Genomic DNA, 113,137 nt, shown 5'->3' on the forward strand with positions numbered 1-113,137 from the left:
CGGGGCCTCCGCCTGCACCATCGCGTCGACGAGGCGATTTGCTGCCTCGGCTGCCTCGGGCGTCGCCTTCCGGGTGTGCACGCCGAGCCCGAACGTCTTCGGTTCGATCCACACCCCGTCGAGGTGCGCTGTCGCTGCCTCCGCGCGGGACCTGAGCGCGTCGCGAAGGGCGGCATCCGCCGGGTCATCGGCGTGGACGATGGGGCCCACGCCCGGTACCCAGAACTCTGCGCCGTGCGATCCGGCGAGCAGCACCCTCGAGTCATCACGGTGCTCGGCGATGATCCGCAGGTCGGTGAGGCTCCGCCCCGACACGAATGCGACGAAGGTTTCGGGTGCGGCGATCAGGGCATCGACCGCGATGCGTGCGGCAGGCAGCATCCGCGCCTCCATGGGCTCGTCCTCGAGAGGAGCGAGCGTGCCGTCGAAGTCGAGCGCCACGAGCAGCAGCTCGGACGCCGCGACCCCGCGCAGCGCCTCTCGCACGTCATCGGTCACTGTGTCTCCTCGCGTCCGTGGAAGGCGTCGAGCGCCTGCAGAAAGTCCCGCGACCAGTCTTCGACGGTGTGCTCGAGCACCCGGCGCCGAAGCGATCGCATCCGGCGCCCCTGTTCCGCCGCGGGCATCTCGATCGCACGCATGATCGCGTCTTTCAGGCCGCCGATGTCATGCGGGTTGATCCGGATGGCGCTGCCGAGCTCGTCGGATGCGCCGGCGAATTCGCTCAGCACGAGCACCCCGCGGTTGTCGACTCGCGAGGCGACGTACTCCTTCGCCACGAGGTTCATGCCGTCTCGCAACGCGGTCACGAGCATGACGTCCGCGGCGAGATACAGCGCGACCATCTCCTCGCGCGGGTACGCCTGGTGCAGATAGCGGATGGCTGTGTGGTGCATCGTGTCGTGATCGCCGTTGATGCGGCCGACCGCGAGCTCGATCTCGTCACGCAACTGGATGTACGCCGCGACGCGTTCACGGCTCGGGCTTGCGACCTGCACGAAGGTCACGTCTTCGACCTGGATGCGGCCGTCGTCGAGCAGCTCGCCGTAGGCCTTCATCCGATGCTGGATGCCCTTGGTGTAGTCCAGTCGATCCACACCGAGAAGGATGTAAGCGGGATTGCCGAGACTCTCGCGGATCTGCACCGCACGTGCCTGCACCTGCTCGCTCCGGGCCAGCTGCATGTACGACGACGCGTCGATCGAGATCGGGAAGGCCCGAGCGAGCGCGCGACGCGTCGTGCCGTCGTCGTTCGGCACCGTGATTCCCGACGCCTTGGTCTCGTAGCGCAGCTGACGACGGACGGCACGGGCGAAGTTGCCGGCGTCGGCCACGCGCTGGAACCCGATCACGTCGGCACCGAGGAGTCCCTGCAGCACCTGGCGGCGCCACGGCAGCTGTGAGAAGAGGCCGTATGCCGGGAAAGGAATGTGGTGGAAGTAGCCGATGGTCAGATCAGGGCGCGACTGGCGCAGCATCTGCGGCACGAGTTGCAGCTGGTAATCCTGAACCCAGACGATGGCGTTCTCCGCGGACACGGCGGCCGCAGCATCCGCGAATCGGCGATTGACGCGCTGGTACGCCTCCCACCACACGCGGCTGTACCGGGGCGCGGCGATCACGTCGTGGTACAGCGGCCAGATGGTGTCGTTCGAGAAGCCCTCGTAGTAGAGCTCGACATCCTCGGCGCTCAGTCTGACCGGCACGAGGTGTGTGCCGTCGAACTCGAACGGCTCGATGTCGAGATCGGGCTGACCGACCCAGCCGACCCACGCTCCGTCCGCATTGCGCATCACAGGATCGAGCGCTGTCACGAGGCCGCCGGGCGAGCGGCCCCAGGTCTGCTCGCCGTCGGCTCCTGTTATGTGGTCGACAGGCAGACGATTGGCGACGACGACGAACTCGGCCTTCTCCACACACGCTCCTGTTCCGGTTAACTCAGGCTAACAGTCGCGCGGTCAAGCCCTGGGTCCCGGGTCTCCGTGACGGGTAGCGTGGGTGCATGCGCAGATACCTCTTCAGCACCGGACTCCTCTCTGCGGTCGTCGGCGGCATCACGCTGCTCCGGGCACTTCGCAGCGACGAGTCCTTCACGTGGCGGACTGCTCTGGCGTGGCTGAGCTGGGGCATCTCGATCAGCCTCGCGATCGGTGCGGTCGTCGATACCCGCCGTGCGCGCCGCGGCAGGCTCATCGACTCGGACTCCCCCGTCGCTCCGAAGGCGAAGAAGCTCTACAAGTCGCGTCTGGACCGCTCGCTGCGCTGACCCGGACTCACAGCTCTCCGCAACCCGGCCAGCGGGTGTCGCCGTGTTACGGCGATGTTTCGCGCCTCGCGGGGCCCCTGCTTATCGTCGAAGAGGCACCGCGATGAGGCGACGCGGGTGCGAGTCACCCGCCACGGCGGTCGTCAGTCCGCCGGCGCGGTGCTGACGACAACGCACCTGATACGCACCTGGAGAGCACCATGTCCCGCAAGAGATTCCTGACCGCTGCCGCACTGGCCCTGCCCGTCGCCCTCGTGATGGCTGGATGCGCCGGGTCTGCAGAACCCGCGTCGTCCGACGGCGAAACGACCGGCCCGGTGCGCATCGGCGTCGTCAACTCGGGCGACCCGTACTGGGAGACGTTCACCGAGGCGGCCGCCGCAGAGGACATCGAGGTCGAGCTCGTGAACTTCACCGAGTACACGCAGCCCAACCCGGCCCTGGCGGCCGGCGAGCTGGACCTCAACCAGTTCCAGCACGTCATCTACCTCGCCACGTACAACGTCGCGAGTGATGACGATCTGCAGCCGATCGGCTCGACCGCGATCTACCCTCTCGGCCTGTATTCGACGCAGTACGACTCGGTCGAGGACATCCCGGATGGCGCGACCGTCGCCGTCCCCAACGACGAGAGCAACCAGGCGCGCGGCCTGCTCGTGCTGCAGTCCGCCGGGCTCATCGAGCTCGAGGACGGCGGCTCGATCTTCTCGACCGTGGCCGATATCGACGAGGCGGACTCCAAGGTCAAGGTCGAGGCGCTGGATGCCGCCTTCACGGCGACCTCGCTGCCCGATGTGGCCGCGGCGATCGTCAACAACGACTTCCTCGAGGATGCCGGTCTCACGGCCGAAGATGCGATCGCCCAGGACGACCCGTCCGATCCGAATGCGGTGCCGTACATCAACATCTTCGCGGCCAAGGCCGAGGACGCCGACAACCCGACGTACCTGAAGCTCGTCGAGATCTTCCAGAACTCGCAACAGATCCTGGATGGCGTCGTCGAGGCATCCGGCGGCACGGCCGTCATCGTCAAGACGCCCGTCGAGGACCTGGTGACCTCGCTCACCGACGTGGAAGACGACATCCGCGCCAACCAGTAGTCATCCGCGTGTGCGGCCCGTTCTTCCGAGCGGGCCGCACACGCATGTCATCAAGGAGTCGCCCATGACACTCATCCGACTCACGGATGTCTCGAAGGCCTACCCGGCGCCGTCGAAGGACTCGGAGCCGGTCGTTGCCGTGGACGACGTCTCCCTCGAGATCGAGGCAGGCCAGATCTGCGGCATCATCGGGTACTCCGGTGCGGGCAAGAGCACAGTGCTGCGCCTGGTGAACGCGCTGGAGGCCCCGACTTCGGGAGCTGTCGAGATCGACGGCCGCGACATCACGAAGCTTCGCGAGAAGGACCTTCGCGAGCTGCGCAGCGACATCGGAATGATCTTCCAGCAGTTCAACCTCTTCGAGTCGCGCACGGTCGCCGGCAATGTCGCGTACCCGCTCGAAGTCGCAGGCCGTCCGCGGGCCGAGATCAAGACGCGAGTCGCCGAGCTGCTCGACTTCGTCGGACTCGGCGGCAAGGCCAAGAGCTATCCCGAGCAGCTGTCGGGCGGACAGAAGCAGCGCGTGGGCATCGCGCGCGCCCTGGCGACGAGCCCCAAGATCCTCCTCGCCGACGAGGCGACGAGCGCGCTGGATCCCGACACCACGCAGGAAGTCCTGGACCTGCTTCGGCGCGTCAACCGTGAGCTCGGCATCACGATCCTCGTCATCACGCACGAGATGGACGTGATCCGCACACTGGCCGATCGCGTCGTGGTCATGGAGAGCGGTCGCATCATCGAGAACGGCGACGTCTTCGACGTGCTTTCGGCACCGCGCAACGCCGCAACCAGACGGTTCGTCGCCAGCATCATCGAAGACGTGCCGGTCGGCGACCAACTGCAGACGCTCCGGTCGCGGCATCCGGGTCGGATCGTGACGTTCACGATCCGCGAAGGCGACGTCACGCAAGCCGACGTGTTCGCTGCGCTGGCCGCCGAGCAGGTGCGGTTCGAACTGATCCACGGCGGCATCAACGACATCCGCGGTCGGGTCTTCGGCCACCTCACGCTCGCTCTCGACGGAGAAGCGGATGCCGTGCAGCGCGCGATCGACAAAGCCTCGGCATTCGCCGAGCTGATCGAGGAGGACCCTCGTGGATAGGCTCATCGAGCTGCTGCCGGAGCTGTGGTCGGCCACCTTCGAGACGCTCTACGTCGTCTCGCTCGCGCTCATCTTCGGTGGCACCGCCGGACTGCTCCTCGGCCTCGCGCTGTACGCCACGCGGGCCGGCAGCCTCTTTCCCAACCGCGCCGTGTTCGGTGTGCTCAACGTCGTCGTCAACTTCTTCCGCCCCATCCCGTTCGTCATCCTGCTCGCCGCGGTGCAGCCGATCGCGCGCAGCATCGGCATCCCGGGCATCGGGCCGCAGTTCGGGATCTTCGCGATCACGCTCGCGTCGATGTTCGCGATCAGCCGCATCGTCGAGCAGAACCTGCTCACCGTGCGTCCGGGCATCATCGAGGCGGCGCGTGCCGCGGGGGCGAGTCGGTCGCGCATCCTGCTGCGGCTCATCCCCCGCGAAGCACTCGGCCCGCTGATCCTCGGCTACACGTTCATCGTGGTCGCCCTCGTCGACATGACGGCGATCGCCGGCGCTGTTGCCGCCGGCGGCCTCGGCGAGTTCGCGATCGTCTACGGGTTCAAGCAGTTCAACCCCGTCGTGACGTGGGCAGCGGTGCTGATCATCATCGTGATCGTGCAGGGCGTGCAGCTCCTCGGCAACACGCTGGCGCGCAAGGTGCTGCGCCGCTGAGCGCTCGCACACCGCTCGGGTGGGCCGGTCCCCGCGCCGAGATCACATGATCTGGGCGAAGCCACTCGTTGTGGGGCGCGCCAACGTGCGCTTTCGCCGAGTACCTATGATTTCGCGCACCGACAAAGCCGGGCGCGCAAACCTGATCAGCGCGTGAGGATGAGCGCGTCGCCCTGTCCGCCTCCGCCGCACAGCGCGACAGCGGCGGTGCCTCCCCCGCGCCGCACGAGTTCGTGAACGGCGTGTACGACGAGGCGATTGCCCGAGGCCCCGATGGGGTGACCGATGGCAATGCCGCCGCCGTGGATGTTGACGACGTCGTCCGACAGGCCGAGCTCCTGCTGCGAGCGAGCGACGACCGCGCCGAATGCCTCGTTGATCTCGACGAGGTCCAAGTCGGATGCCGCGATCCTCTGCTTCGCCAGGGCATTCTCGATCGCGCGGGCGGGCTGAGAGTGCAAGGAGTTGTCGGGGCCGGCGACCTGGCCGGACGCTCCGACGACAGCGAGCACGGGCCAGCCGTTCTCATCCGCGTGCGAGCGTGTCGTGAGCACGACGGCGGATGCGCCATCCGAGATCTGCGACGAGTTGCCGGCCGTGATCGACCCGCCCTCGGCGAAGGCCGGACGCAGCTTGCCGAGCGTCTCGACCGTCGTCTCGGGACGGATCCCTTCATCCTTCGTGACCACAACCGCCTCTCCGCGTCGCTGCGGGATCTCGACCGGCACGATCTCGGCGTCGAACAATCCCGCTTCGGTCGCCGCGGCGGCGCGCTGGTGCGAGCGGGCGGCGACGGCATCCTGCATCTCTCGGGTCACCTCGAGGCGACCGTTGTGGCGCTCGGTCGATGCACCCATGCTCTCGCGGTCGTACGCGTCGGTGAGACCGTCGTACGCCATGTGGTCGAGCACCTCGACCGAGCCGTAAGTCCAACCGTCGCGCGAGCCCATGAGCAGGTGCGGCGCGCGCGTCATCGATTCCATGCCGCCGGCGACGACGACTTTGGCATCGCCGACCGCGATCATCCGCGCGCCGTCGATGATCGCCGTGAGTCCCGAGAGACAGACCTTGTTGACGGATGCCGAGGGCACAGACCACGGAATGCCGGCACCCACCGCTGCCTGGCGCGCGGGGTTCTGGCCCGCACCGGCGGGGAGCACCTGTCCGACGAAGACGGCGTCGACGGCATCCGCCGGCACACCTCCCTGCGCGAGTGCCCCGCGAATGGCGATGCTCCCGAGCTGCACTGAGGTGAGCGGTGCGAGCTGGCCCTTGAGTCGCCCCTGCGGAGTGCGCGCGGCGGCGACGATGACGACGTCGTCGTGGTTCATGCTTCCACCTTAAGTTCAACCGAGCGCACGTGCTCCGGCACGATCAGCGGGGGCTCGGTCGCGTCGACGACCTCATCGATCGTGACGCCCGGAGCGAGTTCGACGAGGACGAGTCCGTCGTCCGTCACGTCGATGACGGCGAGATCGGTGATGATGCGGTCGACCACGCCTTTGCCGGTGAGCGGCAGCGAGCATTCGTGCACGATCTTGGCCGAGCCGTCGCGGGCGACGTGCTCCATGAGCACGATCACCTTCGCGGCACCGTGGACGAGATCCATCGCGCCGCCCGGGCCCTTCACCATCTTGCCGGGGATCATCCAGTTGGCGAGGTCCCCGGCGGCAGACACCTGCATGGCGCCGAGGATCGCGGCGTCGATCTTGCCACCGCGGATCATGCCGAAGCTCGTCGCCGAGTCGAAGAACGCCGCACCCGGAAGTGTGGTGACCGTCTCCTTGCCCGCGTTGATGAGGTCGGGGTCGACATCCGCTTCCAAGGGGTAGGGGCCGACGCCGAGGATTCCGTTCTCGGACTGCAGCACGACGGTGACACCGGCCGGCACGTGGTTCGGCACGAGCGTCGGCAGTCCGATGCCGAGGTTCACGTATGAACCGTCGGCGAGCTCTGCTGCGGCGCGGGCCGCCATCTCATTGCGGGTGAGCGCCATGTCAGTTCTCCCCTTCTGTGACCACGGTGACCGTGCGGCGCTCGATGCGCTTCTCGATATCGGTCCCGACCTCGATGATGCGATGGACGTAGATGCCGGGAAGATGAATCTGATCGGGGTCGAGCTCGCCGGGTTCGACGAGCTCCTCGACCTGGGCGATGCAGACCCGCCCCGCCATCGCAGCGAGCGGGTTGAAGTTGCGGGCCGCCTTGTTGAAAACGAGGTTGCCGTGCCGGTCGCCCCGCAGCGCGTGGACGAGCGCGAAGTCGGTGACGATCGCCTCTTCGAGCACGTATTCGTGCGGCGTGCCCGACACCTCGAAGGTCCGGACATCCTTCACCGGCGAAGCGACAGCGATGCCACCGACTCCGTCGTACCTGCGGGGCAGACCGCCTTCGGCGACCTGCGTACCGACCCCGGTCTGCGTGTAGAACGCCGCGATGCCCGATCCGCCGGCACGGAGCTTCTCGGCGAGCGTGCCCTGTGGCGTCAGCTCCAACTCGAGCTCACCCGAGAGGAACTGCCGCTCGAACTCCTTGTTCTCGCCGACGTACGAAGACGTCATCTTTCGGATGCGCTTCGCGTCCAACAGGATGCCGAGTCCCCAGTCGTCGACGCCGCAGTTGTTGCTCACGATGCTGAGGTCCGAAGTCCCCTGGGCGAGGAGCGCCTCGATCAGGGCGATGGGATTGCCCGAGAGGCCGAACCCTCCGACAGCGAGGGATGCGCCATCCGGAATGTCCGAGACCGCCTCGGCGGCCGTTCCGACGGTCTTGTCGATCACTGATGCTCCTTCGCAGAGTGCTCGCCGGGACGTCGAGCGAGCCGGCGGGCGGAAATGACGATCTCAGCATCTCCCACCGTCTGGGCAATGTCACGGACGCCGTTGCGATGTGGATGTCGTCGGCCATAGTGTCCATATCGTGGACACCAGTGGAACGATCCCAGGCACCCAGTCGGTCGCGCGCGCCGCGAGCCTGCTTCGGCTCGTCACCTCGGCGGGGGATGAAGGCCTCCCGGTCGCAGAGCTGGCGAAACGCGCGCAGCTCACGCGGCCGACCACCCACCGACTCCTCACCGCGCTGCGCAATGAGGGGCTCGTCGACCAGGACGGGCGCACCGGGCGATGGATGCCGGGACCCGAACTGTACCTCATGGGGACTGTGGCGGCATCCCGCTACGACATCACCGCGATCGCACGCGACATCGTGCGGTCGCTCGCGGTGCGCACCGAGGAGAGCGCGTTCCTCTCGGTTCGCCGGGGTGACGAGACCGTGTGCCTGGTGCGCGAAGAGGGCAGCTTTCCGATCCGGTCCTTCGTGCTGTCGGAGAGCGTGCGGTTCCCACTCGGCGTCGCGTCGGCCGGACTCGCCATTCTTGCCTTCCTGCCGCCCCACGATGTGGACGCCTATTTCGAGCGTCACCCCGACCTCTCGCAGCGCTGGGGATCGTCGCACTCCGAGCAGCGTCTGCGGGCGCGACTGCACGAGACGCACTCGCGAGGCTATGCCGTGAACCCCGGCCTCATCGTGGAGGGCAGCTACGGCATCGGCGCCGCGGTCTTCACCCGCGAGGGGCACCCGCAGTGGGCGCTGAGCCTGACGGGTGTCGAGTTCCGCTTCTCGCCCGATCGGCTTCCCGAGCTCGGTCGGACCCTGCTCGCCCACGCGCACCAGCTCACGACCCGCATCGCGGCCTCCGGGCGCTGAATCGGGCCCCTCGCATGGAGCCGATGCGGCACGCGCACCCTACCGATCCGCAGCCGCCAGCTCTCCGCGAATCGCCGCGGCGACGGCATCCGCACCGCGCGCCGAGAGCACGATCGTGTAGTGGTTCACGTCGGCCACCGCCTCGTGACGCAACCGCGGGTGGGTGCGGAGCAAGGCGGGCAACCGCTCGCCGGAGTACAGCGGCGGGACCTGATCGAGCAGACCGCGCTCAGCGGTGAGCAGAAGCGTCGGGCGCCGCATCGCGGCGAGCGCGTCCGATATCGCTGTCCCGGTGTTCTGATCGACAGAATCCTCGGCGACCGTGGCATAGCTCGTCGAAGGATGCAGGTCGGGCTCCACGCCCACGAGGTCATACGCGAGATACGCCTCGAGCGCAGGCGACCAGTCACGAGCGAACGCCGGATGCCTCCGCCAGAAGTCGAGGTAGTCACCGACGCTGGCGAACCGCATCGACAGACGCTCAGCGGTCGGCCCGAGGACGAGCTGGATGACCTCGTCCGAGCTGAGTCCGTCAGGCAGGTCGAGCGGCAGTCCGCCGTCCACGAGCACGAGCCGCTCGACGCGTCCGGGGTGCAGGTCGGCGAACACGAGTGCGACGAACGCACCCATCGAGTGCCCCACGACGACGGCCGAACCGACATCGAGCGCATCGAGCACTGCGACGAGGTCTCGCGCATGTGCCGTCAGCCCGGCGCGTCCTCCGACGTCGTTGCTTCGTCCACGGCCGCGGAGATCCGGCGCGATCACTCGCGCCTCGGGCAGCCTGTCCGCCACCAGCGGCCACGAGAGATGGGACGCGGTGACGCCGTGGACGAGCAGCACGGCGGGCGCGTTCGCGTCCGGACCATCCCACACGCCGACGCGCAGCATCCCGCCGTCGACCGCGACATCTGCGGTGCGGTATCGCGTCATCGCGCCGTCCACCCGCCGTCCATCGTGTACGAGGCTCCTGTCGCCATGCCGGCCGACCCAGAGGCGAGCACCATCCTGTCAGCCCCTTCGGTCCGGTCGCGCAGCCGGCGCGTTGTCGATGAGACGCATCATGCCGTCGAATACCGCAGGACGCCAAATATCCATACCACTGGTATATAACAGCGGTATGCTTACTCCATGACCCGTGGTGAAGACATCGAAGAGATCGTGGTTGCGGCGCACGCGCTCACACGCATCGCCGCACTCGAAACCCGCAACGAGGCCCCCGCAGCCCAGTGGCGGACGCTCAGCATCCTGCAGAACGAAGGACCGCAGCGACTGGGCGAGCTCGCGACCCTCAGCCGCGTGACGCAGCCCGGCATGACCAGACTCGTCGGGCAGCTCGTCACGGCGGGGCTCGTCTCGCGTGACAGCGATCCGTCCGACTCCCGCGCCAGCGTGCTGAGCGTCACCGCCGACGGCGCTCGCGCGCTCGCGGCGTGGCGCGTGCAGCTGCGCGATGCCCTCGAACCGCGCTTCTCCGACCTTTCGGATGACGACTGGGCGGCGTTGTCGCGCACCGCGCGCATCCTCGCGTCGAAGACCGCGCCGCGCGTGGTGGTCGCCCGATGAGCCGGGGGCAGTCGAACGTCGAGCTCGAGAGGGAGGATCGTCCGACATCCACTCATTCGAAGCCGGTCTCGGTATGGCATCAGCCGATGCGCGTGTGGGCGGTCGCATTCGCCTGCGTCGTCGCGTTCATGGGCATCGGACTCGTCGACCCGATCCTGCCCGTCATCGCCGAGCAGCTCGATGCCACCCCGGTCCAGACCGAGCTCTTGTTCACGAGCTACCTGCTCGTCACCGGACTCGCCATGCTGGTGACCAGCTTCGTGTCGAGTCGCATCGGCGCGAAAGCCACCCTGCTGGCCGGACTAGGCCTGATCGTGGTGTTCGCGCTGCTCTGCGCGCTGAGCGGCAGCGTCGATGCCGTCATCCTGTTCCGCGGCGGATGGGGTCTCGGCAACGCCCTCTTCATCTCGACCGCCCTGGCGACCATCGTCGGCGCGGCGACCGGCGGCAGCGGCGCGGCGATCGTGCTCTACGAAGCCGCGCTCGGCCTCGGAATCGCGGTCGGCCCGCTGCTCGGCGGACTGCTGGGCTCGGTCAGCTGGCGAGGTCCGTTCTTCGGTGTCGCGGTGCTCATGGCGATAGCTTTCATCGCCATCGCCGTGCTGCTGCGCGGACCGAGCGACAAGCGCGCCCCGATCCCGCTCTCGGCGCCGATCAAGGCGCTGCGCAATCCGTCGCTCGCGGTGCTGGCGATCGCCGCGCTCTTCTACAACATCGGGTTCTTCGTGCTTCTCGCGTTCTCACCCTTCCCGCTCGGGTTCGGCGCAGTCGGGATCGGCCTGACCTTCTTCGGGTGGGGCGTGGCGCTGGCGATCACCAGCGTCTGGGTAGCCCCGGTCCTCACGAGACGGATGCCGCGCACCACTGTCCTGCTGCTCGTGCTGCCGCTCCTCGCACTCGACCTCGTCGCCGCGGGAATTCTCGTCGAGAGTCCCGCTGCACTTGTCGCGTGCATCATCGTCGGAGGTCTGTTCCTCGGCGTGCTCAACACGGTGCTCACCGAGTCCGTCATGGAGTCCACCGACCTGCCGCGGTCCGTCGCCTCGTCGTCGTACTCGGCCGTCCGTTTCCTGGGTGGAGCGGCTGCGCCGCCGATCGCGGCGCTGCTGTGGCACCTGTACGGCCCGACCGTGCCGTACGTGTTCGCCGCGGCATCGGTCGCCATCGCCGCCGCGGTGATCGCGTTCGGCCGTCGCTCGCTCGCGCATGTCGACGAGCGCGAAGCGGATGCCGCAGATGAGGCCGCCGCGGTGTTCGTCGGCGACGCCGCCTGAAACTGAGACACCGACCTCAGACGACGGCCGCCATCTTCCCTCTCGCGGGCAGGCATGCCGCAACGACCGACGCGATCGCCGCAGGAACGAAGAACATTCCGATCGTCAGCAGGCTCAGGATGACGAACCCGCTGAGGACGATCGCACCGATCATCGAGAGCACGCTCCACGCGCGACCCCGTGCGAAGACCGGGACAGCGGTCGCGAGCACGGGCACGAGCAGCACGACGAAGATCCACGGTCCGACGGCTTGGAGCATCGTCAGGGAAGTGCTGATCTCGCCCCCGTCCGAACTCACGGTGACCGACTCGTAGGTCGGAACGACCAGAAGAACGACCGCGGCGAGGACGGCCAGTGCGAGCGCCGCGATCTGCACCCTTCGCTTGGTCATGCCCGCAGTGTACGTCCGTGGGCACTAGGTTCGCGGTGCGGCGACGACCACGACGTTGTCCTCGTAGTGACCGGTCGAGCTGTCGAAGGCTCCTCCGCACGTGATCAGCACCAACGCCTTGGTGCCCTGACGCGCGAACAGCTCCTCAGTGGGCAGGTCTTGCTTCGGGTAGTAGGTCAGCGTGACGACTCCGTACGAAGCCGTCGAGCCGTCGGCGCCGGTCACGGTCACTTCGGCGTCTGCCGGAAGGTCGCGCAGGTTCGCGAACGGACCGATCGGATAGTCCGGTGCATCGATGTGGGCGGCGATGACCGTGTTTCCGTCGGCGCTCCAGGGATCGGGTCCGAACCGGTACCAACCCGCGATCGCGGGGTTCGGAGGCAGCTCCATGAAGCCGCCCGGTTCGATTCCGACCGGGATCACCTCGACATCGATTCCCGCCGCGACGATCTGAACTCGTACCGGCGGCACAGCGGCTCGCACCGGCGTAGGCGCGCTCGAGACGATCGGGATGTCGGAGACAGCCGTCGGAGTCGGCGACGCGACCGGGGTCGCGGCGGTCGACGATGCTCCCGCCCCGCTGAGAGCCGGGGCGGGAGCACAGGCCGAGAGAAGCATGATCAGCGCGACTGACGCGATGAAGCGCAGGATCACGTCTGCTTCTCTCCGGCCGAGGTCGACGTCAGGACTCGATCTTCGCTGCCCGGACGCGACGGCTCACGACGACACCTGCAACGGATGCGGCGGCCAGCGCGACCGCGATCCCGATGATCCACATGGCCTGCGTCATGGTGTCGCGCTCGGCTGCATAGCCGGCAGTTCCGGAGTTCACTGCACCCGGATCGGTGTGGCCGACGGTCACGGTCTGCACGGCGAGAGCGAGGTTGTCGTCTTCGAGGCTGCCCCACGCGTACACGATCGTCAGTCCACCGTCAGTGATCGCGACATCCGCGGGACCGATGAGCGGGTCAGTCGTGCCTGCGGCTGCGACGGATGCCGAGACGGTCGAGACCGGCAGGTTCAGCGTGGACTCATCCGGGTTCACGAGTCCCTCGATGACGGGCGTGCCGCCCGCGAGGATGTCTACAGCCGGTGCGGCGGCGACGTGGCGAACAGTGAGACGGCCCTCGCCGGCATTGGTCGGCGCGATGTCGTTCGTGAAGAGGTTGAGCGCCGGGGCGCCGGCCTCGTCCAGGTTGGCTGTCGCGGTGTAGCTCTTGCCGGCCTCGAGGGTGATGGTGACGGGTCCGAGGACCGGGGCGCTGTCATCCGCGGCATCCGGAGCCGTCAATGCGACTGCGTAGTCACCCGCCGGAAGGTCGAGCGGCCCTGCGAGATCTCCCGGCTGGAAGTCATCGAGGGTCAAGTCCCCGTTCACGTAAACGTCGACGGGGGTGTCGGGAATCCCGTGGAGCACCGAGAGATCTGCAGTCGTCGACGAGATCGCCTGGGCGGGGGCGATGAAACCCGCCGCGAGTGCGAAGCCGGCGACGACACCTGCTGCGATTGTCTTGCGCACGTTGTCCTCCTTGTGGGCGGCTCTTCCGCCTGTAGTGAGTACTTCCGTGCGGGACGTGCTGTTGGATGCGCGTGGATGGAAATTCGTTCAGAATCTGGGTCCGGCGAACGACAAAGGGCCCCGCTGACGCGGGGCCCTTTGTCTGTGCACCCCCTGGGACTTGAACCCAGAACCCACTGATTAAGAGTCAGTTGCTCTGCCGATTGAGCTAGAGGTGCATGGTCCGCGCGTGGGCGAACGAGGGACAACGTTACCATCTGGGTCGCGTCACTCGGAAATCGAGACAGCCCACGCAGGATATCCTTGACGACGTGACCTCCCCCACATCACCGGCCGGTTTCGACGCGCCCTTCAACGGGGATCTCAGCGCCGATCTCGAGCTCGCGCTGCGCCTCGCGGACGCGGCGGATGCGGCATCCATGGCACGCTTCGATGCGGCTGATCTCGATGTGCAAGTGAAGCCCGACACCTCGCACGTCACCGAAGCCGACCTCGCCACCGAGCGCGTCATCCGGTCGATGCTCGAGGCCGAGCGCCCGGACGACGGCGTCTTCGGCGAGGAGTTCGGCGTCACGGGAAGCACCACTCGCCAGTGGATCATCGACCCGATCGACGGCACGGCGAACTACCTCAAGGGCATCCCCATGTGGACGGTGCTGATCGCCCTCGCGATCGATGGCGTGCCGCGCATCGGCGTGGCGAGCCAGCCCGCGCTCGGCCGCCGCTGGTGGGCCGCGGCCGGTCAGGGAGCGTGGACGAACACCCCGGATGCCGCCCCCCGGCGCATCACGGTCTCTTCCGTCGACACGATCGAGGCCGCGAGCGCGAGCTTCCAGAGCATCTCCCAGTGGGATGAGGTCGGCAAACTCGATGAGGTCGTCCGTCTCTCGCGCGCGGTGTGGCGCGACCGCGGGTACGGCGACACCTGGCCGTACATGCTGCTCGCGGAGGGACGCCTCGAGTTCGTCGCCGAGTTCGGTGTCAAGGAGTACGACATCGCGGCGCTGGTGCCGATCGTGACCGAAGCCGGCGGGCGATTCACTTCGTTCGACGGCCGAGACTCGATCGCGGATCGCTCCTCGCTCGCCACCAACGGCATCCTTCACGAGTCGTTCCTCTCGCTGCTCCACTCCTCGTGACGCTCCCCCGATCCCCGCATGGAGACCGCTCGATGACCACGCCACTCGCCCGGCTCGGCGCCGCTCTCGTCTTCGTTCTGACGGCTGCGCTCGCGACCGCATGCACTTCGGCGCCGCCGTCGGGTCCACAGGTGAGCGAATCCACTGCGCCGACCCCCAGCACACCGGCGCCGGATCCGTCGGGCGAACCGTCCGACGACCCGGACGCTTCAGCCGAGCCGACCTGCGACACGATGATTCCCGCCGAGACCGTGGCCGACTTCGCCAGCGTCGGCTGGACTGCTCGGGCCGACCCGTTCTACATCGGCGAGACCGAGCTGCCCGAGGGTCTGCAGTGCATCTGGGCCGACTTCGAGGGTCCGGCGGGCGATCACCTGCAGCTGTTCGGGTGGGCTCCGGTGGAACCCGACGTCGCGAGTGAGGCACAGGACAATCTGGTGAGCCAGGGATGGGTGCGCGAAAGCGCGGTCGAAGGCGTCTACATCACGGAGAGCCCCGAGACGAGCATCGCCACCGACGCCGACGGGTATGGCATGACCTACCTCTTCGGCGACGGCTGGGTCAAGATCGCCGACACCAAGCAGGGTCTGCTGCTCGTCGAGTGGCCGCGCGACTGACCGTCCACACCGGTCAGTCTCAGAGTCCGACTGCGGACATCCCCGCGTCGTCGTAGCGGTTGCCGGCGACGCCGATCGTGTCCACCAGCCGGTTCAGATCGGCGACGTCATCGGCTGAGAGTGCCACAGTCGTCGCACGGGCGTTCTCGTCGATGCGCTCGCGCCGACGAGTGCCCGGGATCGGGACGACGAACGGATGCTGCGCCAGCAGCCAGGCGAGAGCCACCTGTCCGGGCGATGCACCGCGCTCTGCCGCGAGCCCGCGCACGTGATCGACCAGCGCCTGATTGGCCTGCAGGTTCTCCGCTTCGAACCTCGGGACCCGCGCACGGATCTCGCCGGGAGCAAAGGTCGAGTCAGCGGAGACCGAACCGGTGAGGAAGCCCTTGCCGAGTGGACTGAACGGCACAAAGCCGATGCCCAGCTCAGCGCACGCCGGCAGCACTTCTGCTTCGGGATCACGCGTCCACAGCGAGTACTCGCTCTGGACGGCCGTCACCGCGAAGACCGCGTGCGCGCGGCGAATCGTGCCGGCCCCGGCTTCAGACAGTCCGAAGTGCCTGACCTTGCCCTCGGCGACCAGTTCGCCGACCGTGCCCGCCACATCCTCGATGGGAACATCAGGGTCGACGCGATGCTGGTAGAACAGGTCGATCGCGTCGATGCCGAGTCGTCCCAGCGACTCGTCCGCGACGCGACGGATGTTGTCCGGTCGGGAGTTGGTGCCCTCGGTCCGGCCGTCGGCGATGTTGAAGCCGAACTTCGTGGCGACCACGACCTGATCGCGGATCGGCGCGACGGCCTCACCGACCAGCTTCTCGTTGTCGTACGGACCGTAGACCTCGGCGGTGTCGATGAAGGTCACGCCGTGCTCGACGGCATACCGCAGCACGCCGATCATGTCGTCGCGGTCTCCGGGATTCGGGCCGTAGCTCATCGACATCCCCATCGCCCCGAGTCCGATGGCGGATACCTCGAGGCCCTGTCCCAGCGTGCGTGTGTGCATGGCGTGCTCCTTGTCGTTCTCCGTCGTCGTGCACTTCCCAGCATGGATGAGAACTCGACGCGGTGCCAGGCACCGCCAGTGCCCCCTACGGCGAATCGATGGATGCCGCATCCGGCGATGCGCTGCGTCCCATCACCCCCGTCGGTGGAACCGTGCTCGCGCCGGGCGCAGATGGCGCGAGGATGGCCCGGGAGATGCCTCCCGGGCCATCCTCGACTGGGTCGCTGGCGCTAAGCCGAGCTCTCCATGACGTTCTCGCGAGCCTGCTGGGCCTGGTCCTTGACCTCGGCGGCTGCGGACTGCGCTTCTTCTTTCACGGTGTCAACGGATCCGGATGCGGCGTCCTTGACGGCCGTGGCGGCATCCTGAGCCGGCTCTTTGAGGTGCTCGCCGACCTCTTTGGCGACATCCGTCACCTTGTCGACCAGCGGCTGCGCCTGGTCCTTGACGTCGGCGGCGACCTTCTTCTCCTTCGCCGAGGCGGGGATCAGCGAGGCGAGCAGCAGTCCGGCACCGAAGGCGATGAGGCCGACGGCGAGAGGGCTGCCCTCGGCCTTCGCGACGACACGGTCCTTCACGTCGCCGACCTGCGCGACTGCGGACGAGCCGGCGTCAGAGAGCGAAGAGCCCGCGTCATCGGCGGCGCCCATCACGCGTTCGCGGACGGATCCGAGCGCATTCTTCACCTTGTCGGTCTGGCGATCCATCATCTTGGACGGCGAGACCTTGTCTGCGAGGGCGTCGACATTGCTGCCCAGCCCTGCGCGGGTCTGCTCGATCTCGGCTCGGATGGCTTCCGGTGAATCACTCATCGGTTCTCCTCATTCCTCTTCAGCGTTTCGGGGATCTCTTTCAGGGTTTCCACCGTCTGCGGTGCGCCCTGCACTTCGTTGAGCTGTCGGCGGCCGGTGACGTACAGGATGGCCGCGATGACCGCCCAGATGACGGCGACGACGACTCCCGCCCAGCCCCCGCCCATCACCGTGGCAAGCGCCCACCACAGTGCGACGGAAAGGAAGAAGATCGCCATGAGTGCGCCGTATCCGGCACCGCCGAGCAGTCCTCCGGCCTTGGCACTCTGGGCCGCGGACTGCTTCAGCTCGGCCTTGGCCAGCGCAACCTCCTGACGCATCAGCGTCGAGATGTCCCTGGTCACCTCGCCGAGCAGGGCGCCGAGCGAGGTCTCGGCCGCCTTCGCCTCAGACGGAGTTGTGTCGGTCATCGCCGCCCTCCGACGTCGGCTCGCCGTTCCATGAGGGCACCGACTGGGCGTAGATCGGCGTGTCGTCGACCTCCACATCGGCGTCTTCGAACGTGACGGGGGCGTCCCAGGGAGTCGGCTGCTCTGCCGACTGCGCCGCGCTCAATGAGGATGCCGCGGCAAGTGACGGCTCTGCCGCAGTCGGACGACCGCTGCCGATCGCGGGCGTGGTGGGCGACGCGGATGCGGCATCCGAGGCGTTCGCGGCAAGTGCCCGCGTGAGTCGCCCGACGACGACTCCTGCGATGGCGGCCGCGATGATGAACGTGGCGGGCTTGCGGCGCGCGTAGCTCTTGACTTCCGAGAGCACTGCTGAGGGGTCGCGGTCGCCGAGCCAGGATGCCGCGCTCGCCGTTCGACTGGACACCTGGCGCACGAGATCGGCTGCGAGCCCGCTCGAGCTGCCGTTGCCGGAAGCCATCGAGTCCAGCTCATCGCTCACCGACCGCAGGCCGAACGCGAGTCGCTGTTGCTGTGTGCGCGCTTGATCCTTCAGTTCACTCTGCGTCTGCGCGTACAGGTCCTTGACCTGATACTTCGCCTCGCTGAGCACCGATGCCGCCTCGTCCTTCGCGGTTCCCACGACGTCTTTGGCCTTCTCGGTGGTCGTATCCTTGAGGTCCGCTGCCTCCTGCTTCACCGTGTCAACGGCTCCTGGTGAGTCCGTGGTCGTGACGCCGGAGCCCATCGGCTCGTCAGTCTCATAGTTGTCCGGCATGAGTGCCCCTTTCCTGTGCCGATCGGTCGGACCGGCCAGGGACAGTTCTACGTGTGCTGACGTCTCTTCACGTGAGCCTTGCCAAATGCCCCTCGGCCGGGTATCACGCGCGATCGCGATGCGTCGATGATTCGGGGTGATGGATGCTAGGCGCCGGTGTCGCTCCTGTCCACCCCGATCTGTCGCGGCGGCCAGGGTGCAAGGGTGGGGCGATGATGCAGTACCTCTTCCAGAGCATCAATTTCGGCGGCCCGGGCCTCGCCGGTGCGCAGGGCGCACTGCCGGTCGATTCCGCGATCGGAGCGACATGGTGTCCCGGAACGTGAGAGAGCTGGCCTGCACCCCGGAAGACGTCTTCCGCGTGCTGGCGGACGGGTGGCTGTTTCCGAGCTGGGTGGTCGGCGCATCCCGGATGCGGGAAGTCGATGACGCGTGGCCGCAGACCGGCACGCGGCTGCATCACTCGTTCGGTGTGTGGCCCGTGCTCATCAACGACGAGACCCTCGTCGAAGAGTACGACCGGCCGCGGCGAATGGTCATGCGACCGAAGGGCTGGCCGATCGGCGAGGCGAGAGTGACGATCGACGTGAAGCCACGCGGCGACCGGAGCGTGGTCAGCATCCGGGAGGAGGCAGTGGCCGGGCCCGGCCGTTTCGTGCCGAGGCCGCTCATGGACCTCGGGCTGCACTGGCGCAACAACGAGACTCTCCACCGACTCGCATATCTGGCAGAGGGGCTGGCGCAGGATCGGTGGCCGGGGACCACGGCCGAGCACGAGGCAGTCGGCGGGTCTTCACCCTCCTAGGCGCGAGTCGCCGGCGCGGGCGACAACCTCACCGCACTCCCCCTCGCACGCACGGCGAGTCGCAGCCATCGGAAGGGCGGGAAGTCACGCGGCCAATGCACTCCCACCGTGCGGAATCCCCTCCGGACACGCACCACGAGCGAGCTCGCGCTCGAGAACGGTCGCATGGACATCCCCATGGACGCACCGCGGATGAACCGGATCCGGTGCCCCTCGCCGATGTGGAACGCCAGATCGAGATCGTCGTGAATTTCCCCATCGTGCCGGTGCACGGTTGCCCGAACGTCGTGCCACGCGTCGCGTCGCAGTGCGAGGTTCGACCCGAACAGGGGCAGGTGCCCGAGCGCAGGCGTGACCACAACCGCGTACGCGCCGAGATAGACCGCCGCCAGCGGACGGCGCAGCCAATGAGGCCCGTCGATGAATGCGGCGCCGCCGGTGAACACCGCGACGTCGGGCCGCTCCTCGAACGCGGATGCCATCGCTTCTACCCAGCGCGGTGAAGGGACGCAGTCTGCATCCAAGCGCAGGATGAGCTCGCCGGTCGCGTGGTCGTACGCCGCAGCGCTCGCGGCCGGGATACCGGGTTCTGGGCACCTCACCAGCGTGGCGCCGGCCGCTGCCGCGACGTCGGGCGTGGCATCCGATGACCCGTTGTCCACGACGATGATCTCGTCGGGCGGTCGAGTCTGGGCACCCAGGGCAGCCAGGCACCGAGCGAGGCTGTCGCTGTCGTCTTTCGCCGGAATCACCACCGACACGCGGTTGCTGGTTCCGGATGCCGCGGGCACCTCTGACTCTTGTGTCACAACTTCTCCTCACTCCCGTCGCCTCACGCTATGTCAGGCGACGGCGAGCGGGAGGCCGTTGACAGCCCTCCAGGAGGACCCTAGGCGGATGCCGCGAGGTCATCTCGACGGCGAGGCGGCACCTGTCAAGCCCTTTGCCGATCAGGTCGGCGCATCGGCAGAGTGACGTGCATGTACTTCGACCCGAAGTTTGCGATCGTGACCGGCTCGGACTCGGGAATCGGCAGGGCGACCGCGGTCGCACTCGCGCAGGCGGGCATGGCGGTGGGAATCACCTGGCACACCGACCAGCACGGCGCCGAGGTGACGTCCGAGATGATCCGCTCGCATGGTGGCCGTGCCCTGATCGCTCAACTGGATGTCGCCGATCCCTTGCAGGCGGCATCTGTGGTCGACACGCTCATCGGCGACCTCGGCGGGTGCGACGTCTTCGTCAACAACTCCGGCACCGCAGATCCCGCGCCGTTCCTCGACCTGACCCTCGAGCAATGGCGCCACACTGTCGCGGTCGATCTCGGGGGCGCGTTCGTCTGCCTGCAGACTGCGGCGCGGCACATGGTCGATGTCGGCCACGGAGGTCGTCTGATCGCGGTGACCAGCGTGCACGAGCACCAGCCGCGCGTGGGCTCGGCCGCATACGACGCCGCGAAGCACGGGCTCGGCGGGCTGATGAAGACCATCGCACTCGAGCTCGGCGAGCACGGAATCACGGCGAACTCGGTCGCTCCCGGCGAAGTCGCCACACCGATGACCGAGCAAGAGGATGTCGACCCGCATTCGGTCGCACGGCCAGGCGTGCCGCTCGGCCGACCCGGAGCCCCCGAAGAGATCGCCTCGGTGATCGCCTTCCTCGCATCTCCGGCCGCGTCCTACGTCACGGGTGCGTCGTGGGTCGTCGACGGCGGCATGCTGCAGATGGGCCCGCAGGGCGGCTCTCACATCACGAGCGACGACTGGCGGCGCGCCGCGGACTGAGCGCCTCGACCGGACCCCGCTCTACCCGGACGGGTTGTCGACCGGGCGACCGTTCTCATCCGTCGTATCCGGCGCGTCGGGCGCCCCGCCCGACGCCGTGCCGGCATCGGGGTTCTCGTCCGGAACGCCCTGGGTGTTCTGCTTGTCGCTCGCGTCGACCATGATCATCGTCCCATTCCCGGCCGGCGGCCGTTGCGGCGACGCTACGCGTGTGGAGCGCGGATGCCGACGGGCTTGACAGGCTCGACGCGCCGCCCGTCGCCGGGCCGGGCAGCCAGGGATCGGCGATCCCTGGGTAAGCGCGCCCTGAATGCGCCGGGGCGAGTTGCGGATCATTGAGGGGAACCCGCGACCTAGAGACCTCCAGGAGCTGCCCATCATGCCTAAGTCCCTCGACATCACCGTCCCCGACCTGACCGGAAACCTTGCCATCGTGACCGGTGCGAGTGACGGAGTCGGCTTCGAGATCGCCGCGCGCCTCGTCCGATCGGGCGCCGACATCCTCATGCCCGTCCGCAATCCCGCGAAAGGCGGGGCCGCGGCAGCGCGCATCCGCGAGCGAACGCCAGGTGCCGACATCCGCGTTCGCGCGCTGGATCTGTCGTCGCTCGAATCCGTCGCGCCATTCGCGGAGCAGCTGCTCACGGAGGGGCGCCCCATCGACATCCTGATCAACAACGCCGGCGTCATGAGTCCCCCGACGCGACAGCTGACCGCGGACGGCTTTGAGCTGCAGTTCGCAACGAATCACCTCGGGCACTTCGCGCTCGTCGCACACCTGATGCCACTGCTGGTTGCGGGGCGCGCGCACGTGACCAGCCAGGTGAGCATCGCCGCCAACCAGGGCGCCATCAACTGGGACGACCTCAGCTGGGAGCGCGACTACGACCCCATGAAGGCGTACAGCTCATCCAAGATCGCCTTCGGCCTGTTCGCGACGGAGTTGCAGCGACGATCGGATGCCGCGGGCTGGGGCATCCGGAGCAATCTGTCTCACCCCGGCATCACGCCGACCAATCTGCTCGCCGCGCACCCCGAGATGGGTCGAGGCGTCGACACCGCGGCGGTCACGTTCATCCGCGCACTGTCTCGACGCGGCTTCCTGTTCGGCACTCCCGCATCCGCTGCCCTCTCGGCCGTGTACGCCGCGACGAGTCCGGACGCCGCGAGCGGCCGCCTCTACGGTCCCCAGGGGTTCCAGCACCTGAAAGGACTGCCCGCCGAACAGCGTCTCTACTCGCGACTTCGGGATGACGCCGCCGCCCGCCGGGTGTGGGAACTCTCGGAGCACATGGTCGGCGTGACCGTCGCGAGCTGATCCAGCGCGCACGCCAGCCGGTCGCCGGCCCGTCGAAAGTGCCCTGAACCGAACCCATCGACAGGCTCAAGGACCGATGCACGCCACAGCCAGGGATCGTCGGTCCCTTGTTCCACCCGCACCGATCTCGGAGACTCGATCGATGGATAGAGCGCAGTTGGCCGACTTCCTCCGCCGGCGTCGCGAGGCCTTGCAGCCCGAGGATGTCGGCCTTCGACGTGGCTCGCGGCGGCGTACCGCTGGACTCCGCCGCGAAGAGGTCGCGGCGCTCTGCGACATGTCTGTCGACTACTACAGCAGGCTCGAGCAGAGCCGCGGCCCGCAGCCGTCGGAGCAGATGCTCGCCGCCATGGCCCGCGGTCTTCGGCTGAACCTCGACGAGCGCGACCATCTGTTCAGGCTCGCGGGCCACACCGCGCCCGTGCGCGCACTGCGCAGCGACCACATCTCCCCCGGCATCATGCGCGTGCTCGACCGCCTCGCCGACACGCCGGCGCAGGTGATGACCGAGCTCGGCGAGACGCTCGCCCAGACACCTGCGGCGCGAGCCCTGTTCGGAGACGAGACGCGCTACGAAGGTTTCATGCGCAGCGTGGCTTACCGGTGGTTCATGGATCCCTCGGCGCGGAACGTCTACCCCGTTGAGGACCATCCGATGCACTCCCGAGCTTTCACTGCCGACATCCGCACTGTCTATGGGAAGTACGGCCCCCGCTCGCGTGCCGGTGCGATCGTCGATGCGCTGCTCGCGGAGAGTCCCGAGTTCGTGGCGGTGTGGGGGGCGCACGATGTGCGCACCACCCACTCCCGCGACAAGCGCGTGCAGCATCCCGAAGTGGGCGTGATGGACCTGCAGTGCCAATTCCTCATCGATCCCGAGCAGGGACAGACGCTGCTCGTTCTCACCGCGACGCCCGGCACGGAAAGCTACGACCTGCTCAAGCTGCTCTCGGTGATCGGCACCCAGTCGCTCGAGTCCCGCGATGTCGCGCATTGAGACGACGGACGCGGCGACGATACTTTGCCTCGATAGGACGCGCGACCCGACTACGGTGAGACCGTGCCCCTCGCCCTTGCGCTCACCTTGGTTCTGGCCGCCCTTGCGGTCCTCCAGCTCGCCTTGATCTTCGGGGCCCCGCTCGGCCGCTTCGCCTGGGGCGGCCAGCACCGCGTGCTTCCAGTGCGGCTGCGCATCGGCAGCGCGGTGTCGATCCTCGTCTACGCATTGATCGCCGTCATCGCATGGGACCGCATCGGCGCGATAGACGTCTTCCCTCCGCTGTTCGCGCAGATCGCGATGTGGGTGATCTTCGCCTACTTCGTGCTCGGCATCCTGATGAACGCGGTCTCGCGCAGCAAGCCCGAGCGCAACCTGATGGTGCCGGTGTCGATCGTGCTGACTGTGCTGTCGTTCTTCATCGCCGCAGGTTTCGCGGATCTCACGGCCGCCGTCTGAGCGAGGCACGCGGCGGGCGGGCCGCCCGTCGAGTCACCCGATACCGCGCAGTCAGCTCTTCGCAGCTCCGAACCACGTCGGAAGGTGTCGCTCGAGGTCGTCCTGGGCATCGCCGATCCATGCAACATGACCGTCCGGTCGCAGCAGCATGGCGGGTGAGTCGAGTTCGTCGCTGACCTCCGCGACGTAGTCGACCCGGTCCGACCACCCGGCGACCGAAAGTGATCCGGTCTGGTCGAGCAGCAGACCGCGGCCTTCGCGACAGAGCTCGTAAAGCCGACCACGAGACAGCCGGATGTCGCGCAGCCGCCTTCCGAGCAGCTCGGGTCCCATGCCGAAGTCGTACCGGATGCCGATGCCGGCGATCTTCTCTGCGAAGAACCGTCTGACGTCGTCGAGGTCCATCAGCTCGGAGAGCAGACGGCGCACGGCCTGCGGGCCGGGCTCGGGCGCGAGCAGTTCACTCTGCGCTCGCGTGATGGTCAGCACGTCGGCGGCGACCGGATGCCGCTCGGTGAAGTAGGTGTCGAGCAGGCCGACCGGCGCCCACCCGTCGACGTCGGCCGCGAGCTTCCAGCCGAGGTTGAACGCATCCTGGATTCCGAGGTTCAGCCCCTGTCCTCCCAGCGGCGGGTGCACGTGCGCCGCATCGCCCGCGAGCAGAACTCGCCCCACTCGGTATTTGTCCGCGAGGCGGGTCGCGTCGGTGAATCGCGACATCCATCGCGGCGAGTGCGCGCCGAAGTCGGTTCCCGCGTACGCCCGCAGCTGCGTCCGGAACTCCTCCAGACTCGGAGGCACTGAGCGATCCTCCGCGGCACTCGCCGCAGGAACCACGCCGCGATAGAGGCCGCCTCCCGTTGGTCCGATGCCGAACCCGCGGTGGATCCCTCGCACCTCCTGCGCTATCCGCGCCACCTCATCCGGCGGAACGGTCACCTCCACCTCACCGAGGATCCACTCGGTGGTAGCGGGCTCGCCGGGAAAGCCGATGCCGAGCAGCTTCCGCACGGTGCTGCGGCCGCCATCGGCGCCGACCAGCCACCCCGAACGCATGCGGGTGCCGTCGCTGAGCTCGACGGTCACTCCGTCGTCGTCCTGCTCGACGCCCGTCACTTCACAGCCGCGGCGCACCTCCGCGCCGAGTTCCTCTGCCCGCTCGGCCAGGAGTCGATCGGTGACCGGCTGAGGGATGCCGAGAATGAATCCGTGCGCCGTGTCGAGGTCTGCCGGCGCGGGTTTGTCGATCCCGGCGAAGCGGCCGACCGCGCCGGGGTACTGCTGCCCATGTTCGAGGAACCGCTCCAGCAGACCGCGCTGATCCAGAATCTCGATGCTGCGCGGGTGCAGGCCGAGCGAGCGCACCGCGATGCTCGGCTCAGCGTCCTTCTCCGACACCAGCACGCGCACGTCGTGCAGTCGCAACTCGCTGGCCAGCATCATGCCGGTCGGCCCGCCGCCGACGACGATCACGTCGAACGTGTGAGACTCCAAAGTCAAGACGCCGGGTCGTACCCGAACGTGCGTACCGCTTCCGAACACCGACACACGTGGGTCTCGCGCTCGACCGCGGGAAAGTCACCCTCGGGAACGACCATCGCCTGCCTCGGAAATGCCACCAGGTACTTCTTCATTCGTTGATTCCCTCATTCCGGCGGCAGTGTCGCGCCGCCCGTCACCGACTATCGTCTACAAGATCGCGCGGGATCCGGCCCACCGCAAGCACGCAAAATGCTCACCGGGCGGCATCCCACCAATCGAGCACCCGCGTGCCGATGAGCGTGAGCCATGGCGACGGCTCCCCCGCTGGGACATCGACGTCGAACCATGTGCGACCGGCGAGGCGGCGGCTCTGCAGCCAGGTGCCGTCCGGCTGGCGGGCGGCGCGTACCTGGTCGATGGCATCGCTGAGTCTGGGATCCGGCGGCGTCCCCTCGAGCAGGCTGACATCGCGGAAGTGATCGAGCGCAGCGAGCACGCTGTAACGGTGTCGGTTCGGGTAGACGAATTGGGTGGCGAACTCCCCCACCAGCTCCCCGGTCGACGCGCGATACAGCAGGTTGCGGCTGAGCAGGTACTCCTCGCCACCGTGGCGCGCATCGCGCAGGCTCGTGTCTCCGGTGATGCGTTCGTAGGCCAGCATCCCTCGCACTGCATTGAGCGTCGAGTGGAATGAGGATCGCGTCGAGTTGCCCTCCTCGGCTTCGCAGTTCCATCCGCCGTCCGCCAGGCGGTGGGCCGGAAACCATTTCGCAAGCGCGGACACATCCGCGCCGAGCCACGCACCGCTGGCGAGCGTATAGGAGTTGATGCACACATCGATTTCGCCGCCCCAGTAGGGCAGGTCGTCGTAATCCCACCGGCTGTTCGCCTCGAGCTTCTCGGCCTCGTCAGGCAGAGCTGCGGCATCCAGCCCCCACTCGCGCAGATCCTTCAGCACCCAGGTCGTCGCGACCCACGGCTGGCCCGGCTGCTCGGCTTCAGCGCTCCCGAAGAACCCCGCCGGAAAGAACGAGCCGCCCGCCCACTGGCCGTCGGGGTCCTGCTTCGACAGCAGGTCCGCGCCCCATCCCTCCGTGGCCACGAGTGCCCGTGTCGCCTCCCACACGGCTGGTGGGTCGCCGGCCAGATCACGCTGCACCTGCCACCGTAGAGCCGGATCGGAGTCCAGCAGCCAATCGAGCACATCGTCATCAATCGCCATGGATGCAAGGTAGCGGCGGCCGGCGACATTCGGAATGTTCCGCGCCAAACGGAGCTTGGTCTCAACATGAAGGCGATCGTCTACTCCCTGACCGGCAATTCGTCCGTCCTGTCGCTCGAAGAGCGCGAGCCCGCGACTCCGGGGCCCGACGAGGTTCGGGTGCGCGTCGTCGCATCCGGGGTGAACCCGACGGACTGGAAGGCGCGCGCGACTGCGGGCCGAGCGCTCCAATTCCCCGAGGTCGTGCCGAATCAGGATGGCGCGGGTGTCATCGACGCGATCGGCGATGACGTGGAAGGGCTGACCATCGGGGATCGCGTCTGGATGTTCCTCGCCGCACATCAGCGTCCGACCGGAACGGCGCAAGAGTTCACGGTCGTGCCCGCGAGTCGCGTGGTACGACTGCCTGACGGCATCGGGTGGGATGTCGCCGCCAGCCTGGGAGTTCCGGCGATGACCGCGCACCGCGCCCTCACCGTGCACGAGTCCGGACCGGCTCACCTGTCGGCCGGTGCTCTGAGCGGCCGAGCGGTGCTGGTTCAGGGCGGGGCCGGAGCAGTCGGCCATGCGGCCATCCAGCTGGCGGTGTGGGCGGGCGCCACCGTCATCACGACGGTGAGCAGCAGCGCGAAGGCCGCACTCGCGCGGTCGGCAGGGGCCCATCACGTGCTTCAATATCCCGACGGCGACCTCGCGGCCCTCGTCCTCGAGATCGCCCCGAATGGCGTGGACCACATCGTCGAGGTCTCCCCCGCCGTGAACGCGTCGCTGGACGTCAGGGTGCTCGCCAACCACGGCAGCATCGCGTACTACGCGACCGACCGGGGCGACGACTTCACCGCCCCGATCATGGCGAGCTTCGCGAAGAACGCCCGTTGGCAGGGACTTCTGCTTTACACGGTCGGGGATGCCGCGCTCGCCGCGGCAGCGGAAGACATCACTTCGGCGCTCGAGGCAGGTGCCTTGCCGGTCGGCGAAGAGGCCGGCCTGCCCATCAAGTGGTTTCCCCTCGAAGCGACTGCTGCGGCGCATGATGCGGTCGAGCAGGGCGCCGTCGGAAAGGTCCACATCCGCGTCTCCGACACGGAGTAGCTCCGGCTACGAGGTCGTTCGCCGCACGCGGGGTTCAGGCGGAGGCGGCACTTCCTTGGCGGCGATGATGTCCCCCACCGCGATTCGCTCCACGCCGCGGACCCCGTGGACGACGACGGTCGCGGCATCCGCGCTGAGCAGTATCCCGAGCGCATCCGTGGCCTGTCCCGACGGCAGCAGGTACCGCACCACCACCCGATGGCCCGGTGCAGGCAGGTCTACCATGCGCCCGGCGCGTAGTCCTTGAGGAAGACCCCGAACACATCTTCGCCGGCCTCGCCCCGAACGATCGGGTCATAGACACGGGCAGCGCCGTCGACAAGGTCGAGGGGAGCGTGGAACCCCTCCTCGGCAAGCCGCACCTTCGTCGGGTGCGGTCGTTCGTCGGTGATCCAGCCGGTGTCCACGCTGGTCATGAGGATGCGGTCGGTCTCGAACATCTCGCGCGCGCTCGTGCGCGTGAGCATGTTGACCGCCGCCTTGGCCATGTTGGTGTGCGGGTGCCCCGGCCCCTTGTATCCGCGGCCGAAGACGCCTTCCATCGCACTGACATTCACGATGTAGGTGCGCCGCGCGCTGCTCGCCGCCAGCGACGGTCGCAGCTTCGACACCAGCAGGAAGGGCGCCGTGGTGTTCGCCAGCTGCACTTCGAGCATCTCGAGGGGGTCGACCTCGTCGACGCGCTGGGTCCACGAGTTCGTGTGATGGATGTCGGGGATCAGCCCGCCGGCATCGATCGCTGTTCCGGCGGCGAGTCGTTCGAGCGAACTGGATCCGGCGGCCATCGCCTGCTCCGTCAGCTCGTCCGCGCGCGAAGCCGCGGCGGCGAGGATGGGGTGCGCGGTCACTGAGCGCTCGAGAGCCTGCGGGTGCTGGTCGTTCGTGTGACCGAACGTCACGAGTTCGGGCATCGGACCGTTCGGCAACGGAGCCAGCTCGGCGTCGACGAGCGGCTGGTATGCGCCGGGCGAGCGGCGGACGGTCTGCGTCGCGTTGTTGATCAGGATGTCGAGGGTCCCCGCTGCCGCGACGTCCTCCGCGAGTCCGATGACCTGCGCGGGGTCGCGCAGGTCGATGCCGACGATCTTCAGGCGGTCGATCCACTCGGACGCATCGGACAGGCTGCTGAAACGACGCACGGCATCGCGAGGGAACCGGGTCGTGATCGTGGTGTGCGCACCATCGCGCAGCAGCCGCAGCGCGATGTACATTCCGATCTTGGCGCGGCCGCCCGTGAGCAGCGCGCGCTTGCCGGTGAGGTCGGTACGCGCATCCCGCTTGGCATGGCTCATCGCCGCACAGTCGGGGCAGAGCTGGTGGTAGAACGCGTCGACCACCGTGTAGGGCTTCTTGCAGATGTAGCAATCGCGGGCCTTGATCAGCGTTCCGGCGGTCGGTGCTGTCGTCGCAGTGCTGATCGGGATGCCACGCGTCTCGTCGTCGATCCGGTCGGCCGCTCCGGTGGCCGTAGCGGCGATCACTTCGCGGTCGGCCTGGGCGATCGCATCGCGGATCTCGCGGCGGCGGACCTTCTTCACGGCTTTGAACATCCCCGCCGTCGCCTGGCGCACGGCGACGAAGTCGGGATGCGTCTCATCGAGTCCGGCCATCCCATTGAGCACCCTCAGCGTGGCCGCGAGGTCAGCCGGGTCGATGCCGCTCGGCATTGGTTCGGGAGCGGTCGGAGTCTCAGCGGGCACACGCGATTCTACGTCGGGGTGCATGGGCGGGACCTGTTAGCGTGCGACGGTGACCTCTCCGTCCGCCCACTCGCCCGAGCCTCACTCGATCCACGTTTCGGCTGCGGTGATCACGGATGCCGCTGGTGGGCTGCTGCTGGTGCGGAAGGCCGGCACGACCGCGTTCATGCAGCCCGGCGGCAAGCCCGAGTCCGGCGAATCCCCTGCCGAGACGCTCGCGCGCGAGCTGGAGGAAGAGCTCGGGCTCCTGGTGGATGCTGCCGCGCTGCGAGGGCTCGGCCGCTTCACCGCCGCCGCGGCGAACGAGCCGGGGTTCCTGGTGGTCGCCGATGTGTTCGACGTCGACATCGGGTCTCAGCGGCCTCTGGTGAGCGCTGAGATCGCCGAGCTGCGATGGGTGACAAGGGCGGATGCCGGCAAGCTCGAGGTCGCTCCGCTGGCGCGTGAGTACTTCCTGCCGAGCTCCGACCCCGATCCTCGCCGCAGTCGCTGAGCGACGCGAAACGCGCGCACCAGCGCTCGCAGCCCCTCGCGTCACCGGCACGGCCTCGGTAGCGTCGAAGAGCGCGCGCAACGCGCCGGGAGGGAAGCCCACGATGGATCGGTTCGACACAATCGTGATCGGCGCCGGCGTCTCCGGCCTGACCGCTGCCCGGCTGCTGCAGCGGGCCGGCCGTACGGTCGTGGTCCTGGAGGCCCGCGACCGAGTCGGTGGCCGGGTGCACACCGATCGCGCCGACGGGCTCATCACGGACCTCGGTGCCTCCTGGATCCACGGCATCAACGATTCCGCCGTATACGCCGCTGCCCAAGCCTTCGGCATGCGCACCGTGGAGTTCACGGTCGGCGGCTACCAGCCCGACAGTCGTCCGATCGCCTATTACGATCCGGACGGAGTGCGACTCTCCGACGCCGCTGCCCAGGGCTTCATCGATGACATCCATGCCGTCGACGCCACCCTGCTGGACGTGGTCGCGCATTCGGATCCGGATGCCTCCTACCGCGACGTCACGGAGGCAGCGATCGTCGCACAGGGGTGGGATGACGAGCGCGCCCAGCGCATGCGCGAGTACATGGAGCACCGTTCGGAGGAGCAGTACGGCGCGTGGATCGAAGACCTCGCCGCGCACGGTCTCGACGACGACGTGGTGGACGGCGATGAGGTGGTCTTTCCGGACGGCTATGACCGGTTGCCGGCGAAACTCGCCGAGGGGCTGGATGTGCGCCTGGAGCACGTGGTCTCGAGGGTGAAATGGTCAGCCGGCGGGGTCAGCGTCACGACCGACAATGGCGCCTTCGCGGCTGCTGACGTCGTGGTCACGGTGCCGGTCGGCGTGCTGCAGTCCGATGACTTCGTCATCGAGCCTCCGCTGACCGAACCGGTGGCGAGTGCCCTGAGCCGACTGAAGATGAACGCGTTCGAGAAGGTGTTCCTGCGATTCCCGACGAGGTTCTGGGATGACGGGGTCTACGCCATCCGTCAGCAGGGACCGGAGAGCCGCTGGTGGCACTCCTGGTATGACCTCACGGCGCTTCACGGCACGCCCACACTGCTGACCTTCGCAGCCGGCCCTGCTGCCGTCGACACACTCGGCTGGGACGAGAGCCTCGTCGTCGAGTCGGTGCTCACGCAGCTGCGGCGGCTCTACGGCGACCGAGTGGAACAGCCGACGCACGTGCACATCACCAACTGGCAGGACGATCCCTTCGCCCACGGGGCCTACGCGTACATGAAGGTCGGCTCGACGACATCCGATCACGATGATCTCGCGACGCCCATCGGCGGGGTGCTCCACATCGCCGGCGAGGCAACCTGGACGGAGGACCCTGCGACGGTCACCGCAGCCCTGCACTCGGGGCACCGCGCAGCGTCGAATGTACTCCAGAGGGAGATCTCCATCGGCGAGGTGTGGGCCGGCGGGTGACTCGACGACGGATGCCGCGGCCCGACATCGCCGCTACGCGCGGGCTATGCCCGCGATCTGCGTGTTGAAAGGCAGGAAAGGACTGTGGATCCGGTATCGCTCGACCGAGACGGTGTCGAAGCCGGCATCCCGAATCGAACGCTCCAGGTCGCGCTCGCACGAGCATCCTTCGAAGGTCCACGCCCACGGGCGGCGAAGGATCCGCTGGGCAGCTCGGGTCGGCGTCCGGCTCTCGGCCGCGACATGCTCGACGAATCGGAAGGTCCCGCCAGGGCGCAGGATGCGGCGTATCTCGGCGAGCACTGCCGCGGGCTCCTGCACTGAGCAGAGCACGAGCGACGAGATCACGCTGTCGACGCTGTGATCGGGCAGGCCGGTCTGCTCGGCCATCCGATCGCGTACGTCGACGGTTACGCCACGGTCGGCAGCGGCGCTCAGCAACCGGGAATGCATGTACCGGTTCGGCTCGATGGCGATGAGCCTCGCTCCTGTCGGCAGATAGCGGAGGTTCGCGCCGACGCCCGGTCCGATCTCGACGACATCACGCGGGAGCCGTGCGAACACCTTCTCCTTGTGCGGACGCAGCGTGCGCTCAATGTACGAGTCCATCGCCTCGAAGAATGCGGCATTGAACCGACCGCGCAGGGGGTGCTGATCGAACTCGGAGGCCAGTGGGGCGATCGTGGTCGGTTCGGTCATGTCGTCTCCGATGGTGTCGCGTATTGGATCACCCCAGCATGCAAGACCGCATCCACTCAGTCAGGCGTAGAACTACCTCACTTCACCGGGCCCGAGCGCTCGTGCTGGCCGGTGTACCACGCCGCGATCTGCGCACGCGAGCGGATGCCGAGACGCTGGCGGATCCGCTCGACATGTCCCTCGGCTGACCGTTCGTCAATACCCAGTCGTGCGGCGATCTCTCGGTTCGTGCACCCCTCGCTGACGAGTGCGGCGACCTCTCTCTGCCGCGCTGTGAGGACTCCGGCACCACGTCGCGAGGCGCGCAGCCCGAGGAAGCGGCGGATCGGAGCGACGACCGCCTGAGCATCGCCCTCGTAAGGCAGGTGCGAACGGCCTGGCAGGACAACGAGTCGGGCATCGTGGATGCCGGTGGCAAGTGCGTCGGCCTGGTCGAGGGGTGCGGCCCGATCTTGTGCGCGATGCACCACGAGCGTCGGTGCTCGCACCTGCGCGAGCCGGTCGCCGATGTCGAGGTCGTAACTCAGGGCCAGGAGCGCCCTGGCCGTCGCGGCGCTCGAACTCGCACGTTGGTAGAGAGCGAGCCGAGCCCGGGTTGCGGCAGGGGCGTCGGGGGCGAAGATGTCGGTCAGCACATCGGACCCGAGTCCCCAGTGCGATTCGACGAGGCCGAGGATGTGGTCACGCACCTCGGGCGTCGAGATCTCGGCGCCGGATACCCACCCGCCGTAGAGCACCAGTCGCCGGACCGTCCCGGGGTGCGCGGCCGCCCACGCCACGGCGACGAGCGCGCCCATCGAGGTGCCCATCAGGTCGAAGGGCTCAGGACCCATCTTCTCCGCGACCGCGGCGAGCTGGTCCAATTCGTGCGCCATCGAGGGCGGACCGGTCAACGGCCCCGACAGCCCGCATCCTGCCCGGTCGTATCGCACGAGCAGCCCGCCCTCGGCCAGACTCTCGTAGAACGCTCGCTCCTCCGGCAGCTCCCAGCTCAACTCGAGATGGCTCAGCCATCCGCTGACGTACAGCAGTGGGCGACCGGCGCCGATCGATGCGTACGCCACCTCGGAGCCGGCGGTTGACGTCACCCGTGCTATGCGCTGCTGCACGCCTTCATTATGGACAGCCGAGCGCGTATCAGCGCCCGCACCCGAGATCTCCTCAACTCAAAAGGAGGGGATCATGAAGACATCTCGCGCAGCGCGACGGATCGCGCCGCTCGCGCTCTCGCTCATCCTCGTGCTGTCGGCATGCTCGGTATCGCCGACGCCGGCACCCTTGCCTCAGCCCGTGCCCGACAGCCAGCCCGTTCCCCCACCGCCTGAGCCGGAGCCCAGCCCACATCCGACCGCCATCGAATCGCTGGATCCCGCGCTCGTGGGTGAGTGGGGTGTGGATGACTGGCTCGACAGCACCGGCTCACACACTCTGTCTGAGACCTACAGATTCACGGCCGACGGGCTCTATGAGTACACCTTCGCAGAGTGCCGGTCCTCGACGGATTGCGTCATCCGGTCGCGGGAGCAGGGCTACGTCCAGACTGCCGGCGGCGTACTCGCGCTCTACCCGCAAACCACGTCGGATGTCGGGCAGCGAGCGTGGCCGTACCAAGTCGGCTACCTCGACCCTGAGGTCCCGATCAGCCTCGAGCTGCATCTGCTGAGTCCTGACGGGACGCTCCAGCAGATCTTCTACGGCGGCGGGTGACGGACGCACTCGCGGAACTCCACGCACGATGAAGGCCCGGAAGCACATAGCTTCCGGGCCTTCATCGAAATCGACGTGACAGCGGCATTCGTGGAGATGGGGGGAATCGAACCCCCGTCCATCGCTGTAAATCTGCGCATTCTCCGGGCGCAGTCTGTGAAAGCGTTCTGCTCGGCTCCGACCTTTGTCACAGACACCTAAGTCGACGAGCCCAGCCTGGGAAGAGTCCCGCGTGACGTCCAGACGCCGTCACGCAGCAAGTCCCCTAGATGACGCGAGGGTCCGTAGCGGGAACGCCTACGGTCTCACGGAGTTCAGGCTCGCTTATGCAGCGAGGGCGAACTCATTGCGATTTGCATCGGCAATTATGGTTTTGCAGAGGTCGTTTACGAGATAACCCTGCATCCTCGGCCCGCTTCTCGCAGAATCGCAGGCGATGTCGAAACCGATCATCCCCGTGGTCCTCTTTCGAGGCGGCCGCTGTCACGCTGTGGAGTTTTCCATCACCGGATGCCGCGGCATCCGAGCATTTCAGTCTACATCGACTCGCGCCCCCGAGCACTCACCTGACGACGGCGGCGGTGGGCAGCGATGTCTGCGAGAACGAGGTGTAGCCGGGTTTCGAACCCACCACCCTCACCGTGATCGTCTTGCCGACGTATGCCGACACGACGGTGAGCGAGCTCGATGCCGCCCCAGCGATCGCACCGCCGTTTGCGTACCAGTGGTACACGAACGTCGTGCCCGGAGTCCACCCGGTGGTCCCCGCGGTCAGGTTCTGCCCGACCTTCGGCGTACCGGATATCGTCGGCTTCGCCGCCTGCGCGACCTTCAGAGTCGGCCCCGAACCTCGGAAGTATGTGGTGTAGCCCGGGTTCCACCCCTTCACGCCGACCTTGATCGTCTTGTCACGTTCGGCAGGCGTGAGCATGTACGTGGATGACGTCGCCCCCGGGATCCCGACGCCGTCCGCGTACCACTGATAGGTGAACGTCGTGCCTGGAGTCCATGCGTTCGGATTCGCCGTCAGCGCCCGTCCGACCGCCACCCGGCCGGTGATCGTCGGCGCCGAGCTCGCGATGACACGCGACGTCTGCGCGGTCAGCTTCGTCACCGTCGCGTACCCGGGCTTGCTCACCCTGACACGCGCCGTGATCTGCGTGCCCGCTTGCGCCGAGGTGAGCAGGAACGTGGACTCGGGTGAACTCGGCGCGATTGCGACACCGTCGGAGTACCAGGCGTAGACGTAGGTCGCACCGGAGACCTTCGTGGGCACGGTCACCGACACAGTCCTGCCTACTGCCGCGGTGCCGCTCACGGTGAGTTCCGGCAGAACCTGTACGTGCCGTGCCAGGTTGATGTCGGCGAACGTGTCGACTCCATTCGAGACCTGGATGAAGTCGGACGCGCCGTAATCTGGCTTGTTGTTCCACCACTCGCCCTTGTACCGCGAGTCGGGCGCCGACACCTCGAGCAGGTAATACCCGGCCGGCAACTGCCAGAAGCCGTACCCGCCGGGGTCGCTGCTGATCTCCCAGTTGGGCGAGCACCAGAAGCTCGACTCGCGATCGTTGCACGCCCACAGGGTCATCGGTGTCGAAAGCGGTGTGCTCGTGGGTCCGCCGGTCACAGAGCCGCTTATCGCGTGCGACGCGCCGAGCGACGCGTTCACCTGCCACCCCCCGGAGCTGACCAGCGTGGGATATTTGCCCGGAACCGCCTGACCGCCCACCCAGGACCAGGCGGAATCGGGGTCGTCGACCGGATTGAAGAACAAGGTGTAATACCCCACGGGGACGCTCAGCGTGAATGTGCCGGTCCCGCTCGTCACCACGGATGCGACAAAGGTGAGCGGGTAGTCCCAGGCCGTGACACCGTCCCACGCCGACGACCAGATCGAGACGATCACGCCGGAGAGTGGCTGTCCATCGCTGCCCTTCACCGTCCCCGCTATGGGGGCGTTCACGGCCAGAACAGCATCGCCCTGGACGTTGCGGCGGTCGCTCGGGCTCGCCTCGGTGATCGACAACGCGTGATCCGTCGCGTCTTCAGCACCGCCTGTGTGCCGGCCGTCCGGTCCGGACGACGACGTCGACCCTGTCGAGGAGACACCCACGGCCGTCGATTCCGCCCTCTGCGGCGCGGCAACAGCGGGCGACGCGAGCCCGACGAGCAGGAGGGTAGCGACGAGCACCGACGAAAGGGCGACACTGCGTACGTGACTGCTGGCGAGGTTTGTCATGATCACGCCTTTGCGTTCAAGGTTGGGCGACCGGTGGCATTCTCGACGCACTATACGCCGCGTAGGCTCTGCGCATGAGTGAAGTTGTCATCACCGTCCGAGGCGAGCACGAGACTCGGATCGCCCCTGAACAAGCCGTCGCACACCTCTCCGTCCGCGCGGAGGGGCCCGAGCGCGGCGAAGTCGTCGAGCGGATGGCGTCGCTCGCCGCCCCGATTCGCGACGACCTCGAGACCCGCAAGGCGAGCGGTGTCCTCTCCGAGTGGTCGAGCCAGCGCGTCGCCGTGTGGGCGAACCGTCCCTGGAACAACGAGGGCAAGCAGCTCGCGCTGGTCCACTATGCCTCGGTGGAGATCACGGCCACGTTCGTCGACTTCGCGGCCCTGTCGTGGTGGCTGGGCGATGTCGCCGAACGCGACGGCATCCAGGTCGACAACATCGAATGGCGACTCACACCCGCAACAGCCAAGGCAACCGAAGCGGATGTCGCCTCGCACGCCGTCGAGGTCGCCGTCGAGCGTGCCACCGCTTATGCCGGCGCCATCGGCCTCGCATCGGTGACACCGCTGGAGATCGCGGATGTCGGATTGCTGAACCACAGCGACCCCGCGCGACCGGAACAAGGCATGCTGCGCATGGCGAAGGCCTCGTTTGCGACCGACTCGATGGGCGATGTGCCGGCGGTCGATCTGCAGCCGGAGGACATTCTCGTGAGTGCAGCGGTTGAGGCGAGATTCGTCGCCCGCTGACTTCGGCTCAGCTCTCGTTCGAGGCAGCCGCCTCCTGCGCAGCCTTCTCGTCGGCCACCGTCACGCCGCCGTTCGCCCAGTGCGTCCCGGAGACCTGCGTGACGATGATGCGCACGGCCTCGCGCTTCGAGCCGATCGTGCGAACAGTGGCTTCGGTGAGTTCTTTGACGAGGTCGCGCACCTGGTCATCGGTGCGTCCTTCAGCAATGGAGATCTGGATGAATGGCATGTCCGCCAGACTATGGCGCCACGAAGCGGGATGCCTCATCTGGGCGCGTTCAGCGTAACGGAGCACCACCTGATGCGACCGTTCGATGTGACATAGAACAAACATACGAAGTGCGTGCTTGTATGTGACGACACACTGTGCGATCATAAGAACAGAGATTCTAGACACAGTTATTGAAGACGAGTTTCACGGCCAGAGGATGAGAACGGGTGCGAATGCCGCGCTCAAGGGATCTCGCATCAACTCACCCTTCTGCCTCGAGCGAGACCATGTCTTCGAATCCCGATCCGTCGCCCCTCCCATGCGAGCCCGCCGACCAGGATGCGCGCGACCGCGCGGCGACTTCTTCGCTGGTCGACGAGTTCGTCGCATGCCGAAGCGAGAGGGCGGTCATCGACGCCCGCGAGATCAGAACCCTTGCGGCCGTCGCGTCTCTCGTGGAACAGCAGCGGTCGCGCCTGACGTCTCGCGAGTCGGTCAAGACCGATATGCCCGCGCGGACGATGATCGCCGACCTTGCCACAGCTGCCCGCTTGTCCGAACGCACGATCCAACGTCAGCTCAATGACGCAGCCGATCTGTGTGCTCGATTCTCTGGGGTGGTGGACGCGCTCGCCGCGGCGCGGATATCGCGAGCTCACGTCTCGGTTATCCATGAAGTCGGTTTCCCGATCGATGACGCCGTCGCACGTGCCGAGTTCGTCAGCGCAGCGCTCTCTCGCGCGGAGACGATGACCGCCGGTCGACTGCGGCCCGTCGCAGAGACGCTCGCGGCGAGGCTGAATCCGCGCACCATCCAGGAGCGCCATGTCGAGGCCCGCACGCGGCGAAGTGTGCAGCTCATCGACCTCGCCGACGCCATGTCGAAACTCGACCTGACGATACCCTCAGTCCTCGCCCACGGCATCTTCGATCGGCTCACCCAGGACGCTCACTCGGTGATCGCCGCGCGCCCTGCGAAAAGCACCGAGCACGGTCGGACTGGTGCGCCTGGTCAGACCGGCGCGCCCGCGGCAATGGGCGGGACCGATGACACCCGCGAGAGCAATGACACTGATGACACAGGTCTGACCAGCGCGACCGGTGCCAGCGAAGCGCCGGCCACTGACATCCGCACGATGGATCAGCTGCGCGCCGACATCGTCTGCGATCTCCTACTCGCCGGCACCGCCGAGACGTGCAGCGAAGGCGAAGGGATCGACGCGATCCGTGCCACCGTACAGATCACGGTTCCCGTACTCACCGCGGCCGGGGTCGGAACCGAACCGGCGCTGCTCGCGGGCTACGGACCCGTCGACCCGGAGAGTGCCCGTCGCCTTCTCGCCAACGCGCCCGGATGGGAACGCGTGATGACCTCGCCCGTGACCGGGTGTGTCCTCGCGGTGGACCGTTACCGGGCGAGCAGATCGCTCAGCCGGTTCCTTCGTGCGCGCGACGAGCGATGTCGTTTTCCCGGATGTCGCCAGCCCGTGTGGCGCTGTGACATTGATCACACACACGACGCCGCACGTGGCGGGGCCACCAGTCATTGCAACCTCGCGCATCTCTGCAAGCGCCACCACACTCTGAAGCACAACAGCCATTGGCGAGTCCGCCAGCTCGAAGGTGGCGTCCTGGAATGGACGAGCCCCACCGGTCGGATCTACACCGATCTGCCAGAGCCCGCCGTTCGGTTCGAGCCCGATCCCGAGCCGCCGCCCTTCTGACGGCGCCGACCTCGGATTCCGTCAGTCGCCCATGCGATTGCGGGAGCGCATCGCTCGCTCGGCCTCGCGCTTGTCCTCGCGCTCGCGGATCGTCTGCCGCTTCTCGTACTCACGCTTACCCTTGGCCACCGCGATCTCGACTTTGGCGCGACCGTCTGAGAAGTAGAGCTTGAGCGGCACGAGCGTGTAACCACCAGCCGATACCGCATGCGAGATCTTGATGATCTCGTCCTTGTGCAGCAGCAGCTTGCGAACACGCTTCGTCGCGTGATTGGTCCAGTGCCCTTGCGAATACTCGGGGATGTGAACGGCATCGAGGTAGGCCTCTCCCCCATCGATGTAGGCATAGCCGTCGCTGAGATTCGCACGACCTTGCCGCAACGACTTCACCTCGGTGCCGGTCAGTACGATGCCCGCCTCATACGTCTTCTCGATCGCGTACTCGTGGCGCGCGCGACGATTGGTCGCGACGACCGTCTCACCGCGTTCCTTGGGCATGATGACTCCTCGATAAGGCGCCGCACGATCCCTGAGCCGGTCGATGGGCTTGCGGCAGCCTGTCAGTCTAACCGACTCACGTTCAGATCGATCGACGGATGCCGCATCCGGTCGCTGAGCGACACGCGCCTACGTGCGCAGCCAGCGCCGAATGGCAAACCCGGCCGAGAGCGCAGCCAGCAGGACGCCGATTCCGATGAGAACGGGGATCACGAGCCACGCCTGCGGAATTCCCACCCACGTCGTGACGAACTCGACCCGCTGACGCAGGTAGCCGTCGACGCCGAAGTAGACGCCGGCGACTACGGCACCGCTCGCAAGGAGCGAGCCGATCAGTGCAGCGAAGACACCCTCGAGGATGAACGGCGTCTGGATGAACCGGTTGGACGCGCCCACCAGACGCATGATTCCTATCTCGCGCCGTCGCGCATACGCCGACAGGCGGATCGTCGTCGCGATCAGCAGCACGGCGGCGATCAGCATGAGCGCCGCGATTCCGACCGCTATGTAGGTGGCGACGGTGAGAGCGGAGAACAGCGGCTCGAGATATTGCAGCTGATCCTGCACCTCTTCGACGCCCTGCATTCCGGTGAAGGCCTCGATGATGACATCGGACTGCTGCTGGTCGACGAGGTTGATCCAATACGTCTCGTTGAGCTGGTCGGGCGTGATGACGCTGCCGTAATCCTCACCGAGCAGATCGATGACGTTCTGGTAGGCCTCATCCCGTGTTTCGAAGCGCACATCCCGGATCAACGGCGACAGTGCTGCGCTGTCCAGAGTCGCTTGAACCTGATCGAGCTGCTCTTGCGTCGCCACACCGTCGGTGCACGTCGGCTCCTGCGAGAAGGCGGAACACATGAAGACCGCGACCTGCGCCCGATCCGCCCAGTAATCGCGCATCGTGCCGATCTGCATCTGCATGAGCATCGCGGCGCCCACGAAGGTGAGTGACACGAAAGTGACGAGCACGACCGAGATGACCATCGACGCGTTGCGACGAAGGCCGGTGAACGCCTCCGACAGGATGAGTCCTGCCCTCACGAGGTCGGCCCCACTTCATCGTCCGGATCCGTCTCGCCGAGCCCGAGCCGATCGGCGAGACCCAACTCTGCCACGTCGACCTCCGGGATGTCGGCGACCGGGATGGGTTGCGTAGCGGATGCGGGCGGAGCGGATGGCGCGGATGCCCGAACCACGGACTCTGCGGGTGCTGTGGGTTCCGGGGTCTCGGCGGGCGCTTGGGGCACGGCAGAGGCTGCAAGCGCCACGTCCGCAGCCGGCCCATCGGCGGCTGACCCTTGAGAGAACAGCCGGTCGGAATGCTCGCCCTCCTCCGGGTCGCCGTGGACGGCATCCGGTATCTCATCACCCGCGAGCAGCTCATCGTCGTCCGATTCGGGGGCGAGGTCGATGGGCTCGAGCTCGGCATCCATTGCGGCGGCGACTTCGCGCTGCACCTCGAGCACGGCGGTGAGCGCGGCAGCCGCGGCCGCACCACGCTCGGGCGCGGGGGCGAGGCTCGGCAGACCCGATGTATCGCCATACCCGCCGTGAACCTCGTCGCGCACCATCTCGCCGTGACGCAGCTCGATCACCCGCCGCTGCATCTGATCGACGAAGCCGGCCTCGTGCGTCGCCATGACCACGGTCGTGCCGCCGGCGTTGATGCGTGCGAGCAGCTGCATGATGTCGACGGATGTCGCAGGGTCCAGGTTTCCGGTCGGCTCATCGGCGAGCAGCACCTGGGGCCGATTCACCAGCGCCCGAGCGATCGCGACGCGCTGCTGCTCACCGCCCGACAGCTCGTGGGGGAACCGCTTCTCCTTGCCGGCCAGTCCGACGAGGGCGAGGACCTCGGGCACCGCCTGCTGAATGAACCCGCGCGACGACCCGATGACCTGAAGTGTGAAGGCGACGTTCTGGAAGACGGTCTTCGACGGCAGCAGCCGGAAGTCCTGGAACACGGCGCCGATGTGCCGACGGAAGTACGGGACCTTGCGATTCGACAGGGTGCGCAGATCCCGTCCCAGCACGACCACGCGCCCGTCGCTCGGCGTCTCTTCGCGCAGGATCAGGCGAAGACACGAGGACTTGCCCGAACCGGACGGACCGACGAGGAAGATGAACTCCCCGCGGAGCACCTCGAAGTCGACATCGCTCAGGGCGGGCTTCGCGGTGCCGCGAAAGCGCTTCGTGACATTCTCGAACCGGATCATGGCCTAACGAGCCTAAGCGGGCGACCGGCGAGGGTCGCCCGCGACACCCGGGGGCGCGGCATCCGCTCTTCGCGGGTCGGGCCTACTCTTCGCTGACCGCGACTGCGCGAACGACGGCACGCGACACCTCGAGCACCTCTTCCTCATGGCTGAGGTGCACCTGATGCTCGGCGCCCGGCCACGACAGCAGAGGCGTCTCGAGCGCAGCCGCGATCCTGGCATGTGCCTTCCGGATGGTGGAATCGGGCTTGCGGTCCGCCGTCACGACCGCGGCCGGTACGAGCGGCAGCTGCGACTCGTCGAAGCCCTCCGCGATCGCCGCCAGCCCCGTGGCCGACTGGCTGAGCTTCGGCAGATCCACCTCGGCGATCTTCAACGTCGCGGTGCGGGCTTCGGGGCTCATGTCGTGACGCCGCGCGGAACGGCCGGCGCTCGACCGCAGCAGCGCGGTCAGCGCCCAGTGGATCCCGGGAACGGTGGAGATGCGAGCCGTTGTCTTGGCGGTCTGCTCGACCTGCTTGGCGAGCTTCGCATCGTTGACCGGCGTCGGATCGAGCAGGACCAGACCGGCCACATCCTCGGGATGATCACGAGCCAGAAGCATCGCAACGGCGCCACCCAGGCTCTGGCCGATGACGACCACAGGTCCGATCTTCAGCTCGGCGAGGGTGGCATGGATCGCATCAGTCGCTTCGGCGAGCCCGCCTTCCGCCTCGGAGGGGCCGACACCCGGCCGGTCATAGAGGATCACCCGGCAGCCAGGATCGGCCATGAGCCCCTCCATCAAGCCGGGATAGAAGCCTTCGACCGCCTCGGCCCCGCCAGGGAGCAGCAGCACCGCAGGACCCGAGTCTCCGAACACCTCGCGCATGTCGCGATACTAGCCCGCACCCACCAGGGGTCAGTCGTCGGCGGGCCGCTTGCGCCAGCGGATGCCGGCAGCGATGAATCCGTCGAGGTCACCATCGAAGACCGCCGACGGGTTGTTTACCTCGTGATCCGTGCGGAGATCCTTGACCATCTGGTACGGCGCGAGCACGTAGGAACGCATCTGGTCGCCCCAGCTCGCCGTGATGACGCCGGCGAGGTCCTTCTTGATCGCCGCTTCCTGCTCCTTCTGGAGGATCAGCAGGCGCGACTGCAGCACACGCATCGCGGCCGCGCGGTTCTGGATCTGCGACTTCTCGTTCTGCATCGACACCACGGTGCCCGTCGGAAGATGCGTCAGGCGCACAGCCGAGTCGGTCGTGTTGACGGACTGACCACCGGGGCCGGACGAGCGGAACACGTCGACGCGCAGATCGTTCTCGGGAATCTCGACCTCGACGGCCTCGTCCAGCAGCGGGATGACCTCGACCGCCGCGAACGAGGTCTGCCGCTTGCCTGCGGAGTTGAACGGGCTCATGCGCACCAGTCGGTGCGTGCCGGCCTCGACGCTCAGCGTGCCGAACGCGTACGGCGCGTCGACCTCGAACGTCGCGGATTTGATGCCGGCCTCTTCGGCGTATGACGAGTCCATGATCGTGACCGGATACTTGTGCTGCTCGGCCCACCGCAGATACATGCGCAGGAGCATCTCGGCGAAGTCGGAAGCATCCACCCCGCCCGCACCGGCACGGATGGTGACGACCGCCGGACGCTCGTCGTACTCGCCGTCGAGCAGCGTCTGCACCTCGAGCTGACCGATGATGTCCTCGAGCTCAGCGAGCTCGTGACGCGCCTCTTCGGCCGAATCCTCGTCATCCATCTCGTTCGCGAGTTCGACGAGCACTTCGAGGTCATCGAGACGCTGCTCGATGCCGGCGATGCGCGCGAGTTCGGTCTGCCGATGGCTCAGGGCACTCGTGATCTTCTGCGCCTTGTCGGTGTCGTCCCACAGATCGGGAACGCCGGCTTCTTCGCTGAGCCGCGCGATCTCGGCCTCGAGTCCCCCGACGTCGACCACGGCCTTGATGTCGGCGAACGTGGAGCGAAGGGCCTGGATATCGGCGGAAAGATCGAAATCGAGCATGACACTCCAGACTAACGTGGATGCGGTGACCGACCGCGCCTCGACCGTCCTGCTGCGGTTCGGGCCGATGATCTACGGACCCACCGTGCTCTTCGCCCTCGGCGAAGGCGCGGTCATCCCTCTCATCCCCGTCATCGCTGCCGATCTCGGGGCGGATGTCGCCACCGCCGCCCTGGTCGCATCGGCGCTCGTCGTCGGACAGCTCTGCGGCAACATCCCGGCCGGGTGGACCGTCGCGCGCCTCGGCGAGCGCTTCACGATGGCGATCGCGGGGACCCTGTCGATCCTCGGCGTGATCGGGATGGTGTTCGCCCCGTCGCTCGTCGTGTTCACGGCATCCGTCTTCCTCATCGGCTTCTGCGCCGCAGCTTTCGGCCTCGCGCGCCACTCGTTCATGACGACGCGCGTGCCGCTGTCGTTCCGGGCGCGCGCGCTCTCACTTCTCGGCGGAACCTTCCGCCTCGGTATGTTCGTCGGACCTTTCGTCTCGGCCGGACTGCTCATCGTCTTCGGACCGACGGCATCGATCTGGTTCTTCGGCGCCTGTCTCGTCGCGACCGTTCTGCTCGTGCTCCTCGGTCCCGATCCGGAGCGCGTGATCCCCGACGAGCCGAGGCCGGAACGGGATCAAGGAGACGACGACCCCCTGACCGACGCGATGCTGACGGAGGACACCGGCGAGGCTGTCACCGGTTCGATCCCGACCACCGCCCTGCGGCGCGCTCAGGGGTCGAACGATGGCGTGTTCCGAACGATGTGGCTGTTCCGGCGCGTCCTTTCACGACTCGGCGTGGCGGCGGCATCCCTCTCAGCGGTCCGCTCGGCGCGCCAGGTCGTGCTCCCCCTGTGGGGCGTCTCGATCGGCCTCGACGCGCAGACCATCGCGCTCGTCGTGGGCATCTCGGGCGCGATCGACTTCGCCCTGTTTTACGCGAGCGGCCAGGTCATGGATCGCTTCGGCCGACTCTGGGCCGCCCTCCCCGCGATGATCCTGATGGGCGCAGGGTTCCTCGCGCTCGCGTTCACTCACGACCTCTCATCAGCCGAACTCTGGTTCGGAGTCTTCGCCGCCGTGCTCGGAGTAGGCAACGGGCTTTCGAGCGGAATCCTGCTGACACTCGGGGCGGATGTCGCGCCGAAGGCCAATCCCGCCCCGTTCCTCGGCTCGTGGCGCACGCTGACGGATGCCGGCGGTGCGCTGTCACCGCTGCTCGTAGCAGGCATCACGGCGATCTCTTCGCTCGCGGTCGCGACCGGCGCCATGGGTGTGCTGGGCTTCGTGGGCGCTTTCGCCTTCCTGCGGTGGGTGCCGAAGTTCGTGCCCCGCGCGAAACATTGATCGCGAGCGAAGTCCAGGGTCAGATCCAGCCGCGGCGCACGGCTTCAGCCCCGAGCTGGATGCGGGTCGTCACGGCGGCCAGCTCCATCAGCTCGGCCACGCGCCGCTGCAGCGTACGCACCGAGATGCGCAGCTGCGCGGCGATGGTGGCGTCGGTGAGACCCAGGAGCAGCAGCTTCAGCACGTCACGGTCCACGCCATCCTGCGCGCCATTGTCGTCGGGGAGCAACCGCGTGGCCGTCTTCCAGTACTCCTCGAAGATCGCCATGACGAGATCCAGCAGACCGCTCGGGTGCACCAGCAGCGCGCCGAGCGAACTGTTTTCGCCGTGCGAGCGCATCGGCAGCAGCGCCATGGCGTCATCGGCGATGAACATGCGCGTCGGCAGCGTGGGAAGTACACGGATCTCTTCGCCGAGAGCACCCACGCTGCGGGCGACGTCGAGGAAGCCGGGACGCTCGAGCACACCACCCTCCACGACCACCCGGTAGCGGACGCCACGTTCGAGCGCGCGATCCTCCTCGACGTTCTCAGCGCCCGAGATGATCGCGACTTGGCTGAGCACGAGCACGCGCACCTCACGATTGGCAGCCGCCTGCAGCTGTCCGATCCGCTGCCGGACGGCATCCGTCCCGAGGATCACGTCGACGACATCCGCCGCGTTCCGCTGGTCGGCGGCCTCTCGATACAGCTCACTGAACTCGATGAGCGCTTCATGCGCCCGAGTCAGGCCCCGCTCCCGCTCCAGAAGCAGGGGCTTCAACGCGATCGCTGGCGGGGAGGCCACGACCCGGTCGGGCTGCGATGCCTGGCGTGCGAGCAGACCGAGCCGCTCGAGTTCGCCGATCATCGTGCGAGCGCGGCCGACCGGCATCCCGACCGACGCGGACACCTCTTTCGCCGACGCGCTCGGCACAGCGAGCACCGACCGGTAGACGGCGGTGTGTGCATCATCGAGACCCAGCGCTTCGAGCACGCACTCCCTCTTTCATCGCAGCGGGATGGCGGATCCCGGCCATGGCATTTCTCCGCCACCACGATACGCCGTGCGCCATGTGAGGCTCGGTGGGATCCCCTTCCCCCAGAGAGGTCCTCCCCCGCATGTCACGACCCACGCCTTCCGGCCGTCGTCTGCGCTCGATCGTCGCCGCCACAAGCGGCGTCACGATCGCGCTCGCAGGCATCGGCGTCACCACCCTGCCGGCAGCCGCCGCTTCGCCCCCCGAGACAGCGCCCCCCGCTGCCGCGGCTGCCGGCAGTTCTCACACCGTCACCCTGATCACCGGCGACCGCGTCAAGGTCACCGAAGTCGCGGCCGGCAAGCAAACCGTCGAGGTCACCACCGCCCAGCCGGGCGCCGGCTTCCAGACCTACGAGGCCGCGGGCGACCTCCACGTCATCCCCGACGGTGCGACCGCCTACGTCGCCGCTGGGGTCCTCGACCCCGACCTGTTCAACGTCTCGCTGCTCATCGAGTACGGGTACGACGACGCTTCGGTCGCCGCGACCCCGATCATCGTGCAACAGGATGCCGCGACCGCTCGGACATTCTCGGCACCGCTGCCCGGACTCGAGGTGCAGGCAGAGCTGCCCAGCATCGACGCCGCCGCGGCCACGCTCCAGCACGCCGACGCTGCCGCAGCATGGCAGGCGCTGATGGCGCCGACCGGCGCCCAGGCGTTCTCGGCCGAACCGTCGCTCGCCGGCGGCATCACCGCCATCCACCTCGACGGCAAGGTCAAGGCGACGCTCGACTCGAGCGTCCCCTTCATCGATGCCCCCGCGGCATGGGCTGAGGGCTTCACCGGAGAAGGCGTCACCGTCGCGGTGCTCGACACCGGCATCGACGACACGCACCCCGATCTGCAGGGCCACATCTCGCCCGACTCGAAGAGCTTCGTTCCCGGTGAGGATGTCGACACCGACCAGCACGGCCACGGCACCCACGTCGCATCCACGGTCGCGGGAACGGGCGCCGCAAGCGGCGGCACGCACCGCGGCGTCGCAGACGGCGCACAGCTGCTCATCGGCAAGGTGCTCGGCGGCTCCGACGGATCCGGTCAGGATTCCTGGATCATCGAGGCCATGGAGTGGGCCGGAGAGCACGCCCCGATCGTGTCGATGAGCCTCGGCTCGTACGGCGCCTCCGACGGCAAGGACCTCATGGCCGAGTCGCTCAACCAGATCGCGATCGAGACCGGCGCACTGTTCGTGGTGGCCGCCGGCAACAACGGCGCACCGGAGTCCGTCGGCTCGCCGGGCTCGGCCGAGCAGGCGCTCACCGTCGGCTCCGTCGATGACCCGTCCGGCGCACTGTCGTACTTCTCGAGCCAGGGCCCCCTATCGCGCTCCGGCGCAATGAAGCCCGATCTCACCGGTCCAGGCAACGACGTAACCGCCGCGCGATCAGCGGACAGCGCCGGGGAGGGCTCGTACATCACGATGAGCGGCACCTCGATGGCCACCCCCCATGTCGCCGGCGCCGCCGCGATCGTCAAGCAGAAGCATCCGGAATATACGGCGGCGCAGCTGCGAGCAGCACTCGTCAGCACGACGACCGACGTCGGATACACCTCGTACCAGGGCGGCGCCGGCGTCGTCGATGTCAAGGCCGCGATCGACGCTCCCGTCATCGCCGCGGGCTCGGGCGACTTCGGCATGCTGATGTGGGGCGAAGAGGCGACCCCCGTCACCCGCACCATCGAGTACACCAACCGCAGCGACGCCGAGGTCACCGTCGCTCTCGCGGCCACCCTGGCCGACACCACGCCCCGCGGCGATACCGGACCCGGTCCGCTCTCGGTCGATGCGGCATTCGAAGCGCTGACGATGGATGTCGACAGTCTCGCGATCCCCGCAGGCGAGACGCGCAGCGTCGCGATGACGGTCGACCCGGGCAAGGTGCCCGCCGGCACCCAGCTGTCGGGCACGCTCGTCGGCTCCATCGACGGCACGCCCGTGACCCGCACGGCGCTCGGCACCATCGCCGAAGCGGAGCGGTACGACATCAAGATGACCGCGACCGACTTCACGGGTGAGCCGACGCTGGCCTATGCGTGGGTGTGGAACTCCGACACCGAGGTGGTCGACCCGATCGCCGTCGAGGGCGAGACCACGATCCGCGTCATGAAGGGCAACTACTCGGTCATGTCCTACATGGAGCTCGACCGCACTCCCGACGCGAAGGCCGAGGTGCTGGTCGGCGACCCCCACATCACTCTCGACCAGAACGTGTCTGTCGCGCTCGACGCCCGTACGGCGAAGCAGGTGACACTCGACATCGGCAAGAAGGGTCTCGAAGAGACTTTCCGCCGCATGGACTTCACCGCCGATGGACTTCGAGGCAGCGCGATCATGCCGGTGAAGGTCGATGAGATGTGGGCTCAGCCGATGAAGCCGAATGACGCAGACGTCGACTTCACGACCCGCTGGCGCCTGATGAAGCCGATGCTGACGGTCGCCGCAGGCAAGAAGCCGCTCGACATCATCATCCAGGCCGGCTCGACCTTCCTAGACGGCAAACTCACCGGTAAGGCGGTCAATGCCGGCAAGGGCAGCGTCGCCGAAGTGCAGGCGGCCGATGTGTCCGGCAAGATCGCCGTCGTGACCCGCTCGGACGAAGTCTCTTCGTCGCAGCGCGTCGCGAATGCGGTCGCCGCCGGCGCCAAGATGGTCGTCGTCGCCAACGACGCCGATGGTGAAATCAGCGAGTGGGTCGGCTCCGCGGACTACGAGTCTTCGTCGCCCGTTCCTGTCGCCGCGATAAGCGGCGTCGAAGGACGAGCCCTCCTCGCCGACATGGCCGAGAAGGCCGTCACTCTCGACGCCGTCGGCGTTCCGTACACGAACGTCCTCTACGACATCGCGCGGTTCACCGATGGCGAGATCCCGGCGAACCTGCACTACGCCCCGAAGAAGCTCACGCGCGTCGACACCACGTACTACGGCAAGAAGGAAGACATGGGCGAGTTCCGCGCCGACTTCGCGCCGAAGGTCGGCTACAGCGGCGGCTACCCGATGCGTGCGCTTCGCGGCACCACGCGGGAGGAATGGGTCAACACCGACCAGGTGCAGTGGAACCAGAGCGTGATGATCCTGGACGACATGTGGGAGATGCGCGACACGCTGCGCAGTTACAAAGCCGGCCAGCGCATCAAGACCGGCTACTACGGCGGCATCGTGCGGCCGTACGTCGCGACCGGTTACTGGGTCCCCTACCGCCAGTCCGCCTTCGCGCAGGTCAACGTCCCCGGATGGGGTGACGGAATCGACTCGGCGCATACCGGATCGTTCGACACCTACGCCGAGAACGCACCCGTGCAGCAGCTCACCGACGTGTACATCGACGGCGTGCAGCTCGCAGCCAGCAAGTACCAGGGCGCGAATGTCTCGGAGATCCCTGACGGCACGCACAACTGGCGGGTCGTGAGCACCGCGACCCACGACGGCTCGCACATCCCGTCGTCCACGAAGACGGTGTCGGAGTGGAACTTCACAGCCACCGGAGCCGTCGACGACTACGCGACCAAGCGGCTCGCGATGATCCAGGCGTACTACGACGTCGACATCGCCAAGGACGGACGAGCCGGAACCGATCGGCGCAAGGGGTCTCCGGTCACCATCGGGCTCGAGCTCGGGCACGTCGCCGGCACGGACCCTGCGGGCAAGATCACCAGCGCCACCCTCGAAGCCCGCACCACGGGCGGCAAGTGGGCGAAGGTCGTGCTCAAGTCCGCAGCGACGGATGCCCCCACGGGTGCCGTGGCGAACGACGGCGATATCTTCGTGACGTCCCGCGCGTACGTCAGCGGTTACACGGGGAAGATCCCCGTCGCCGACACGGGCGGCTGGATCGACCTCCGGGTGACCGCGAAGGACGCCGCAGGCAACACCTTCAGCCAGGAGATCACGAAGGCATTCCAGGCCGCCCCCGCCAAAGGCAGCGCCCACTGGTGGTGCGAGCACGGGTTCAGCTGGGTGAAGGGGTGCTGACGCACCGCTGAGCAGTGCCAGGGGCTCATCCGCTTTCGCGGGTGGGCCCCTGCCGTTCGGCCACCGCTGGTTCCTGAACCACGCGCTCGCGTAAGCGTTCAGCGCAGAGCGGTGCGGCTCGTGGCGGTCGCCTCGAGCGCGACTCCGGCCGGGACGAACAGCGCAAGAACCGGCGGATGCCACGCTCCCGCGACCGTCACACGAGCCGACACGCCGTCGGGCGTCCCCGCTGAGACGAGGGTCGCTCCCCCGCCGACCGCGGCTACGATCGATTCGGCCTGGTCGTGCACGGCATCACCCGTCAGCGTGGCGACGGGGTCACCACCCTCGATCGTGAGCGTGAAGCCGTCCGCCCCGGCGAGGGCCGCGGCATCCGCCAGCGCATCGAGTCGCTTCTGCGACAGGTACAGGCTCGTCGCATCGACGCAGACGAGGATCACCGCGATCGCGAGCAGGGCGTAGCCGAGCGTGAGCAGCAGAACGCTCCCCTCGTCATCGGGCTCGCGGCACGCATCCCTGCGAAGGCGCAGCCGCCTCATCCCGTGCCCCAGAAGCGCGAGACCTTCTGCGCCGACGACGCCTCGATCGGGATGCTCGCGAGCCTGTCGAGGCCGAGCACCGGCGGCACGAGCGGCAGCGTCACCGTCGTGCGGACCTTCACGATGAGCGTCGCACCCGCCTGCGGGCAGAAAGCGCCTGCGGGCGCGCACGAGAGGTCGAGGTGGACCGAGTCGGCGTCGAAGCCGTACTCGTCGACCAGGGAATCGAGCACTCGCGCGGCGGTCACCCGCGCCGAGTCGGCATCCGTCGCAAGAGACACGGCCCGAGCGATGTGACGCGCGCCGGCCTCGACGCCCAGGGCCTGTCCCTGGATGAGCCCGAGCGCGAGTACCAGATAGACGAGCGGCACCAGCAGGATGAGGCCGACGACGATGAACTCGAGTGCCGCCGATCCGCGTTCGGGATCGTCCATGTCAGGCTCAGTCCAGCGATTCGACCGGAGCACTGGCGTTCACCTCCAACAGCCGTGGAGCACCCAGCAGGCCGACCAGCGGCAGCGTCGCCCGCACCGAGACCACGACGGACGGATGCCCGAGCCGCCCCGTCTCGTGGACCTCGACATCCGTCGCGTACTCCGGGCCCACGGTCCGCGCGACGATCTCACGCGTGCGGCGCGCTCCATCTTCCAGCGACGTGTCGGCGAGCGCGGCGTGGAACGCTCCCTCGACCGCTGCGTCGTGGACAAGGTTGCGGACGTAGATCGAGAGGCCGAACTGCAGCACGCCGAGGGTGAGGAGCGTCAGCATCATCCCGACCAGAACGAACTCGACAGGGCTGGATCCGCCCTCGCCGCCGAGTGCGCCCGCGAGCCGGGAACGGATGCCGCGCACGACGTCAGAGGCCGGAGACGCGCGAGATCGCCTGCTCGAACAGACCCGCGAGCGCCGGTCCGGCAAGTGCCCAGATCACGACGACCAGCCCGGCCGTCATGAGCGTGATCAGCACCCAGCCGGGCACGTCGCCGCGCTCGTCCTCGATGGTGTCGCGGAGTGCCATGCTGAGCCGCGCGAGTGCGCGGTCGATGTACGAGTGGAGCATTTCTCTCTCTTTCCGACCTGATGGTCAGCCGATTCCGAGTCGAAGCATGAAGATCCCGGGGAACACCGCGAACAGGACGCTCAACGGCAGAATCAGGAAAACGAGCGGGACGAGCATGTAGATCTCCTTGCGGCCGGCACGTTCGATCAACCCGCGTTTGGCCTCTTCGCGCGCATCGAGCGCCTGGGCATGCAGCACCTGCGCGAGCGGGGCGCCGCGATCGATGGCCGCGATGAGCTGATCGACGCTTCGCGACACCGAAGCGATATCGAGCCGGCGGGAGAGCGTGCCGAGCGCCTCCGGGAGGGACGAGCCGGTGCCAACGGCGACCACCGCAGCCCGCAACTCACTCGTCAACTCGCCGGCACCGATGTCGCTGACACGGCGGACCGAGTCGAGGATGCCTTCGCCGGCCGACAGGCACAGCGCGAGGAACTCGAGCACCGTGGGCAGCTCCTCCTCGATGCGATCGACCCGTATGCGCGCCGAATGACTGAGCCACCCGTCACAGGCGGCCACGGCGGCGACCGCGAGAAGCGGAGGCAGCAGGCCGAGCGCGGGCGCACCTCGCCCCAGCAGGACGAGGACCACAACAGCGAAACCGCCGACCGCAACGCCGCCGATCGCCCAGCCGAGCTGGCGTCCGCGGAAGGTCGCAGCATCCATCGTCCATCCGGCTTGGCGCAGCCGGCGCGCCGTCGACTCCGAGCCGCCACCAGCCCGCGCGAGACGTTGCTGGAACTCTCGCCAGAGCAGTGCGACGTCGTGCGCCCCGGGGACCGGACCGGAAGGGAGGCCGCGGGGATCGGTGACATCGCGGATGTACGGCGCGATGCGGCGGGCGAGGCTCGGAGCGCCCCACCGCGGTGCCAGCGACACCAGCAGGCAGATGCCGACGCCGAGCGCCGCGCCGAGCACGATGGAGTAGGCGAGGTCGTTCGCACCGACGGGCATCACACGAACCACCGTCGGGGTTCGGGCAGTCGGCCCAGGCGCAGCATCACGCGATAGGCGACGAAAGAGATCGCGCCACCCACCAGGATCAGCACGACTCCCTCGGGGCTGCTGTATGCCTCAGCGCCCTCGGGGCGGATCGCGAGCAGCGCCAGGATCACCCAGGGCGCGGCCACGCCCAGCACCGCTGCGCCGCGAATCCACGACTGCCGTGACTCGACCTCGCCGCGCAGGGCGGTGTCCGCACGAACGGACGTCGCAAGCGCGCGCAGCACGGGTGTGAGCTCGGTACCACCCACCTGCCGCGCCATTCGCAGCGTCTCGATGATGCGATCGGCGGTCGGGTCGGCGAGCGCGGACTTCAAGCGGACGGCGCTCGAGTCGAAGTGACCGGATGCCGCGACATCCTGCGCGAACGCGGCGAAAGCCGGTCGCAGCGGCGCCGGAGCGGAGTCGCCGAGGCTCGCCACGGCATCGGAGAGCGACATCCCGGCCCGCACTGACGCGATGAGGAGGTCGCAGACATCCGGCCAGAGTCCTCTCCGCGTGCGCAGCAGCTTCGATCGCCGCGCCCGAAGCCCCGCGTACGGAGCGGCCCCGGCCGCGGCGGCGGCCACGAGACTGAGCGGCGCGACCTGCGTCAGCAGCCAGGCGACCGCCGCGGCGACGATCGCGCAGGCGACCGACACGATGACGACGGATGTCGGCGACACCCGTGGAAGTCCGGCATCCTCGAGCAGGCGCGCGACGCGGCCGGGGGCCTCCCGACCCGCCCGAGCCGTCCCGGCGGGCCACAGCCACGGCGAGAGGGTGAGCAGCAGCCCTGCCGCGAGCACCGCACCCCATACGAAGGTCATGGCGAATCCGGCCGGTACAGCGTCCGTGCCTCGATGACCCCGTCGACGATGCCTGTCGGAGCCACGATCTCGACGACGCGACGACGGCCCGCGGCATCCCGCCCGCAGTGCACGACGAGGTCGACAGATGCCGCCACCGCGGGCAGCACGAAGGCCGAGTCGATGTTGCGACCGGCGAGGAGGGGCAATGCGGCGAGCTTGCCCAGCGCCTCGCGGGCGGAGTTCGCGTGGATGGTCGCCGCCCCGGGCACCCCCGTGTTGAGTGCGAGCACGAGATCGAGCGCTTCCGCGTCGCGGACTTCCCCGACCACGAGACGATCGGGACGCATGCGGAGCGCCTCTTTGATGAGGCGGCGGAGTGTCACCTCGCCCGAGCCCTCGAGGCTGGGCTGACGTCCCTGCAGAGCGACCAGGTCGGGGGCGCCGACAGCGAGCTCGAAGGTCTCCTCGACGGTGACGATGCGGTGCGCTGGCGGGCACGCTGCGATCAGCGCGCCGAGCATCGTCGTCTTGCCGGCGTGCGTGGCACCCGAAACCAGGACGCTCCTGCCATCCCGCATGGCACCGCGCAGGAGGTCAGCTGCGGTCTCCGTCAGAGATGAGGTCGCGACGAGCCGATCGAGGTCGCGGAATGCCGGGAGGAACTTGCGCACATTGACCGCCCAGTGCCGGTGCGTGATGTCGGGGATGACGACGTGGAGGCGACTGCCGTCAGGGAGCGACGCATCGACGAAGGGCTGACTGAGGTCGACTCGGCGACCGGAGGAATGCAGCATCCGTTCGACGAGATCCCGCACCGCCGCATCCGTCAGGGTCAGCGGCACGCGTTCCGCCACGCCTGCACGAGCGATGAAGATGCGGTCGGGCGCGTTGATCCACAGCTCCTCGACCGTCGGATCGTCGAGGTAGGGCTGGAGCGGTCCGTATCCCGCGACGGATGCGAGCACCTCGCGGACGCAGGCGGTCTCGTCGTCGACGGCGGCAAGGCCGCGCGCGAGTGCGAAGTCGTTGTGGCGCCGGACCTCCATCCGCACGATGTGCGCGGCATGGTCGGGGTCGCGCGCCGGGTCCATCCGCTCGGCCCGAAGCCGCTCCCGCACACGCTCGGCGACCATCGCCGCGGGCGCGGTGGGGGTGGCGTGGAGTGCGGTCGGCGGTGACACCGAAGAATCCTCGCAAGTCGGGGGCGCGGCATCCGGAAGTTATCCACAGCCCGCGAGAGCGCGGCGCGTGCCACGATGGACTCACCCCTCGGAAGGAGCCGACATGACCCATGAACATCGCGAGCTCGCCCGCCCCGCACGATTCGGGCTGACTGTGCTCGGACTGGTCCAGGTCGCGTTCGCTTTCCTCGCGGCGTGGGACCTCTGGCACCGCCCCGAGAGCCAGGTGAACGGTCGCAAAGCGGTCTGGGCGCCGGTCCTGCTCGTGAACTGGCTCGGCCCTGCGGCGTACTTCCTCTTCGGCATCAAGTACAAGTAGCCGCCGGAGAGGATCTGCGCCGTCGCCGTAGACTGGGCGCACCCGCGGGAGTGGTGAAATCGGCAGACACGCAGGATTTAGGTTCCTGTGCCTTCGGGCGTGTGGGTTCAAGTCCCACCTTCCGCACAGGTTGCGCCGTCGGCGCCAGCAGTCGCGCGTCGTAGACTGGAGCGACCGCCGCGCCGACGATGGCCGCTGACCGTACCGACCGACGGGATTCATCGTGCATCACATCGCCCTCATCCCCTGGCTCGACCCCGCCGCGATCATCGCCTGGGCTGGGCCGTGGGCACTGCTCGTCGTGTGCTTCATCGTCTTCGCCGAGACCGGACTCCTCGTCGGGTTCCTGCTTCCCGGCGACACCCTGCTGGTCATCTCCGGCCTGCTCTCGCATCCTCAGCCCGGAGCGCCGAACGGGATCTTCGGCGTCAACGTGTGGTGGGTCGCTCTGCTGATCGGACTCGCGGCCTTCATCGGCGGCGAAGTCGGCTACTACATCGGCCACAAGGGTGGACCGTCGATCTTCGAACGCAGGGAATCCGGGCTCTTCAGCGTCAAGAACGTCGAGCGCACGAACGCGTTCTTCGCTCGATTCGGCGGGCTGACCATCATCCTCGCCCGCTTCGTCCCCATCGTCCGCACGTTTGCACCGGTCGCCGCGGGCGTCGGCCACATGCACAAGGGCAAGTACACGCTCTACAACCTGATCGGCGCTCTGCTGTGGGGATTCGGACTCACGATGTTCGGATACCTGATCGGCTTCATCCCACCGGTGGCGTGGTTCGTCGAGCAGTACATCGATCTGATCCTGCTCGCAGCAGTCGGCGGCACCGCCATCATCACGCTGTGGCACTACTTCCGCGAGCGCTCCAAGGCAAAGAAGGCGGCGGCCGCGGGCAAGGATGTCGTGACCGACGCCGAAGAGGCCAAGCACCTCGTGCTCGACCCCGAGGTCTTCGAGCGCGGTCCGGAGCACCACGATGGCGGCACGGAGACCACTCCGCGCACGTAGTCGATCGCCTGTTACGAGGCCTTGGCCTTCGCGGGCTTCTTCTTCGCGGCCGGCTTCGCGGCGGCCTTCACCGTCTTCGGCTTTGCCGACCCCGTCGACTCGGCAGCGGGCTTGGATGCGGCATCCGACCCCGTGCCTTCGCGAGCCGCGCGCGACCGCTCGACGCTCGCGCGCAGAGCGGCCATGAGGTCGATGACTTCGCCGCCGGTGTCTTCCTCCTCGTGGTCGCCGAAGGTCTCGGACGTGTCCAGCGCATCGCCCTGCTCGATCTTCGCCTCGATGAGGACGCGCAGCTCTTCCTGGTACTCGTCGGCGAACTCCGACGGGTCGAAGTCGCTCGCGAAGCTCTCGACGAGGGATGCCGACAGCTCGAGCTCCTTCGCCGAGATCCGCACCGGCTCGTCCAGCGAGGGGAATGCCGCCTCGCGCACCTCGTCGGCCCACAGCAGGGTCTGCAGCACCAGTACGTCGCCGCGCACGCGCAGGGCGGCGAGCCGCGTCTTCTGCCGCAGCGAGAACCGCACGATCGCGGTGCGATCGGTCTGCTCGAGGGTCCGGCGCAGCAGCACATACGCCTTCGGCGACGCGGAATCCGGCTCGAGATAATAGGCCTTGTCGAGCGTCAGCAGGTCGACCTGATCGCTCGGCACGAACTCGACCACGTCGATCTCGCGACTGCGCTCGGCCGGGAGCGAGGCCAGGTCGTCGGCGGTCAGCACGACCGTGCGCTCGCCGTCATCGTAGGCCTTGTCTATGTCCTGGTACGCGACGACCTCACCGCACACCTCGCACTTGCGCTGATAGCGGATGCGCCCGCCGTCCTTGTTGTGCACCTGGTGCAACGAGACATCGTGGTCCTCGGTCGCCGAATACACCTTGACCGGCACGTTCACGAGCCCGAACGTCAACGCACCCTTCCAGATCGCTCTCATCACACCAGTACACACCGGCCACGCCTGTCACGGCTACCCTGGGCCCATGCCGGGGGAAGGTCAGGTCGTGCGTGTGGGCGGCCGACGCCTGCGGCTGACGAACCTCGACAAGGTGCTGTATCCCGAGACGGGGACCACCAAGGGCGAGGTGATCGACTATTACACGCGCATCGCCGACGTCCTCATACCGCACGTCGTGGGACGCCCGGTCACCCGGCTCCGCTGGCCGGAGGGCGTCGATCATCCGTCGTTCTTCGCGAAGGACCTCGAGCGCGGTGCTCCCGACTGGGTGAAACGGATGCCGATCCCCCACTCGACCGGAGCGAAGGACTATCCGCTGGTGGGCGATGTGCCGACACTCGTGTATCTCGCCCAAGTCGCGAGCCTCGAGCTGCACGTGCCGCAATGGCGATTCGACCGCGACGGCGATCGCGGCAAGCCCGACCGGATCGTCCTCGATCTCGACCCCGGTCCCGGCACCGGCCTCGCCGAATGCGCCGAGGTCGCACGATGGTCGCGCGAGATCCTGCAGGGCATGGGTCTCGAGCCACTGCCGCTCACGAGCGGCAGCAAGGGCATCCATCTGTACGCCGCGCTCCCGGCAACCCAGACCAGCGAGGAGATCACCGCCGTCGCCCGCGAACTCGCCCGCTCCATCGAGGCCGACCATCCAGACCTCGTCGTGTCGGCCATGGCGAAGGCGTCGCGGCCCGGCAAGGTCTTCATCGACTGGAGCCAGAACAACGGCGCGAAGACCACGATCGCGCCGTACTCGCTGCGCGGACGCGATCACCCGAATGTGGCGGCACCCCGCACGTGGGGCGAGCTCGACGACCACGACCTGCGCCACCTGATGTTCGACGAGGTGCTCGAACGTGTCGAGGCGATCGGCGACCCGCTCGCCGCGCTCGGCTTCCACGCCGGCGGACGCGAAGCCGAGGACGGACCGCTCGCCGTCTACATCTCCAAGCGCAGCGCCGGGCGCACGCCCGAGCCTGTGCCGTCGAATGCGCTGGGTGCCGCATCCGCCGTGGATGAACTGCCCCGGTTCGTCATCCAGGAGCACCACGCCTCGCGGCTGCACTGGGACTTCCGGCTCGAGCGCGACGGCGTGCTGGTGAGCTGGGCGGTCCCGCGCGGCGTTCCTCACTCGTACAAGCGCAACAACCTCGCGGTGATGACCGAGGATCACCCGATGGACTACGCCACTTTCGAGGGCACGATTCCCGCAGCCGAATACGGCGGTGGCACCGTGACGATCTGGGACGACGGCCGCTATGAGCTCGAGAAGTGGCGGGACGACGAGATCATCGCGACCCTCGAGGGCCGGCCCGGCGGGCCACTGGGCCGCGTTCGGCTGGCGCTGATCCGCACGGACGGCTCGGGCGAGAAGTCCACCTGGCTGCTGCATCGCATGAAGACGGATGCCGCGGGCCGCCCGCAGCCGGATGGCATCGTCGTCGAGGCGAGTGACAGTGCTTCGGCAGGCTCAGCAGACCAAACGAGCCCCCCGGCGGCGCCGGCGACGCCGACCGTCCCGGCACCGATCCATCCGGCGGACGTCTCGCCGATGATCGCCACCTCGAGCACACCCGGCATCGCGCGCGACGCTGCACGCCGCTGGGATCCCTGGGTCGAGGTGAAGTGGGACGGTATCCGCGCGATCGGAATCTGGGACGGCCGACGGCTGCAGCTGCGCGCGCGAAGCGGCAATGACGTGACAGCGAAGTATCCGGAACTCACCCGCGTCGACGTCGGACTCGGACCCGAGCCCTGTGTCATCGACGGCGAGATCGTCGCCCTCGACGCGAAGGGGCGCCCGAGCTTCACCCGCCTGCAGAGCCGTATGAACCTCGCCAAGCCCCGCGAGATCGCCCTGGAGACGCCGCGGACTCCGGTGCATCTGTTCCTCTTCGATGTGCTCTCGTTCGCCGGCGCGGATGTCGCCCGCCTTCCACTCCGGGAGCGGCGCGAGATCCTCGAGGGCATCGCAGCTGAGGCCGTCCCAGCTATCGTGCTCCCGCCCGTGTTCGACGACGTGGATGCCGCTCTCGCCGCGGCACGCACTTTCGGCCTGGAGGGTGTGGTCGTGAAGGATCCCGCATCGCCCTATCGCCGCGGGCTGCGCTCCGAGTCGTGGCTCAAGGTGAAGCTGACGCACACGCAGGAGGTCGTGATCGGAGCGATCCGGCCAGGTCGCGGCGGGCGCACCGGCTCGATCGGCTCGCTGCTGCTCGGCATCCCGGGACCAGACGGGCTGCAGTACGCCGGGCGGGTCGGATCGGGGTTCAGCGACTCGACCCTGGCAAGGCTCGATGCCGTGCTGACGCCGCTGCGGACGCACGAGAACCCGTTCGTCGGCATCCCCGCAGCAGACGCTTCCGATGCGCTCTGGGTGCGTCCCGAGCTCGTCGGCGAGGTGGAGTTCGCCGAGTTCACACCTGACGGCATCCTGCGACACTCGCGTTGGCGGGGCCTCCGGCCCGACAAGTCGCCCGACGAGGTCGTGCGCGAGCACTAGCTAGGCGTGCGCCTCGTTCTCGATGTGTCCCGCCGGCTCCAGCTGGAACGTCGAGTGCTCGACGTCGAAGTGCTCGGCCAGACATCCCTGCAGCTTGCCGAGGATCGCACCCGAACGGCCGTCGCTGAACGCCTCGCCGTCGACGACGACATGCGCGCTGAAGACCGGCGCACCTCGGGTGAGCTGCCACACGTGCACGTCGTGGACGTCGACGACGTCGGGCGTGGACAGGATGTGCTCGCGGATCTCGTCGACGTGCATGCCCTCCGGCGTCGACTCCGACAGCACCGACACCACTTCCCGCAGCAGCGCGATCGCCCGCGGAATGATCATCGCGGCGATGAAGAGCGACGCGATCGCATCGGCGGGCATCCATCCCGTCGTGACGATGACGATCGCCGCGACGATCACCACGCCCGAGCCGATGAAGTCGCCGAGCACTTCGAGATAGGCGCCACGCACATTGATGCTGCGGCGCTGCGCCGCGCTCAGCAGCCACATCGCGACCGCATTGGCCACCAGACCGACGATCGCGACGACGAGCATCAGTCCCCCGGCGACCACCACCTCGCCGGGATCCAGCAGTCGGCGGACCCCCTCCACGGCGATCCACACCGACAGGATGATGAGGATCACCCCGTTCACGAGCGCCCCGAAGACCTCGGCTCGCTGATACCCGAACGTGCGCCGGTCATTGGCGGGTCGAGCCGCCACGATGCTCGCGATGAGGGCGATCACCAGCGCCGCGGCATCCGTGAACATGTGCGCCGCATCGGCGAGGAGAGCGAGGGATCCGGAGAGGAACGCTCCGACCACCTGCACGAGCATCACGACCGAGGTGATCGCGAGCGAGATCGCGAGTAGCCGGCGGTTGCTCGCGCCTCGGATTCCGGCGGGCGCATGGTCGTGCATAGAGCCAGGCTAAGCCCGCGGAGGCCGGCATCCCGGCGATTCGGCTAGTCGGGAATGAGTGTGATTCTCGATAAGACGCGAGTCAGGCGGCGCTGGTGGCCGACGCGATGAGCAGTCCCACGCCCGTGGCGATCAGCCACAGCGACCACGCGATGTAGACGAAGGGGGTGATCGCTCCGGCCAGGCGCCAACCGCGGTCTTCGAACGAGCCGACGAACTCGAACGAGCACAGCACCAACAGCGCGCCGACGGCGACGCCCACAAGGCCGATCCACCCGCTCAACACCCCCGAGGTCATGATCGCGATGCTGCTGAGGATGGTCCACGCGCCGCTGAAGAGGTAGCCGAGGTGCTCGCCCACCGCGACTCCGAGGTAGCGGTGGAACGACTGGAAGACGATGTCGACGGCTGCGCGACTGGCCGGCGTGGCATCCGGATCGGCATCGGCGCGAGCGAGGAACGGCACCAGGAACGGCCACCGGATGAGCCCGAGAAACTGAGTGAGGGCCGCCAGCACACCGAGAACGGTCGCCGTGGCGAGAAGCGCGGGCTCGGCGCCGACGAGACTCGCCGAGAGCAGGGCCGCCGTGGGAGCGAGCAGCACGGCGGTCATCGCGAACGCCCACCACAGGAGCACGAGCGACGAACCGCCCGCCCGGAATCGTGCCAGCACGTCGGCGGTCGGCTGACGCAGGACGTCGGGGTACTGGAACCGTGCGGCGAGGGCCGCGAAGGCGACGTTGAAGGCGATCGGCAGAGCGATCAGCAGGATGCCGGTGAGGACCAGCATGGATCAGCGATCCTTGCGCGTCGTCGCCGTCGTGGCTGCGATCACCGAGGCTGCAGCATCCATCGCCGGAGTCGTCTCGGACGGATCTCTCGGCACGCGCCGCAGTCGCGGAGCCAGGATGAGGCGGAGCACCACACCGGTGACGATCGTCGCGACGAGGGCACCGCTCGAACCGAACACGGCGTGACCGCGGTCGAGGTCGACGATCACCACCGAGGTGATCCCCCAGGCAGCGGCCCACGACACTCCGACGGTGGCGGTCCAGACCAGTCCGATGCGCCAGCCTCGGCGCAGGACGGGTGCCTGCGCCGCACCGACCGCGACGCCCGTGATCAGCCCGGTGACCATCCCGGCGACCGTCGTGACGGGTGGACCGACGACGAACATCGAGATCGCGCTCGACACGGCCACCGCGCCGAGAGTGCCGACTGCCCACCGCCAGTCGACGAGCCGGCCGAGCGCGAGCCACTGCGCGCCGCCGACGACGGCACCCACGATCGCCCCTACGGCCAACGCGGTGAGCGGGCTGCGGCTCGGTCCCGCAACGAGCGTCGCGAGCAGTCCCGCGAGCGGGAAAGCGAGGAACGTGGGTATCCAGCGAAGGAAGAACATCGGGCACTCCTGGGTTCGGCGAGGTTGCGTACTAAGTACGCTAGCCGATAGCGTACGGTGTACGCAAGCATTCGTCCAAGGGAGCCATCGATGCCACGCCCCTCCGCCTCCGGGCCGCAGAGCAGACGTTCGCGCAATTCGCTGTCGCCCGAGGCCATCCTCGACGCCGCGGAGACCGTCGCCTCGACGAGGCTCGACGGCCTGACGATCCGCGCGGTCGCAGAAGAGCTCGGGTCCTCGCCGATGAGCCTCTACCGTTACGTGGCGGGCAAGGAGGAGCTCGTCGAGACCCTCCTCGATCGCGTGCTCGGCCGCATGCCCGCGCTACCCGAGACGGAGGATCCGCTGGCCGATCTCCGTGCCTTCGCAACGGCACACCGCGATCTGCTGCTCGCGCATCCCTGGGCCGTTCCGGGGCTGATCGCCCACCCACTCCCCGGGCCGAACGCGCTGCCCATCGGGGAGCAGGCACTGCGACTGCTGCACCGACTCGGCCTGGACGGAGACCGCGCCGTCGCAACCTTCAGCGGGATCATCGCGCTCAACTACGGCTGGGTCTCGTTCGCGATCGCGCGCACGGCCGCGGAAGCCGCACCGAGCCTGGAGCGCATCACGTCGGGCGCGAGCGCCGACTTTCCGTACACGGTCGCCGACGGCGCCGCGATGGCGCGCTTCGGCAGCGACGACCACTACGTCACGGTGGTCGACGAGCTGACCGGCGCGCTGACGGGCGCGCTACAGAGCGGCCAGGAGCGGTGAGAGCTCGCTGAACGCCCGCGAGCGATGGGATGCCGCGTTCTTCTCGCTCGCGGACCATTCGGCGACGGTCCGCTCGGCAGCAGGGTCTTGGCCGTCCGGAATGAAGATCGGGTCGTACCCGAAGCCTCCCCCGCCGGCCGCCGCGAGCGCGAGCCGACCGGGCCAGACACCCTCGACGACGTGCTCGGACGAAGCGTCTCCGGGCACAACGAGCGCGATCGTCGAGACGAACTGCGCCGTGCGCTGCGGGTCACCGATGTCTGCGAGCTGGTCGAGCAGCAGGTTCAGGTTGGCTGCGGCATCCTTCGCGTGTCCTGCCCAATAGGCCGAGAACACGCCGGGTGCGCCGCCGAGCACGTCCACGCAGATGCCCGAATCGTCGGCGAGCGCGGGAAGGCCGGTGTGGGATGCGGCGGCCCGCGCCTTGATCAGCGCGTTCTCGGCGAACGTCACGCCGTCTTCCACCGGCTCAGGACCGTCGTACGAGATGACCAGCAGGTCGGGTCGCGAGGAGGCGACGATCGCCTGGAACTCCTGCACCTTGTGCGCATTGTGGGTGGCGAGCACGATCTGCCGAACGTTGGGTCCACGCGCGGCGTCGGCTTCGGCATCCGCCACGGCAGACGCCATCTCTTCGGGACGCGCCGTCACCGGGTGGCCGTCTCGCTGCCGGCGGCGAGCGCAGTGAGCTGGTGCTCCCGCAGCGACGCGCACCCGGCGACGCCGAGGTCGAGCAGCGCGTCCAGTTCGCGCTTGTCGAACGGCGCGCCCTCGGCCGTGCCCTGCACCTCCACGAACAGCCCGCGTCCGGTGACGACGACGTTCATGTCGGTCTCGGCGCGCACGTCCTCGACGTACGCGAGGTCGAGCATGGGCTCGCCGTCGATGATGCCGACCGAGACGGCCGCGACCGAGTCGATGAGCGGCACCGCCTTCTGGCCGATGAACTTCTTCGCGCGCCCCCACTCGATCGCATCTGCCAGAGCGACATAGGCGCCGGTGATCGCGGCCGTGCGGGTGCCGCCATCCGCCTGAAGCACGTCGCAGTCGATCACGATGGTGTTCTCGCCGAGAGCCTTGGTATCGACCACAGCACGCAGGGCACGGCCGATGAGCCGCGAGATCTCGTGGGTGCGGCCGCCGATCTTGCCCTTGACGCTCTCACGGTCGTTGCGGTCGTTGGTCGCGCGCGGGAGCATCGCGTACTCGGCCGTCACCCAGCCCTTGCCCTTGCCCGACAGCCAGCGGGGCACGCCGTTCGTGAACGACGCCGTGCACAGCACCTTCGTGCCGCCGAACGAGATGAGCGCCGATCCCTCCGCGTGCGCATTCCAGCCGCGCTCGATCGTGATGGTGCGCAGCTCGTCGACGGCGCGGCCGTCCGCGCGGGTGATGTCGGTCATATCTCTCCTCGGAGGTTCGGCATGTCCCACTTTCTCCCGCTATAGCGGGATGGAAGCGAGGGAAACTGGGACATGAAGCAGGGCAATCGGGACATGGGATGCCGTCACCGCTGGAGGCGGGGAAGGTCGATGGCGCCGGTGTGGACGAGCTGCACCTCGCGCACCTCGCGGCCCATCAGGCGGTGCGCGAGGCTCAGGAATTCGTCGGCGGACGCGCCGGTGGCTTCGTAGACATGGGTGGGTCTGGCATCCGCGCCCGCCATGAGATCACGCGAGACCAGCTGCCGGTAGACGTCCTTCGCCGTCTCGGTGTCGCTCGAGACGAGGCTCACATCGGGCCCCATGACATAGCTGATCGCGCCCTCGAGGAACGGATAGTGGGTGCACCCGAGGACGAGCGTGTCGACATCCGCGTGCCGCAGCGGGGCGAGGTACTCCTCGGCGACCGCGAGCACTTCGGGCGAGTCCGTCACACCGGCCTCCACGAACTCGACGAACCGCGGGCACGCTCTCGCGAACACCGTGAGCCGCTCGTTGACCTCGAGCATGTCCTGGTACGCGCCGGAGCCGATCGTGCCGGCCGTGCCGATCACGCCGATGCGCCCGTTGCGGGTCGTGGACATCGCGGTGCGCACAGCGGGGCCGATGACTTCGACCACCGGGACGTCGTAGCGCTCCCGGGCGTCTCGCAGCATCGCCGCGGAGGCCGTGTTGCAGGCGATCACGAGCATCTTCACGCCCTGGTCGACGAGCGTGTCGAGGATCTCGAGCGCGTAACGGCGCACGTCGGCGATGGGCTTCGGACCGTACGGCGAACGGGCAGTGTCGCCGATGTAGAGGATCGACTCGCGGGGCAGCTGCGCCGACACCGCGCGAGCCACGGTGAGCCCGCCGACCCCGGAGTCGAAGATCCCGATCGGCGCGTCATCCACGATGAGCCAGCCTACCTGCCGTCCGAGCCTCACTAGGCTGTGCGCATGAGCACCGCCCTGCACACAGACCGGTACGAGCTCACGATGCTCGACGCGGCGCTGCGCGACGGCACGGCCGATCGCCACTGCGTCTTCGAGCTGTTCGGCAGGCGACTTCCGGGCGGCCGGCGCTTCGGCGTGGTGGCGGGAACCGGACGCCTGCTGAGCCTGATCCAGGACTTCCGCTTCGGTGACGATGAACTCCGCTTCCTGCGTGACGAACGGGTGGTGGATGCCGCGACGCTCGACTTTCTCGAGGGGTACCGGTTCGGCGGGTCGATCACCGGCTACCGCGAGGGTGAGCTCTACTTCCCCGGCTCGCCGATCCTGACCGTGGAGGGCTCGTTCGCCGAAGCCGTCATCCTCGAGACGCTCGCGCTCAGCGTGCTGAACCACGACTCCGCGATCGCGACGGCTGCCGCGCGCATGGCCATCGCAGCGGGCGAGCGTCCCCTCTCCGAGATGGGTTCGCGCCGCGCAGGCGAGCACTCCGCGGTCGCCGCAGCGCGCGCCGCATACATCGTCGGCTTCGCCGCCACCTCGAACCTCGAGGCGGGGCGGACCTGGAGCATCCCCACCATGGGGACCGCCGCCCACGCGTGGACCCTCTTGCACGACACCGAAGAAGCGGCGTTCCGCGCACAGATCGACGCCCTCGGCGTCGACACCACGCTCCTCATCGACACCTACGACATCCACGAGGGCGTCGCGACGGCGGTCCGGGTCGCCGGCACCTCCCTCGGCGGCGTGCGGATCGACTCCGGCGACCTGCCGATCGTCGCCGGACAGGTTCGCGCTCAGCTCGACGAGCTCGGCGCGGCGAAGACGCGCATCACCGTGACGAGCGACCTCGACGAATTCGCGATCGCATCGCTCGCGGCATCCCCGGTCGACTCGTACGGTGTCGGCACGTCCGTCGTGACCGGATCGGGGTATCCCACCGCGGGAATGGTCTACAAGCTCGTCGCGAGGCAGGATGCCGCGGGCAGCTGGGTGGGCGTCGAGAAGGCCTCCGTCGACAAGGCGTCCAAGGGCGGTCGCAAAGCCGCGTTCCGCACGCTCGATCAGGGCACCGCGACGAGCGAGCTGATCGTCGTCTCGGACGGATTCGAAGAGCTCGACACCGTCGCCACGCATCCGGATGCGCGAGCGCTGCACGTGCCGCTGGTCGTGGCGGGAGAGCCGGACGCAGCGTACCTCGGCCGCGAGGGTGTCACCGCCGCGCGCGCTCACCACTCCCGCGTGCTCGAGGAGCTTCCGGTGCGGGCGCTCGCGCTGAGTCGCTCCGACCCCGCGATCCCGACAGTGTTCGTCGAGCGCGACGGCTGACGGATTCGGCCCCGACGTCTGCCCGACGTGATCGCCGATGCGTGGATGTGGGGCGCTACGTATCGAGCACCCCGCAACGCTCCTCGGTGCCCACCACGCTATGGCGAGCAGCTTCTTCGTTTCATCCGCGCCCGCACGACATCGCCGCCCACGGTATGCGGCTGGCCGCATACCGTCAGCCGACGAGGGACTCGTAGATCTCTTTGCACGTCGGGCAGACGGGGAACTTCTCGGGGTCCCGCCCAGGCGTCCACTTCTTGCCGCACAACGCCCTGACAGGTTTGCCCGTGAGCGCGGACTCCAGGATCTTCTCCTTCTTCACGTAATGGGAGAAGCGCTCGTGATCCCCGGGTTCGAGGTTCTCTTCGCGGATGAGCTCTTCGAGCTCACGGTCGAGAGTGGCGATGCCGCCCTGGTCCGGACCTTCGAGGGGGGTGCTCATGGTGAGTCAGTTTAGCCCGCGGGCGACCATGGCGGGGCGGGTGCGTGACGTCGGACGACGCTCACGTCGACTCGGCGAACTCCATCAGCCGCCCGCCGCGTCGTTCGAAGACGGCCGATCCGATGGCGATGCCGACCATGAGGACGAAGACACCCGTCGCGAGCCCGCCCCACAGCGCGAGCGTCGCGGCTTCGATGTCTTCGGTGACCGCGATCCATGCCCACCAGAGTGCGGGCGCGCTCAGGACGATCGTGCCGATCATCACCGTGCCCTGTGCGACGGCGCTGGCCGCGCCGGCGCGCTGCGGCTGCTGGAACGGGCTCTCACCCGGCCGTGACACGGCGTACGGCGATACCACCGACGCGATGCTCGAGAGTCCGAGGCCGCACAGGAAGAGCGAGAGGCAGACGCCGGCCAGTGCAGGAAGGAGTGCCCAGCGGCCATACAGGAGGATCGCGAAGGGAACGGCGACAGCCAGCATCGGCACGCCGATGAGGAGCACCGGGACGAGACGGCCGATGCGGTCCGACCAGCCCCTCACCCCGCTCGCGACGTGCATCCACAGCGCCGTGGAGTCGTACGCGACGTCGTTGTGCGGGAGCCATCCGAGGAACAGCGCGGCGAAGGGCACGGGGACAAGGGCCACGATCTCGGGCGGCACTCCCGCGATCAGCAGTGGGACTGCCGTGATGACCGCGGCGACCGGGATCACCAGCACGTTGACGATGTAGCGGCGATCACGGAACCAGTACATGAGGCTGCGGGCCGATATCGCCCCGCCGGGCGTTCCCGGTGCGACCGCGAACCAGCCGAGACCGCCCCGCTCCCGCGTGGCGGTGGGTCGCTCGGTCGTCGTGAGGATCAGTCGGACGAGCCCCGCCCACGCCAGCGCGAGCAGACCGACAGTCGCCACCGCGATGAGCAGCGCAAGCCCGGCGCTGTCGTCGCCTTGGGCAACCAGACCCCCGAAGGCCCACGCGGCTCCCAGGGGCGTCACGGCGAGCGCAGACACGGCCTCGACGAGCTGGGTCGGCACGCTGCCGTGCCACTCGAGGGAGGCGAGGAACACCCCGACGGGGACGACGACGACCAGGATCGCGAGGATGAAGAGACCCGACAGCTCGCGCGAGCGCCGCTCGCGGAGGAAGAGCGATGTCAGCGCCATGCACACGCGTGCGAGGAGGACGCAGGTCACCACTCCCAGCAGCGCGCCGAACGCCCCGGCGATCCATGGAGCGCCCTGGCCGGTCCAGACGATCCCCGTGCAGACCGCCAGGATGGCAAGGACCGCGGTCGGCACACTGATGAAGCCGGCCGCCGCCAGTGCCGCGGCCAGCTGCCCGCGCGGCAGTCCCAGGACGGCGAATCGTCGCGGGTCGAGCGGGTCGTGAGCCCCACCGATGAGCGGCGCGAGGCCGAACCCGAGGGTCACGGCCGAACCCGCGAGCACGGTCACGGTCAGCACGACGTCGGTCTGGGCATCCTGCAGTGACAGGAGAGCCCAGCACGCCGCCGCGGTGCCGCCGGCGAGCAGCAGGAGTCCGAGCGCCATGCGGGTGGCGTGACCGCCATCGCCGCGCAGACCACCGAGGAGAAGCGCGACCCTCAGTCGGAGAATGTGTGCAGCCACTCCAGGCCTTCCACGTCGCTCAGGCCGCCGGCAAGCTCGATGAAACGCTGTTCGAGCGTCAGCTCGCCCCGCACCTCGTCGACGGTGCCCTCGGCGAGCACCTGACCGGCGACGATCACGGCAACGCGTGAGCACACGCGCTCGACCAGCTCCATGCCGTGGCTCGAGAGGATGACGGTGCCACCGTGCGCCACATACGTCGAGAGGATGTCGAGGATGATGGCGCTCGACACCGGATCGACGGCCTCGAACGGCTCATCGAGCACGAGCAGCCGCGGTGAGTGGATCATGGCACCCGCCAGCATCACCTTCTTGGTCATGCCGGCGGAGTAGTCCGACACGACACGGCCGAGCGCGTCCGTGAGGTCGAACGCGCGGGCGAGATCCGCGGTGCGCTGCTCGACCACCGCGGGTGACAGTCCGCGCAGCACGCCGTAATAGTAGAGCAGTTGGCGGCCGGTGAGCCGGTCGAAGGTGCGGAGCCGGTCGGGAAGCACACCCATCATCCGCTTCGCAGCGAGGGGTCGGGATGCCGCATCCACTCCGCCGACACTGATGGTTCCGCGATCGGGCCGCAGGAGACCGGCGATCATCGACAGCGTGGTCGTCTTGCCTGCGCCGTTGGGCCCCACGAGACCGTAGAACGTGCCCGCCGGAACGGTGAGGTCGATGCCCTCGACGGCACGCGCATCGCCGAAGCTCTTCGTCACGCCTCGGATCACGAGAGCGTCGGCGGCGGTGAGCGGCGCCGTCAGCACCTCGGGATCGTCGAGCAGCGTGGACGCGAGTGCCTCCGCCCCTGGCGTCTCGGAGTCGTGGCCGGTCTCCGGGGCGGGTTCGGGGTCGGCTTCCGAGGCGGGTTCGGGGTCGGCCGTCTCGGGGGTCTCGGTGACGAGTGCGGCAACGGGCTCCGCGGGCCGATCGACGGGCTCCTGGTAAACCTCAGCGGCGACCTGGGGCTCAGGTTCCGGCTCAGGTTCCGGCTCAGGTTCCGGCTCGGGTTCGACGTCTGTCACGACGTCCTGCTGCCCGTCTGCCGTCGTCTCCAGGTCCTGGACCGACTCCGGCTCAGCCGCTCTGGGCGCAGCGTCCACGGCCACAGCCTCGACCGGCCCAGCTTCGATCGGCACAGCTTCGATCGGCACGGCTTCGATCGGCACAGCTTCTATCGGCCCAGCCTCGACCGTCGCGGGGTCGACGGTGTCGGTCGACTCCGGGTCGGCCGTAGGAAGCGGCGGCCTCGGCGGCACCACGATGCCTGCCGCCGCGAGATCAGCGGGAACCGGCGGTCGGGGCGGAGGCGGAGGGGGCGGACTCTTCACCACTCGGGGGCGAGCAACCTTCGGACGTTTCGGCCTGGGGGGCCGCGTCCGGTTCGCAGCGGGCGGAGCCGCGCCGTCGCCGCCCGTGGGAAGCGGGACAACCTTCGCGGTCTCACGACGTTCGTCCGGTTGGTCCGGTTCGGCGTCGTGGGGCACCGGCAGGAAAGCTGTCACCGATCCAAGGTATCAAGCGGGTTGCTCACCGCGGCACCACGCGAGCGAGCATTCATGAGGAAACCGTAATGTCACAAACGGACAACGGGGGCCATGCATTATGCACGTTCCCAGGTCACCCCGCTACCATGAACCTGGCACGAGGGTGTGTCGCGTCGATGAATCGATGGTGAAACACACACTCTAGGAGCAGACTTTGACACTTCAGACCGTAATCCTCGCGGCCGGCATGGGCTCGCGACTCGGCCGGAGCCTGCCGAAGCCGCTCACGGAACTGAGTGACGGCCGCACGATCATGCGGCAGCAGCATGACAACATCCGCGCAGCGTTCGGCGAAAGCGCGAAGATCACGACGGTCGTCGGCTACCGCGCAGAGGCGATCGTCGAGGCCTTCCCGGATGTCGACTACGTCTACAACGATCGTTACGACCAGACCAACACGTCCAAGAGCCTGCTGCGAGCCCTCACGACCACGGGACGCGGTGGCGTTCTCTGGATGAATGGCGATGTCGTCTTCGATCCTCGCATCCTCGGTCGCGCGATCGAACTCATCGACCGCGACCAGTCGTTCGTGACCGTGAACACCTCCAAGGTGAGCGACGAAGAAGTCAAGTACACCGTCACGCCCGAGGGCTTCATCAGCGAACTCTCCAAGACCGTCAAGCGCGGCATCGGCGAAGCCGTGGGCATCAACTACGTTTCGAGCCGAGACAAGAAGGCGTTCGTCCGCCAGTTGACGCGCGTCGACGACCAGGACTACTTCGAGCGCGGTCTAGAACTTGCGATCATCGACGACGGACTGCTGCTCGAACCGCTCGACATCTCGGACCTCTACGCTGTCGAGGTCGACTTCGCCGAGGATCTCGAGCGCGCCAACCTCTTCGTCTGATCGCTGTCAACCCTCCGCGTTCTTCGATGATGGACGCCTATGATCGGCCTGATGGCCGACAAGGTGCACCGCATCCACTCACTGCCCGAAGAATCGCCGTGGCAGGGCGGACTTCCGCCGTCCGGGTCCGACGAGCACCCTCGCACGGTCCGCACGCTCGACCGCGTGCTCGCAGTTCAGCGCCCCATCGTCCTCGCACATCTGCGCAGCATCCGGCTCCGTCATCTCGACGCGACGCCTGACGAGATCGTCCGCATCCTCGAGCGGCGATACCTCGCGGCCGTCACCACCGGCGGAGCGGCCGTCGGCGCGACCGCGGTGGTGCCCGGCATAGGCACCGGCGTCACCCTCGCGCTGAGCGGAGTCGAGACCGTCGCGTTCCTCGAGGCGACCGCGCTCTTCGCCCAATCGGTCGCCGAGGTTCACGGCATCCAGGTCGCGGACCCGGACCGCGCCCGGGCGCTGGTGCTGACGCTCATGATGGGCAAGGAGGCGATCGATCTGGTCGCCCAGCTCGCGGGTCAGGCGGCCGGACGCGGGCCCACGCGCGACCGCTACTGGGGCGAGCTGGTCACGAAGACCATCCCCCGCGCAGCCGTCGGCCCGTTGGTCGATCGCCTGAAGACCACGTTCATCCACCAGTTCGCCGCTCGCGGCGGTGCCTCGTGGATCGGGAAGGCGCTGCCGTTCGGCATCGGCGCCGTGATCGGCGGAGCCGGGAACAACATCCTCGGTCGCCGGGTGCTGGTCAACTCGCGCCGCGCCTTCGGCTCACCGCCCGCCCTGCTGCCTCCCGACCTCGAGCCCCGCCCGGGTGCAGCACGCCTCGAGCACACCGCGAGTCGCGGCCTGAGACGGGCCGGCGGAGCACTCGTCGGCGGCGTCTCGCGAGGCGCTGCCGCTGTCGGAACCGGCGCTCGACGGATCACGGTCCGGCGACGTGAGATCGAATCCGACGATCGCACCGGTGGCAACGGCAAGAAGCGCACCCCCATCGAGCCGGACGACCTCGGCGACGACTGAGCGACGTTCGCCGCCGCGCGGTATCAGCGCGATGCCCGCGCGCTCCTCCCTCTATGACGGCACCCGCCGTCGGCGGTACTCTCACCGCGGAGAGAAAGCAGGAGCCAATGGCGTCTTCCGAGGACCGTCCGCACCTTCCGCGGGAGTACCGCCCCATCGATCCCGAGCCCGAGCTCGACCCCGACGCTCCGAAACCTCGACCGCAGGGCGAGAAGCGCGTTCCGGATGACGCTCCTTCCACCGCCCCGGGCACCGCCCGCCCGGCCTTCGCCCTTCCCGACATGCCGAGCACCGTCTCACTCGTCACCGACTCTGTCATCACGCGACCGCTCGCGGAGCGGATGGCCTCCGCCGCCGCGAACAAGGAGACCATCGGAATCGTCATCGAACCCCGCACCGACAGCGGCATCCCGCTCGCCGATGCCGTCGGCGAACTCGTCGCCCTGATCCGCATCGTCGCGAGCAATCCGGATGTCGCTGCCTGGCACACCGAGACGTACGTCATGGCCGCCCTGACGGGCGAACAGATCCTTCAGCTCGTGCAGCTCGACGCCGGCAAGGGCTCGCGCCCGACGGGCGGGCGCCAGGAGTCCCAGACCGCCCCCCGCAGTCTCATCAACCGCATCTGGCCGAACTTCGAAGTCACGGCGACGATCCATCGCACGGTCGTGACCACCAAGTCGGACGCCGCGGTCCGATCGTTCGACGCGACGGGCGACGGCATCGTCTGGGCGGTCCTCGACACCGGCATCGAGGCGGGCCACGCCCACTTCGCCACCTACCGCACACTCGACCTGGCCGACGCCCTGACCCCGAAATCCTTCGTCGCAGGGACCACGCACGCCGATGCGCTTCGCGATCCCAACGGCCACGGAACCCATGTGGCCGGCATCATCGCGGGCGGCCAGACCACCAGGCCACGGGGGAAGAAGATCGGCGCTGCAAGCTGGTATCGCACGGCCGAGGGTGAGACCGGTGTCGAGCGCATCAGCCTCGAGCGGATCAGCGGTATGGCACCTGAGACCAAGATCCTCCCCATCAAAGTCCTTCGCGACGATCGAACGGGCGACCTCGCATCGCTTCTCGCGGGGCTCGAGTACATCCAGGAGCTCAACCGCTGGGGCCGCGAACTCAAAGTCCACGGGGTCAACCTGTCGCTCGGCTACCCGTTCGACCCCTCCTGGTTCGCCACCGGCCTCTCCCCCGTATGTCGCGAGGTCGATCGGCTGGTCGCCAACGGCGTCTGCGTCGTGGTGTCTGCCGGCAACACCGGCTACGGCGCGGCGCGAGACACCGCGGGACGCGAGATGCGCCTCGGGTTCGGCATGACGATCAACGACCCCGGCAACGCAGCGCGAGCGATCACCGTGGGATCGACATCCATCAAGCCGTACTCCACGGGCGTGTCGTACTTCTCATCCAAAGGCCCGACCGGCGACGGGCGGATGAAGCCGGATCTCGTCGCGCCCGGTGAACGGGTGGTGAGTGCGGGCGCGGGAGAACTGCTCGAGAAGGCGCGTGCGAACGTGAGACTCAAGGCGGGCGAGAAGGCATCCGACATCACGTATGTCGAAGACTCGGGCACGTCGATGGCTGCGCCCCATGTGTCGGGCGTCGCCGCCTCGTTCCTGTCTGTGCATCGGGAGTTCATCGGCAAGCCCGACGAGGTCAAGCGCATCCTCATGGACACCGCGAGCGACCTCGGCCGCGAACGGGCCTACCAGGGCCGCGGACTGGTCGACGCCATGCGGGCGATTCAGAGTGTGTGACGGCCGCTGAGGTCGAGAGAGTGGGAGAGCCATGAAACTGCCGTATGCCGATGTCGAGTTCGACAAGAAGGGCGCGACCGTCGACCCGGCACAGGTCGAGGCCGTGGATGACCTGCTGACGCAGAAGCATCCGACCGACGTGCTGGTCGTCACGCACGGGTGGAACAACACGGAGGGCCAGGCGCGCGCGCTGTACGAGCGACTCGTGGACTCCATCGTCGCCGTCCGCCCGCGCGTGTCGGGCGCGAGCAAACGGACCTTTGTCGTCGTCGGCGTTCTCTGGCCATCGATCCAGTGGGCGCCAGACGAGGAGTCCGGCGCCGGCGCAGGCCTCGGCGATGAGCGTGCGGCGCTCGAAGCCGATATCGCGGAGCGAATAGAGAATCCCACCACGCGCAAAAAGCTTCTGGCGCTGGTTCCGCGCCTCGAGACGTCGTCCGAGGCTCAGGAGGAGTTCCTCGCCCTGCTGCGCAAGACGCTGCCGCGATCGTCCAAGGGCGAGGACGACGCGGCTTTCACGGCGTTGAAGAAGGCGTCTGCGCAAGAGGTGCTGGATGCCGCACGAACGAGTGGGCAGACGGATGACGCAGCCCCCGCCCTCGGCGGCGCAGCCGGCATCGATCCCGCGGGCCTCCCGCCACTTGCGGACGACATCGAGGGGGGTGGCGCAGGATTCTTCGACAGCATCGTCGACGCCGCACGCAACCTCGTCAACGTCACGACGTACTACACGATGAAGGAGCGTGCAGGAGTCGTCGGCAAGAAGGGCATCGCTCCCCTGCTGGATCACATCCACACCTCTGCCCCGGCTGCCCGCGTGCACCTGATCGGCCACTCCTTCGGCGGCCGAGCCGTCACGGCGGCGGCTCTCGCAGCCAAGGCGCCGATCTCATCCCTCTCGCTGCTCCAGGCGGCATACAGCCACTTCGGGCTCGCCGAGGACTGGGACGGCGCCGGCAGGAACGGACTGTTCACCAAAGTGCCCGCGAAAGTCGATGGCCCGATCATCGTGACCTTCACGCGCAACGACAAGGCCGTCGGCCTCGCCTACCCGATCGCCTCACGCCTCGCCCAGCAGATCGGCGTGTCGCTCGGCGACGAGAACGATCCGTACGGCGGCATCGGCCGCAATGGTGCGCTGAAGACCCCGGGAGCCGTAGGAGCGAAGCTGCTGGATGTCGGCGGCACCTACTCGTTCACCGGTCATGAGGTGTGGTCGCTCAACGGCGATGCCTTCATCACGGGTCACTCCGACATCACGGGTCGGCAAGTCGGGTACGCCGTCCTCTCGGCAGTGCTCGCCGCGCAATAAGCGTCACCTCGGCGCCGCCTGACCGGGGCGGTGGCACCATGGAGTGATGGGACTCTTCACGCAGCAGCCGGAGCACAACGAGGAGTGGGCCGGACTCCCGTCCGAACCGCTCCGTCCCCTGAGCGACGCCGAGCGGCTGGCCGACGCCCCGCTCGTCGACGCGGCGGGACTCGGGCTGACCGGGCTCGGCATCGGAGGCGCAGGCGCAATCGAGGTCGCGGTGATCGAGGTCGCCGCGGAGCCGATCGAGGATCGTACGGCGGGCGACTGAGCGGCGGCGAGGCCGCAGCGTCAGGTCCTCGATGGGCAGATGTCGATCTTGTGCCCGTCGGCATCCGCCAGCGTCCACCACTCCGGAGCGTGGGTGTCGTCTGCGATGACGCCGCCGGCGGCGAGCGCGGCCGCCACCCGCGCCTCAGCCGCATCGGGCGCCACGACGACGTCGATGTGCATCCGTCCACCCATCGGCTTGTCGACGGGCTGCAGCCAGATGAGCGAGCCCCGGCCGTCTGGATCCACGAGCTCGATGTCGCTGATCGCCGTGTAACCCGTCGCCGCCCGCCAGAACGGCATGATCCGGCTCGCGTCGGGGGTGGCGACCGCGACCATGAGGTGCTCCCGCGGTACTGTCTCGGCCTCGAGTTCGAGCTCTCGAGCGGCCACGGAGATCTGCTGCGCGAGCGCCACATCCTTTGTCGTCAGACCGCGCGCCGAGTGCGTGAACAGCCGCACCTGCACGCTCGCGTAGCGGATGTCGACGTCGGGGTGATGCCGGGCCGCATCGGCCAGCTCTGCGATCGAGGCGAAGAGGCGGGCGCCGGTGGCGAAGTCGCCGGTGCGGTACTCGATCGATGCTCCGTTCACCCCCGCGCGCCAGCCCTCGACGCCCGACGCCGACGTGAACTCCTTGACGGTGATCGTCTCCATGCCTCGAGCGTGCCACGCTCGTCCGACACGGCTGGGTAGGCTCGATCGGTGCCCGCCGTGCTGATCGCCCTCCTGTTCGCGAACGCCCTCTTCAATTTCCTCGTCTGGCCGACGTTCTACCGGCGGGTGGCGAACGACTCCCGAGCGAGGGATGCCTCGGGCAAGCCGACCAGGTTCCTCATCGTCCACCGGGTGCTCATCGGCACCGCGCTCGCGCTGGCTGCGGCATCCGCCATCGCAGCGATCGTCGCCCTCGTCTAGGGCCTTTCAGCGCGCGGGATCCGACACCAGCTCGCCGACCGTGCGAGATGGCACGGTGAAAGCGTGCGGAACCCACATACATCGAAGGATGGCCGGCGTGCCAGTAGCCTCTCATGTATGGACAGCACGCTGGCGTGTCTCGCGGCCTGGATGCCGAGGCAGCGATGGTATGCGGCAAAGGGACGTCCGCCGAGTCTGCGACTCGTGTCGTGGTGGGATCCGCCGCCTTCCGACGAGGATCCCGACGCGCAGGTGCGCACCTTCCTGGTCGCGGACGAGGGCGCCCTGCCGGCGGTGCTGTATCAGATCCCCGTCGTCTCGCGCGCGACAGAGACCGTCGAGGCGCTCCCGCAGCACATCATCGGCAGCCCTGAGCCGGGCACGACCTTCATCGACGGACCGTTCGACCCCGCATACGCACGTGCCCTGGTGAGGCTCGTCACTCGGGGCGGCGACGGCCGAGGCCCCAGCATGGTGGCCGCAGGTCATCCCACTCGGCATGTTCCGCCTGATGAGCCTCGCACGGCGAGCGTGCTCACCGGCGAGCAGTCGAACACCTCCCTCATCTTCCGCTCCTCGGGTATGCCCATCATCTGCAAGGTCTACCGGCAGCTGCACCCGGGGCTGAACCCCGACATCGAGCTGCCGACCGCCCTCGCTGATGCAGGGTCGCCGCACGTGCCGCGCGCCATCGGCTGGATCGAGGGCCGATGGCCCGACAGCGCGACCGCGCAGGGAACCGTCACGGGTTCGCTGGCGGCGGCGCAGGAGTTCCTGCCGGAGGTCGAAGATGCCTGGCGGGTCGCTCTTCGTGCCGCGGCGCACGGTGAGGACTTCTCGGAGCGAGCACACGCCCTCGGCACCGCGACCGCCGACGTCCATGTGCTGCTCGCCGGCCTCTTCCCGACCAGGCCAAGCCTTGCGACCGATCGCGACGCCACCGCCGAGACGTGGCGTCGCAGGCTCACGATCGCGATCGCCGAGGTGCCCGCCATCGCGGACCGACGGGAGGCCATCGAGGGCGTGTACCGGAGCGCGCACGCGATCGAGTGGCCACCACTGCAGCGTGTCCACGGCGATTACCACCTCGGACAGGTGCTGCAGGTGCCGGGCCGCGGCTGGGTCCTCCTCGACTTCGAGGGTGAGCCCCTGCGCCCGATGGCGGAGCGGACGCGGCCGGATCTCGCACTGCGGGATGTCGCGGGCATGCTGAGATCGTTCGACTACGTCTCGGGCTCCATCCGCCTCGACAACCCGGATCGCTCGCCCGAAGCGGTACGCGACTGGGCCGCACGCGCCCGGCGCGCGTTCCTCGAGGGCTACGCGCAGACCACCGGCGCGGACCTCGACGCGCTGAGTCCTCTGCTCGCCGCGCTGGAACTCGACAAGGCCGTCTACGAGGCGATCTACGAAGCACGCAATCGGCCGACCTGGGTGTCGATCCCGCTCGGCGCGATCGGACGTCTCGTCGAGCGACCGACGCCCGTGACCTGACCCTTCACTCGAGCACGGGAACGTCGACCGTCAGGTCTCAGCCTCATCGAGGTCTGCCTCATCCGGCTCCGCGTCATCGCCCTCATCCACTTCGGACTGCGCGTACCAGAGGTCCCACTGCTGCATCAGCCCGCGCACAGCCTCGTGGAACCGGCGGGTCGCCGCGCCGGGACTCGCGTCGCCGAAATAGTGGTGCACCCACTGCTCCAGCCGCGCCACGGCCTGTTCATCGCCGAGCAGATGCTCGGCCTCGCTGACGATCGACGGGGCGGATGCGGCATCCAGCCATTCGCACGCCGAAAGATAGCCGTGCAGGTCGATCGCGGCCGCCGGATCGACCGGACGCGTGATCATGAGCGGCTTGTCGGCAGCGAGCCGGTCGTACACCATGGCCGAGATGTCGACGACGGCGACGTCCGCAGCGGCCAGCTGCCATCCGAGGTCGGGCCCGTCGTCGTACACGTGGTGAGCGCCAGGATCGGCCGCGTTCGCCGCGGCGATCGCGGCGATGATCCGCCGGTTGGCCGCGCCGTATTCGGGGTTGACGACGCCCGACCGCGGATGCGGGCGGTAGATCACCCGGTGTGCGCCACTGCCCAGGAGCGCGCCCACGAGGACCTCCCCGTGGCTCAGCACCGAACCGTAGTGCGCCGACGGCCGATCGCCCTCCCACGTCGGCGCGTACAGCACGACGGTCCGCTCGTCAGGTGTGTAGGGCAGAGCGCCCCCGTAGTGATCCGCCTGCGGCCGGCCGATCGCGATCGCCCGGTGATCGAAGTCGTAGTCCCACAGCACGCGCGCCAGCCGCTCGCGCGCGGCATCCCCCGCGATGAACGCGTAGTCGTAGGCCTTGTACTGGTTGGTGGTCATGTACATCTTGTCGGACTCGCCGTGATTGATGAAGACGTGCCAGCGACGGCCGTACCGGAACATCTGGAAGTTGCGCGTGTTCTGGTTGACGTAGAGCACGACGCGGATGTCCTGGTTCGCGATGAACTCCTCGACGTCGCGCACCGTGGGAACGAAGGCCACGGGGGGCGCGTCCTCGGCGAGCAGAGCCCGCGTTCCGGTGGCGGTGCGACTGAGCACGACGACCGGCCACAGCTTCGCGAGTTCGGCGAGCGGCTTGTACCACTGCCGCATCTGGTACAGGTTGACGTCGCCGTCGGCGAAATACACCGCGACGCGGTAGTGGTGCAGCGGATGCGGCGGCCGCGTCCCCAAAGCATGATGCACATCGCGGAGCGCGGAACGACTCGCCAGTGCCTTGCGAACCAGCGCCAGCGCTTTCTTCGCATCAGAGACGAGACTCACGCGTTCAGCGTACCGACGGTCGGCGCATGAAAGGATCGACGCGTGCATCTCGACGACCGCGGGCGTAAGGACGCTCCTGCGGTTGCCGCCGGCGCCGGCGTCACCTACGTCATGCCGGTGCTGAACGAGCACGGGTACCTGCGCCGCGCGGTCGAGACCGTTCTGGGGCAGGATGTCGCGGCCCCGACCGAGCTCATCCTCGCACTCGCACCCTCCACCGACGGCACCAGCGAGCTCGCGGCCGAGCTGGCTGCCGGCGACCCGCGGATCGTGCTCGTCGACAATCCCGAGGCGGACATCCCGATCGGACTCAATCGCGCGATCCGCGCCGGTTCGTATCCGACGATCGTGCGCGTGGACGCGCACTCGGAACTCGAGCCGGACTACACCCGCAGAGCTCTCGCGACGCTGGATCGGGTTCGAGCGGCAAACGTGGGCGGGGTCATGCGCGCCGAAGGGCGCACCCCGTTCCAGCGCGCGGTTGCGCGGGCCTACAACTCGCCCGTCGGCCTCGGCGGCGGCGCGTACCATGGCGGCGCCGAAGAGGGGGAGGCGGAGTCGGCGTACCTCGGTGTGCTGAGGCGCGCGGTGCTCGATGAGGTCGGATTGTTCGACGAGACGATCCGGCGCGGCGAGGACTGGGAGCTCAATCTGCGCATCCGGCGGGCAGGCTACCGGGTGTGGTTCGACCCGTCGCTGTCGGTGACGTATTGGCCCCGCGAGAGCTGGGTGCGCCTCATCCGCCAGTTCTCGGCTACCGGCAGGTGGCGCGGTGAGCTCGTCCGTCGATATGGGCGTGGCAACTCGCTGCGCTTCTTCGCGCCGCCGGCGCTCGTGGTGACCATCGCGCTCGGCATCGTCATCGGCGTGCTTCAGGTGTCCGGTGCGCTGACCGGGTGGTGGGCGGTGGTGGCATCCGGCGTCTATCTGCCCCTGATCGCGTACGCCGTTCTCGTCGCCGTGGTGGCCCTCGGCCCGGGCGGCGGGTCCGGATGGCGCGACAAGCTGTGGACTGCCGCGGTCCTGCCCACCATGCACCTGGCGTGGGGCTGGGGGTTCGTCATCGGCGTGGTGCGCGGCGCGCACGACACCGTCGACACGTCACGCCTCGGCACCCGCAACACGCCGCTGCCCTGACCCGTCAGCCGGTCGGGTCGATGAAGCCCTGATCCAGGATGCGCGAGACCACCCGTTCAGCCGCATGGCCGTCGTCCCGCGCGTTGAATTTCTCGCGCCACACCCGGTAGCTCTCGGCATGGGCCGAAGGATCGCCGTCGACCATGGCGGCGATGAGCTCATCCTGGGTGCGGACGACCGGGCCCGGGGCGTGGGACGCGAGATCGAAGTAGAAGCCGCGCAGCTCGCCTCGATAATGCTCCATGTCCGGGACGAGGAAGTACATCGGCTTTCCCGTGACCGAGAAGTCGAACATCACCGACGAGTAGTCCGTGATGAGGGCATCGGCCACGAGGAGCAGCAGGGACGTGTCGGGATACCCGGTGACGTCGATGACACGGGGACCCTCGGCATCCCGCCCCTGCGGCAGGGTGCGCGAATGCCCGCGCACGAGCACGACGGCATCGGCTGCCGCGGCGAGGGCGACCGGGTCGACGAAGTCCACGATCTCGGAGCGATCGTCGCGCCACGTCGGGGCGTACAGCAGCACCCGCTCACCTGGACGGATGCCGAGCGCCCGGCGCGTCGCGTCACCGTTGCCGGTAGTGAGCACATCGTTGCGCGGATAGCCCTCAACCCAGATCGGCCGCCGAAGGAACGCATATGCCTTGCCGAGAATACGCGCCGCGTAGGGGTTCTGCGCGAGGAGCACATTCCACCGCCGCGACTCCCGGAGCACGGCCGCCATCCGTCTTGGGTCGAAGCCTGGACGATGCAGCGCGAGGCGCTTCAGCGGAGTGCCGTGCCAGGTCTGCAGGACGACCTGACCCGTGCGACGCGCGAAGCGTCGCCGCAGCCAGTCGTTGACCACGAGGAGGCGGGCAGATCCCCTCGCCCGCCACCACTCCGGGCTGCCGTCGACCACCGGCGTCGCACCCTCCGGCACCGCCACCGAGAGGTCGACGACACTCCAGTAACGCGTGAGGCCCGGTGCGCGGCGAGCGAGTTCACGATCGATCGCCAGCGGATTGCAACTCGCGTTCCGGCCATAGAAGCTCTCGAAGAACACCGCGTTCTCGAGGCCGCCGGGGCGCGTCGCGTAGCGCCGCTCCAGCGCATCCTGCCCTTCGCCCGAGTCGTACGCAGGGTCGATCGGCGGACCGATCCGCACGCTCGCCCCGTCGATCTCGGCGCGCAGGGTGCCCAGCTGGCTGAGTGGGATCGGCGACGGCAGCTCGATCGGGGCGCCCTCCGCAGCGGTGATCCGCAGGTCGTACTCGCCGACCGGGAGAGGCAGCTCGGCGAAGCCCCAGCGCGCCGCGCGCAGCGTCAGCACGGCCGTCCACGTCTTGGTGCGGCCGGTCACGACCCCGACGACCCGCGCGCGGGGGCCGACGAGTTCGACGGATGCCGGCCTGGGACCGTCACCGGTCAGGATCAGCGTCGGGCCGTCGGTCGTGAAGCGGGCGTCGGTCATCGATGTCCTTTCGCACGGCGGGGGTCCGCATCGAGTCCCGCAAGAATCGCACGGTACACCCTGCGCGTGTTGCCACCGTCGCGGAATGCGTGCACACGCGCGCTCAGCGTCCGCGACCGCGACATGAGGCGATCCCGCTCTTCGTCGTCTGAGAACAGGGCTTCCAGGCGGGCCGTGGCACCGGCCCAGTCGACCGCCCAGTCGTCGCCTGCGACATCCGCGTACGTGCCGTAGAACCCCCGTCTCTCGGCATACGCCACGAGGTCGGGTGCCAGGAAGACGACCGGGAGCGGAATCAGTGCGACGTCGAACGCGAGCGACGAATAGTCGGTGACGAGAGCATCGAAGCCGGGCAGCAGCGGTGTCACATCCGGCACGACGTCACTGCCGAGTCGTCGTACCCGGTCGGTCGGAGACGGCGGCTCGTAGTCCCCTGCGCCGAGCGGATGCGACCGGACGAACAGCACGGCATCCTGACGCTCGAGCATCTCCACGAGAGCACGCCAGTCGTTCACGGAGGGCACGGCCGGATCGGCTGCACCGTCTCGCCACGTCGGCGCGTACAGCACGGTTCGGGACCCGGGATCGAGTCCCGCGAGGAGCCGGTCGAGCTCGGCCCGCGAGAGTGCGCGCCGCTCAGCAGCCGTCCCGCGTGACAGCACGTCCACGCGCGGCTCGCCCGTGACCGGCACTCGCGCGTCGGCGAGCGCGAAAGCCGACTCGAGTCGCCCGCGCACGGCGTGCGATGCCGCCGGGAGCACGCGGATCCGACCGGCCGCGCCGGCGTACATCGCGGCGAGCAGCCGGCGCGCGAGGCCCGCGCCCGGCAGCCGGCCTCGCTCGAGCACGCCCGGGAGCCGCAGCGTCTCCGGTGAGTCGAGTCCGATTCGCTTCAGCGGGATGCCGTGCCACAGCTGCACCACGAAGGCACCCGAGATGACGTAGCGATTGACGTCGCCGAACCCGTGCGTCACGACGACGACACGGGCGCGAGCGGTGTGCCACAGGCCCCGGAGCGACCACTTGGAGACGGTCGGGATGCCGCGAGCCGCAGCATCCGTCCGCTCGCGATCGGAGTCGACCAGCCACCGAGCGCGGTGTCCTTCGGCTGCCACGACCTCCCACAGGGCGAGAGCGCCGTCGCCGATGCCGGCGCCGCAGCCGAAGACCCAATCATCGCGAGACCGCGGGACGACAAGGGTGACGAGACGACCGGCGGCGTAGAGCGGGATGGCCGCCAGCTTTCGCGCGTTCCCCGCACCGAACGAGAAGGACGCCACCCCGCGAGCCTATCGCGGGGTGGCGTCCTGTCCGGTCGGGAGATCCTGCTACTGGGTGAGCTCCCCGAGCGTCACGTCAACGGTCTTCGACTTGTCGCCTCGCACGAAGGTGACCGTCGCGTCGCTGCCTGCGGCAGCGGCACGGACCTGGGCGGTGAGGTCGACCGAGTCGGTGATCGGCACGCCGTTGAAGGCGGTGACGATGTCACCCTTCTCGAGGCCGGCCGCCGCGGCGGCGCCATCCGGCGTGACCTCGGCGATGTAGGCACCGGTGATGGTCGTGCCCTCGACGGCCGCAGCCGACTGGACGCTCGCGCCGAGGAGACCATGGGTGGCAGCGCCGTCCGCGATGATCTCATCGGTCACGCGCTTGGCGATGTCGGACGGGATGGAGAAGCCGACGCCGATGTTTCCGGATTGGCCGCTGGACGAACCACCCGCAGACGCGATGGCGACGTTGATGCCGATGAGCTTGCCGTCGGAGTCGACCAGTGCACCGCCGGAGTTGCCCGGGTTGATCGCGGCATCGGTCTGGATGACGGCGATCTTGATGGACTCGGTCGTCGACTGCTGCTGGGAACCGCCGTCGCCGAAGTCGAACTGGAACGGCGACTGCTGGCCCTGGTCGCCTTCGGTGCCGCTGTCGCTCGAGTCGGGCGCGGCCGAAGACGCGATCTCGATGGACCGGTTGAGCGCGCTGACGATGCCGGTGGTGACGCTGTTCGACAGGCCGAGCGGCGCGCCGATGGCGACGGTCGAGTCGCCGACGTTGAGGTCGGACGAGTCGCCGAACTCGATCGGGGTGAGACCGGACGCGTCGACGAGCTTGATCACCGCGAGGTCGTAGGTGGGGTCGGTGCCGACGACCTTGGCGTCGAACACGCGGCCGTCCGAAGTCGTGACGCGGATCGCGGCGTCACCCGTGGCGCCGTCGAGCGTGACGACGTGAGTGTTGGTGACGATGTAGCCGTCTTCGGACAGGACGACTCCCGAGCCGGTGCCGGCTCCGGCGTCGCTCGTCGCCGAGATCGTCACGACGCTCGGCAGGACCTTCGCGGCGATCGCGGTGGTCTCGTTGACCGAGCCGGTGTCGTTGACGGTGACCGTCGTCGGTCCAGCCGCGGGAGAGTTGCCGTCGGTCGAGAAGAGGTTCACCCCGGCGTAGGCGCCGCCGAGGCCGGCTGCACCGCCGACGATCGCGGCGGCCACGATGAGACCGACGACCTTGCCGGCGCCGGAGGACTTCTTCGGGGCCTTGGGAGCCTTCGCCTTCGTGGCGGCGCCCACGGGAACTGTCTGCTGCGCCGCGGTGCCGAAAGCGGCGCCCGTGGCCTGCTGACCGGCGTAGGCCTGGGGATACGCGCCCTGCTGGCCGGCGTAGCCGTAGGGCGGTGCGTACGCCTGCGGCGCCTGCGGGTGCTGGGGGTGCTGCGGAACCGAGTAGCCGGCCGGAGCGGTGGGCTGCTGCGGTGCTTGCCAAGCGGCCGGCGGCGGGGTCGGCGCCTGAGCGGGGGTCTGGGCAGGCGTCTGAGCCTGGGCCGGCGTCTGCGCCGGAGTCGCCGGCACTGTCGGTGCAGCGGGGGTTGCCGCCGCGGGGGCGGCCGCCTCGGGCGCCGGGGTCACCGTGGGCTGGGGTGCGGGCGCGGCGGGCGCGCTCGCGTCCGAGTTCTGGTCTGCCGGGCGATCGGCCTGGTTGTCGCTCATTGAATGCTCCTTCGTAAGCTCCCTCAAGAGTGACGCGCGATTCTGTGCGTTTCTTATGACGCGAGTGGGACTCGACTATGCGTATCGAGTGAGCGGGTCGAGTACCGTGAAGCCGATGCGAGAGATTCCTGGAGCGTGGCGCCGAACCGCGGCGGGCGCCGGCCTCGTCGGTTCCGACGGATCGGTCTACCCCACCATCTTCGCCGAGATGTCCGCCCTTGCGGCGCGAACAGGCGCAATCAATCTCGGTCAGGGCTTCCCCGACGAAGACGGACCGGCTGAAGTGCTCGAGGCGGCACGCGCAGCCATCGCGAACGGCGTGAATCAGTATCCGCCGGGGCGCGGCATCCCGGATCTTCTCGAGGCGATCGCCGAGCATCAGGAGCGGTTCTACGGTGTGCTGCTCGATCCCGGGCGCGACGTGCTCGTGACCGCGGGCGCCACTGAAGGGCTCGCCGCCGCGCTGCTCGCGCTGATCGACGGGCCGGATGACGAGATCGTCGTCTTCGAGCCGTACTACGACTCGTACGCCGCTGTCGTCGCGCTGGCGGGCGCGCGGCTCGTGACCGTGCCGCTGCGATGGCCCGACTTCCAGCCGGACCTCAGCGAGCTCCGAGGTGCCGTCACGGATCGCACCCGCGTGATCCTCGTCAACGACCCGCACAATCCCACCGGCGCCGTGTTCACGGCAGAGGTGCGTGCCGAGGTCGTGCGCCTCGCCGAGCAGCACGACGCCGTGATCGTGACGGACGAGGTCTACGAGCACCTCGTCTTCGACGAGCCCCATGTGCCGATCTCGACGATGCCGGGGGCGTGGGATCGCACGCTCTCGATCTCGTCGGGCGGCAAGACGTTCTCGGCGACGGGATGGAAGATCGGCTGGGTGACCGGCCCTGCGGATCTCGTCGACGCCGTGCTCGCCGTCAAGCAGTTCCTCACCTACGTCAACGGCAGCGCCTTTCAACCCGCCATCGCGACCGGACTGCGTCTGCCGGACGCGTTCTTCCGCAGCATCGGGCAGAGCCTCAAGGCGAAGCGCGACCTGCTGGGAGCGGGTCTGCTCGCGGCCGGATTCGACGTGTCCACCCCGGCGGGCTCTTACTTCACGGTGGCGGATGCCAGGCCCCTCGGTGCGACGGACGCCGGCGCATTCTGCCGGGAACTCCCCCACCGCGCCGGTGTCGTCGCGATTCCGATGACCGCGTTCGCCACGCCCGCGCGCCGGGCGGAGTACGCCACGCTCGTACGTTTCGCAGCGTGCAAGCGCGTCGAAGTGCTCGAAGAGGCGGCATCCCGCCTCGCGGCCGCACATTGACGCGCGGCGCGAGACTCAGGTTCGCGGTGAGACGTCGAACCGTCGGAGCCGGAGAGCCGGGTTGACACGCCGCACGCGTGCGACCGCCTCGCGATCGAGGTGGGCGACGGCCACATCGGTGGCTGTTCCGACGCACGCCAGTTCGACGCCCTGCGGATCGACGATCATGGAGTTGCCGACCCCGAGCGGCGGCGGGTGGTCTGCGGCCACGACGAACACGGTGTTCTCGATCGCGCGGGCATGGATGAGAGTGCGCCAGTGGTGCTCCTTCAGCGGCCCGCGCACCCACTCCGACGGGACGATGAACACGTCGGCGCCGGCATCGGCCAGCACGCGGCCGACCTCAGGGAACCGCAGGTCGTAGCACGTCATCAGCCCGAACCGCAGCCCGTCGACCTCGAAGGTCTCGGTGGCCCCGAGCTCCCCGGGTTCGACCCAATCCGACTCTCGCTGTCCGAACGCGTCGTAGAGGTGCAGCTTGCGATAGCGCGCGAGCACTCCGCCGCCGTCGACCGCGACGACCGCATTGCGCACGCGCCTGCCGTCGCCGGCGCGCTCGACGAGACCCGCCACGAGTACGACGTCTCGTGCCGCGGCGATGCTGATCAGACCTTCGACGAACGGGCCGTCGATGTCCTGCGCGTGCTCGGCGAGCGACTCGTCGAAGGGGTCGACGAAGTAGCTCGAGTACTCCGGGAAGACGACGACGCGTGCGCCTCGATCGGATGCCGCGGCCACAAGCTCGGCGATGACCACCAGGTTGGCTGCAGCATCCGTCGTCGGGGCGAACTGTGCGACGGCGATCGGCAGCGTGTGCGACGCGGTCATCAGATCTCCCCTGCGGTGTGACGTGCGCGCAGCACGAGCGGCGCGACGATCCACAGTGCCACGACGACCGCCGAGAGCGCCACGAATGCGATCAAGGCCGCGGCGGGGCCGACGACGACGTCGAAGACGAACGCCACCACTCCGATGAGGAGGATCGACACGGTCACCAGAGCGGTGATGAGGGCCGCATGACCGTATTCCACCACGACCTGTTTAGCGCGTCGCTTGAAGAGGAGGCGATGCAAGGCCACGGGAGCCAGCGCCACGATCGAGCTGAGCGCCGAGAGCACGACGAGCACGAGGTAGAGCGTGCGCTGTCCCCCGCTGAGTTCGGCGAACGCCGGCTGGAACGCCAGCGCGAGAAGGAACCCCGTGAGAATCTGCGTGCCGGTCTGCATGACCCGCAGTTCCTGCAGCACTTCGATCCAGTTGCGGTCCGCGCGTTCGGAAGGGCTCTCATCGCGACCGTCGACCTGGTCGTCGTATGGTTCCGCGTCGCGGCGTGAGGGCATTCCCACATACTCGCGTGCGCCTCGCTCGCGGGGCAAGCGACGCCCCGCGGTGTGACCCCTTTGGGATCCGTGCTAGGCTGACTTCTTGTGCCGCGGGGTGGAGCAGCTCGGTAGCTCGCTGGGCTCATAACCCAGAGGTCGCAGGTTCAAATCCTGTCCCCGCAACGAAAAGGAGAAGGCGTCCCCGTCAGGGGGCGCCTTCTTCTTTGGGTTCGTGGACCCTTGTCTTGGACCTGCCCGCAGGCGGTCCCGCGCCGCAGAGGCTCCTCGAAGCGCGAAGCGATTCGTGGAGGGCGGCGCGGACAAATCCTGTCCCCGCAACGAAAAGAAGAAGGCGTCCCCGTCAGGGGGCGCCTTCTTCTTTGGCTCTACTGAGGGTCGAGCACATCGCCCAGCTCGCCGAGGAACCTCGTGATGAGCGCGAGCTCGTCATCGTCGTAGCGATCGGCGACGACGCGCATCTTCTGCAGCCGCTCGCCGAAGTGGCGGAAGAACGCGCGCCGGGACCCGTCGGTGAGCACGATCACCTGCGCGCGGCCATCCCGAGGGTGCGGACGTCGCTCGACGTGCCCCGACCCCGACAGACGGTCGAGCAGCTTCGTGGTCGATGCTGTGGAGATGCGCAGGTGCCGGGCGAGGTCCTGCGGCCTGACAGCCTCTTCTCGCTGTTCGCGCATGATGAGCATGCGGAGTGCAGCCAGGTCGGTGGCGTTCATGTCCATGTCGCCCTTCATGCCGCCATGCATGCGATCCATGGCGTCACTCAGGGCGCGGATCGCCTGAAGCACCTGCATGACCGAGAGATCATGCGGGGTCTGCGGCGACCATCTTTCCGACATGTGGACACCTTCCGTATCTCTCTTGTAGCATGGCGGCAGGATGATTGCTAGATAAACTAGCGAAATGGGACGAGTGATGACCGATACCGACCACGTGGTCCTCCTCGACGATGCCGGCCGAGCAATCGGCACGGCACCGAAGAGCAGTGTCCACGGCACGCAGACGGCACTCCATCTCGCATTCTCGTGCCACGTCCTCAACGACGAGGGGCAAGTACTCGTGACACGCCGGGCTCTCGGCAAGAGCGCGTGGCCGGGCGTGTGGAGCAATTCGTTCTGCGGTCATCCCAAGCCCGCAGAACCCGTCATCGCCGCCGTCCACCGGCGCGCAGAGTACGAGCTCGGCCTCACCCTGACTCATCTCGAGCTTGCACTCCCCCTGTTCCGCTACCGGGCAACGGACGCCAACGGCATCGTCGAGCACGAGGTGTGCCCGGTCTATACGGCGCACACCACCGACGAGCCGGTGCTCAACCCCCTCGAGGTCGTCGACGCGAAGTGGGTCGACCCCGCAGATCTGGCCGTGTCACTCACCACTACGCCGTGGGCGTTCAGCCCATGGCTCGTCCTCCAGGCGGAGCAGCTGCACCTGTTCGACGAGGTTCAACGCCACCGACGAGCATCATGATCGGCCTGGCCCCCCGCGCTGCGATCGACCTCGCGATCGGCGACGCGCTGGGTCGCGTGAGAAATCGAGCTGAGAGCCTCGGTGGCGGCTTTCCCGCCCTGGCGGGGGCCGTGTCGCGCGCGGCCGGCGGCGGAAAGCGATTCCGCCCGGCGCTCGTCACAGCGGCGTTCGAGTCGTTCGGCGGAGATCTCGACGAGTCACCGGCCCTGTATCCGGTCGCGGCGGCATTCGAACTCCTCCACACCGCATTCGTGATCCACGACGACGTGATCGATCACGACACGGTGCGCCGGGGCGTCCCGAACGTCTCCGGTGAGTTCCGCACACGCGCGCGCCGGAACGGAGCTGACCCTGCCGGCGCAGCTCTTCTGGGCGACGCAGCCGCGATCCTCGCCGGTGACCTCCTCCTGCACGAGGCGTTCCGCCTGGTGGCACTCGCCGACCTCGATGCCGCGACACGGGCTCACCTGTTCGATCTGTTCGACGATGCCGTGCTGGTCTCGGCCGCGGGCGAGCTGGCGGATGTCGAGCACAGCGTCGCGGCCGACCTCGCCGAGCCCGGCGCGATCCTCGATGCGACATACAACAAGACGGCCATCTACTCCTTCAGCGCACCGCTCGAGGCCGGAGCCGTGCTCGCCGGTGCGCCACATGATGCCCAGATCGTGCTGCACGGCGCGGGTGGTCGGCTCGGCCTCGCATACCAGCTCGTGGACGACCTCATCGGCGCATTCGGGTCGCGTGAGCAGGCCGGGCGTGAGGCGGGCGTCGATCTCCGGGAGTCCAAGCGCACCCCGCTCGTCGCCCTCGCACGCGAAAGCGCGCTGTGGCCACGCGTCAGCGACGCGCTGGCCCTCGCACACACCGGCCCCATCGCAGTGCGCGAAGCCCAGCGCGTCCTCGAGGAGAGCGGGGCACGCCTGCGGCTGCGCGCCCTCATCGATGAGACGCTCGACGAAGTCCGGGCGGCGTCGCACGAAGAGGCCCTCACACCGGCCGCGGGCGTCCTGCTCCGGGAGCTCGCCGACGGCATCGAAGGACGCGTCCCGTGACGCGCCACCGACCCGCGGACGGCACACCTACCGGCCTCGCCCTCTACGACAAGACCGCGCAGGATGCCGCAGCCACCGTGATCGCCGCGTACTCGACATCGTTCAGCCTCGCCTGCCGGCTGCTGGGGGCGAGACCGCGTCCTCATGTGCGAAATGTCTACGCACTCGTGCGCGTGGCTGACGAAATCGTCGACGGTCCCGCTGCGGCAGCGGGCCTGTCGCCGGAGATGACGCAAGCGGTGCTCGACGAGCTCGAGGTCGAGACCCTGCGGGCCATCGACCGGGGCTTCAGCGCGAACCTGGTGGTGCACGCGTTCGCCCGCACGGCCCGGGAGTGCGGCATTGCGGAGGATCTCGTGCGCCCGTTCTTCGCATCCATGCGCACCGATCTCTCGACGACCCAGCACGATGACGCCTCGCACGACGCGTACGTGTACGGCTCGGCCGAGGTCGTCGGTCTCATGTGCCTCCAGGTCTTCGTGAACGCCGGAGCGCCGCATCCGATCGCCCCTCCGAGCGAACTCGTCGACGGTGCGCGGCGCCTCGGAGCCGCCTTCCAAGACGTGAACTTCCTGCGCGATCTCGACGATGACGAGTCGGCGCTCGGTCGCGACTACCTGGGACTGCATTCAGCCGGGACGAGCAGGGAAGCAGTGCTCGACCGCATCGACGCCGACCTCGCCGCCGCCGCCGCCGCCATCCCGCACCTGCCCGCCGACTGTCGTCGTGCCGTCACGGCCGCCCACGACCTGTTCGCCGAGCTGTCGTCCCGCCTGCGCAGCGCACCGAGCGCTCGCGAGCGCGTGCGGGTGCCCGACACCGTCAAAGCACGACTGGCAGCCCGGGCGTGGCTCGGCTTCTCACCCCGCGAGGTGCGCACATGACGGGCCGCGATCCCGGCCGCGCCGTGGTCATCGGCGGGGGTATCGCCGGACTCGCGACCGCAGCCCTGCTCGGCGCTGAGGGCTGGTCGGTCACGGTCTTCGAGGCCCGAGGGGATGTCGGCGGCCGGGCCGGAACGTGGGAGCAGGGCGGGTTCCGCTTCGACACCGGTCCGAGCTGGTACCTCATGCCCGAGGTGTTCGACCACTTCTTCCGCCTGCTCGGCACGAGCGCCGAGCGCGAACTCGACCTGGTCGACCTCGACCCCGCCTACCGCACGTTCTCCGAACCGTCCACCGGCTACTCCCCTGTCGACATCCGGTCCGGTCGGGAAGAGGCGACCGCATTGTTCGAGGGCATCGAGCCGGGCGCCGGCGCCCGCCTCGACGCGTACCTCGACTCCGCGGCAGACGCCTACGAGCTCTCCGTCACGCGCTTCCTTTACGACACGTACGAGAGCGGGTCGGGTCTTCGCGATCCGGTGCTGCTGCGACGGCTTCCGCAGCTCGCACCGCTCCTCACCCGCACCCTCGCGTCGCACATCGAGCGCCGCTTCAGCGACCCTCGGCTGCAGCAGATCCTCGGCTACCCCGCGGTGTTCCTCGGCGGTTCGCCCTACCGCATGCCGAGTCTGTACCACCTCATGAGTCACCTCGATCTGGATGACGGTGTTCGCTACCCCCGAGGGGGCTTCACCGAGATCATCCGCGCGATCGAGCGGCTCGCCCTCGCGCGGGGCGTCGTCGTCGAGAAGAATGCGGAAGTGGTGCAGATCGAAACGGCGCCACCCGACGGTCCACGCGTGTCCGGCTCCACCGCGGTGGCCACCGGTGTCGTGCTGGCGGATGGACGCCGCATCGAGGCGGACCTCGTCGTGTCGGCAGCCGACCTGCACCACACCGAGACGGCGCTGCTTCCGCGCGAGCTGCAGACCTACCCCGAGAAGTGGTGGGCTTCCAAGCAGCCGAGCCCCGGCGCGCTCCTCATCATGCTCGGCGTCGAGGGCGAGCTCCCCCAGCTCGCCCACCACACCCTCTTGTTCACGGACGATTGGCGAGGCAACTTCGACGACATCTTCGGCCGGCACCCGCGGATTCCCCAGCCCGCGTCTGTGTACATCTGCCGCCCAAGCGCGACCGACCCCACCGTCGCGCCGGCGGGGCACGAGAATCTGTTCGTGCTCGTACCGGTGCCCGCCGATCCTTCCCTGGGCCGGGGCGGTCTCGACGGGGACGGCGACGCCGCCGTCGAGACCGCCGCCGACCGGGTGATCGAGCAGCTCGCGTCGTGGTGCGGCATCCCCGACCTCGCCGATCGCGTCGTCGTGCGCCGCACCGTCGCACCCGGCGACTTCGCGGCCGACCTGCACGCCTGGCGCGGCAATGCGCTCGGCCTCGCCCACACGCTGTCGCAGAGCGCGGTGTTCCGCCCGCGCAATGCGTCACGCAAGGTCGATGGGCTCGTCTACGCGGGCTCATCCGTGCTGCCCGGAATCGGACTGCCGATGTGTCTGATCTCGGCGGAACTCGTGCTCAAGCGCCTGCGTGGCGACCGCTCGCCCGGACCCCTCCCCGAGCCCGCGAGGGTCTGACGTGCCGGGTCTCTACCTCGGGGCGATCATCCTGAGCGGCCTCGGCGTCGCACTGCTCGACGCTCGGTGGCGCCTCGCCGCCTGGCGGTCGCCGGCCAGGACAGGCGTGGCCGTGGCGATCGGCACGCTGTTCTTCCTCACGTGGGACGCGGTCGGCATCGTTTCGGGTGTGTTCGTCAAGGGTGACAGCCCGCTGCTGCTGGGCGTCGATCTGGCGCCGCAGCTGCCGCTCGAAGAGCCCTTCTTCCTCGCGTTCCTCTGCTACGTTTCGCTCGTGTTGTGGGCCGCCGCCGAACGCATCCTCAGCCGTCGAGAAAGGGCGGATGCGGCATCCGCATCGCTCGGCGAAGGGAAGCGATGATGTACGCGCTCATCGTGGTTCCCTTCGCGATCGCGACGGCGATCGTCGTGTTCGCGACCGCCCGCCGGCCGGGTTTCGGGCGTCGAATGGCGGCCTCGGGGATCGCCGCCGCCGTGCTCGGCGCTCTGACCGCGGTCTTCGACAGCTTGATGATCGCGGCGGGACTGTTCACCTATCCGCCCGAGCATCTCATCGGCGTGCGAATCGGGCTGGCGCCTATCGAGGACTTCTCGTACGCGGTGTGCGCCGCCTTCCTGGTGCCGGCGATCTTCACGCTGCTCACCCCGATGCGGGAGCGTTCGTGACCGTGGCTCCGCCCATCCGCCCGTCGGTCGCGGTGCGCCAGCTGCTCGTGTCGTCACGACCGGTCAGCTGGATCAACACCGCGTACCCCTTCGCCGCGGCGTACCTCCTCGCGGCCCGTCAAGTGGACGCGACCTTGGTGATCGGAACGCTGTTCTTCCTCGTGCCGTACAACCTGGCGATGTACGGGATCAACGACGTGTTCGACTACGAGTCCGACCTTCGCAACCCGCGCAAGGGCGGTGCCCATGGCGCCGTGCTCGACATCCGGCTGCACCGTCTGATCCTGTGGGCGGCGGCCCTCTCGTGTCTGCCGTTCGTCGTGTACCTCGTCATCGTCGGCTCGCCCTGGTCGTGGCTCGTGCTCGCGGCGAGCCTGTTCTTCGTCGTCTTCTACAGCGCCCCTCCGCTTCGCCTGAAGGAGGTGCCGTTCGCCGATTCGATCACGAGCAGCATCCACTTCTTCTCCCCCGCCGTCTACGCGCTCGTACTGGCGGGCGCCGCGTGGACGTGGCAGCTCGTCGCCGTGATCGTGGCGTTCGCGCTGTGGGGGGTGGCGTCGCACGCCTTCGGCGCGGTGCAGGATGTCGTCGCCGACCGCACGGCCGGCATCTCATCGATCGCGACGGCGCGCGGCGCACGCTGGACGGTGCGATTCTCCCTGGCCTGCTACGCCGGAGCAGCGCTCGTGATCCTTTTCACGGCGTGGCCGGGCCCGCTGGCCGCGGTTGCCGTCGTGCCCTACCTCGTGCTCGTGTGGCCATTCCGCAACATCACCGACGAGACCGCGACAGAGGCGACGAGGGGCTGGCGCCGGTTCCTCTGGGTGAACCAGCTCGCCGGCTTCGTCGTGACTCTGCTGCTGATCTGGTACGCGCTGCTGACTGCCTGACCGCTACGGCTGCGTACCGAGGGCGAGGAGCTTCTCGACGGCTGCGGTGAGGCGGTCGTCGGCCTCGGCGAATGCCGTCAGGTCGCCATCCTTGAGCGCCGCATCCCGATCCAGCATCGCCTGTCGTGCGTCCTCGAGGGCGGCCTGGTAGTCGTCGGTCGGCGTCTCGCCCGGAGTCGGCGTCGGGGTCGGTGTCGATCCCGGTGACGGCTCGACGCCGGTGTCGCCGGCAGACGCTCCGGAGTCGCCCTGGAACAACACGTCGAGCGCCTCGTCCAGGGTCGGCTCGAAGGCGATGTTGTCGCCGAACGCGACCAGCACCTTCTGCAGCGCAGGCAGCTGAGTGCCGCTGGAGGCCTGCACGAACACGGGCTGCACGTACAGCAGACCGCCTCCGACCGGCAGCGTCAGCAGGTTGCCGTTGAGCACCTCGGACTGGCCCTGTTTCAGAATGTTGATCTGCGCCGAGATCACCGGATCCGAGTTGAAGGTGTTCTGCACCTGCCCAGGACCCGGGATCGTATCGTCCGCGGATATCTCGAGCATTCGGAGTTTGCCGTACTCCTTGCTCTTCACTCCCGCTTTGCCCCCGGCGTTCGAATCGACCGCCAGATACCCCATCAGAACGTTGCGGCTGTTGTTGCCTTCGGACGATGGGATGAAGGTCGTGAACATCGAGAATGCGGGCACCTTCTGCCCCGGCATCTGCATGGTCAGGTAGTACGGCGGCTGCAGACGCGCGTCGGTCTGCGGGTCGTTCGGGGTCGCCCACGCGTTGTCGCGCTGGTAGAACGACTGCGCGTTGTCGACGTGGTAGACGCCGAGCAGGGCCCGCTGCACCTTGAACAGGTCGGTGGGGTACCGCACGTGGCTCATGAGCTCGCCGGACATCTCGGAGATCGGCTTGAGAGTCGACGGGTAGATCTTCTGCCATGCCTGCAGCATCGGATCCGTCTCATCCCACGCGTAGAGCGTCACCGAGCCGTCGTACGCGTCGACTGTCGCCTTCACCGAGTTGCGGATGTAGTTGATGTCGTCGAGAGCGAAGCGGGGCGCGGTGTTGTTCGCGTCGGTGATCGCGTCCTGCAGGCTCACCGTCGTCGAGTACGGGTAGTTCGCGCTCAGCGTGTAGCCGTCGATGATCCACACCACGCGACCGTTCACCACGCTGGGGTACGGGTCGCTGTCGAGCTCGAGGTAGGGCGCGGCCTTCTGCACGCGGACGCTCGGGTCGCGGTCGTAGAGGATCTGTGAGTCCTGGTTCAGGTAGTCCGAGAACAGGATCTGCTCGGACTGGAACTTCAGCGCGTAGATGAGGCGGTTGAAGACGCTGCCGATGTTCGGTCCGCCGTTGCCCTCGAACGTCGTTTTCGTCTCACCCGCGCCGTTCGCACCGGACGGGTAGTCGAGCTCGATCGGCTCCGCGTCCTTCGGCGCTCCGACGATCGAATACGGGGCGGAGTACTCACCGAAATACACGCGGGGCTCGAAGTCCTCGCTGTCGGAGAGGAAGCCCGCCGCGGGGATGCCGCGCTCCAGGAACACGGGGTTGCCGTCCGTCGTGCGCTTGTTGCCCGCCGCCGCGACCAGGCCGTACCCGTGGGTGTACACGAGTGTGGAGTTCTGCCACGACGCGGCCGCGCCCAGCTGGTCGACGTTGAGCTCGCGCACCGACACCACCGTGTCCTGCGACTTGCCGTCGATCTCGTAGCGGTCGACATCGAGCGGATCCTTGAACTGGTAGTACGCGCGGTACTGCTCGAGCTGACGGACGGTGGGGCTGATGATCGCCGGGTCCATGATGCGGATCTGCGCGGTGGTCGCCGCATCCTCACGCAACTGGCCGGCCTCGACATTGGTGGTGGCGTTGAACGGGATCTTGTCGAGCCCATCGATGCCGTACGCCTCTTTGGTCATGTCGATGTTGCGCTGGTAGAACTGCCCCTCGAGCGCCAGCTGGTTGGGCTTCACCTGGAAGGTGTTCACGACCCAGGGATAGCCGACACCCAGCACGATGGCCGACACGATGAGCAGGCCCGTCGCGATGAGAGGGTAGCGCCAGCGCCCGATGATGGCGGTGACGAAGAACAGGATCGCCACGACCACGGCGACGATCGCGAGGATCGTCTGACCGGGGATGATGGCGTTGACCCCGGTGTAGCCGGGGCCCGTGATGCGATCGCCGGGCTCGACGAGGGTCTTGTAGCGGTCGAGCCACAGGCTCGCCCCCTGCACCAGCAGATAGAGGCCGGCGAGCACGGCGACCTGGATGCGCGCGGCCTTCGAGATGCGGAGTTCGCGCTGACCGATCCGCACCGATCCGTACAGGTACGACACGATCGCCGTCACCAGCAGGCACACCATCAGCACCGCCGAGGTGAAGCCGAGCAGCGCGCTGTAGAACGGCATCGCGAACAGGTAGAACCCCGTGTCCATCCCGAACTGCGGGTCGGTGAGCTTCGTCTGGACGCCGTTGAACCACAGCCAGGTGGTCTCCCACTGGGCGGATGTCGCGAAGCCGGCGAAGAAGCCGAAGAAGATCGGGATGCCCCACATCGCGAGCCGGCGGAGGGGTTCGACGACCTCCTGGTAGCGGTCGAGCTGGGAGCTCAGTCGCGCGTAAACCGGGCGGAGGCGATAGGCGAGCTGGATGGCGAGCCAAACCGGCACAGCCATGCCCAGGAACCCGACGACGAACATCACGACACGTGCGATCCACTGCGTGAGCAGCACGGAACTGAACGTCAACTGGTCGTACCAGAGCCAGTCCGCGTACAGGTTCGCGAAGATGAAGAAGGCCACGACGAGCGCGGCGATGATCGCGAGGGAGATCGCGACGATCCGTCGGGTGCGGGAGGGTGTGGCCGGAGTCGGCGCCGAGGTCGTGGTCACCGTCCCATCCTAGGCGCGCGGTTCTGGGCGATCGCCCAGTGCCCGCTGGGGGAACACATAGCGTTCTCCGCCGTCAGCGAACCGGGTCAGCCGGCGTCACAGGTCGGCAGCGCATCCATATCCCCGCCGTCGCTGATCGCCTCCAGCACCGCCAGCGAGTCATCGAGGTCAGCCACCGAGAACACGCGAAGGTCTCCCGGGATGTGACCGACCACTTCGTCGCAATTCGATGCCGGAGCGAGGAACCAGTCCGCACCGGCGTCCAGTGCACCCCAGAGTTTCTGACGGATGCCGCCGATCGGGCCGACGGTTCCGTCGGCCGTGATCGTCCCGGTGCCGGCCACGCTCTCGCCGCCGTTGAGCTCTCCCGGCGTCAGCACGTCCATGATCCCGAGGGCGAACATCATCCCCGCGCTCGGTCCGCCGACGTTGTTCAGCTGGATCGTCACGTCGAACGGAAAGTCGTAGTCGGTGGTGAGCGTCACGCCGATGAGCCACAGCGTCTCGCCGTCGACCTCGACCTGCTTGGGGGTGACCGACACGGTCTGCTCGACGCCATCCCGCTCGATGAGCATCTGGATGGGGGCGCCTTCGCCCCCGTTCACCACACCACGGAGGGACTCGGCGTCCGTCACCGGGGCGCCGTTCGCCTCGAGGATGACATCGCCCTCCTCGAGGATCCCCTTGGCCGCTGCGTCGTCGGTGAACGAATGGACGACGATCTGGGGGTCGACGTCGTAGCCGAGCTCGGTGAGCGCCGCGGCGGTCGCCTCGTTCTGCGAGTCGACCATCATGGCCGCGCTCTCCTGGTTTCGCTCCTCGCTGGTCTGGCCCTCGGGGAAGACCGAATCGATCGGCAGCACCGCATTGCTCGGGTTGAACCACGCCGTCGCAAGCTCGAACCAGGACGGAGTGCGCTCGCGGGAGCCGGCGAGCTGGACCGTCAGCAGGTCGAGCGCTCCGTCGGTCGGATACGTATCGGCACCTTCGACGGAGATGAGCGGCACCTGCGTGCCGTCGGCCGCTGCCGCGGTTCCCAGGGTGTTGTACACCGGTCCGGGCTGCTGGATCACGTACGGCGTGGGAATGAACGTCAGTGCGAGCAGGACCACCAGCGCGATGACCAGCGCCCAGATTCCCGCAAGCGTCCCGCGCGACATCCGTCGCCGCGGGGGCGGCGTGATGGTGACGTTCTCGTCGAACAGCGCCACGGGGGCTCTCCTGCCTGGTCGTTCGCGACCGGCGTAAGGGGAAGGCTCCCAGCCGGGGAGTGCGAGTAATGCGTGCGACTAGCGTAGAACGCACTTCGCAGACGTGTCTGAAAGGCGGCTGAAGTGGCAGACGAGGACCGCAGTCCCGAGGACGAGTTCCAGGAGCTGCTCAGGCAGCTGCTGGGCGGCGGCGGCGGCGAGCTCGACGCCGAGCAGCTGTCACGCCTCTCGGGCATGAACATCGATCCCGCGATGATGCAGACCATGATGCAGCACCTGCAGGGCGCCTTCGCAGGCGGCGCGGACGGGGCGATCTCGTGGGACCTCGCCAAGCGCCAGGCCCTGCACATCGCGAACCAGGACGGCCTCGGCGTGACCGCCGGGCAGCGCACCGACCTCGACCAGGCTTTCGCGCTGGCCACGCTGTGGCTGAGCGAGGCCACGACGATCGCAGAGCTCGCGAGCGCTCCGCAGTCGATGACCCGGGGCGGATGGGTCGAAGCCACGCTGCCGTTCTGGCAGGAGCTCGCCGAGCCGGTCGCCACCAGCATCTCCGACGCACTGACCGCCGCGCTCAGCGAGCAGGCGCCCGACGACATGCAGGGGCTCGTGGAGGGCGCCGGACGGCTGATGCGCACCGTCGGAGGGTCTCTCTTCGCGTCGCAGCTCGGGCAGGTCGTGGGTGACCTGTCCAAAGAGGTCGTGAGCGGCGGGGATGTCGGCATCCCGATAATGCCGGACGGCGTCGCGGCCATCCTGCCGCAGAACTTCGCCGATTTCGGCCGCGACCTGGAGATCCCGGACGATCAGCTCGCCCTCTACGCCGCGGTGCGCGAACTCGCGCATGCGCGACTCTTCCGCCACGCGCGATGGCTGCGACTGCACGTCATCTCTCAGGTCACTGAATTCGCTCGTGGAGTGCACGTCGACACCGATGCCCTCGAGGAGCTCGCATCTCGTTTCGACCCGTCCGAGCCGGAAGAGCTGCGGCGGGCCCTCGAGAGCGGCGCGCTGCTGCCGGCTCGGTCCGACGCGCAGAACGCCGCCCTCACCCGCCTCGAGAATCTCCTCGCCACCATCGAGGGGTGGGTCGACGTCGTGACGGAGAACGCCGCGTCGCGCCTTCCCACCGCGGATCGCATCGCCGAGGCCGTGCGCCGCCGCCGCGCCGTGGGCGGCCCTGCCGAGCGGGCGCTCGCATCCCTCGTCGGCCTCGAGCTGCGACCCCGTCGCATGCGCGAGGCGGCCGCGATGTGGCGTGCCGTGACGGACGCCGTCGGCGTCGGCGCACGCGATTCGCTGTGGGACTACCCGGACCTCATGCCGACGGCGGACGACATCGACGATCCTGCCTCGCTGATCGCCCGGCTCGAGGCTCGTGTCCGCGGCGACGAACCGGTCACGGACGAGATGGACGACGCGCTCGCACAGCTGCTCGCCGACGAAAGCGCCCCCGGTGGAGATACCGGCCCCGGCGCGGGCGAGGGCGAGGCCGGGGAAGGCGACTCCGGCGATGGTGGGGGCGACGACTCCGGTGGCGCGGCGCCACACGACAACCGGCCGGTGTGAGGCCGACCGCACTGCTTCGATCGCGGCGAGCGACGCCCCTCGAAAAGAGAGAACGTCGAAAGTCAACGACCGGTTGGCCCGGCAATCCGTCGAAAGCCATCGCACCGACACCAATCCCGACCACGCGCCGCAAGCAGCGTGGCTCGCGACTCCTCCCCAGGCAGCCCGCAGCGGTGTCCCCCGACGCCAAGGCTGTGGAAACCCGAATGGCACCCACGGGGGCCGCCACAATCGGGGAATGCTCCGACTCGACCCCGCCTATCCGCCGCTGTGGCGAAGCGCGACGACAATGCAGTTCGGCGCCGACCCTGTGGCGATCGTGGAAAATCCGTCCCGATGGCAGCAGCGCCTCGTACACGAACTCGCGCGAGGCATCCCCGACGACGCACTCGAGCCGGTCGCCACAGCGTTCGGCGCTCCCGACCGTGCTGCCCGCACCTTCCTACGGCAGATCCACCGGGCGCTCGCGCCGCCTCGCACCCTCGAACCACCCCGGCTGACGCTCCAGGTGCCGACGGACTTTCCCGTCGACCGCGCCGACGCGGTCGCAGAAGCCCTCGCGTCGTCGGGCTTCGGCGTCACCCGGGCCACCTGGCACGACGCGCCCGACGAGGTGGTTCCGGATGCCGCGCCCCTCGTCGTCCTGGCGCACCATCTCGTCGAGCCCCGCCGCGCAGCGGCGCTCATGTCGCACGACATCCCGCACCTTCCGATCGTGTTCACCTGCACGGGTGCCGAGGTCGGACCTTACGTCAGGCCCGGTCTGACGCCGTGCCTGGCATGCGTTGCAGCCCACCGGCGGGATGCGGATCCGTCCTGGCCGCTGGTGGCCTCGCAGCTCATCGGCAGGCCGGTCGTCGGTCTCGAACCCTCGATCGCCTGCGAGGCGGGGATCGTGGCGGCCCGGCTGCTCAGCGAGGGCGAGCGCCGCGCGGCGCGGCAGACGACGAACTCCGTGACTTTGCGCGCTCGGTCGCTGCACCGCGCCTCGCGGGAGCACCGACCGCACGCAGAGTGCCGTTGCCGATCTCTCGCAGGAACCGGGAGGGTTGCCGATCTCGCTGTCCTCGCGCCCACGACAGCGACAGCGTTCGCGCGGCCCGCGTGATGCCGACATACGCCAGCCGCCGCTCTTCGTCGACCTGGTCGAACGTCGTGGCGTACGAGATGGGCAGCAGACCCTCCGAGACGCCGACGATGTGCACGTGGTCCCACTCGAGTCCCTTTGCGGCGTGCAGGGTCGCGAGGGTCACGGTGCGCATGGCCGGCTCATCCTGGGCCTTCGCGCGCGCAGTCAGATCGTCGGTGAAGCCGCGCAGTGTCGTGCCTGGCGGCGCCTCGTCGGCGAGGCGCAGAATCGCCGCTCTTGCCTCCCACGCGTCGCGCAGGGCTCCGCCTGCCTCAGGCGGCTCATCGGTCAGTCCGAGCGAGCGCAGCACGTCGCGCACCGTGTCGGTGAAGCCGCTCTCGATCGGAGCGACCGAAGCGCCGCGCAGGGCCATCACTGCCTGACGCACCTCGGGCAGATCGAAGAACCGGCGGCCACCGAGCACCGTCGCGGCGATCCCCGCGTCCGCCAGAGCCGCAACCAGTTCTGCCGACTGGGCATGCGCGCGGTAGAGCACCGCGATGCGCCGTGGATCGACGCCCGAGCCGATCTGCTGCGAGATCCGTGCTGCAACGCCGTGGGCCTCATCCTCGTCGTCGTCGTATGCCGTGACGATGGGGGTGTCGTTCGTCGTTGGCTGCTCGCCGGAGGCGACGAGGTTCAGCGCCCCCGGCCGGTCGCGCATCAGGTCGTTCGCTACGGCGAGGACCGCGGGATCCGATCGGTGATTCGTCTCGAGACGCACGACGCGGGCGCCCTCGTGCCGACTCTCGAATCCGAGCAGGAATCGCGCATCGGCGCCGGCGAACGAGTAGACGGTCTGGCTCGCATCACCGACGACGCACACATCGCGCCGATCGCCGAGCCACAGCTCGAGGAGGCGGTGCTGCAAGGGCGAGACATCCTGGAACTCGTCGACGGTGAAGTGTCGGTACTGCTCGTGCACCGCCCGAGCGACATGCGGCTCGGCCTCGAGCATGCCGGCGCACGCCAGGAGCACGTCTTCGAAATCGAGCTGGCGTCGCTCGTCCTTGAGCTTTTCGTAGGCGAGGTGCAACTGACCGACCCGATCGACGGGCAGCCGGCCGATGCCCTGCGGCCGGGCGGCGACGTATTCGTCGACGCTGCGCATCGTGACCTTGCGCCATTCGATCCCGCTCGCGACGTCGCGGAGCGTCGCGACATCCGGCCCGATCCCCATGCTGTCCGCCGCGTGCGCGAGCAGACGCACCTTGTTGTCGACGATGCCCGGCATGGCGTCGCCGGCGAGTGTCGGCCAGAAGTAGTTCAGCTGCGCGAGCGCTGCGGCATGGAAGGTCCGGGCCGCCACACCCACGACGCCGAGAGCGCGTAGGCGTCCGCGCATCTCGCCCGCAGCCTTGGCTGTGAAGGTCACAGCCATGACCCGACCCGGCGAGTACGCGCCGGTGTCGACGCCGTGAGCGATGCGGTGGGTGATCACGCGGGTCTTGCCGGTGCCCGCTCCGGCGAGCACGACGACCGGGCCTCGCAGGGTCGTGACGGCTTCGAGCTGCGCCTCATCCAGCCCGGCGAGCACGCCTTCGCTCACGCGTCCCCCTTGAACCAGCCGCTGACCAGGCGGTGCGCGATCGACGCGCGCCCCGGCAGAAGCAGGTCACTCTCGCCGGCGAGACCGGCGCCGATCTCGTCGCGCGTGAACCACCGGACGGCGATGATCTCCTCGCCGTCCGGTTCGGCCGCCGCGTCGTCGGCCGCGGTGGCGAGATATCCGACCATGAGCGAACGCGGGTACGGCCACGCCTGAGAACCGCGATACCGGATGTCGACAGCATCCACACCTGCCTCCTCGAGCAGCTCGCGGCGCACTGCGGCCTCGAGCGATTCGCCCGCCTCGACGAAGCCCGCGAAGCACGAGAACCTGTTCGCGCCCCAGAGCGCGTTCGAACCGAGCAGCAGCCGATCGGGATCGTCCGCGCTCGTGATGGCGACGATGACGGCGGGATCGGTGCGGGGAAAATGCTGCCGGCCGCAGTGAGGACATCGCCGCGACCATCCAGCGTCCCCAAGGTCCGCAAGCGTTCCGCAGGCCGGGCAATAGGGTGAGTCCAGCAGCCACCGGCCGAGGCTGAGTGCCTCGACGAAGGCATCCGCATCGCTCTGCTCCAGCGACCCGCCGACCACACGCAGCCCCGCCCATCCGGCGGGTGCGGCGAACAACGGCTCTTCCCCCGTCGCGAAGACCGCTGTCAGCAGCGCGTTCCCTTCAGGGTCGCGGCCGAGAAAGGCCCAGACTCCCCCATCCGGTACGTCTTCCGCTCGAGACCACATCAGCCGGCCGGGCTCGGCGAGTGGCGCGGCGTCGCCGGCGATCACGAGCACGCGGGATGCCGCATCCGCCCGCGCACTCTCGATGAGGTTCTCAGTCGCACGCTCTTCGGCCGCACGATCGATCGCGGATCCTGCGAGGGGTGGAAGCTGCGTACTCTCGGGCGCCGTCATCGGGGACATCTCCGCTTTCGTCGATCGTCCTGGGTGTTGCTGGATCAGCCAGGGCGTGGCGCGGGGGCGGACGGGAGTACCCGACCTACCCTGGGCACATGGCACGCTCACCCTTCACTCTAGCCGCGTCCGTGACGTCGGCTCTGCCCCGGGTAGGCGTCGTCGGAGTCGGCGCGCTCACCGAGGGCGCCGCCGGCCGATACGACGCCGCGATCGCCGATCTCGACGACGGTCGCCGGGTGGTGGTGCGCGTCCCCGCCGACGACACCGCCGTTCCGGAACTCGCCGCCGAGGTGCGCGCACTGCGCGCCTTGACCCCCGGTGTGCGCGGGCTGCTGCCGTTCCGCGCGCCCGAACTTCTCGGCGAGGCCGGCATCGGCGACTCGCGCGCGATCGTCGTGGACTTCCTTCCCGGCTACCGGGTCGACGCAGCGCACCTGCCCCCGGGCCGCGGTGCCGCGACGTCGCTCGGCGCATCGCTCGCCGCTCTGCACGCCCTCCCCCTGTCGATCGTCCGCACCGAGGGGCTGCCCGTTCGGACCCCGCAGCAGGTGCGCACCGACACCGCCCGGCTGATCGATCGTGCGGAGGCGACTCGGCGCACGCCGAAGGCGCTCCTCGGCCGCTGGCGTCGGGCGGTGGCCTCGGACGAGCTCTGGCGCTTCGAGTCGGCCGTCGTCCTGGGCGGCGCCGGCGCGGCATCCTTCCTCTTCGACGACGTCGACGGTGTGCCACGCGTCACGGGGCTGCTCGAGTGGCACGGCCTGTCGGTGGGCGACCCCGCGGCCGATCTGCAATGGCTGGCGTCCGCGCCGGCAGCAGCTGACGACGTCTACGCCGCCTACGTCGCCCACAGCGGGCGCGCCCCCGACGCCCGCGCCCGCGAGCGCGGGCGCCTCTACGCCGAGCTCGAGTTCGCCAAATGGCTGATCCACGGCCACGAGTCGGGCCGCAAGGACGTGATCGACGACGCTGTCGGCCTCCTCGAGTCGCTCGCTGCGGGAGTCCAGGGCGACGACATCGTGACGGATGCCGCACTGGACGTCGAAGACGCGATCGCGCTGCTCGAACGCATGCCGGGCGCGGCGCCTGTCGCCGTCGACACCTCGATGCAGACGGACGCGTACGACCCCGAGGAGCTCTCGCTCTGGGTCGCCAGCGACGACGATTCCCCAGGAGACGACGACGCGGATGACGCGGGCGCCGTCACCGAAGATCTATCCGCCATCCGGCAGGCGAGGCTCGCGGCCGCAGCAGCCGATTCCGGTGAGATGGGGGCCGGACCACGGCATGTGGACGACCTCTCGACAGCGCCGATCGAGCTGCCGACTCTGCTCGACGTTCAGCCCCGGGATGTCGACGAGGAACGCGAGGCAGAGCGCGCTTCGCGCGCCGCGTTCCAGCGCTGGACCAGGTCTGACTCCGAGTAGACGCGGTCCGAGCGGATGACGAGGTCGTCCGACACGTAATACAGCACGACGTCGATGTCCTCCAGCGGGACACCGTGGCGCTTGTGGTACGCCACCCGATACAGCGCGAGCTGCAGCATCCGCTCATCGCGCTGTGCGGCGGATGTCGGCGGGCGACCCGTCTTCCAGTCCACGATCTCGATGCGGTCGCCGCGCCGATACACCGCGTCGAGCTTGCAGACCACGGTGCCGAGACCGTCGGCTCCCGCCAGAGTGACGTCGATCTCGGTCTCGACCTCGATCGGGCGAAGGTCTGCCCATTCCGACGCGAGAAAGGTCGCGATCAGCCGGTCGAGCTCGACGGCATCGGCGCGTGAAGCCTCGGTCTCGGCGGGTTGCTCGTCGTCGATCTCCCACAGGCCGTCATCCAGTGAGGTGCCGCGGCCGGCGAGTCCCGATCGCTGCTCGACCCACGCGTGGAAGAGCGTGCCGCGACGCGTCTGGTCGTAGGGGCGCTCGGGCACGGGCCGCGCGATCGAGCCGACGGTCGCGGCGAAGTCGTCCACGAAGTCTTTGAACCGGGATGCCGCGACCCGCGACGGCGCATCGTGCACCGGCGGCCGCCCCCGAGCCGCCCGCTCCAGGAGCAGGCGCTGCAGCTGTTCCGACGGCTCCGACCGCCGGTCCTCGTCGATCGCGTCGTCCACCGCTGCAGCCGCGGCGCGAACGCGCTCACCGCGCGCACCAAGGGGGTCGAGCGGCCATCGCAGCGTCGCCCCGAGCCTGCCCTCGTAGGGATTCTCGCCCGAGTCGTCGACGTCGATCGGGTCCAGGCCCAGCGCGGCGACGATCTCTTCGAGATAGGCACTCGGGCGCCTGGGCTCCTTCTGCCCACCCCATTGCGACCCGGTGAGCAGCAGGTCGCCGCGTGCCCGCGTGACGGCGACATACGCGAGACGACGTTCCTCCCGCTCCTGATACGCCTTGTTGGAGGCCTTGAACGACGTGATCGCCTTCTGCAGCCCGCCGCGGTCGGTGGCCGCATCGGGACTCCATTCGAGTGATGGAATCGCGGCGCGGTCGCCTCGGAACGGATACGGCAGCACGCCGAAACCGAGCCACCCCAGCGTGCTGCGGGGCCGCTTCGGCAGCTCATCCTGCACGAGTCGCACAACGGCGACGGCATCCCACTCGAGACCCTTCGACCCGTGGATCGTGAGGAGCTGCACCACGCCTGGCTCGGGAGGCTCGGGACGGGGCATCAGCTCGTCGGTCTCTTCGGCATGGTCGAGCCAGGCGAGCAGACTGCCGATCGAGCCGCGCTCGTCGGCGGCGAGGAAGGTGCGGATCTCATCGACGAATGAGCGCAGCTGCGTTCCCGCGAGGCGCGCCGGACCGCGGCTCTCGTTCGAGGCGAGCTCGATGTCGAGGCCGAGCTCCAGCTCGATCGCGCGGATGAGCTCGGGAATCGGCTGCCCGACGGCGCTGCGCAGCCGCTCGAACACCCCACCCGCGTCCTTGACACGGCGGATCCCCTCGCTCGTGAGGTGCGCGAGCAGCCCGTAGTCGGCCGGCAGCGCGCGGACGACGTCGACGGCATCCACGATCGACACCTGCTCGTCGATGCCGACCGAGCCTCGCAATCGCTGCAAGAGGTGGTCTGGCAGTCGGGTGAACGACTCGTCGCGCTGCGCGAGCGTCGTCGCGAGCTCGTGAAGGGCAGCCATGTCGGCCACCCCCACCCCGAAGCGGGGTCCGACGAGCAGGCGGATCAGCGAGGAGCCCTGCGATGGGTCGCTCAGCACGCGAAGCGCGGCCACGACGTCCACGACCTCGGGAGTCGAGAGCAGGCCACCGAGCCCCAGAATGCGGTGCGGGATGCCGCGCTCGGCGAGCGCATCGGCGAAGACCGACATATGGCGTTTGGCCCGGAACAGGATTGCGCCCGAGTGAGGCTCGGTGTGCGTGCCCGCGTGGCGGGAGCGAACCGCGCTGAACCACTCCGCGACCGCTTCGGCCTCTTCTTCGATCGTCGACTCGAATCGTCGTGCGACACGGCCCTGGCCGGCCAGGGGGCGGGACACGAGCGGCGGCACGTCGACGCCCATCGGCGCCGCGCCGGCGATCAGGGTGTTGGCGGCATCCAGGATCGAACGGTCGTTCCGCCAGCTCACCATGAGCGCGAACCGCTCGCATCGCGAGTCCCGTGCGAACACCCGCGGAAAGGCGCCGAGATTGTCGGCGCTCGCGCCGCGCCAGCCGTAGATCGACTGATGCGGGTCGCCGACGGCCATCACCGGTGTGTCGTGGAAGATGGCACCGAGCAGCTCGGTCTGGATCACCGAGGTGTCCTGGTACTCGTCGAGGAGCACGACGCGATACTGTTCGCGCAGCTCGTCGATCACCTCGGGTGCCCGCGAGACGATCTCGAGCGCGCCGGCGACCTGGTCGGCGAAGTCGAGGGCGTTGTTCGCCTCCTTCGACCGCGCATAGTCGCTGACGAGCCCTGCGAGGATCGGAAGACCCCCCATCGTGGTGTGGAGCTTCTCGACGTCGCCGGGATTCGCGAGACTCGGGTTCACGAGCGGCGCGACGGCGGCCGCGAAGCGCTCGCCGAACGCCGCCACCTCTGCCACGTCGGCGCGGTTGTCGAGGATCTCACCCGCGAGCTTCTGCACGGCATCCACGACGGTGCCGAAGCGATCCTCACGGTGTGCGAGCCGGTCATCGAGCGAATCGATTACCACACGACGGGCCGTCAGCCACGACCCGGACTGGCTGAGCAGAGCAGCTTCGGCATCCCGCCCGATTCGAGCCGCGTGCTCGCGCACGATCGCATCGGCGAAGGCGTTGTACGTCGACACACGGGCACGCAGCAGTGCGTCCTCGGCGAGGCGGCGTGCGACATCGACAGCAGACGCGCCGGTCTCGAGCCGCAGCGCGAGTCGATCGAGCTCTTCGCCCAGCTGCGTCCGGCGGCGTCGATCGGGCACAGCGGTGAGCCGCGCCCAGACTTCTTCGAGGGCGCCCGATGCCGCGAGCGCCCCGAGATGCGGAAGCAGCCCGCGGTGCGAGTACTCGTCCATGCGGGCGAGACGCGACTCGATCCGCTCGGCCAGTTCGCCGGCGGCCTTGCGGGTGAAGGTGAGTCCGAGCACCTCGTCGCGGCGCACGTGACCATTCGCCACGAGCCACACGACCCGCCCGGCCATGGTCTCGGTCTTGCCGCTGCCGGCGCCGGCGATGACGAGAGCCGGCGACGGTGGTGCCTCGATGACGGCGCGCTGGTCGGCCGTGGGTTCGGGCAGCCCGAGCGCCGTCGCGATGACGGACGCGCCGAGCCCGAGGTCGCCCGTCCATGCGGCGACCGGGAGGACGGCTGTCACGAGGCACTCACCGCCTTGACGGTATGAAGCCGGCACACCGCGAAGCGGTCGTCGGTGCAGTGCGCGTCGATGTTCGCGATGAAGGATGCCGACGCCATCCCGCGCGCGTCGGCAGCGATCCGCAGCAGGAAGGCCGTGCGGTCATCGGGCGCCATGGCGGACTGATGCGCGATGCGGTAGTGCGTGTTCTTCAGGGTCTTCGACAGCACGAGGAGCCGGGCGCCGGCGTTGGTGTGGTCGTGGACCCCCTCGACGAGGCCGGACGTGACCGCCAGCTGATATGCGGCGAGCTGGGCGTCGTGGTGAACCTTCTCGTCCGAGACCCGAGCCTCGGATCGGCCGGTCTTGAGATCCATCACGACGACTCTCGGCCCGGAGGCGCCGCTGAGCGGCACCGCCTCGCCACGATCGGGTGGATACACCTCGACGCGGTCGATCGATCCGCTGAGCACCGCCGCGGGCCCCGCGGGCGGCGTCTCATCGTCGCGGACGGCCCACACCCGCGGCTCGACATCCAGGCTCTCGGGCAGTTCGACGCCGAGCCGGAACCGAGCCTCGGAGCCGATCGCCTCGCCGCCCTCATCCTGGAACCGGCGCAGATAGGAGTGCAGCCTTTCGACGAGCGTGCCCGCCCACGCGCGCTCTTGACGTTCGAGCCACGGCGCCTCGAACTCGAGCTCGCCCCATCGCTCGTCGACGACGGCCTGGAGCGCGGCGAGATCGCCATCTGGAGCCGTTTCCATCGCGGCGTGCAGAATCGTGCCCAGACCGGACGAGAACGAGCGCGTGTCGCCGCCGAGGGTGCGCACAGCCCAGTCGAGCCCGCACTTCTCGAACCCCTCCAGTCGCGAGGGCGATACCCGCACCGGGCCGCGGGCAAGGTCGTGCAGCGGCTCGTCGGACGACGGCGGGCTGATGCCGTACCACTGCTGAGGGCGGGCGCCTGACACGCCGGCATCGGCGAGCAGTGCGAGCTGTCGGGCGGCGTAGGTCCGGTCCGCGGCATCCGCTGATGTCGTGAGCGTGCGCCGGTGCGCACTGACGAGACCTCTCAGGGTGAGCGGATGCTCGACCGCGGCGTCGGCGCCGTCATCCGGATCGGGCAGATACGCGAAGAGCGCACTCGGACCCATGTCGTCGTCTGATGTGGCTGTCACGACGAGCTGTGACCGGGCCCGCGAGACCGCCCTCACGAAGAGCCGCAGCTCCTCGTGGAGCACTGAACGGCGTCGGTCGATGACCGCGGGCGCGGGCAGGTCGCGCCCTTCACGCCACGCCATGGCGGCATCCGCGAGCCGCCATCCGTCGAGCAGTCCGCCGCGCAGGCGGGTGTTGGGCCAGATGCCTTCTTGCACGCCGGCGACCACGACCGCCTCGAACTGCGTGCCCAGGGCCGCCGCCGGTGTCAGCAGCGACACCGCGCCGCTTCGCTCGGGCGCGGTGAGGAGGTCTTCGGGGACTTCACTGTCGAGGATCTCGCGGATGAACCGGGCCGGCCCCTCATCCGGAGCGCGTTCGACCGCGCGCTTGGCCGCGCCGAACAGCGCCACGAGCGCATCCAGAGCGCGCGTCGCCTCTTCCGCGAGGGCGCCCGTTCCGCCGGCCTGACGAACCCATCTGCGTTCGAGGCCGGAGCGCTCCCACACGATCCAGAGAAGCTCGTGGACGGTCGCCCCTCGTGCTGCCTCAGCGTGCACCCGACCCAGGGTCAGAGCGAGCGCTTCGGCCCGGCGAGCCTCCGGAGCGTCGATCAGGGCGAGCTGCGCAGGCTCGGCGAGCGCCTCGGCCAGAAGGTCGCGCGCTGATCGCGAGCCGCCATCCGCCAGTTCGGCGACCCGCAAGCGCGCGCGGACGCGCCGGAGCCCGACGGCGTCGAGGCCGCCGTAGGGAGTCACGAGCGCATCTGCGAGCACGTCGGGGTCGCGCGCGAGGGGCGGCGTCATGCCGATGCGCACGATGCCGACCAGGTCGCGCACCACCGCCTCGCTGCCCAGCGGCCGGGGGACGCTCGCGGCGCGTGTCGGCACCTCACGGGCGGCGAGCTCGACTTCGAGCTGAGCGATCTGGCGGGTGTCGTGGGCGATCACCGCGAGCGATTCCCACGGCAGCCTGTGCATCACGTGCCATTCGCGCAGGGTGCGGGCGATGCGATCGACCTCTTCGAACGGCGACGCCGCGATGATGGTCGAGACGGACGCGTCGTCGTCGATCGGCGGACCCGGCGCGCGGCGATGCTCGACGCGGCTGCCGGCACCGATCGACGCCGTGACCGTACGGGTCAGGCGGGTGAGCGAATGCGACGCCCGGTGGGGGATGTCGAGCACGTGCACGTCGCCGAGCAGTCCGATCAGCTCGTCGAAGAGCTCGGGGCCCGCGCCGCGGAAGGCGCCGGAGCCGATGTCCGGGTCACCGAAGGCCAGGACCGCCAGCCCGCGCTGCCGGGCCGCTGCCAGCAGGGCGATGCCGCCCCGCGTGAGCTCTTGCGCGTCATCGACCAGCACGACCCGCAGCGTGGCCGCCGGACCGATCGTCTCGACGTCGCCGGTTGCCAGCAGGCCGGCGGCTTCACGCACGAGTTCGGCGGGATCGCGATGGGAGGGCCGCATGCGGGCGAGCGTGTAGCGGTACTCGTCGAAGAAGGATGCGGCCGATGACCACGCCGGTCGCTCGTGCTGCGCACCCAGCCGCGCCAAGTCGGCCGGTGCGATGCCGAGCTCGGAGCACTGCGCGGAGAGAGCGCGCAGTTCGGCGCGGAAGGCGCGCGAGCGGCGGACGTGGTCGCCGAGCCCCTCGGGCCATCGCCCGGCGCCGGTCGCGGCATCCTCCTCATCACCGGCGAGGAGGTCGGCGATGATGCGGTCCTGATCGCTCGCGGTGAGCAGCTGCGGGAGTGCGACCTTCGCCGCCACGGCGGCGGACCGCACGAGCTGGAAGGCGAACGACGCCGTCGAGCGCGCGAGCGGGCCGGGAGTCGCGAGGTCCAGTCCGGCGCCGAGGCGATCGCGCAGCACAGTCGCGGTCTGGCGCGTGGGCGTGAGCACGATCAGCTGGTCGGGAGTGAGCAGTCGCTCGTCGAGAAGGCGCTCGACCCGGGCGACGAGCGCCGAGGTCTTGCCGGTTCCGGGGGCGCCGACCACGACGCCCGATGCGCCGACCGGCAGGTCGACGAGCACGCGCTGCCGCGCGTCCAGCGTGATCGCCGCGCCGGATCCTGCCCTCGACACCATGACCTCGACGCTATCGCGCATGGCCGACAGCGCCGTTCGCCGACAGCGTGCATCACGCGGCCGGACGCCCCTCACGCGTGTCGTAGAGTTGCCATGCGCACCCGCCATGGGCGGATCGACGCACCGCAGGGGAAAGCCCGCACAGCATGAGGAAGGCACTGACGTGGAGATCCGCATCGGCATCGCGAACACCGGTCGCGAGCTCAGCTTCGAGACCAACGAGGCCGCTGCGGCCGTGAAGAAGACGATCTCGAGCGCTCTCGACGCAGGGGCGACCCACATCAGCCTCTCCGACAGCAAGGGCAACGCGTACATCGTCCCCACTGCGGGTCTCGCCTACGTCGAGCTGGGCAGCGAAGAGTCCCGCCGCGTCGGCTTCGTCGCCTGAGCACCGAGTCATGCAGATCCTCATCGCCCTGATCGTCGGCGCGGTCATCGGAATCGGCGTGCACTTCCAGCTGGGCGAGCGGGTCACGCGAGGCGTGGTCCTGGGTCCCATCGTCGGCGCGCTGTCGGCCGGACTCGCCTGGATGCTCCTCACCTGGGCCGGAGTCGGGATCGACACGCCGTGGCCGTGGCTTGCGGCGCTCATCGTCCCGATCGTCGTGACCTACCCGGTCCTGATCCTCCTCACCCGCGCACGCGTCGCCCACGACAAGCGCGAGCGCGTCCGGCTCAAGATCGGCTGACGCCGAGACAGAGGCGGATGCCGCGGCTCAGGCCGCGAGCCCCATCCGGTCCATCCGTCGCGAGTGGGCCGCCATGAGCTCTGTGAACACGGGCTCGACCTTCTCCTCATCCTCGACGAGGAGCGTCGTCGGCCGCAGCGCGGCTCGCGCGATCAGGAGGGTGTCGCCGACCAGGCGCCGCCCCCACAGCGCGAGCAGGGCCTTCCACTCCGGATCGCTGGCGATGGTCGCCGCGATGATGTCGACGATCGCCTCGCGATCATCGTCACCGCGCAGGATCCGCGCGACGCGGCGACCGGTCTCGCCGTAGCTCGCCGACAGCGCGAGGTAGAAGTCGTCGAGCATCCCGGCCGTGATGTGCACCGACAGCATGGTCTCCTGCGGGCGCACGCCGTGGGTGGCACGCCGGAATGCGTCCAGCGGCTCGCGGAACGGAAGCATCAGTTCGGTCGGATCGTCACCGCGGTCGCGGATGAGGGCGACGAGCGCCTCGTGCTTGGTCAGGGCCGCGCCGGCCGCACGCGACAGGGAGTCCTTCTGCGCGAGTTCGGGCGTCGAAGCGATCAGCTCGCTCAAGGTCTCGAAGTACCCGAGCTGCAGGTAGGCCGCCTGGCCGAGGAACGTGTCGATTTCGGGTGCGAGCTCTTCGAAGTCGACCCTGGTCGCGTCGCCGAGGTCGCCGCGGGAACGCAAAGACAATGCGCGCTCGCCCTTGCGCGGACGCTGCCAGAACCACGTGACCACGGCCACCAGCCTAGGCCCACACCCCGTCACCACCCCCGGAGAGGCAAGCAGACGGCGCGCCCGGTATCCTTAGGGAGTCCCCGGCGTCGGATCGGGGCCCCCGCGCCTGTGGCTGAGTGAATGGCGTGGATCCATCCCCACCTCCCGGGCGACATCTCACCGCCCAGACAGGCATTCATCGTGACGACCTTCGCCGAACTCGGCGTGGACCAGGACATCGTCGAGACTCTCGCCGCAAAGGGCATCGTCGACGCATTCCCGATCCAAGAGCAGACCATTCCCCTCGGCCTCCCCGGTCAGGACATCATCGGCCAGGCGAAGACGGGCACCGGCAAGACCTTCGGGTTCGGCATCCCGGTCGTCCAGAGACTCGGGCTCAACCCTGAGCACGGCGTCAAGGCACTGATCGTGGTGCCGACCCGCGAACTGTGCGTGCAGGTCTACGAAGACATCGACATGCTCACCTCCGGCCGCAGCACGAGCGTCGTCGCGATCTACGGCGGCAAGGCCTACGAAGGCCAGATCGAGCAGCTCCAGGCCGGCGCTCAGATCGTCGTCGGCACCCCGGGCCGGCTGATCGACCTGAACAACCAGCGCCTCCTCGACCTGTCGCACGCGACCGAGGTCGTGCTGGACGAGGCCGACAAGATGCTCGACCTCGGGTTCCTCCCCGACATCGAGAAGATCTTCCAGAAGGTTCCGGCGATCCGCCACACGCAGCTGTTCTCCGCGACCATGCCGGGGCCGATCGTCGCGCTGGCACGCCGGTTCATGTCGAACCCGATCCACATCCGCGCGACCGACCCCGACGAGGGACTCACGCAGGCCAACATCCGTCACCTCGTGTACCGCGCGCACTCGCTCGACAAGGACGAGGTCATCGCCCGCATCCTGCAGGCCGACGGCCGTGGCAAGACCGTCGTCTTCACGCGCACCAAGCGCGCCGCCCAGCGCCTGTCCGACGAGCTCGGCGATCGCGGCTTCAACACGGCATCCGTCCACGGCGACATGAGCCAGGAGGCGCGGGAGCGCTCGATGGCCGCGTTCAAGGCCGGCAAGAAGGATGTCCTCATCGCGACCGACGTCGCAGCCCGCGGCATCGACGTGGACGACGTGACGCACGTGATCAACCACACGATCCCCGACGACGAGAAGACCTACCTGCACCGCGCCGGCCGCACGGGCCGCGCCGGCAAGACCGGCATCGCCGTCACGTTCGTCGACTGGGACGACCTGCACAAGTGGGCTCTGATCAACCGCGCCCTCGAGTTCGGTCAGCCCGAGCCGACCGAGACCTACTCGTCGAGCCCGCACCTGTTCGACGACCTCGACATCCCTGCAGGCACCAAGGGACGCATCGCGACCGCGCCGAAGACGCAGACCGTGAAGACTCAGGATGCCGCTCCGGCCAAGGACGGCTCCGGCGCGCCCCGCGCACGCCGTCGCCGTCGCACCGACGG

General features: G+C 68.5%; 109 protein-coding genes, 3 tRNA genes and 1 other RNA gene (2 of these 113 cut by a window edge). 50 read left to right on the top strand and 63 right to left on the bottom strand.

All coding sequences use genetic code 11. The features are described from left to right. Both otsB and ABD188_RS14405 read right to left on the bottom strand, forming a co-directional pair. On the bottom strand, positions 1 to 498 hold the 5' portion of the coding sequence (gene otsB, locus ABD188_RS14400; protein ID WP_344063655.1) for a trehalose-phosphatase. It extends 285 nt beyond the left edge of the window; only the first 498 of its 783 coding nucleotides appear in the window; its start codon is at positions 496 to 498; its stop codon lies off the left edge, out of view. Continuing rightward, positions 495 to 1,916 (bottom strand): alpha,alpha-trehalose-phosphate synthase (UDP-forming), encoded by a 1,422-nt coding sequence (locus ABD188_RS14405; protein WP_344063658.1) that lies wholly within the window; start codon positions 1,914 to 1,916, stop codon positions 495 to 497. The genes otsB and ABD188_RS14405 overlap by 4 nt, the downstream gene beginning before the upstream one ends. 86 nt (positions 1,917 to 2,002) lie before the next feature. Here ABD188_RS14405 and ABD188_RS14410 point away from each other — a divergent pair, with 86 nt between their 5' ends. From ABD188_RS14410 to ABD188_RS14425, 4 genes are all read left to right on the top strand, one after another. Then, complete coding sequence (locus tag ABD188_RS14410; RefSeq protein ID WP_344063661.1) at positions 2,003 to 2,266, top strand: hypothetical protein; 264 nt, start codon at positions 2,003 to 2,005, stop codon at positions 2,264 to 2,266. Positions 2,267 to 2,466: 200 nt separating this feature from the next. Next, positions 2,467 to 3,366 (top strand): MetQ/NlpA family ABC transporter substrate-binding protein, encoded by a 900-nt coding sequence (locus ABD188_RS14415; RefSeq protein WP_344063664.1) that lies wholly within the window; start codon positions 2,467 to 2,469, stop codon positions 3,364 to 3,366. Between the two features lie 64 nt (positions 3,367 to 3,430). After that, positions 3,431 to 4,468, top strand: coding sequence for a methionine ABC transporter ATP-binding protein (locus ABD188_RS14420; protein ID WP_344063668.1), 1,038 nt, complete (start codon positions 3,431 to 3,433; stop codon positions 4,466 to 4,468). Continuing rightward, positions 4,461 to 5,120, top strand: coding sequence for an ABC transporter permease subunit (locus ABD188_RS14425; protein ID WP_344063671.1), 660 nt, complete (start codon positions 4,461 to 4,463; stop codon positions 5,118 to 5,120). Before ABD188_RS14420 ends, ABD188_RS14425 begins: the two co-directional genes overlap by 8 nt. A 146-nt stretch (positions 5,121 to 5,266) precedes the next feature. Here the strand turns inward: ABD188_RS14425 and ABD188_RS14430 are convergent, their stop codons facing one another. The 3 genes from ABD188_RS14430 to ABD188_RS14440 are packed head-to-tail and all read right to left on the bottom strand — an operon-like array spanning position 5,267 to position 7,900. Further along, entirely contained in the window at positions 5,267 to 6,451 is a 1,185-nt protein-coding gene (locus tag ABD188_RS14430; RefSeq protein ID WP_344063674.1) for an acetyl-CoA C-acetyltransferase, read from the bottom strand. Beyond that, complete coding sequence (locus ABD188_RS14435) at positions 6,448 to 7,116, bottom strand: 3-oxoacid CoA-transferase subunit B (RefSeq protein WP_344063677.1); 669 nt, start codon at positions 7,114 to 7,116, stop codon at positions 6,448 to 6,450. Before ABD188_RS14435 ends, ABD188_RS14430 begins: the two co-directional genes overlap by 4 nt. Position 7,117: 1 nt before the next feature. After that, complete coding sequence (locus ABD188_RS14440; RefSeq protein ID WP_344063679.1) at positions 7,118 to 7,900, bottom strand: CoA transferase subunit A; 783 nt, start codon at positions 7,898 to 7,900, stop codon at positions 7,118 to 7,120. A gap of 139 nt (positions 7,901 to 8,039) precedes the next feature. Here ABD188_RS14440 and ABD188_RS14445 point away from each other — a divergent pair, with 139 nt between their 5' ends. Beyond that, positions 8,040 to 8,825 (top strand): IclR family transcriptional regulator, encoded by a 786-nt coding sequence (locus tag ABD188_RS14445; RefSeq protein ID WP_344063682.1) that lies wholly within the window; start codon positions 8,040 to 8,042, stop codon positions 8,823 to 8,825. A 39-nt stretch (positions 8,826 to 8,864) separates the two neighbouring features. On the opposite strand, the gene ABD188_RS14450 is transcribed toward ABD188_RS14445, so the two are convergent. Continuing rightward, positions 8,865 to 9,758, bottom strand: coding sequence for an alpha/beta fold hydrolase (locus ABD188_RS14450; RefSeq protein WP_344063685.1), 894 nt, complete (start codon positions 9,756 to 9,758; stop codon positions 8,865 to 8,867). Between the two features lie 198 nt (positions 9,759 to 9,956). Between ABD188_RS14450 and ABD188_RS14455 the strand changes: the two genes are divergently transcribed. Both ABD188_RS14455 and ABD188_RS14460 read left to right on the top strand, forming a co-directional pair. Beyond that, complete coding sequence (locus ABD188_RS14455; RefSeq protein WP_344063687.1) at positions 9,957 to 10,391, top strand: MarR family winged helix-turn-helix transcriptional regulator; 435 nt, start codon at positions 9,957 to 9,959, stop codon at positions 10,389 to 10,391. A gap of 86 nt (positions 10,392 to 10,477) precedes the next feature. Beyond that, positions 10,478 to 11,665, top strand: a complete 1,188-nt coding sequence (locus tag ABD188_RS14460; protein WP_344067131.1) for an MFS transporter — start codon at positions 10,478 to 10,480, stop codon at positions 11,663 to 11,665. Between the two features lie 16 nt (positions 11,666 to 11,681). On the opposite strand, the gene ABD188_RS14465 is transcribed toward ABD188_RS14460, so the two are convergent. From ABD188_RS14465 to ABD188_RS14480, 4 genes are all read right to left on the bottom strand, one after another. Next, positions 11,682 to 12,056, bottom strand: a complete 375-nt coding sequence (locus ABD188_RS14465) for a hypothetical protein (RefSeq protein WP_344063690.1) — start codon at positions 12,054 to 12,056, stop codon at positions 11,682 to 11,684. 24 nt (positions 12,057 to 12,080) lie between these two features. After that, the gene (locus tag ABD188_RS14470) at positions 12,081 to 12,710 is read right to left on the bottom strand and encodes a class F sortase (protein ID WP_344063693.1); all 630 of its coding nucleotides are present in this window, start codon (positions 12,708 to 12,710) and stop codon (positions 12,081 to 12,083) included. A gap of 28 nt (positions 12,711 to 12,738) precedes the next feature. Further along, a complete protein-coding gene (locus ABD188_RS14475; protein ID WP_344063696.1) occupies positions 12,739 to 13,575 on the bottom strand; it encodes a DUF4397 domain-containing protein in 837 nt (278 codons plus the stop codon). A 145-nt stretch (positions 13,576 to 13,720) separates the two neighbouring features. Continuing rightward, positions 13,721 to 13,793, bottom strand: a tRNA-Lys gene (locus ABD188_RS14480). Between the two features lie 93 nt (positions 13,794 to 13,886). Here ABD188_RS14480 and ABD188_RS14485 point away from each other — a divergent pair. Then, positions 13,887 to 14,714: an inositol monophosphatase family protein gene (locus tag ABD188_RS14485; RefSeq protein ID WP_344063700.1), complete on the top strand. Its 828-nt coding sequence runs from the start codon at positions 13,887 to 13,889 to the stop codon at positions 14,712 to 14,714. Positions 14,715 to 14,746: 32 nt separating this feature from the next. Then, positions 14,747 to 15,331 carry a hypothetical protein gene (locus ABD188_RS14490; RefSeq protein WP_344063703.1) on the top strand — a complete coding sequence of 195 codons (585 nt, stop codon included), beginning with the start codon at positions 14,747 to 14,749 and terminating at the stop codon, positions 15,329 to 15,331. Between the two features lie 19 nt (positions 15,332 to 15,350). Here the strand turns inward: ABD188_RS14490 and ABD188_RS14495 are convergent, their stop codons facing one another. From ABD188_RS14495 to ABD188_RS14510, 4 genes are all read right to left on the bottom strand, one after another. Then, positions 15,351 to 16,337 (bottom strand): aldo/keto reductase, encoded by a 987-nt coding sequence (locus tag ABD188_RS14495; RefSeq protein ID WP_344063706.1) that lies wholly within the window; start codon positions 16,335 to 16,337, stop codon positions 15,351 to 15,353. A 230-nt stretch (positions 16,338 to 16,567) separates the two neighbouring features. Further along, the gene (locus ABD188_RS14500; RefSeq protein ID WP_344063709.1) at positions 16,568 to 17,149 is read right to left on the bottom strand and encodes a DUF3618 domain-containing protein; all 582 of its coding nucleotides are present in this window, start codon (positions 17,147 to 17,149) and stop codon (positions 16,568 to 16,570) included. After that, the gene (locus tag ABD188_RS14505; RefSeq protein WP_344063712.1) at positions 17,146 to 17,559 is read right to left on the bottom strand and encodes a phage holin family protein; all 414 of its coding nucleotides are present in this window, start codon (positions 17,557 to 17,559) and stop codon (positions 17,146 to 17,148) included. Before ABD188_RS14505 ends, ABD188_RS14500 begins: the two co-directional genes overlap by 4 nt. Continuing rightward, entirely contained in the window at positions 17,537 to 18,316 is a 780-nt protein-coding gene (locus ABD188_RS14510; RefSeq protein WP_344063715.1) for a hypothetical protein, read from the bottom strand. Before ABD188_RS14510 ends, ABD188_RS14505 begins: the two co-directional genes overlap by 23 nt. A 310-nt stretch (positions 18,317 to 18,626) precedes the next feature. Between ABD188_RS14510 and ABD188_RS14515 the strand changes: the two genes are divergently transcribed. Next, positions 18,627 to 19,121 (top strand): SRPBCC family protein, encoded by a 495-nt coding sequence (locus ABD188_RS14515; protein ID WP_344067133.1) that lies wholly within the window; start codon positions 18,627 to 18,629, stop codon positions 19,119 to 19,121. On the opposite strand, the gene ABD188_RS14520 is transcribed toward ABD188_RS14515, so the two are convergent. Then, positions 19,118 to 19,930: a glycosyltransferase family 2 protein gene (locus ABD188_RS14520; RefSeq protein WP_344063718.1), complete on the bottom strand. Its 813-nt coding sequence runs from the start codon at positions 19,928 to 19,930 to the stop codon at positions 19,118 to 19,120. The genes ABD188_RS14515 and ABD188_RS14520 overlap by 4 nt on opposite strands. Positions 19,931 to 20,101: 171 nt before the next feature. Between ABD188_RS14520 and ABD188_RS14525 the strand changes: the two genes are divergently transcribed. Further along, entirely contained in the window at positions 20,102 to 20,905 is an 804-nt protein-coding gene (locus ABD188_RS14525; RefSeq protein WP_344063721.1) for an SDR family oxidoreductase, read from the top strand. 21 nt (positions 20,906 to 20,926) lie between these two features. Here the strand turns inward: ABD188_RS14525 and ABD188_RS14530 are convergent, their stop codons facing one another. Next, positions 20,927 to 21,073 carry a hypothetical protein gene (locus ABD188_RS14530; protein ID WP_344063723.1) on the bottom strand — a complete coding sequence of 49 codons (147 nt, stop codon included), beginning with the start codon at positions 21,071 to 21,073 and terminating at the stop codon, positions 20,927 to 20,929. Positions 21,074 to 21,284: 211 nt separating this feature from the next. On the opposite strand from ABD188_RS14530, the gene ABD188_RS14535 reads away from it, so the two are divergent. The 3 genes from ABD188_RS14535 (at position 21,285) to ABD188_RS14545 (ending at position 23,679) form a co-directional block, all read left to right on the top strand. Then, positions 21,285 to 22,223 carry an SDR family oxidoreductase gene (locus tag ABD188_RS14535; RefSeq protein WP_344063726.1) on the top strand — a complete coding sequence of 313 codons (939 nt, stop codon included), beginning with the start codon at positions 21,285 to 21,287 and terminating at the stop codon, positions 22,221 to 22,223. A gap of 142 nt (positions 22,224 to 22,365) precedes the next feature. After that, a complete protein-coding gene (locus ABD188_RS14540; RefSeq protein WP_344063729.1) occupies positions 22,366 to 23,220 on the top strand; it encodes a helix-turn-helix transcriptional regulator in 855 nt (284 codons plus the stop codon). Between the two features lie 63 nt (positions 23,221 to 23,283). Further along, on the top strand, positions 23,284 to 23,679 hold the full coding sequence (locus tag ABD188_RS14545) for a hypothetical protein (RefSeq protein ID WP_344063732.1): 396 nt from the start codon (positions 23,284 to 23,286) through the stop codon (positions 23,677 to 23,679). Between the two features lie 51 nt (positions 23,680 to 23,730). Here the strand turns inward: ABD188_RS14545 and rox are convergent, their stop codons facing one another. Together rox and ABD188_RS14555 are read right to left on the bottom strand one after the other, a co-directional pair. Beyond that, positions 23,731 to 25,173, bottom strand: a complete 1,443-nt coding sequence (rox, locus tag ABD188_RS14550) for a rifampin monooxygenase (RefSeq protein WP_344067136.1) — start codon at positions 25,171 to 25,173, stop codon at positions 23,731 to 23,733. A 241-nt stretch (positions 25,174 to 25,414) separates the two neighbouring features. After that, entirely contained in the window at positions 25,415 to 26,383 is a 969-nt protein-coding gene (locus tag ABD188_RS14555; protein WP_344063735.1) for a squalene cyclase, read from the bottom strand. Positions 26,384 to 26,449: 66 nt separating this feature from the next. Between ABD188_RS14555 and ABD188_RS14560 the strand changes: the two genes are divergently transcribed. Beyond that, on the top strand, positions 26,450 to 27,475 hold the full coding sequence (locus tag ABD188_RS14560; protein WP_344063738.1) for an NADPH:quinone reductase: 1,026 nt from the start codon (positions 26,450 to 26,452) through the stop codon (positions 27,473 to 27,475). 6 nt (positions 27,476 to 27,481) lie between these two features. Here the strand turns inward: ABD188_RS14560 and ABD188_RS14565 are convergent, their stop codons facing one another. Together ABD188_RS14565 and ABD188_RS14570 are read right to left on the bottom strand one after the other, a co-directional pair. Then, positions 27,482 to 27,700, bottom strand: coding sequence for a putative acetyltransferase (locus ABD188_RS14565; protein WP_344063742.1), 219 nt, complete (start codon positions 27,698 to 27,700; stop codon positions 27,482 to 27,484). Further along, on the bottom strand, positions 27,694 to 29,199 hold the full coding sequence (locus tag ABD188_RS14570; protein WP_425561353.1) for an SDR family NAD(P)-dependent oxidoreductase: 1,506 nt from the start codon (positions 29,197 to 29,199) through the stop codon (positions 27,694 to 27,696). Before ABD188_RS14570 ends, ABD188_RS14565 begins: the two co-directional genes overlap by 7 nt. Before the next feature lie 25 nt (positions 29,200 to 29,224). On the opposite strand from ABD188_RS14570, the gene ABD188_RS14575 reads away from it, so the two are divergent. After that, positions 29,225 to 29,668 carry an NUDIX hydrolase gene (locus tag ABD188_RS14575; protein ID WP_344063746.1) on the top strand — a complete coding sequence of 148 codons (444 nt, stop codon included), beginning with the start codon at positions 29,225 to 29,227 and terminating at the stop codon, positions 29,666 to 29,668. Between the two features lie 103 nt (positions 29,669 to 29,771). Then, a complete protein-coding gene (locus ABD188_RS14580) occupies positions 29,772 to 31,100 on the top strand; it encodes a flavin monoamine oxidase family protein (RefSeq protein ID WP_344063749.1) in 1,329 nt (442 codons plus the stop codon). Positions 31,101 to 31,133: 33 nt separating this feature from the next. Here the strand turns inward: ABD188_RS14580 and ABD188_RS14585 are convergent, their stop codons facing one another. Next, entirely contained in the window at positions 31,134 to 31,799 is a 666-nt protein-coding gene (locus ABD188_RS14585; RefSeq protein WP_344063753.1) for a class I SAM-dependent methyltransferase, read from the bottom strand. A gap of 77 nt (positions 31,800 to 31,876) precedes the next feature. Beyond that, entirely contained in the window at positions 31,877 to 32,908 is a 1,032-nt protein-coding gene (locus tag ABD188_RS14590) for an alpha/beta fold hydrolase (RefSeq protein ID WP_344063757.1), read from the bottom strand. A gap of 73 nt (positions 32,909 to 32,981) precedes the next feature. Between ABD188_RS14590 and ABD188_RS14595 the strand changes: the two genes are divergently transcribed. Further along, on the top strand, positions 32,982 to 33,506 hold the full coding sequence (locus tag ABD188_RS14595; protein WP_344063759.1) for a hypothetical protein: 525 nt from the start codon (positions 32,982 to 32,984) through the stop codon (positions 33,504 to 33,506). 88 nt (positions 33,507 to 33,594) lie between these two features. On the opposite strand, the gene ssrA is transcribed toward ABD188_RS14595, so the two are convergent. Together ssrA and ABD188_RS14605 are read right to left on the bottom strand one after the other, a co-directional pair. Next, positions 33,595 to 33,963: a transfer-messenger RNA gene (gene ssrA, locus ABD188_RS14600) on the bottom strand. A gap of 105 nt (positions 33,964 to 34,068) precedes the next feature. After that, positions 34,069 to 35,748: a hypothetical protein gene (locus ABD188_RS14605; protein WP_344063761.1), complete on the bottom strand. Its 1,680-nt coding sequence runs from the start codon at positions 35,746 to 35,748 to the stop codon at positions 34,069 to 34,071. A 74-nt stretch (positions 35,749 to 35,822) separates the two neighbouring features. Between ABD188_RS14605 and ABD188_RS14610 the strand changes: the two genes are divergently transcribed. Beyond that, positions 35,823 to 36,497, top strand: coding sequence for an SIMPL domain-containing protein (locus ABD188_RS14610; RefSeq protein ID WP_344063763.1), 675 nt, complete (start codon positions 35,823 to 35,825; stop codon positions 36,495 to 36,497). 7 nt (positions 36,498 to 36,504) lie between these two features. Here ABD188_RS14610 and ABD188_RS14615 read toward each other — a convergent pair whose 3' ends face one another. Further along, entirely contained in the window at positions 36,505 to 36,726 is a 222-nt protein-coding gene (locus ABD188_RS14615) for a tautomerase family protein (protein WP_344063765.1), read from the bottom strand. Positions 36,727 to 36,995: 269 nt separating this feature from the next. Between ABD188_RS14615 and ABD188_RS14620 the strand changes: the two genes are divergently transcribed. After that, positions 36,996 to 38,432 carry an HNH endonuclease signature motif containing protein gene (locus tag ABD188_RS14620; protein WP_344063768.1) on the top strand — a complete coding sequence of 479 codons (1,437 nt, stop codon included), beginning with the start codon at positions 36,996 to 36,998 and terminating at the stop codon, positions 38,430 to 38,432. Positions 38,433 to 38,453: 21 nt separating this feature from the next. On the opposite strand, the gene smpB is transcribed toward ABD188_RS14620, so the two are convergent. The 5 genes from smpB to prfB form a co-directional block, all read right to left on the bottom strand. Next, on the bottom strand, positions 38,454 to 38,930 hold the full coding sequence (gene smpB / locus ABD188_RS14625; RefSeq protein WP_344063771.1) for an SsrA-binding protein SmpB: 477 nt from the start codon (positions 38,928 to 38,930) through the stop codon (positions 38,454 to 38,456). A 129-nt stretch (positions 38,931 to 39,059) separates the two neighbouring features. After that, positions 39,060 to 39,974, bottom strand: a complete 915-nt coding sequence (gene ftsX / locus ABD188_RS14630) for a permease-like cell division protein FtsX (protein ID WP_344063774.1) — start codon at positions 39,972 to 39,974, stop codon at positions 39,060 to 39,062. Continuing rightward, positions 39,971 to 41,149, bottom strand: coding sequence for a cell division ATP-binding protein FtsE (ftsE, locus tag ABD188_RS14635; protein ID WP_344063777.1), 1,179 nt, complete (start codon positions 41,147 to 41,149; stop codon positions 39,971 to 39,973). The genes ftsX and ftsE overlap by 4 nt, the downstream gene beginning before the upstream one ends. A gap of 82 nt (positions 41,150 to 41,231) precedes the next feature. Then, positions 41,232 to 42,020, bottom strand: a complete 789-nt coding sequence (locus ABD188_RS14640; protein ID WP_344063780.1) for an alpha/beta fold hydrolase — start codon at positions 42,018 to 42,020, stop codon at positions 41,232 to 41,234. Between the two features lie 30 nt (positions 42,021 to 42,050). Continuing rightward, positions 42,051 to 43,160: a peptide chain release factor 2 gene (prfB, locus tag ABD188_RS14645; protein ID WP_344063783.1), complete on the bottom strand. Its 1,110-nt coding sequence runs from the start codon at positions 43,158 to 43,160 to the stop codon at positions 42,051 to 42,053. Between prfB and ABD188_RS14650 the strand changes: the two genes are divergently transcribed. After that, on the top strand, positions 43,159 to 44,499 hold the full coding sequence (locus ABD188_RS14650) for an MFS transporter (RefSeq protein WP_344063785.1): 1,341 nt from the start codon (positions 43,159 to 43,161) through the stop codon (positions 44,497 to 44,499). The genes prfB and ABD188_RS14650 overlap by 2 nt on opposite strands. Before the next feature lie 19 nt (positions 44,500 to 44,518). Here ABD188_RS14650 and ABD188_RS14655 read toward each other — a convergent pair whose 3' ends face one another. After that, complete coding sequence (locus tag ABD188_RS14655; RefSeq protein WP_344063787.1) at positions 44,519 to 45,475, bottom strand: helix-turn-helix domain-containing protein; 957 nt, start codon at positions 45,473 to 45,475, stop codon at positions 44,519 to 44,521. A 125-nt stretch (positions 45,476 to 45,600) separates the two neighbouring features. On the opposite strand from ABD188_RS14655, the gene ABD188_RS14660 reads away from it, so the two are divergent. Next, positions 45,601 to 49,491 carry a S8 family serine peptidase gene (locus ABD188_RS14660; protein ID WP_344063790.1) on the top strand — a complete coding sequence of 1,297 codons (3,891 nt, stop codon included), beginning with the start codon at positions 45,601 to 45,603 and terminating at the stop codon, positions 49,489 to 49,491. Positions 49,492 to 49,589: 98 nt separating this feature from the next. Here ABD188_RS14660 and ABD188_RS14665 read toward each other — a convergent pair whose 3' ends face one another. The 7 genes from ABD188_RS14665 to ABD188_RS14695 form a co-directional block, all read right to left on the bottom strand. Further along, complete coding sequence (locus tag ABD188_RS14665) at positions 49,590 to 50,030, bottom strand: pilus assembly protein TadG-related protein (RefSeq protein WP_344063793.1); 441 nt, start codon at positions 50,028 to 50,030, stop codon at positions 49,590 to 49,592. After that, positions 50,027 to 50,464 (bottom strand): TadE family protein, encoded by a 438-nt coding sequence (locus ABD188_RS14670; RefSeq protein ID WP_344063796.1) that lies wholly within the window; start codon positions 50,462 to 50,464, stop codon positions 50,027 to 50,029. The genes ABD188_RS14665 and ABD188_RS14670 overlap by 4 nt, the downstream gene beginning before the upstream one ends. Before the next feature lie 7 nt (positions 50,465 to 50,471). Then, positions 50,472 to 50,801 (bottom strand): TadE/TadG family type IV pilus assembly protein, encoded by a 330-nt coding sequence (locus ABD188_RS14675; protein ID WP_425561377.1) that lies wholly within the window; start codon positions 50,799 to 50,801, stop codon positions 50,472 to 50,474. 85 nt (positions 50,802 to 50,886) lie between these two features. Then, complete coding sequence (locus ABD188_RS14680) at positions 50,887 to 51,090, bottom strand: hypothetical protein (protein WP_344067274.1); 204 nt, start codon at positions 51,088 to 51,090, stop codon at positions 50,887 to 50,889. 24 nt (positions 51,091 to 51,114) lie between these two features. Then, positions 51,115 to 52,044: a type II secretion system F family protein gene (locus tag ABD188_RS14685; RefSeq protein WP_344063800.1), complete on the bottom strand. Its 930-nt coding sequence runs from the start codon at positions 52,042 to 52,044 to the stop codon at positions 51,115 to 51,117. Then, positions 52,044 to 52,901 (bottom strand): type II secretion system F family protein, encoded by an 858-nt coding sequence (locus ABD188_RS14690; RefSeq protein ID WP_344063803.1) that lies wholly within the window; start codon positions 52,899 to 52,901, stop codon positions 52,044 to 52,046. The genes ABD188_RS14685 and ABD188_RS14690 overlap by 1 nt, the downstream gene beginning before the upstream one ends. Next, positions 52,898 to 54,016, bottom strand: coding sequence for a TadA family conjugal transfer-associated ATPase (locus tag ABD188_RS14695; protein ID WP_425561378.1), 1,119 nt, complete (start codon positions 54,014 to 54,016; stop codon positions 52,898 to 52,900). The genes ABD188_RS14690 and ABD188_RS14695 overlap by 4 nt, the downstream gene beginning before the upstream one ends. Before the next feature lie 151 nt (positions 54,017 to 54,167). Here ABD188_RS14695 and ABD188_RS14700 point away from each other — a divergent pair, with 151 nt between their 5' ends. The 3 genes from ABD188_RS14700 (at position 54,168) to ABD188_RS14710 (ending at position 55,395) form a co-directional block, all read left to right on the top strand. Next, complete coding sequence (locus ABD188_RS14700; RefSeq protein ID WP_344063809.1) at positions 54,168 to 54,383, top strand: PLDc N-terminal domain-containing protein; 216 nt, start codon at positions 54,168 to 54,170, stop codon at positions 54,381 to 54,383. Positions 54,384 to 54,427: 44 nt separating this feature from the next. Beyond that, positions 54,428 to 54,509: transfer RNA gene (locus ABD188_RS14705), tRNA-Leu, on the top strand. A gap of 97 nt (positions 54,510 to 54,606) precedes the next feature. Beyond that, on the top strand, positions 54,607 to 55,395 hold the full coding sequence (locus ABD188_RS14710) for a DedA family protein (RefSeq protein ID WP_344063811.1): 789 nt from the start codon (positions 54,607 to 54,609) through the stop codon (positions 55,393 to 55,395). An 11-nt stretch (positions 55,396 to 55,406) separates the two neighbouring features. Here ABD188_RS14710 and ku read toward each other — a convergent pair whose 3' ends face one another. Then, positions 55,407 to 56,327, bottom strand: a complete 921-nt coding sequence (ku, locus tag ABD188_RS14715) for a non-homologous end joining protein Ku (RefSeq protein WP_344063819.1) — start codon at positions 56,325 to 56,327, stop codon at positions 55,407 to 55,409. 46 nt (positions 56,328 to 56,373) lie between these two features. On the opposite strand from ku, the gene ABD188_RS14720 reads away from it, so the two are divergent. Then, positions 56,374 to 58,848, top strand: coding sequence for an ATP-dependent DNA ligase (locus tag ABD188_RS14720; protein WP_344063822.1), 2,475 nt, complete (start codon positions 56,374 to 56,376; stop codon positions 58,846 to 58,848). On the opposite strand, the gene ABD188_RS14725 is transcribed toward ABD188_RS14720, so the two are convergent. From ABD188_RS14725 to ABD188_RS14735, 3 genes are all read right to left on the bottom strand, one after another. Next, positions 58,849 to 59,760 (bottom strand): cation diffusion facilitator family transporter, encoded by a 912-nt coding sequence (locus ABD188_RS14725; protein WP_344063825.1) that lies wholly within the window; start codon positions 59,758 to 59,760, stop codon positions 58,849 to 58,851. It lies immediately after the preceding gene. Positions 59,761 to 59,842: 82 nt separating this feature from the next. Further along, entirely contained in the window at positions 59,843 to 60,550 is a 708-nt protein-coding gene (locus ABD188_RS14730; protein WP_344063828.1) for a DUF4386 domain-containing protein, read from the bottom strand. 3 nt (positions 60,551 to 60,553) lie between these two features. Next, positions 60,554 to 61,162 carry a hypothetical protein gene (locus ABD188_RS14735; protein WP_344063831.1) on the bottom strand — a complete coding sequence of 203 codons (609 nt, stop codon included), beginning with the start codon at positions 61,160 to 61,162 and terminating at the stop codon, positions 60,554 to 60,556. Between the two features lie 90 nt (positions 61,163 to 61,252). On the opposite strand from ABD188_RS14735, the gene ABD188_RS14740 reads away from it, so the two are divergent. Continuing rightward, a complete protein-coding gene (locus tag ABD188_RS14740) occupies positions 61,253 to 61,921 on the top strand; it encodes a TetR/AcrR family transcriptional regulator (RefSeq protein WP_344063834.1) in 669 nt (222 codons plus the stop codon). Here the strand turns inward: ABD188_RS14740 and rdgB are convergent. From rdgB to murI, 3 genes are all read right to left on the bottom strand, one after another. Further along, the gene (rdgB, locus tag ABD188_RS14745; RefSeq protein ID WP_344067143.1) at positions 61,898 to 62,551 is read right to left on the bottom strand and encodes an RdgB/HAM1 family non-canonical purine NTP pyrophosphatase; all 654 of its coding nucleotides are present in this window, start codon (positions 62,549 to 62,551) and stop codon (positions 61,898 to 61,900) included. The genes ABD188_RS14740 and rdgB overlap by 24 nt on opposite strands. Before the next feature lie 17 nt (positions 62,552 to 62,568). Next, entirely contained in the window at positions 62,569 to 63,324 is a 756-nt protein-coding gene (gene rph / locus ABD188_RS14750) for a ribonuclease PH (protein ID WP_344063837.1), read from the bottom strand. A 104-nt stretch (positions 63,325 to 63,428) separates the two neighbouring features. Beyond that, positions 63,429 to 64,256: a glutamate racemase gene (murI, locus tag ABD188_RS14755; protein WP_344063840.1), complete on the bottom strand. Its 828-nt coding sequence runs from the start codon at positions 64,254 to 64,256 to the stop codon at positions 63,429 to 63,431. A 45-nt stretch (positions 64,257 to 64,301) separates the two neighbouring features. Between murI and ABD188_RS14760 the strand changes: the two genes are divergently transcribed. Continuing rightward, positions 64,302 to 65,624 (top strand): nicotinate phosphoribosyltransferase, encoded by a 1,323-nt coding sequence (locus ABD188_RS14760; protein ID WP_425561354.1) that lies wholly within the window; start codon positions 64,302 to 64,304, stop codon positions 65,622 to 65,624. Positions 65,625 to 65,799: 175 nt separating this feature from the next. Here the strand turns inward: ABD188_RS14760 and ABD188_RS14765 are convergent, their stop codons facing one another. From ABD188_RS14765 to ABD188_RS14775, 3 genes are all read right to left on the bottom strand, one after another. Next, positions 65,800 to 66,066, bottom strand: a complete 267-nt coding sequence (locus ABD188_RS14765) for a DUF3039 domain-containing protein (RefSeq protein WP_344063846.1) — start codon at positions 66,064 to 66,066, stop codon at positions 65,800 to 65,802. Between the two features lie 61 nt (positions 66,067 to 66,127). Then, positions 66,128 to 67,696 (bottom strand): hypothetical protein, encoded by a 1,569-nt coding sequence (locus tag ABD188_RS14770; RefSeq protein WP_344063849.1) that lies wholly within the window; start codon positions 67,694 to 67,696, stop codon positions 66,128 to 66,130. Continuing rightward, positions 67,672 to 69,021, bottom strand: a complete 1,350-nt coding sequence (locus tag ABD188_RS14775) for an ABC transporter ATP-binding protein (protein WP_344063854.1) — start codon at positions 69,019 to 69,021, stop codon at positions 67,672 to 67,674. The genes ABD188_RS14770 and ABD188_RS14775 overlap by 25 nt, the downstream gene beginning before the upstream one ends. Positions 69,022 to 69,388: 367 nt before the next feature. On the opposite strand from ABD188_RS14775, the gene ABD188_RS14780 reads away from it, so the two are divergent. The 5 genes from ABD188_RS14780 (at position 69,389) to ABD188_RS14800 (ending at position 74,456) form a co-directional block, all read left to right on the top strand. Further along, positions 69,389 to 70,081, top strand: coding sequence for a phosphocholine cytidylyltransferase family protein (locus ABD188_RS14780; protein ID WP_344063857.1), 693 nt, complete (start codon positions 69,389 to 69,391; stop codon positions 70,079 to 70,081). A gap of 51 nt (positions 70,082 to 70,132) precedes the next feature. Next, positions 70,133 to 71,104, top strand: coding sequence for a hypothetical protein (locus tag ABD188_RS14785; protein ID WP_344063860.1), 972 nt, complete (start codon positions 70,133 to 70,135; stop codon positions 71,102 to 71,104). Positions 71,105 to 71,211: 107 nt separating this feature from the next. Next, complete coding sequence (locus ABD188_RS14790; RefSeq protein ID WP_344063863.1) at positions 71,212 to 72,873, top strand: S8 family peptidase; 1,662 nt, start codon at positions 71,212 to 71,214, stop codon at positions 72,871 to 72,873. Positions 72,874 to 72,904: 31 nt separating this feature from the next. Further along, a complete protein-coding gene (locus ABD188_RS14795) occupies positions 72,905 to 74,185 on the top strand; it encodes a hypothetical protein (RefSeq protein ID WP_344063866.1) in 1,281 nt (426 codons plus the stop codon). A gap of 46 nt (positions 74,186 to 74,231) precedes the next feature. Then, positions 74,232 to 74,456, top strand: a complete 225-nt coding sequence (locus ABD188_RS14800; RefSeq protein WP_344063869.1) for a hypothetical protein — start codon at positions 74,232 to 74,234, stop codon at positions 74,454 to 74,456. A gap of 20 nt (positions 74,457 to 74,476) precedes the next feature. On the opposite strand, the gene ABD188_RS14805 is transcribed toward ABD188_RS14800, so the two are convergent. Further along, positions 74,477 to 75,112, bottom strand: coding sequence for a 4a-hydroxytetrahydrobiopterin dehydratase (locus ABD188_RS14805; protein WP_344063872.1), 636 nt, complete (start codon positions 75,110 to 75,112; stop codon positions 74,477 to 74,479). Positions 75,113 to 75,160: 48 nt separating this feature from the next. Here ABD188_RS14805 and ABD188_RS14810 point away from each other — a divergent pair, with 48 nt between their 5' ends. Further along, positions 75,161 to 75,373, top strand: a complete 213-nt coding sequence (locus tag ABD188_RS14810) for an SCO4848 family membrane protein (protein WP_344063874.1) — start codon at positions 75,161 to 75,163, stop codon at positions 75,371 to 75,373. A gap of 117 nt (positions 75,374 to 75,490) precedes the next feature. Further along, on the top strand, positions 75,491 to 76,867 hold the full coding sequence (locus ABD188_RS14815) for a maltokinase N-terminal cap-like domain-containing protein (protein WP_344063876.1): 1,377 nt from the start codon (positions 75,491 to 75,493) through the stop codon (positions 76,865 to 76,867). A gap of 30 nt (positions 76,868 to 76,897) precedes the next feature. On the opposite strand, the gene ABD188_RS14820 is transcribed toward ABD188_RS14815, so the two are convergent. Continuing rightward, positions 76,898 to 78,181, bottom strand: coding sequence for a CDP-glycerol glycerophosphotransferase family protein (locus ABD188_RS14820; protein WP_344063878.1), 1,284 nt, complete (start codon positions 78,179 to 78,181; stop codon positions 76,898 to 76,900). Positions 78,182 to 78,292: 111 nt separating this feature from the next. Between ABD188_RS14820 and ABD188_RS14825 the strand changes: the two genes are divergently transcribed. Then, the gene (locus ABD188_RS14825; RefSeq protein ID WP_344067145.1) at positions 78,293 to 79,318 is read left to right on the top strand and encodes a glycosyltransferase family 2 protein; all 1,026 of its coding nucleotides are present in this window, start codon (positions 78,293 to 78,295) and stop codon (positions 79,316 to 79,318) included. A 4-nt stretch (positions 79,319 to 79,322) separates the two neighbouring features. Here ABD188_RS14825 and ABD188_RS14830 read toward each other — a convergent pair whose 3' ends face one another. Genes ABD188_RS14830 through ABD188_RS14840 form a run of 3 tightly spaced genes read right to left on the bottom strand, consistent with a single transcriptional unit; the run spans position 79,323 to position 83,758 of the window. Then, the gene (locus ABD188_RS14830) at positions 79,323 to 80,774 is read right to left on the bottom strand and encodes a CDP-glycerol glycerophosphotransferase family protein (protein ID WP_344063881.1); all 1,452 of its coding nucleotides are present in this window, start codon (positions 80,772 to 80,774) and stop codon (positions 79,323 to 79,325) included. Then, positions 80,771 to 82,054 carry a CDP-glycerol glycerophosphotransferase family protein gene (locus ABD188_RS14835; RefSeq protein WP_344063883.1) on the bottom strand — a complete coding sequence of 428 codons (1,284 nt, stop codon included), beginning with the start codon at positions 82,052 to 82,054 and terminating at the stop codon, positions 80,771 to 80,773. Before ABD188_RS14835 ends, ABD188_RS14830 begins: the two co-directional genes overlap by 4 nt. Before the next feature lie 48 nt (positions 82,055 to 82,102). Further along, positions 82,103 to 83,758, bottom strand: coding sequence for a S1C family serine protease (locus ABD188_RS14840; protein ID WP_344063886.1), 1,656 nt, complete (start codon positions 83,756 to 83,758; stop codon positions 82,103 to 82,105). A gap of 115 nt (positions 83,759 to 83,873) precedes the next feature. Here ABD188_RS14840 and ABD188_RS14845 point away from each other — a divergent pair, with 115 nt between their 5' ends. Next, positions 83,874 to 85,073, top strand: a complete 1,200-nt coding sequence (locus tag ABD188_RS14845; RefSeq protein WP_344063889.1) for an aminotransferase class I/II-fold pyridoxal phosphate-dependent enzyme — start codon at positions 83,874 to 83,876, stop codon at positions 85,071 to 85,073. Between the two features lie 15 nt (positions 85,074 to 85,088). On the opposite strand, the gene ABD188_RS14850 is transcribed toward ABD188_RS14845, so the two are convergent. Together ABD188_RS14850 and ABD188_RS14855 are read right to left on the bottom strand one after the other, a co-directional pair. Next, complete coding sequence (locus ABD188_RS14850; RefSeq protein WP_344063893.1) at positions 85,089 to 85,901, bottom strand: carbon-nitrogen hydrolase family protein; 813 nt, start codon at positions 85,899 to 85,901, stop codon at positions 85,089 to 85,091. Then, a complete protein-coding gene (locus ABD188_RS14855) occupies positions 85,901 to 86,413 on the bottom strand; it encodes a DUF6328 family protein (protein ID WP_344063896.1) in 513 nt (170 codons plus the stop codon). Before ABD188_RS14855 ends, ABD188_RS14850 begins: the two co-directional genes overlap by 1 nt. 91 nt (positions 86,414 to 86,504) lie before the next feature. Here ABD188_RS14855 and ABD188_RS14860 point away from each other — a divergent pair. Then, positions 86,505 to 86,578, top strand: a tRNA-Met gene (locus ABD188_RS14860). Between the two features lie 203 nt (positions 86,579 to 86,781). On the opposite strand, the gene ABD188_RS14865 is transcribed toward ABD188_RS14860, so the two are convergent. After that, positions 86,782 to 87,252, bottom strand: a complete 471-nt coding sequence (locus tag ABD188_RS14865) for a MarR family winged helix-turn-helix transcriptional regulator (protein ID WP_344063899.1) — start codon at positions 87,250 to 87,252, stop codon at positions 86,782 to 86,784. Positions 87,253 to 87,328: 76 nt separating this feature from the next. On the opposite strand from ABD188_RS14865, the gene idi reads away from it, so the two are divergent. Genes idi through ABD188_RS14900 form a run of 7 tightly spaced genes read left to right on the top strand, consistent with a single transcriptional unit; the run spans position 87,329 to position 92,961 of the window. Further along, a complete protein-coding gene (gene idi, locus ABD188_RS14870) occupies positions 87,329 to 87,880 on the top strand; it encodes an isopentenyl-diphosphate Delta-isomerase (RefSeq protein ID WP_344063902.1) in 552 nt (183 codons plus the stop codon). Further along, on the top strand, positions 87,877 to 88,932 hold the full coding sequence (locus tag ABD188_RS14875; RefSeq protein ID WP_344063905.1) for a polyprenyl synthetase family protein: 1,056 nt from the start codon (positions 87,877 to 87,879) through the stop codon (positions 88,930 to 88,932). The genes idi and ABD188_RS14875 overlap by 4 nt, the downstream gene beginning before the upstream one ends. Beyond that, on the top strand, positions 88,929 to 89,816 hold the full coding sequence (locus ABD188_RS14880) for a phytoene/squalene synthase family protein (RefSeq protein WP_344063908.1): 888 nt from the start codon (positions 88,929 to 88,931) through the stop codon (positions 89,814 to 89,816). The genes ABD188_RS14875 and ABD188_RS14880 overlap by 4 nt, the downstream gene beginning before the upstream one ends. Continuing rightward, entirely contained in the window at positions 89,813 to 91,405 is a 1,593-nt protein-coding gene (gene crtI, locus ABD188_RS14885; RefSeq protein ID WP_344063911.1) for a phytoene desaturase family protein, read from the top strand. The genes ABD188_RS14880 and crtI overlap by 4 nt, the downstream gene beginning before the upstream one ends. 1 nt (position 91,406) lies before the next feature. Next, positions 91,407 to 91,766 carry a lycopene cyclase domain-containing protein gene (locus tag ABD188_RS14890; RefSeq protein WP_344063914.1) on the top strand — a complete coding sequence of 120 codons (360 nt, stop codon included), beginning with the start codon at positions 91,407 to 91,409 and terminating at the stop codon, positions 91,764 to 91,766. Further along, entirely contained in the window at positions 91,763 to 92,071 is a 309-nt protein-coding gene (locus tag ABD188_RS14895; RefSeq protein ID WP_344063917.1) for a lycopene cyclase domain-containing protein, read from the top strand. The genes ABD188_RS14890 and ABD188_RS14895 overlap by 4 nt, the downstream gene beginning before the upstream one ends. Then, the gene (locus ABD188_RS14900) at positions 92,068 to 92,961 is read left to right on the top strand and encodes a prenyltransferase (protein ID WP_344063920.1); all 894 of its coding nucleotides are present in this window, start codon (positions 92,068 to 92,070) and stop codon (positions 92,959 to 92,961) included. Before ABD188_RS14895 ends, ABD188_RS14900 begins: the two co-directional genes overlap by 4 nt. Before the next feature lie 3 nt (positions 92,962 to 92,964). Here the strand turns inward: ABD188_RS14900 and ABD188_RS14905 are convergent, their stop codons facing one another. Both ABD188_RS14905 and ABD188_RS14910 read right to left on the bottom strand, forming a co-directional pair. After that, a complete protein-coding gene (locus ABD188_RS14905) occupies positions 92,965 to 95,853 on the bottom strand; it encodes a UPF0182 family membrane protein (RefSeq protein WP_344063923.1) in 2,889 nt (962 codons plus the stop codon). An 86-nt stretch (positions 95,854 to 95,939) separates the two neighbouring features. After that, the gene (locus ABD188_RS14910; protein ID WP_344063926.1) at positions 95,940 to 97,064 is read right to left on the bottom strand and encodes a YlbL family protein; all 1,125 of its coding nucleotides are present in this window, start codon (positions 97,062 to 97,064) and stop codon (positions 95,940 to 95,942) included. Positions 97,065 to 97,187: 123 nt separating this feature from the next. On the opposite strand from ABD188_RS14910, the gene ABD188_RS14915 reads away from it, so the two are divergent. Then, positions 97,188 to 98,633: a zinc-dependent metalloprotease gene (locus ABD188_RS14915; protein ID WP_344063928.1), complete on the top strand. Its 1,446-nt coding sequence runs from the start codon at positions 97,188 to 97,190 to the stop codon at positions 98,631 to 98,633. A gap of 911 nt (positions 98,634 to 99,544) precedes the next feature. On the opposite strand, the gene ABD188_RS14920 is transcribed toward ABD188_RS14915, so the two are convergent. Together ABD188_RS14920 and nudC are read right to left on the bottom strand one after the other, a co-directional pair. Then, entirely contained in the window at positions 99,545 to 101,311 is a 1,767-nt protein-coding gene (locus ABD188_RS14920; protein WP_344063932.1) for an ATP-dependent helicase, read from the bottom strand. Continuing rightward, entirely contained in the window at positions 101,308 to 102,222 is a 915-nt protein-coding gene (gene nudC, locus ABD188_RS14925; RefSeq protein WP_344063935.1) for an NAD(+) diphosphatase, read from the bottom strand. Before nudC ends, ABD188_RS14920 begins: the two co-directional genes overlap by 4 nt. 98 nt (positions 102,223 to 102,320) lie before the next feature. Here nudC and ABD188_RS14930 point away from each other — a divergent pair, with 98 nt between their 5' ends. After that, the gene (locus tag ABD188_RS14930; RefSeq protein WP_344063937.1) at positions 102,321 to 103,652 is read left to right on the top strand and encodes a phosphotransferase; all 1,332 of its coding nucleotides are present in this window, start codon (positions 102,321 to 102,323) and stop codon (positions 103,650 to 103,652) included. Here the strand turns inward: ABD188_RS14930 and ABD188_RS14935 are convergent. Both ABD188_RS14935 and ABD188_RS14940 read right to left on the bottom strand, forming a co-directional pair. Then, on the bottom strand, positions 103,565 to 107,017 hold the full coding sequence (locus tag ABD188_RS14935; RefSeq protein WP_344063940.1) for an ATP-dependent helicase: 3,453 nt from the start codon (positions 107,015 to 107,017) through the stop codon (positions 103,565 to 103,567). The genes ABD188_RS14930 and ABD188_RS14935 overlap by 88 nt on opposite strands. Beyond that, positions 107,014 to 110,265, bottom strand: coding sequence for a PD-(D/E)XK nuclease family protein (locus tag ABD188_RS14940; RefSeq protein ID WP_344063942.1), 3,252 nt, complete (start codon positions 110,263 to 110,265; stop codon positions 107,014 to 107,016). The genes ABD188_RS14935 and ABD188_RS14940 overlap by 4 nt, the downstream gene beginning before the upstream one ends. Before the next feature lie 142 nt (positions 110,266 to 110,407). On the opposite strand from ABD188_RS14940, the gene ABD188_RS14945 reads away from it, so the two are divergent. Both ABD188_RS14945 and ABD188_RS14950 read left to right on the top strand, forming a co-directional pair. Continuing rightward, positions 110,408 to 110,632 carry a DUF3107 domain-containing protein gene (locus ABD188_RS14945; protein ID WP_344063944.1) on the top strand — a complete coding sequence of 75 codons (225 nt, stop codon included), beginning with the start codon at positions 110,408 to 110,410 and terminating at the stop codon, positions 110,630 to 110,632. Between the two features lie 10 nt (positions 110,633 to 110,642). Beyond that, the gene (locus ABD188_RS14950) at positions 110,643 to 110,933 is read left to right on the top strand and encodes a hypothetical protein (RefSeq protein ID WP_344063947.1); all 291 of its coding nucleotides are present in this window, start codon (positions 110,643 to 110,645) and stop codon (positions 110,931 to 110,933) included. Between the two features lie 27 nt (positions 110,934 to 110,960). On the opposite strand, the gene ABD188_RS14955 is transcribed toward ABD188_RS14950, so the two are convergent. Further along, positions 110,961 to 111,677: a ferritin-like fold-containing protein gene (locus ABD188_RS14955; RefSeq protein WP_344063950.1), complete on the bottom strand. Its 717-nt coding sequence runs from the start codon at positions 111,675 to 111,677 to the stop codon at positions 110,961 to 110,963. 180 nt (positions 111,678 to 111,857) lie between these two features. On the opposite strand from ABD188_RS14955, the gene ABD188_RS14960 reads away from it, so the two are divergent. Next, a protein-coding gene (locus ABD188_RS14960) for a DEAD/DEAH box helicase (RefSeq protein ID WP_344063953.1) crosses the window boundary here: on the top strand, positions 111,858 to 113,137 show its 5' portion. It continues 214 nt past the right edge of the window; the window shows 1,280 of its 1,494 coding nt (coding positions 1–1,280); its start codon is at positions 111,858 to 111,860; its stop codon lies off the right edge, out of view.

This window comes from Microbacterium pumilum, from assembly GCF_039530225.1.
Lineage (GTDB): Bacteria > Actinomycetota > Actinomycetes > Actinomycetales > Microbacteriaceae > Microbacterium > Microbacterium pumilum.

Bases quoted from the DNA above. Each gene is read 5' to 3' on its own strand.
- ABD188_RS14410 (WP_344063661.1), top strand. From the start codon at position 2,003: ATGCGCAGATACCTCTTCAGCACCGGACTCCTCTCTGCGGTCGTCGGC.
- ABD188_RS14415 (WP_344063664.1), top strand. From the start codon at position 2,467: ATGTCCCGCAAGAGATTCCTGACCGCTGCCGCACTGGCCCTGCCCGTC.
- ABD188_RS14420 (WP_344063668.1), top strand. From the start codon at position 3,431: ATGACACTCATCCGACTCACGGATGTCTCGAAGGCCTACCCGGCGCCG.
- ABD188_RS14430 (WP_344063674.1), bottom strand. From the start codon at position 6,451: ATGAACCACGACGACGTCGTCATCGTCGCCGCCGCGCGCACTCCGCAG.
- ABD188_RS14435 (WP_344063677.1), bottom strand. From the start codon at position 7,116: ATGGCGCTCACCCGCAATGAGATGGCGGCCCGCGCCGCAGCAGAGCTC.
- ABD188_RS14450 (WP_344063685.1), bottom strand. From the start codon at position 9,758: ATGACGCGATACCGCACCGCAGATGTCGCGGTCGACGGCGGGATGCTG.
- ABD188_RS14455 (WP_344063687.1), top strand. From the start codon at position 9,957: ATGACCCGTGGTGAAGACATCGAAGAGATCGTGGTTGCGGCGCACGCG.
- ABD188_RS14460 (WP_344067131.1), top strand. From the start codon at position 10,478: ATGCGCGTGTGGGCGGTCGCATTCGCCTGCGTCGTCGCGTTCATGGGC.
- ABD188_RS14465 (WP_344063690.1), bottom strand. From the start codon at position 12,056: ATGACCAAGCGAAGGGTGCAGATCGCGGCGCTCGCACTGGCCGTCCTC.
- ABD188_RS14490 (WP_344063703.1), top strand. From the start codon at position 14,747: ATGACCACGCCACTCGCCCGGCTCGGCGCCGCTCTCGTCTTCGTTCTG.
- ABD188_RS14495 (WP_344063706.1), bottom strand. From the start codon at position 16,337: ATGCACACACGCACGCTGGGACAGGGCCTCGAGGTATCCGCCATCGGA.
- ABD188_RS14500 (WP_344063709.1), bottom strand. From the start codon at position 17,149: ATGAGTGATTCACCGGAAGCCATCCGAGCCGAGATCGAGCAGACCCGC.
- ABD188_RS14505 (WP_344063712.1), bottom strand. From the start codon at position 17,559: ATGACCGACACAACTCCGTCTGAGGCGAAGGCGGCCGAGACCTCGCTC.
- ABD188_RS14510 (WP_344063715.1), bottom strand. From the start codon at position 18,316: ATGCCGGACAACTATGAGACTGACGAGCCGATGGGCTCCGGCGTCACG.
- ABD188_RS14525 (WP_344063721.1), top strand. From the start codon at position 20,102: ATGTACTTCGACCCGAAGTTTGCGATCGTGACCGGCTCGGACTCGGGA.
- ABD188_RS14530 (WP_344063723.1), bottom strand. From the start codon at position 21,073: ATGATCATGGTCGACGCGAGCGACAAGCAGAACACCCAGGGCGTTCCG.
- ABD188_RS14535 (WP_344063726.1), top strand. From the start codon at position 21,285: ATGCCTAAGTCCCTCGACATCACCGTCCCCGACCTGACCGGAAACCTT.
- ABD188_RS14540 (WP_344063729.1), top strand. From the start codon at position 22,366: ATGGATAGAGCGCAGTTGGCCGACTTCCTCCGCCGGCGTCGCGAGGCC.
- ABD188_RS14555 (WP_344063735.1), bottom strand. From the start codon at position 26,383: ATGGCGATTGATGACGATGTGCTCGATTGGCTGCTGGACTCCGATCCG.
- ABD188_RS14560 (WP_344063738.1), top strand. From the start codon at position 26,450: ATGAAGGCGATCGTCTACTCCCTGACCGGCAATTCGTCCGTCCTGTCG.
- ABD188_RS14565 (WP_344063742.1), bottom strand. From the start codon at position 27,700: ATGGTAGACCTGCCTGCACCGGGCCATCGGGTGGTGGTGCGGTACCTG.
- ABD188_RS14570 (WP_425561353.1), bottom strand. From the start codon at position 29,199: ATGCACCCCGACGTAGAATCGCGTGTGCCCGCTGAGACTCCGACCGCT.
- ABD188_RS14580 (WP_344063749.1), top strand. From the start codon at position 29,772: ATGGATCGGTTCGACACAATCGTGATCGGCGCCGGCGTCTCCGGCCTG.
- ABD188_RS14585 (WP_344063753.1), bottom strand. From the start codon at position 31,799: ATGACCGAACCGACCACGATCGCCCCACTGGCCTCCGAGTTCGATCAG.
- ABD188_RS14595 (WP_344063759.1), top strand. From the start codon at position 32,982: ATGAAGACATCTCGCGCAGCGCGACGGATCGCGCCGCTCGCGCTCTCG.
- ABD188_RS14605 (WP_344063761.1), bottom strand. From the start codon at position 35,748: ATGACAAACCTCGCCAGCAGTCACGTACGCAGTGTCGCCCTTTCGTCG.
- ABD188_RS14610 (WP_344063763.1), top strand. From the start codon at position 35,823: ATGAGTGAAGTTGTCATCACCGTCCGAGGCGAGCACGAGACTCGGATC.
- ABD188_RS14615 (WP_344063765.1), bottom strand. From the start codon at position 36,726: ATGCCATTCATCCAGATCTCCATTGCTGAAGGACGCACCGATGACCAG.
- ABD188_RS14620 (WP_344063768.1), top strand. From the start codon at position 36,996: ATGTCTTCGAATCCCGATCCGTCGCCCCTCCCATGCGAGCCCGCCGAC.
- smpB (WP_344063771.1), bottom strand. From the start codon at position 38,930: ATGCCCAAGGAACGCGGTGAGACGGTCGTCGCGACCAATCGTCGCGCG.
- ftsE (WP_344063777.1), bottom strand. From the start codon at position 41,149: ATGATCCGGTTCGAGAATGTCACGAAGCGCTTTCGCGGCACCGCGAAG.
- ABD188_RS14640 (WP_344063780.1), bottom strand. From the start codon at position 42,020: ATGCGCGAGGTGTTCGGAGACTCGGGTCCTGCGGTGCTGCTGCTCCCT.
- ABD188_RS14650 (WP_344063785.1), top strand. From the start codon at position 43,159: ATGACACTCCAGACTAACGTGGATGCGGTGACCGACCGCGCCTCGACC.
- prfB (WP_344063783.1), bottom strand. From the start codon at position 43,160: ATGCTCGATTTCGATCTTTCCGCCGATATCCAGGCCCTTCGCTCCACG.
- ABD188_RS14660 (WP_344063790.1), top strand. From the start codon at position 45,601: ATGTCACGACCCACGCCTTCCGGCCGTCGTCTGCGCTCGATCGTCGCC.
- ABD188_RS14665 (WP_344063793.1), bottom strand. From the start codon at position 50,030: ATGAGGCGGCTGCGCCTTCGCAGGGATGCGTGCCGCGAGCCCGATGAC.
- ABD188_RS14670 (WP_344063796.1), bottom strand. From the start codon at position 50,464: ATGGACGATCCCGAACGCGGATCGGCGGCACTCGAGTTCATCGTCGTC.
- ABD188_RS14675 (WP_425561377.1), bottom strand. From the start codon at position 50,801: ATGATGCTGACGCTCCTCACCCTCGGCGTGCTGCAGTTCGGCCTCTCG.
- ABD188_RS14680 (WP_344067274.1), bottom strand. From the start codon at position 51,090: ATGCTCCACTCGTACATCGACCGCGCACTCGCGCGGCTCAGCATGGCA.
- ABD188_RS14685 (WP_344063800.1), bottom strand. From the start codon at position 52,044: ATGCCCGTCGGTGCGAACGACCTCGCCTACTCCATCGTGCTCGGCGCG.
- ABD188_RS14690 (WP_344063803.1), bottom strand. From the start codon at position 52,901: ATGACCTTCGTATGGGGTGCGGTGCTCGCGGCAGGGCTGCTGCTCACC.
- ABD188_RS14695 (WP_425561378.1), bottom strand. From the start codon at position 54,016: ATGGTCGCCGAGCGTGTGCGGGAGCGGCTTCGGGCCGAGCGGATGGAC.
- ABD188_RS14700 (WP_344063809.1), top strand. From the start codon at position 54,168: ATGACCCATGAACATCGCGAGCTCGCCCGCCCCGCACGATTCGGGCTG.
- ku (WP_344063819.1), bottom strand. From the start codon at position 56,327: ATGAGAGCGATCTGGAAGGGTGCGTTGACGTTCGGGCTCGTGAACGTG.
- ABD188_RS14720 (WP_344063822.1), top strand. From the start codon at position 56,374: ATGCCGGGGGAAGGTCAGGTCGTGCGTGTGGGCGGCCGACGCCTGCGG.
- ABD188_RS14725 (WP_344063825.1), bottom strand. From the start codon at position 59,760: ATGCACGACCATGCGCCCGCCGGAATCCGAGGCGCGAGCAACCGCCGG.
- ABD188_RS14730 (WP_344063828.1), bottom strand. From the start codon at position 60,550: ATGCTGGTCCTCACCGGCATCCTGCTGATCGCTCTGCCGATCGCCTTC.
- ABD188_RS14735 (WP_344063831.1), bottom strand. From the start codon at position 61,162: ATGTTCTTCCTTCGCTGGATACCCACGTTCCTCGCTTTCCCGCTCGCG.
- ABD188_RS14740 (WP_344063834.1), top strand. From the start codon at position 61,253: ATGCCACGCCCCTCCGCCTCCGGGCCGCAGAGCAGACGTTCGCGCAAT.
- rdgB (WP_344067143.1), bottom strand. From the start codon at position 62,551: ATGGCGTCTGCCGTGGCGGATGCCGAAGCCGACGCCGCGCGTGGACCC.
- rph (WP_344063837.1), bottom strand. From the start codon at position 63,324: ATGACCGACATCACCCGCGCGGACGGCCGCGCCGTCGACGAGCTGCGC.
- ABD188_RS14760 (WP_425561354.1), top strand. From the start codon at position 64,302: ATGAGCACCGCCCTGCACACAGACCGGTACGAGCTCACGATGCTCGAC.
- ABD188_RS14765 (WP_344063846.1), bottom strand. From the start codon at position 66,066: ATGAGCACCCCCCTCGAAGGTCCGGACCAGGGCGGCATCGCCACTCTC.
- ABD188_RS14785 (WP_344063860.1), top strand. From the start codon at position 70,133: ATGGCCGACAAGGTGCACCGCATCCACTCACTGCCCGAAGAATCGCCG.
- ABD188_RS14790 (WP_344063863.1), top strand. From the start codon at position 71,212: ATGGCGTCTTCCGAGGACCGTCCGCACCTTCCGCGGGAGTACCGCCCC.
- ABD188_RS14795 (WP_344063866.1), top strand. From the start codon at position 72,905: ATGAAACTGCCGTATGCCGATGTCGAGTTCGACAAGAAGGGCGCGACC.
- ABD188_RS14800 (WP_344063869.1), top strand. From the start codon at position 74,232: ATGGGACTCTTCACGCAGCAGCCGGAGCACAACGAGGAGTGGGCCGGA.
- ABD188_RS14805 (WP_344063872.1), bottom strand. From the start codon at position 75,112: ATGGAGACGATCACCGTCAAGGAGTTCACGTCGGCGTCGGGCGTCGAG.
- ABD188_RS14815 (WP_344063876.1), top strand. From the start codon at position 75,491: ATGGACAGCACGCTGGCGTGTCTCGCGGCCTGGATGCCGAGGCAGCGA.
- ABD188_RS14825 (WP_344067145.1), top strand. From the start codon at position 78,293: ATGCCGGTGCTGAACGAGCACGGGTACCTGCGCCGCGCGGTCGAGACC.
- ABD188_RS14830 (WP_344063881.1), bottom strand. From the start codon at position 80,774: ATGACCGACGCCCGCTTCACGACCGACGGCCCGACGCTGATCCTGACC.
- ABD188_RS14840 (WP_344063886.1), bottom strand. From the start codon at position 83,758: ATGAGCGACAACCAGGCCGATCGCCCGGCAGACCAGAACTCGGACGCG.
- ABD188_RS14845 (WP_344063889.1), top strand. From the start codon at position 83,874: ATGCGAGAGATTCCTGGAGCGTGGCGCCGAACCGCGGCGGGCGCCGGC.
- ABD188_RS14850 (WP_344063893.1), bottom strand. From the start codon at position 85,901: ATGACCGCGTCGCACACGCTGCCGATCGCCGTCGCACAGTTCGCCCCG.
- ABD188_RS14855 (WP_344063896.1), bottom strand. From the start codon at position 86,413: ATGCCCTCACGCCGCGACGCGGAACCATACGACGACCAGGTCGACGGT.
- ABD188_RS14865 (WP_344063899.1), bottom strand. From the start codon at position 87,252: ATGTCGGAAAGATGGTCGCCGCAGACCCCGCATGATCTCTCGGTCATG.
- idi (WP_344063902.1), top strand. From the start codon at position 87,329: ATGACCGATACCGACCACGTGGTCCTCCTCGACGATGCCGGCCGAGCA.
- ABD188_RS14875 (WP_344063905.1), top strand. From the start codon at position 87,877: ATGATCGGCCTGGCCCCCCGCGCTGCGATCGACCTCGCGATCGGCGAC.
- crtI (WP_344063911.1), top strand. From the start codon at position 89,813: ATGACGGGCCGCGATCCCGGCCGCGCCGTGGTCATCGGCGGGGGTATC.
- ABD188_RS14895 (WP_344063917.1), top strand. From the start codon at position 91,763: ATGATGTACGCGCTCATCGTGGTTCCCTTCGCGATCGCGACGGCGATC.
- nudC (WP_344063935.1), bottom strand. From the start codon at position 102,222: ATGACGGCGCCCGAGAGTACGCAGCTTCCACCCCTCGCAGGATCCGCG.
- ABD188_RS14930 (WP_344063937.1), top strand. From the start codon at position 102,321: ATGGCACGCTCACCCTTCACTCTAGCCGCGTCCGTGACGTCGGCTCTG.
- ABD188_RS14940 (WP_344063942.1), bottom strand. From the start codon at position 110,265: ATGCGCGATAGCGTCGAGGTCATGGTGTCGAGGGCAGGATCCGGCGCG.
- ABD188_RS14950 (WP_344063947.1), top strand. From the start codon at position 110,643: ATGCAGATCCTCATCGCCCTGATCGTCGGCGCGGTCATCGGAATCGGC.